The 115,343-nt window shown below is 33.6% G+C and carries 123 protein-coding genes and 1 pseudogene (2 of these 124 only partly in view); 106 read left to right on the forward strand and 18 right to left on the reverse strand.

Annotated features, from left to right (window positions below; genetic code table 11):
* From BN2746_RS05175 to BN2746_RS05235, 14 genes are all read left to right on the forward strand, one after another.
* Positions 1–215, forward strand: the 3' end of a protein-coding gene (locus BN2746_RS05175; protein WP_055078773.1) for a phage major tail protein, TP901-1 family. It extends 286 nt beyond the left edge of the window; 215 of the gene's 501 nt are visible here — the last part of the coding sequence; the start codon falls outside the window, past its left edge; the stop codon is at positions 213–215.
* A 44-nt stretch (positions 216–259) separates the two neighbouring features.
* A complete protein-coding gene (locus BN2746_RS05180; protein ID WP_055078774.1) occupies positions 260–661 on the forward strand; it encodes a tail assembly chaperone in 402 nt (133 codons plus the stop codon).
* 68 nt (positions 662–729) lie between these two features.
* Positions 730–999 carry a hypothetical protein gene (locus tag BN2746_RS05185; RefSeq protein ID WP_077064957.1) on the forward strand — a complete coding sequence of 90 codons (270 nt, stop codon included), beginning with the start codon at positions 730–732 and terminating at the stop codon, positions 997–999.
* 4 nt (positions 1,000–1,003) lie between these two features.
* Positions 1,004–4,789 carry a phage tail tape measure protein gene (locus BN2746_RS05190; protein ID WP_055078776.1) on the forward strand — a complete coding sequence of 1,262 codons (3,786 nt, stop codon included), beginning with the start codon at positions 1,004–1,006 and terminating at the stop codon, positions 4,787–4,789.
* 10 nt (positions 4,790–4,799) lie between these two features.
* Positions 4,800–5,642 carry a distal tail protein Dit gene (locus BN2746_RS05195; RefSeq protein ID WP_055078777.1) on the forward strand — a complete coding sequence of 281 codons (843 nt, stop codon included), beginning with the start codon at positions 4,800–4,802 and terminating at the stop codon, positions 5,640–5,642.
* Positions 5,639–7,744 (forward strand): phage tail spike protein, encoded by a 2,106-nt coding sequence (locus BN2746_RS05200; RefSeq protein ID WP_055078778.1) that lies wholly within the window; start codon positions 5,639–5,641, stop codon positions 7,742–7,744. Before BN2746_RS05195 ends, BN2746_RS05200 begins: the two co-directional genes overlap by 4 nt.
* On the forward strand, positions 7,744–8,133 hold the full coding sequence (locus tag BN2746_RS05205) for a hypothetical protein (RefSeq protein WP_055078779.1): 390 nt from the start codon (positions 7,744–7,746) through the stop codon (positions 8,131–8,133). Before BN2746_RS05200 ends, BN2746_RS05205 begins: the two co-directional genes overlap by 1 nt.
* A 19-nt stretch (positions 8,134–8,152) precedes the next feature.
* Complete coding sequence (locus BN2746_RS09020) at positions 8,153–8,296, forward strand: hypothetical protein (protein ID WP_156331316.1); 144 nt, start codon at positions 8,153–8,155, stop codon at positions 8,294–8,296.
* 36 nt (positions 8,297–8,332) lie between these two features.
* Positions 8,333–9,787, forward strand: a complete 1,455-nt coding sequence (locus BN2746_RS05210) for a hypothetical protein (protein ID WP_055078780.1) — start codon at positions 8,333–8,335, stop codon at positions 9,785–9,787.
* A 3-nt stretch (positions 9,788–9,790) separates the two neighbouring features.
* Positions 9,791–10,045, forward strand: a complete 255-nt coding sequence (locus tag BN2746_RS05215; protein WP_055078781.1) for a hypothetical protein — start codon at positions 9,791–9,793, stop codon at positions 10,043–10,045.
* Positions 10,045–10,317 carry a hypothetical protein gene (locus tag BN2746_RS05220; protein WP_055078782.1) on the forward strand — a complete coding sequence of 91 codons (273 nt, stop codon included), beginning with the start codon at positions 10,045–10,047 and terminating at the stop codon, positions 10,315–10,317. Before BN2746_RS05215 ends, BN2746_RS05220 begins: the two co-directional genes overlap by 1 nt.
* A gap of 13 nt (positions 10,318–10,330) precedes the next feature.
* Positions 10,331–10,633: a hypothetical protein gene (locus BN2746_RS05225; protein WP_055078783.1), complete on the forward strand. Its 303-nt coding sequence runs from the start codon at positions 10,331–10,333 to the stop codon at positions 10,631–10,633.
* Between the two features lie 11 nt (positions 10,634–10,644).
* Positions 10,645–11,445, forward strand: coding sequence for a peptidoglycan recognition protein family protein (locus BN2746_RS05230; RefSeq protein ID WP_055078784.1), 801 nt, complete (start codon positions 10,645–10,647; stop codon positions 11,443–11,445).
* Between the two features lie 11 nt (positions 11,446–11,456).
* Positions 11,457–11,690 carry a phage holin family protein gene (locus tag BN2746_RS05235; protein ID WP_055078785.1) on the forward strand — a complete coding sequence of 78 codons (234 nt, stop codon included), beginning with the start codon at positions 11,457–11,459 and terminating at the stop codon, positions 11,688–11,690.
* 429 nt (positions 11,691–12,119) lie between these two features.
* On the opposite strand, the gene BN2746_RS05240 is transcribed toward BN2746_RS05235, so the two are convergent.
* Positions 12,120–13,247 carry a tyrosine-type recombinase/integrase gene (locus BN2746_RS05240; protein WP_055078738.1) on the reverse strand — a complete coding sequence of 376 codons (1,128 nt, stop codon included), beginning with the start codon at positions 13,245–13,247 and terminating at the stop codon, positions 12,120–12,122.
* 202 nt (positions 13,248–13,449) lie between these two features.
* On the opposite strand from BN2746_RS05240, the gene BN2746_RS05245 reads away from it, so the two are divergent.
* Positions 13,450–14,172, forward strand: coding sequence for a DUF1829 domain-containing protein (locus BN2746_RS05245; protein ID WP_187364072.1), 723 nt, complete (start codon positions 13,450–13,452; stop codon positions 14,170–14,172).
* Here BN2746_RS05245 and BN2746_RS05250 read toward each other — a convergent pair.
* Complete coding sequence (locus BN2746_RS05250) at positions 14,169–14,663, reverse strand: DUF6978 family protein (protein ID WP_055078741.1); 495 nt, start codon at positions 14,661–14,663, stop codon at positions 14,169–14,171. The genes BN2746_RS05245 and BN2746_RS05250 overlap by 4 nt on opposite strands.
* A gap of 45 nt (positions 14,664–14,708) precedes the next feature.
* The gene (locus tag BN2746_RS05255; protein WP_055078742.1) at positions 14,709–15,368 is read right to left on the reverse strand and encodes a LexA family protein; all 660 of its coding nucleotides are present in this window, start codon (positions 15,366–15,368) and stop codon (positions 14,709–14,711) included.
* Between the two features lie 164 nt (positions 15,369–15,532).
* Here BN2746_RS05255 and BN2746_RS05260 point away from each other — a divergent pair, with 164 nt between their 5' ends.
* Complete coding sequence (locus BN2746_RS05260) at positions 15,533–15,730, forward strand: helix-turn-helix domain-containing protein (RefSeq protein WP_055078787.1); 198 nt, start codon at positions 15,533–15,535, stop codon at positions 15,728–15,730.
* A gap of 57 nt (positions 15,731–15,787) precedes the next feature.
* A complete protein-coding gene (locus tag BN2746_RS09095) occupies positions 15,788–15,958 on the forward strand; it encodes a hypothetical protein (RefSeq protein ID WP_187364073.1) in 171 nt (56 codons plus the stop codon).
* Here the strand turns inward: BN2746_RS09095 and BN2746_RS05265 are convergent.
* On the reverse strand, positions 15,955–16,188 hold the full coding sequence (locus tag BN2746_RS05265; RefSeq protein ID WP_055078744.1) for a DUF2188 domain-containing protein: 234 nt from the start codon (positions 16,186–16,188) through the stop codon (positions 15,955–15,957). The two genes, BN2746_RS09095 and BN2746_RS05265, sit on opposite strands and share 4 nt — an antisense overlap.
* A 63-nt stretch (positions 16,189–16,251) precedes the next feature.
* Between BN2746_RS05265 and BN2746_RS05270 the strand changes: the two genes are divergently transcribed.
* The 3 genes from BN2746_RS05270 (at position 16,252) to BN2746_RS05275 (ending at position 17,156) form a co-directional block, all read left to right on the forward strand.
* Positions 16,252–16,446: a helix-turn-helix domain-containing protein gene (locus BN2746_RS05270; RefSeq protein WP_231718325.1), complete on the forward strand. Its 195-nt coding sequence runs from the start codon at positions 16,252–16,254 to the stop codon at positions 16,444–16,446.
* Between the two features lie 45 nt (positions 16,447–16,491).
* Positions 16,492–16,626, forward strand: coding sequence for a hypothetical protein (locus BN2746_RS09250; RefSeq protein ID WP_268909192.1), 135 nt, complete (start codon positions 16,492–16,494; stop codon positions 16,624–16,626).
* A gap of 179 nt (positions 16,627–16,805) precedes the next feature.
* Positions 16,806–17,156: a hypothetical protein gene (locus BN2746_RS05275; RefSeq protein WP_055078746.1), complete on the forward strand. Its 351-nt coding sequence runs from the start codon at positions 16,806–16,808 to the stop codon at positions 17,154–17,156.
* On the opposite strand, the gene BN2746_RS05280 is transcribed toward BN2746_RS05275, so the two are convergent.
* On the reverse strand, positions 17,153–17,359 hold the full coding sequence (locus BN2746_RS05280) for a hypothetical protein (protein ID WP_055078747.1): 207 nt from the start codon (positions 17,357–17,359) through the stop codon (positions 17,153–17,155). The genes BN2746_RS05275 and BN2746_RS05280 overlap by 4 nt on opposite strands.
* 200 nt (positions 17,360–17,559) lie before the next feature.
* Here BN2746_RS05280 and BN2746_RS05285 point away from each other — a divergent pair, with 200 nt between their 5' ends.
* The 15 genes from BN2746_RS05285 to BN2746_RS05345 all read left to right on the forward strand — a co-directional run bounded on the left by BN2746_RS05285 (position 17,560) and on the right by BN2746_RS05345 (position 25,518).
* The gene (locus tag BN2746_RS05285; RefSeq protein ID WP_055078748.1) at positions 17,560–17,739 is read left to right on the forward strand and encodes a hypothetical protein; all 180 of its coding nucleotides are present in this window, start codon (positions 17,560–17,562) and stop codon (positions 17,737–17,739) included.
* Between the two features lie 12 nt (positions 17,740–17,751).
* Entirely contained in the window at positions 17,752–17,943 is a 192-nt protein-coding gene (locus tag BN2746_RS05290; protein WP_055078788.1) for a hypothetical protein, read from the forward strand.
* A gap of 10 nt (positions 17,944–17,953) precedes the next feature.
* Positions 17,954–18,118, forward strand: a complete 165-nt coding sequence (locus tag BN2746_RS09025; RefSeq protein WP_156331314.1) for a hypothetical protein — start codon at positions 17,954–17,956, stop codon at positions 18,116–18,118.
* Positions 18,111–18,350 (forward strand): hypothetical protein, encoded by a 240-nt coding sequence (locus BN2746_RS05295; protein WP_055078749.1) that lies wholly within the window; start codon positions 18,111–18,113, stop codon positions 18,348–18,350. The genes BN2746_RS09025 and BN2746_RS05295 overlap by 8 nt, the downstream gene beginning before the upstream one ends.
* Entirely contained in the window at positions 18,340–18,573 is a 234-nt protein-coding gene (locus BN2746_RS05300) for a hypothetical protein (RefSeq protein ID WP_055078750.1), read from the forward strand. The genes BN2746_RS05295 and BN2746_RS05300 overlap by 11 nt, the downstream gene beginning before the upstream one ends.
* 10 nt (positions 18,574–18,583) lie before the next feature.
* Positions 18,584–19,045: a siphovirus Gp157 family protein gene (locus BN2746_RS05305; protein WP_055078751.1), complete on the forward strand. Its 462-nt coding sequence runs from the start codon at positions 18,584–18,586 to the stop codon at positions 19,043–19,045.
* Positions 19,045–19,740 carry an AAA family ATPase gene (locus tag BN2746_RS05310; protein ID WP_055078752.1) on the forward strand — a complete coding sequence of 232 codons (696 nt, stop codon included), beginning with the start codon at positions 19,045–19,047 and terminating at the stop codon, positions 19,738–19,740. The genes BN2746_RS05305 and BN2746_RS05310 overlap by 1 nt, the downstream gene beginning before the upstream one ends.
* Entirely contained in the window at positions 19,697–21,019 is a 1,323-nt protein-coding gene (locus tag BN2746_RS05315; RefSeq protein WP_197273088.1) for a DEAD/DEAH box helicase, read from the forward strand. The genes BN2746_RS05310 and BN2746_RS05315 overlap by 44 nt, the downstream gene beginning before the upstream one ends.
* Before the next feature lie 11 nt (positions 21,020–21,030).
* Complete coding sequence (locus tag BN2746_RS05320) at positions 21,031–21,510, forward strand: DUF669 domain-containing protein (protein ID WP_055078754.1); 480 nt, start codon at positions 21,031–21,033, stop codon at positions 21,508–21,510.
* On the forward strand, positions 21,510–23,738 hold the full coding sequence (locus BN2746_RS05325; protein ID WP_055078755.1) for a phage/plasmid primase, P4 family: 2,229 nt from the start codon (positions 21,510–21,512) through the stop codon (positions 23,736–23,738). Before BN2746_RS05320 ends, BN2746_RS05325 begins: the two co-directional genes overlap by 1 nt.
* Before the next feature lie 194 nt (positions 23,739–23,932).
* Entirely contained in the window at positions 23,933–24,244 is a 312-nt protein-coding gene (locus tag BN2746_RS05330; RefSeq protein ID WP_055078756.1) for a VRR-NUC domain-containing protein, read from the forward strand.
* Positions 24,234–24,764 carry a hypothetical protein gene (locus BN2746_RS05335; RefSeq protein ID WP_055078757.1) on the forward strand — a complete coding sequence of 177 codons (531 nt, stop codon included), beginning with the start codon at positions 24,234–24,236 and terminating at the stop codon, positions 24,762–24,764. The genes BN2746_RS05330 and BN2746_RS05335 overlap by 11 nt, the downstream gene beginning before the upstream one ends.
* A complete protein-coding gene (locus BN2746_RS05340) occupies positions 24,757–24,948 on the forward strand; it encodes a hypothetical protein (protein WP_055078758.1) in 192 nt (63 codons plus the stop codon). The genes BN2746_RS05335 and BN2746_RS05340 overlap by 8 nt, the downstream gene beginning before the upstream one ends.
* Positions 24,945–25,121 carry a hypothetical protein gene (locus BN2746_RS09030; RefSeq protein WP_156331315.1) on the forward strand — a complete coding sequence of 59 codons (177 nt, stop codon included), beginning with the start codon at positions 24,945–24,947 and terminating at the stop codon, positions 25,119–25,121. Before BN2746_RS05340 ends, BN2746_RS09030 begins: the two co-directional genes overlap by 4 nt.
* Positions 25,099–25,518 carry a sigma factor-like helix-turn-helix DNA-binding protein gene (locus tag BN2746_RS05345; RefSeq protein WP_055078759.1) on the forward strand — a complete coding sequence of 140 codons (420 nt, stop codon included), beginning with the start codon at positions 25,099–25,101 and terminating at the stop codon, positions 25,516–25,518. The genes BN2746_RS09030 and BN2746_RS05345 overlap by 23 nt, the downstream gene beginning before the upstream one ends.
* Here the strand turns inward: BN2746_RS05345 and BN2746_RS05350 are convergent.
* A complete protein-coding gene (locus BN2746_RS05350) occupies positions 25,515–25,709 on the reverse strand; it encodes a hypothetical protein (protein WP_055078760.1) in 195 nt (64 codons plus the stop codon). The genes BN2746_RS05345 and BN2746_RS05350 overlap by 4 nt on opposite strands.
* An 800-nt stretch (positions 25,710–26,509) precedes the next feature.
* Between BN2746_RS05350 and BN2746_RS05355 the strand changes: the two genes are divergently transcribed.
* The 28 genes from BN2746_RS05355 (at position 26,510) to BN2746_RS05485 (ending at position 46,807) form a co-directional block, all read left to right on the forward strand.
* Entirely contained in the window at positions 26,510–26,710 is a 201-nt protein-coding gene (locus BN2746_RS05355) for a type II toxin-antitoxin system HicA family toxin (RefSeq protein ID WP_055079414.1), read from the forward strand.
* Positions 26,711–26,794: 84 nt separating this feature from the next.
* Complete coding sequence (locus tag BN2746_RS05360; RefSeq protein ID WP_055078761.1) at positions 26,795–27,145, forward strand: type II toxin-antitoxin system HicB family antitoxin; 351 nt, start codon at positions 26,795–26,797, stop codon at positions 27,143–27,145.
* A gap of 69 nt (positions 27,146–27,214) precedes the next feature.
* A complete protein-coding gene (locus BN2746_RS05365) occupies positions 27,215–27,640 on the forward strand; it encodes a terminase small subunit (RefSeq protein ID WP_055078762.1) in 426 nt (141 codons plus the stop codon).
* On the forward strand, positions 27,627–28,871 hold the full coding sequence (locus BN2746_RS05370; RefSeq protein WP_055078763.1) for a PBSX family phage terminase large subunit: 1,245 nt from the start codon (positions 27,627–27,629) through the stop codon (positions 28,869–28,871). The genes BN2746_RS05365 and BN2746_RS05370 overlap by 14 nt, the downstream gene beginning before the upstream one ends.
* 2 nt (positions 28,872–28,873) lie before the next feature.
* A complete protein-coding gene (locus tag BN2746_RS05375; RefSeq protein ID WP_055078764.1) occupies positions 28,874–30,172 on the forward strand; it encodes a phage portal protein in 1,299 nt (432 codons plus the stop codon).
* A complete protein-coding gene (locus BN2746_RS05380) occupies positions 30,159–31,499 on the forward strand; it encodes a minor capsid protein (protein ID WP_055078765.1) in 1,341 nt (446 codons plus the stop codon). The genes BN2746_RS05375 and BN2746_RS05380 overlap by 14 nt, the downstream gene beginning before the upstream one ends.
* Positions 31,477–31,695 carry a hypothetical protein gene (locus tag BN2746_RS05385; protein WP_055078766.1) on the forward strand — a complete coding sequence of 73 codons (219 nt, stop codon included), beginning with the start codon at positions 31,477–31,479 and terminating at the stop codon, positions 31,693–31,695. Before BN2746_RS05380 ends, BN2746_RS05385 begins: the two co-directional genes overlap by 23 nt.
* A 248-nt stretch (positions 31,696–31,943) precedes the next feature.
* Positions 31,944–32,498 carry a DUF4355 domain-containing protein gene (locus BN2746_RS05390; protein ID WP_055078767.1) on the forward strand — a complete coding sequence of 185 codons (555 nt, stop codon included), beginning with the start codon at positions 31,944–31,946 and terminating at the stop codon, positions 32,496–32,498.
* Between the two features lie 11 nt (positions 32,499–32,509).
* Positions 32,510–33,388, forward strand: coding sequence for a hypothetical protein (locus BN2746_RS05395; protein ID WP_055078768.1), 879 nt, complete (start codon positions 32,510–32,512; stop codon positions 33,386–33,388).
* A gap of 1 nt (position 33,389) precedes the next feature.
* Positions 33,390–33,752, forward strand: a complete 363-nt coding sequence (locus BN2746_RS05400; RefSeq protein WP_055078769.1) for a phage head-tail connector protein — start codon at positions 33,390–33,392, stop codon at positions 33,750–33,752.
* Positions 33,749–34,081 carry a hypothetical protein gene (locus BN2746_RS05405; protein ID WP_055078770.1) on the forward strand — a complete coding sequence of 111 codons (333 nt, stop codon included), beginning with the start codon at positions 33,749–33,751 and terminating at the stop codon, positions 34,079–34,081. The genes BN2746_RS05400 and BN2746_RS05405 overlap by 4 nt, the downstream gene beginning before the upstream one ends.
* Complete coding sequence (locus tag BN2746_RS05410; protein ID WP_055078771.1) at positions 34,071–34,427, forward strand: HK97-gp10 family putative phage morphogenesis protein; 357 nt, start codon at positions 34,071–34,073, stop codon at positions 34,425–34,427. Before BN2746_RS05405 ends, BN2746_RS05410 begins: the two co-directional genes overlap by 11 nt.
* Positions 34,428–34,580: 153 nt before the next feature.
* A complete protein-coding gene (locus BN2746_RS05415; RefSeq protein ID WP_055078772.1) occupies positions 34,581–34,826 on the forward strand; it encodes a hypothetical protein in 246 nt (81 codons plus the stop codon).
* 3 nt (positions 34,827–34,829) lie between these two features.
* Positions 34,830–35,330 (forward strand): phage major tail protein, TP901-1 family, encoded by a 501-nt coding sequence (locus tag BN2746_RS05420; protein ID WP_055078773.1) that lies wholly within the window; start codon positions 34,830–34,832, stop codon positions 35,328–35,330.
* A gap of 44 nt (positions 35,331–35,374) precedes the next feature.
* Positions 35,375–35,776: a tail assembly chaperone gene (locus tag BN2746_RS05425; RefSeq protein WP_055078774.1), complete on the forward strand. Its 402-nt coding sequence runs from the start codon at positions 35,375–35,377 to the stop codon at positions 35,774–35,776.
* A 68-nt stretch (positions 35,777–35,844) separates the two neighbouring features.
* Positions 35,845–36,114 carry a hypothetical protein gene (locus BN2746_RS05430; RefSeq protein WP_077064957.1) on the forward strand — a complete coding sequence of 90 codons (270 nt, stop codon included), beginning with the start codon at positions 35,845–35,847 and terminating at the stop codon, positions 36,112–36,114.
* A gap of 4 nt (positions 36,115–36,118) precedes the next feature.
* Positions 36,119–39,904: a phage tail tape measure protein gene (locus BN2746_RS05435; RefSeq protein WP_055078776.1), complete on the forward strand. Its 3,786-nt coding sequence runs from the start codon at positions 36,119–36,121 to the stop codon at positions 39,902–39,904.
* A gap of 10 nt (positions 39,905–39,914) precedes the next feature.
* On the forward strand, positions 39,915–40,757 hold the full coding sequence (locus BN2746_RS05440; protein WP_055078777.1) for a distal tail protein Dit: 843 nt from the start codon (positions 39,915–39,917) through the stop codon (positions 40,755–40,757).
* Positions 40,754–41,146, forward strand: coding sequence for a hypothetical protein (locus tag BN2746_RS05445; RefSeq protein ID WP_055078789.1), 393 nt, complete (start codon positions 40,754–40,756; stop codon positions 41,144–41,146). Before BN2746_RS05440 ends, BN2746_RS05445 begins: the two co-directional genes overlap by 4 nt.
* On the forward strand, positions 41,098–42,861 hold the full coding sequence (locus BN2746_RS05450) for a phage tail spike protein (protein WP_082420214.1): 1,764 nt from the start codon (positions 41,098–41,100) through the stop codon (positions 42,859–42,861). The genes BN2746_RS05445 and BN2746_RS05450 overlap by 49 nt, the downstream gene beginning before the upstream one ends.
* Positions 42,861–43,250, forward strand: a complete 390-nt coding sequence (locus BN2746_RS05455) for a hypothetical protein (RefSeq protein ID WP_055078791.1) — start codon at positions 42,861–42,863, stop codon at positions 43,248–43,250. The genes BN2746_RS05450 and BN2746_RS05455 overlap by 1 nt, the downstream gene beginning before the upstream one ends.
* A gap of 19 nt (positions 43,251–43,269) precedes the next feature.
* Entirely contained in the window at positions 43,270–43,413 is a 144-nt protein-coding gene (locus BN2746_RS09035; protein ID WP_156331316.1) for a hypothetical protein, read from the forward strand.
* 36 nt (positions 43,414–43,449) lie between these two features.
* Positions 43,450–44,904: a hypothetical protein gene (locus BN2746_RS05460; protein ID WP_055078780.1), complete on the forward strand. Its 1,455-nt coding sequence runs from the start codon at positions 43,450–43,452 to the stop codon at positions 44,902–44,904.
* Between the two features lie 3 nt (positions 44,905–44,907).
* Positions 44,908–45,162, forward strand: a complete 255-nt coding sequence (locus BN2746_RS05465; RefSeq protein WP_055078781.1) for a hypothetical protein — start codon at positions 44,908–44,910, stop codon at positions 45,160–45,162.
* Positions 45,162–45,434, forward strand: a complete 273-nt coding sequence (locus BN2746_RS05470) for a hypothetical protein (RefSeq protein WP_055078782.1) — start codon at positions 45,162–45,164, stop codon at positions 45,432–45,434. Before BN2746_RS05465 ends, BN2746_RS05470 begins: the two co-directional genes overlap by 1 nt.
* Before the next feature lie 13 nt (positions 45,435–45,447).
* Positions 45,448–45,750: a hypothetical protein gene (locus BN2746_RS05475; protein WP_055078783.1), complete on the forward strand. Its 303-nt coding sequence runs from the start codon at positions 45,448–45,450 to the stop codon at positions 45,748–45,750.
* Positions 45,751–45,761: 11 nt separating this feature from the next.
* The gene (locus tag BN2746_RS05480; protein WP_055078792.1) at positions 45,762–46,535 is read left to right on the forward strand and encodes a peptidoglycan recognition protein family protein; all 774 of its coding nucleotides are present in this window, start codon (positions 45,762–45,764) and stop codon (positions 46,533–46,535) included.
* Positions 46,536–46,573: 38 nt separating this feature from the next.
* Positions 46,574–46,807 carry a phage holin family protein gene (locus BN2746_RS05485; RefSeq protein WP_055078785.1) on the forward strand — a complete coding sequence of 78 codons (234 nt, stop codon included), beginning with the start codon at positions 46,574–46,576 and terminating at the stop codon, positions 46,805–46,807.
* 348 nt (positions 46,808–47,155) lie between these two features.
* Here the strand turns inward: BN2746_RS05485 and ychF are convergent, their stop codons facing one another.
* From ychF to BN2746_RS05500, 3 genes are all read right to left on the reverse strand, one after another.
* Complete coding sequence (gene ychF, locus BN2746_RS05490) at positions 47,156–48,247, reverse strand: redox-regulated ATPase YchF (protein WP_055078793.1); 1,092 nt, start codon at positions 48,245–48,247, stop codon at positions 47,156–47,158.
* 121 nt (positions 48,248–48,368) lie between these two features.
* On the reverse strand, positions 48,369–48,809 hold the full coding sequence (locus BN2746_RS05495) for a Fur family transcriptional regulator (protein ID WP_055078794.1): 441 nt from the start codon (positions 48,807–48,809) through the stop codon (positions 48,369–48,371).
* Positions 48,810–48,991: 182 nt separating this feature from the next.
* Complete coding sequence (locus tag BN2746_RS05500) at positions 48,992–50,170, reverse strand: DUF819 family protein (protein WP_055078795.1); 1,179 nt, start codon at positions 50,168–50,170, stop codon at positions 48,992–48,994.
* Between the two features lie 166 nt (positions 50,171–50,336).
* Here BN2746_RS05500 and uraA point away from each other — a divergent pair, with 166 nt between their 5' ends.
* The 17 genes and pseudogenes from uraA (at position 50,337) to BN2746_RS05570 (ending at position 70,518) form a co-directional block, all read left to right on the forward strand.
* A complete protein-coding gene (uraA, locus tag BN2746_RS05505) occupies positions 50,337–51,596 on the forward strand; it encodes a uracil permease (RefSeq protein WP_055078796.1) in 1,260 nt (419 codons plus the stop codon).
* Positions 51,597–51,685: 89 nt separating this feature from the next.
* Entirely contained in the window at positions 51,686–51,820 is a 135-nt protein-coding gene (locus BN2746_RS09255; RefSeq protein ID WP_268909218.1) for a hypothetical protein, read from the forward strand.
* A 48-nt stretch (positions 51,821–51,868) separates the two neighbouring features.
* Positions 51,869–56,776, forward strand: a complete 4,908-nt coding sequence (locus tag BN2746_RS05510; protein ID WP_055078797.1) for a phosphoribosylformylglycinamidine synthase — start codon at positions 51,869–51,871, stop codon at positions 56,774–56,776.
* A 13-nt stretch (positions 56,777–56,789) separates the two neighbouring features.
* Positions 56,790–58,304: a glutamine-hydrolyzing GMP synthase gene (guaA, locus tag BN2746_RS05515; protein WP_055078798.1), complete on the forward strand. Its 1,515-nt coding sequence runs from the start codon at positions 56,790–56,792 to the stop codon at positions 58,302–58,304.
* A gap of 468 nt (positions 58,305–58,772) precedes the next feature.
* Entirely contained in the window at positions 58,773–59,222 is a 450-nt protein-coding gene (locus BN2746_RS05520) for a GNAT family N-acetyltransferase (protein ID WP_050756653.1), read from the forward strand.
* Positions 59,223–59,542: 320 nt separating this feature from the next.
* Positions 59,543–59,779 carry a helix-turn-helix domain-containing protein gene (locus tag BN2746_RS05525; protein WP_055078799.1) on the forward strand — a complete coding sequence of 79 codons (237 nt, stop codon included), beginning with the start codon at positions 59,543–59,545 and terminating at the stop codon, positions 59,777–59,779.
* Positions 59,766–60,788: a DNA cytosine methyltransferase gene (locus BN2746_RS05530; RefSeq protein ID WP_055078800.1), complete on the forward strand. Its 1,023-nt coding sequence runs from the start codon at positions 59,766–59,768 to the stop codon at positions 60,786–60,788. The genes BN2746_RS05525 and BN2746_RS05530 overlap by 14 nt, the downstream gene beginning before the upstream one ends.
* A 9-nt stretch (positions 60,789–60,797) precedes the next feature.
* On the forward strand, positions 60,798–61,754 hold the full coding sequence (locus BN2746_RS05535; protein WP_055078801.1) for a HaeIII family restriction endonuclease: 957 nt from the start codon (positions 60,798–60,800) through the stop codon (positions 61,752–61,754).
* A 50-nt stretch (positions 61,755–61,804) separates the two neighbouring features.
* The gene (locus tag BN2746_RS05540) at positions 61,805–63,484 is read left to right on the forward strand and encodes an AIPR family protein (protein WP_055078802.1); all 1,680 of its coding nucleotides are present in this window, start codon (positions 61,805–61,807) and stop codon (positions 63,482–63,484) included.
* Positions 63,485–64,071: 587 nt separating this feature from the next.
* The gene (locus tag BN2746_RS05545; RefSeq protein WP_231718326.1) at positions 64,072–64,725 is read left to right on the forward strand and encodes a CPBP family intramembrane glutamic endopeptidase; all 654 of its coding nucleotides are present in this window, start codon (positions 64,072–64,074) and stop codon (positions 64,723–64,725) included.
* 144 nt (positions 64,726–64,869) lie between these two features.
* On the forward strand, positions 64,870–65,199 hold the full coding sequence (locus tag BN2746_RS05550) for a plasmid mobilization protein (RefSeq protein WP_055078803.1): 330 nt from the start codon (positions 64,870–64,872) through the stop codon (positions 65,197–65,199).
* 1 nt (position 65,200) lies between these two features.
* Positions 65,201–65,408 (forward strand): annotated as a pseudogene (locus BN2746_RS08855) (relaxase/mobilization nuclease domain-containing protein); the annotation flags it as partial.
* Positions 65,409–65,614: 206 nt separating this feature from the next.
* Entirely contained in the window at positions 65,615–66,691 is a 1,077-nt protein-coding gene (locus BN2746_RS05555) for a YaaC family protein (protein WP_055078804.1), read from the forward strand.
* The gene (locus BN2746_RS05560; RefSeq protein ID WP_055078805.1) at positions 66,691–67,737 is read left to right on the forward strand and encodes a hypothetical protein; all 1,047 of its coding nucleotides are present in this window, start codon (positions 66,691–66,693) and stop codon (positions 67,735–67,737) included. Before BN2746_RS05555 ends, BN2746_RS05560 begins: the two co-directional genes overlap by 1 nt.
* A gap of 49 nt (positions 67,738–67,786) precedes the next feature.
* Complete coding sequence (locus BN2746_RS09260; protein ID WP_268909230.1) at positions 67,787–67,921, forward strand: hypothetical protein; 135 nt, start codon at positions 67,787–67,789, stop codon at positions 67,919–67,921.
* Positions 67,922–68,213: 292 nt separating this feature from the next.
* On the forward strand, positions 68,214–68,897 hold the full coding sequence (locus BN2746_RS05565) for a Type 1 glutamine amidotransferase-like domain-containing protein (RefSeq protein ID WP_055078806.1): 684 nt from the start codon (positions 68,214–68,216) through the stop codon (positions 68,895–68,897).
* 361 nt (positions 68,898–69,258) lie between these two features.
* Positions 69,259–70,518 carry an RNA-binding domain-containing protein gene (locus BN2746_RS05570; RefSeq protein WP_055078807.1) on the forward strand — a complete coding sequence of 420 codons (1,260 nt, stop codon included), beginning with the start codon at positions 69,259–69,261 and terminating at the stop codon, positions 70,516–70,518.
* A gap of 299 nt (positions 70,519–70,817) precedes the next feature.
* Here BN2746_RS05570 and BN2746_RS05580 read toward each other — a convergent pair whose 3' ends face one another.
* The 4 genes from BN2746_RS05580 to BN2746_RS05595 form a co-directional block, all read right to left on the reverse strand.
* On the reverse strand, positions 70,818–71,558 hold the full coding sequence (locus BN2746_RS05580; protein WP_055078809.1) for a TraX family protein: 741 nt from the start codon (positions 71,556–71,558) through the stop codon (positions 70,818–70,820).
* A gap of 215 nt (positions 71,559–71,773) precedes the next feature.
* Entirely contained in the window at positions 71,774–72,184 is a 411-nt protein-coding gene (locus tag BN2746_RS05585; protein WP_055078810.1) for a DUF523 domain-containing protein, read from the reverse strand.
* The gene (locus BN2746_RS05590) at positions 72,181–72,837 is read right to left on the reverse strand and encodes a nucleoside triphosphate pyrophosphatase (protein WP_055078811.1); all 657 of its coding nucleotides are present in this window, start codon (positions 72,835–72,837) and stop codon (positions 72,181–72,183) included. The genes BN2746_RS05585 and BN2746_RS05590 overlap by 4 nt, the downstream gene beginning before the upstream one ends.
* Positions 72,834–73,100 carry a chorismate mutase gene (locus BN2746_RS05595; RefSeq protein WP_055078812.1) on the reverse strand — a complete coding sequence of 89 codons (267 nt, stop codon included), beginning with the start codon at positions 73,098–73,100 and terminating at the stop codon, positions 72,834–72,836. Before BN2746_RS05595 ends, BN2746_RS05590 begins: the two co-directional genes overlap by 4 nt.
* Positions 73,101–73,201: 101 nt before the next feature.
* Here BN2746_RS05595 and fba point away from each other — a divergent pair, with 101 nt between their 5' ends.
* Both fba and BN2746_RS05605 read left to right on the forward strand, forming a co-directional pair.
* A complete protein-coding gene (gene fba / locus BN2746_RS05600; RefSeq protein ID WP_055078813.1) occupies positions 73,202–74,065 on the forward strand; it encodes a class II fructose-1,6-bisphosphate aldolase in 864 nt (287 codons plus the stop codon).
* 91 nt (positions 74,066–74,156) lie between these two features.
* Positions 74,157–74,483: a carboxymuconolactone decarboxylase family protein gene (locus BN2746_RS05605; protein ID WP_055078814.1), complete on the forward strand. Its 327-nt coding sequence runs from the start codon at positions 74,157–74,159 to the stop codon at positions 74,481–74,483.
* Between the two features lie 81 nt (positions 74,484–74,564).
* On the opposite strand, the gene BN2746_RS05610 is transcribed toward BN2746_RS05605, so the two are convergent.
* The gene (locus tag BN2746_RS05610; protein ID WP_055078815.1) at positions 74,565–75,089 is read right to left on the reverse strand and encodes an NYN domain-containing protein; all 525 of its coding nucleotides are present in this window, start codon (positions 75,087–75,089) and stop codon (positions 74,565–74,567) included.
* On the reverse strand, positions 75,082–75,813 hold the full coding sequence (gene rlmB, locus BN2746_RS05615; protein WP_055078816.1) for a 23S rRNA (guanosine(2251)-2'-O)-methyltransferase RlmB: 732 nt from the start codon (positions 75,811–75,813) through the stop codon (positions 75,082–75,084). Before rlmB ends, BN2746_RS05610 begins: the two co-directional genes overlap by 8 nt.
* A gap of 128 nt (positions 75,814–75,941) precedes the next feature.
* On the opposite strand from rlmB, the gene BN2746_RS05620 reads away from it, so the two are divergent.
* The 5 genes from BN2746_RS05620 to BN2746_RS05640 all read left to right on the forward strand — a co-directional run bounded on the left by BN2746_RS05620 (position 75,942) and on the right by BN2746_RS05640 (position 81,216).
* Positions 75,942–77,396 carry an alpha-amylase gene (locus BN2746_RS05620; RefSeq protein WP_055078817.1) on the forward strand — a complete coding sequence of 485 codons (1,455 nt, stop codon included), beginning with the start codon at positions 75,942–75,944 and terminating at the stop codon, positions 77,394–77,396.
* Positions 77,389–77,907, forward strand: a complete 519-nt coding sequence (locus BN2746_RS05625; RefSeq protein ID WP_055078818.1) for a phosphatidylglycerophosphatase A family protein — start codon at positions 77,389–77,391, stop codon at positions 77,905–77,907. The genes BN2746_RS05620 and BN2746_RS05625 overlap by 8 nt, the downstream gene beginning before the upstream one ends.
* Entirely contained in the window at positions 77,894–78,508 is a 615-nt protein-coding gene (locus BN2746_RS05630) for a ribonuclease H1 domain-containing protein (protein ID WP_055078819.1), read from the forward strand. The genes BN2746_RS05625 and BN2746_RS05630 overlap by 14 nt, the downstream gene beginning before the upstream one ends.
* The gene (trkA, locus tag BN2746_RS05635) at positions 78,505–79,827 is read left to right on the forward strand and encodes a Trk system potassium transporter TrkA (protein WP_055078820.1); all 1,323 of its coding nucleotides are present in this window, start codon (positions 78,505–78,507) and stop codon (positions 79,825–79,827) included. Before BN2746_RS05630 ends, trkA begins: the two co-directional genes overlap by 4 nt.
* A gap of 69 nt (positions 79,828–79,896) precedes the next feature.
* Positions 79,897–81,216: an NCS2 family permease gene (locus BN2746_RS05640; protein ID WP_055078821.1), complete on the forward strand. Its 1,320-nt coding sequence runs from the start codon at positions 79,897–79,899 to the stop codon at positions 81,214–81,216.
* 34 nt (positions 81,217–81,250) lie between these two features.
* Here BN2746_RS05640 and BN2746_RS05645 read toward each other — a convergent pair whose 3' ends face one another.
* Positions 81,251–82,702 (reverse strand): nicotinate phosphoribosyltransferase, encoded by a 1,452-nt coding sequence (locus BN2746_RS05645; RefSeq protein WP_055078822.1) that lies wholly within the window; start codon positions 82,700–82,702, stop codon positions 81,251–81,253.
* A gap of 104 nt (positions 82,703–82,806) precedes the next feature.
* On the opposite strand from BN2746_RS05645, the gene BN2746_RS05650 reads away from it, so the two are divergent.
* The 6 genes from BN2746_RS05650 to BN2746_RS05675 all read left to right on the forward strand — a co-directional run bounded on the left by BN2746_RS05650 (position 82,807) and on the right by BN2746_RS05675 (position 88,555).
* Positions 82,807–85,155: a heavy metal translocating P-type ATPase gene (locus tag BN2746_RS05650; RefSeq protein WP_055078823.1), complete on the forward strand. Its 2,349-nt coding sequence runs from the start codon at positions 82,807–82,809 to the stop codon at positions 85,153–85,155.
* Positions 85,156–85,164: 9 nt separating this feature from the next.
* A complete protein-coding gene (locus BN2746_RS05655) occupies positions 85,165–85,371 on the forward strand; it encodes a heavy-metal-associated domain-containing protein (RefSeq protein ID WP_055078824.1) in 207 nt (68 codons plus the stop codon).
* Positions 85,372–85,505: 134 nt separating this feature from the next.
* Positions 85,506–85,994, forward strand: coding sequence for a CarD family transcriptional regulator (locus tag BN2746_RS05660; protein ID WP_055078825.1), 489 nt, complete (start codon positions 85,506–85,508; stop codon positions 85,992–85,994).
* Between the two features lie 14 nt (positions 85,995–86,008).
* Complete coding sequence (locus BN2746_RS05665) at positions 86,009–87,091, forward strand: PIN/TRAM domain-containing protein (protein WP_231718328.1); 1,083 nt, start codon at positions 86,009–86,011, stop codon at positions 87,089–87,091.
* An 82-nt stretch (positions 87,092–87,173) separates the two neighbouring features.
* Positions 87,174–87,740, forward strand: coding sequence for a helix-turn-helix domain-containing protein (locus tag BN2746_RS05670; RefSeq protein ID WP_055078319.1), 567 nt, complete (start codon positions 87,174–87,176; stop codon positions 87,738–87,740).
* Entirely contained in the window at positions 87,704–88,555 is an 852-nt protein-coding gene (locus BN2746_RS05675) for an IS3 family transposase (protein WP_077064906.1), read from the forward strand. Before BN2746_RS05670 ends, BN2746_RS05675 begins: the two co-directional genes overlap by 37 nt.
* A 188-nt stretch (positions 88,556–88,743) precedes the next feature.
* Here the strand turns inward: BN2746_RS05675 and BN2746_RS05680 are convergent, their stop codons facing one another.
* Entirely contained in the window at positions 88,744–89,256 is a 513-nt protein-coding gene (locus BN2746_RS05680; RefSeq protein ID WP_055078826.1) for a metallophosphoesterase family protein, read from the reverse strand.
* A gap of 153 nt (positions 89,257–89,409) precedes the next feature.
* On the opposite strand from BN2746_RS05680, the gene BN2746_RS05685 reads away from it, so the two are divergent.
* The 11 genes from BN2746_RS05685 to BN2746_RS05735 all read left to right on the forward strand — a co-directional run bounded on the left by BN2746_RS05685 (position 89,410) and on the right by BN2746_RS05735 (position 112,578).
* Complete coding sequence (locus BN2746_RS05685) at positions 89,410–90,534, forward strand: extracellular solute-binding protein (RefSeq protein ID WP_055078827.1); 1,125 nt, start codon at positions 89,410–89,412, stop codon at positions 90,532–90,534.
* A gap of 58 nt (positions 90,535–90,592) precedes the next feature.
* A complete protein-coding gene (locus BN2746_RS05690) occupies positions 90,593–91,612 on the forward strand; it encodes an ABC transporter ATP-binding protein (RefSeq protein ID WP_055078828.1) in 1,020 nt (339 codons plus the stop codon).
* Positions 91,613–91,614: 2 nt separating this feature from the next.
* Positions 91,615–93,372: an ABC transporter permease gene (locus tag BN2746_RS05695; RefSeq protein ID WP_082420216.1), complete on the forward strand. Its 1,758-nt coding sequence runs from the start codon at positions 91,615–91,617 to the stop codon at positions 93,370–93,372.
* 128 nt (positions 93,373–93,500) lie between these two features.
* Positions 93,501–94,169: a response regulator transcription factor gene (locus BN2746_RS05700; RefSeq protein ID WP_055078829.1), complete on the forward strand. Its 669-nt coding sequence runs from the start codon at positions 93,501–93,503 to the stop codon at positions 94,167–94,169.
* Complete coding sequence (locus tag BN2746_RS05705; protein ID WP_055078830.1) at positions 94,156–95,700, forward strand: sensor histidine kinase; 1,545 nt, start codon at positions 94,156–94,158, stop codon at positions 95,698–95,700. The genes BN2746_RS05700 and BN2746_RS05705 overlap by 14 nt, the downstream gene beginning before the upstream one ends.
* Positions 95,693–96,547, forward strand: coding sequence for an ATP-binding cassette domain-containing protein (locus BN2746_RS05710; RefSeq protein WP_055078831.1), 855 nt, complete (start codon positions 95,693–95,695; stop codon positions 96,545–96,547). Before BN2746_RS05705 ends, BN2746_RS05710 begins: the two co-directional genes overlap by 8 nt.
* Positions 96,547–97,332: a hypothetical protein gene (locus BN2746_RS05715; protein WP_055078832.1), complete on the forward strand. Its 786-nt coding sequence runs from the start codon at positions 96,547–96,549 to the stop codon at positions 97,330–97,332. Before BN2746_RS05710 ends, BN2746_RS05715 begins: the two co-directional genes overlap by 1 nt.
* A gap of 589 nt (positions 97,333–97,921) precedes the next feature.
* A complete protein-coding gene (locus tag BN2746_RS05720) occupies positions 97,922–108,976 on the forward strand; it encodes a cell wall-binding repeat-containing protein (RefSeq protein ID WP_055078833.1) in 11,055 nt (3,684 codons plus the stop codon).
* A 72-nt stretch (positions 108,977–109,048) separates the two neighbouring features.
* Positions 109,049–109,615 (forward strand): helix-turn-helix domain-containing protein, encoded by a 567-nt coding sequence (locus BN2746_RS05725; protein WP_055078319.1) that lies wholly within the window; start codon positions 109,049–109,051, stop codon positions 109,613–109,615.
* Positions 109,579–110,430 carry an IS3 family transposase gene (locus BN2746_RS05730; RefSeq protein WP_077064906.1) on the forward strand — a complete coding sequence of 284 codons (852 nt, stop codon included), beginning with the start codon at positions 109,579–109,581 and terminating at the stop codon, positions 110,428–110,430. Before BN2746_RS05725 ends, BN2746_RS05730 begins: the two co-directional genes overlap by 37 nt.
* Positions 110,431–111,648: 1,218 nt before the next feature.
* A complete protein-coding gene (locus tag BN2746_RS05735; RefSeq protein WP_055078834.1) occupies positions 111,649–112,578 on the forward strand; it encodes a putative ABC transporter permease in 930 nt (309 codons plus the stop codon).
* A 57-nt stretch (positions 112,579–112,635) separates the two neighbouring features.
* Here the strand turns inward: BN2746_RS05735 and BN2746_RS05740 are convergent, their stop codons facing one another.
* Positions 112,636–113,847, reverse strand: a complete 1,212-nt coding sequence (locus BN2746_RS05740; protein ID WP_055078835.1) for a S41 family peptidase — start codon at positions 113,845–113,847, stop codon at positions 112,636–112,638.
* A 177-nt stretch (positions 113,848–114,024) separates the two neighbouring features.
* On the opposite strand from BN2746_RS05740, the gene rbr reads away from it, so the two are divergent.
* A complete protein-coding gene (gene rbr / locus BN2746_RS05745; RefSeq protein WP_055078836.1) occupies positions 114,025–114,612 on the forward strand; it encodes a rubrerythrin in 588 nt (195 codons plus the stop codon).
* Between the two features lie 133 nt (positions 114,613–114,745).
* Positions 114,746–115,343, forward strand: the 5' portion of a protein-coding gene (locus BN2746_RS05750; protein ID WP_055078837.1) for a hypothetical protein. 410 nt of this gene lie beyond the right edge of the window; only the first 598 of its 1,008 coding nucleotides appear in the window; it begins with the start codon at positions 114,746–114,748; the stop codon falls past the right edge of the window.

Raw genomic sequence — 115,343 nt, forward strand, 5'->3', positions numbered from 1 at the left:
GAGGTGCAGAAGCTAAAGATGGGAAGTATCCTGCAACTTACAGACACTGCACAGTGAGTGAAGTTTCTATGTCTGCAAATGCTGAAGACTTAATGGAACTTACAGGAACTCTTGTAACTCAAGGAACACCTCAAGAGGGAATGGCAACACTAAGCGAAGAACAACAACAAGTTATTCAATACAAATTTAAAGACACAACAGAAATTACAGGATAGAGAGCTTTTAATAGGCTCTCTTTTTATTTAATAAAGGAGATAGTATGCAATTAGAAATTAATAAAAGACTATACGATATTTACTTTGGAATTGACGCCTTGGCAACATTAAATAGAAATTACGCTCTTATGGCTGAGGGAATGAACACTAATGAAGTCATTGGAGAAGGGCTTAACTTCTTATACTTTGGACTTGAAGCTTTAAACCCTGTTGCTATAAAGAATTTTATAGTTGCTGGGACAAGCACTTTAAAGTCTAAACCATCAAATATAGATATTGACAACTTTACAGTTGATTTAATAGAAAATGATAAATTTGATGATTTTTGCAAGGAGTGTATGGATTTTTTAGAGAATGCACCTCTTACAAGAAAGAGACTGCAAGAGGTAAAGGCGACTCTTCAAGAGGAGAAGGAAGCGAGAAAAGAAGTAAAGAAAAAAGCTTAACTTATTTTGAAATACTTAGCGGTATTTTAAGATATTATCCTAACATGTCAATTCTTGAAGTAAAGAGATTGACTTTAGCTGATGTAGAAGTGCTTATGCAAGCTGCAAGGCTAAGGCAAGTTGACTATGAAAATGAAATCCATATGCAAGCCTGGGCTAATCAAGCTGTTCAAGCTACAAAGAAACAAGGCAAGAACAAGTATGTTTCAATTTATCGAAGTTATAAGGATTTTTATGACTATGAAAAACATATTGATGAGGCTTGGAATGGAGAGAAAAAGGAAGAAAATAACAATGAATTTTTTGAATTAATGAGAAAAGCAAACGCAAGGAGGTGACAAAATGAGTGATTATAGTGTAAAGGCCATATTTAGCGCAGAAGACAGAGGTTTTTCCAAGGCTTTTGAAAAGGCGGGAGCAATGGCAGGTGCTTTGAGTGCCACAACTGGAAAGAAACTTGAAAGCATCGGAAGTTCCTTTGCTGATGTTGGGAAAAATGCAACGATTGGATTTACTTTACCTTTAGGTTTAGGATTTAAAAAAGCTGTAAGTATATCATCTGAATTTGAATCAGCAATGACTGGAGTTAGAAAGACTACCAATATGACTGATGAGGAGTTCGCTAAGATGTCAAAGTCGGTGCAAGAAATGTCTAAGGTTTTACCTGCTGGAACTACAGAAATTGCTGGAGTTGCTGAAGCTGCTGGACAGCTTGGTATTAAGAAAAAACACTTATTGGACTTTACAAAGACCATGATTGACTTGGGATACTCAACAAACTTGTCTTCTGAAGAAGGAGCGGTAGCACTTTCAAGATTTGCAAATATCACACAAATGTCACAAAAGGACTTTGGAAAATTAGGATCCACAATTGTTGACCTTGGAAATAACTTTGCGACTTCTGAAGCTGAAATTGTAGATATGGGACTAAGACTTGCAGGAACTGGAGCGCAGGTAGGACTTACTGAAGCTCAAATTATGGGGCTTTCTACAGCTATGAGTTCTGTAGGTATTAGAGCAGAAATGGGTGGTTCAGCCTTTTCAAGGGTAATGCAAAAAATGAACACGGCTGTAATTTCAGGTTCAGATAAATTAGAAGGCTTTGCAGCAGTTGCAGGTATGAGTGCTGAAACATTTAGCACTATGTGGAAGGAAAAACCACAAGAAGCAATAACAGCATTTATAAGTGGACTTGGATATGCAAAAGACCAAGGACTTGACACAATATCTATGCTAAAAGAACTTGGAATTAATGGAATAAGAGAAGTAGATACACTTCAAAGACTTGCAGGTGCTGGAGACTTGCTATCTGAAGCCTTTGAAACTGCAAAAGATGCTTGGAAAGATAATATCGCATTAGCACATGAAGCTGATATGAAATATCAAACCTTTGAGTCAAGAATGGCAATGGTAAAAAATAGGCTTGACATTGTAGGAAAAGCTATAGGAGACAGGTTAAAACCAATAATTGCAGACTTTGCTGAAAGGTTAGCAACTTTGGCTGAAAAATTCTTAAACTTAAGTCCGGGAATGCAGGATTTTATATTAAAAGTCGCGTTAATTGCAGCTGCAGTTGGTCCAGTGCTTTTAGTAATAGGAACTTTAGCAGGAGTAGTGGCTAAGGCTATGAGTGGTTTTGCAGCCTTTACATCGACTTTAAAAATCACATCAGCAGGTTTAAAGATGACTTCTATTGCTGGTGATGGATTTGGAGCGTCTCTTGGAACGGTAATTGGTAAAGTAATAGCCTTAGCAGGAAAATTTGCTCCTGTAATTGCTGCGATTGCTCTTTTTGTTGGAGCTTTAAAACTTGCATGGGAACACTCTGAAGTGTTTAGAGAGACGGTCGGAAATGTATTTGAAGAAATCAAAAGTTCTGCTTCTAATTTCGGAGAGACAATCGGGAAAGCTTTTGGAGTATTAAAAGAATCACTTGCTCCAGTAGTCGAGGCTTTAAGGCAATTGGGACAGATAATTGGGCAAAGTTTAGGACCTGTTTTTGCTACTATTGCTGAAATAGTTGGGACTGCGGTAACAAGTGCATTTAATTTGTTGGGAAGTGCAGCAAGTTTAATAGCTTCTGTTTTTAGCAGGTTATCTCCTATTTTGACTGGAATCATCTCAATTTTTTCAGGACTCGCAAGTATAATTGGTTCTGTTTTAGGACCTGCATTTTCTGTTGTTGGAGCTATAGCCCAAGCGTTTATTGTTATCTTCGAATTTGTCGCTAATTTGATTATAAAACTTGGCGATGCCATCATGAATAAACTTGCACCAGTTTTTGATTTTGTTGGAAATATCATGACAAAAGTCGGCGGTGCGATGGAAACTGTCGGTGGCAAAATATCCGGAGTTATGGAAAAAATAGGACTTGGTTCTAAAAAGACATCGAGTGATTTTGAAAGTATGCATGAGTCAACAAGTCAAACTTTTGATGGCATGGTTTTAAAAGCTAATGAGTCGAGTACTGGAGTTTTAAATGCCTTTGACATTTTAAGAACGGGAAGTGTAGAAAAATCTACATCAATGAGTACAGAACTCACAGACCTTTTTACTCAAATGAGTATGAATATGTCTGAAGAGTCTAAAGCTATGGGCGCAAGTGTAGTATCTGCTATGACTGAAATGGGTATTGGGTCTGTTGAACAAGCCAATGCACTTGTACAAGATGTTGGTTTAAAATGGGAGGAAATGGCATCCTGGACTGATACTCAATGGGCTTTTGTAAGGGATACTATAAGTGCAAAAATGTTTGAAGCAGAAGCTGGTTCTACAAGTGGAAGTAGTGATATTGCAAATAGTATTAATAGCGATTGGTCATCTATCTCTGTGGGCACAGACCAAACTTGGGACGATATTAAAAGCACAATTTCTCAAGATATGGAAGTATCAAAAACGAGTGCGACTACAGAAGCAAATGAAATTAGTTCAAGTATGAATGAACAGTTTGGTTCTGCAAAAACTGCGGTAGAAACTAATACTCAAGCAATTTCTCAAGCTGTTGCAACTTGTATGTCTCAAGTTTCGAGTCAAACAAAAACAGATCTTTCAAATATTGCTGCTTCATTTAAGACAAATTTCTCTAATCTTTCTAATATAGTGACTACTGCAATGACTCAAATAAATCAAAGCATAAAAACAAATATGCTACAAATAGGACAGATTTCAAAGACAACCCTGTCTCAGATGAGTCAAGTAATTAAGTCATCAATGTTAAAGATGAGTAGTGACATAAAAAATACAATGAACCAGATATCAAATGAAATAAAAAATTCTATGAGTAATATAAATAGTGGGATTAGAAATTCTATGAACATGATGAGCCAGTCAATTAAAAGTTCAATGAACCAAGCTACTCAATCTATTAGAACTGCAATGTCACAGATGAACCAGTTAATTAAAACAACGTTCACTCAAAGTGGAAATGAAATAAAAAGATTTACTTCTTCGGCAACTAACACCATCAAGCAGTTTCTTACACAAACATTACAGTCAACAACTCAAGGCATGAATGCCATGAGACAAAGTGTAAATGCTGGAATGAACAATATAATTAGGGAACTATCAACTGGAACTCAACGAGGGGTACAAGCTGTTAATAGTCAACGTGGAGCTATGGTATCAGCTGGTAGAAATCTATCTTATGGTTTGGCGAGTGGTATAAGCTATGGAAGGTCAGCTGTAATAAGAGCAGCTATAAGTGTTGCAACAAGTGCGATAAGAGCTGCAAGAAGTGCCTTAGGTATACACTCACCATCAACAGTCTTTAGAGAAATGGGAATTAATACTGGTAAAGGCTATATCATAGGTAACGACAGAATTAAAAAGAAGGTAATAGAAAGCACAAAATCTATAGCCCAAGGAGCTATAGACTCATTTAAAAATGTGCCTAAATCTTTACAGTCTACGATGGATAGTATGATGAATTTAAAACCTATAAGGCTTGATAACCAAATAAACTCTGTACAAACTATTGCAAATGGTCTTGATATGCCAAGCATGGATAAGGAAGCTATGAGTTTAGATCTTAATTTACACTTTGGAAATCACGCTTTTAAGTTACTTGTAGATGATATTAGCAAGGCTCAAGGTAAGGACTTTGAACTTGTGGAAGCGTATGGATACTAAGGAGGGGAATATGAAGCAATATAAATTTACTGATACAAATGATACTGTAATGTACAATCCTCCAAGAATCCTGACCTTTGTTGATGACAATTGTCTTGATACAAGTATTCCAAACTTTGAAACTCTTACAGTTGAAGGTAGAGAAAATCTTGGAAGAGATGTGGAATCAATTAACTACAAGTCAATCACTGCTGGAGGTAAGAAACATTCTTCCAGGTCTTTTGATAATATGCAACATCAAAACAAATTGTTATCTTCTTCAATCACTTCAAGAATTATAAGGATTAACTACAAGATAACTTCAAGAAATGACTATGAGTGTAGAAGAAACTGGGAGAAAATCGCATACTTCACTAACAGGGAAGATGTGACTCTTAGGTTTAGTGATGACAAAGACTATCAATATACTTCTGGAACTCTTATAGGTGTGGGAGAAGTGCCAGGTAGTGTTAATTCTGCTATATCCTATCTTGAGTATGAATGCTTAGATCCTTTTAAGTATGAAAGAGTACTTCAAAGGTGGAACTTTACAAATAGTTCTACTTTCAAGTATTGGTCAATGTATGGTGTGATAATTGAAAGAATTGAAATCACTTTAAAATATGGTACTTCAAATGTCGCAGTAAATAACGACACAACGGGAGCATATATAAAAATGAGTGGAAGTTATAAGGCGGGAGATACTATAATCTTTGACCTTTTAAATAATCAAGTACTAAAAAGTACTGGAGAAGATATTACAAGTCAAATGGACTTTGCATCATACCTTGAGGACTTTACACTTGATATGAATGATATGATTTCCACAACTGGAGGAGCTGTAAAAGTCTTCTATAGGAGGCGCCTATTATGATTATTTTGATGGATAGAAAAGAAAATCAAATTGGTAGGCTTTCCATAAAAGATATAAACACAGCAACTCAAACTGAGGAACTGAATGGATTGACAAAGTTTTACTTTACAATCTATCTTGATGCTGTAGACAAGATGAAAGGTGTTGAATATGTGGCGCATAGGGAACTTAGAGATAGGCACAATGTGGCAGTGTATAAGATAATCAACTCAAAACCTACAGCACAAGGCTATGATTATGAGTGTATCCATATAGCACATGATGAACTTTTGTCCTATGGATATGTGAGGGAAAGTCGTATGACTGAAACAACTGCTGCGGATGCACTTGGAGAAGCTTTAAAAGGCAGTAGGTGGAAGGTTGGTAAGGCTGATGAAACTGAATTAAAACCGTGCTACTTCTACGACAACTCCAGGATTGAGTGTATATCTAAAATACTTGAAACTTGGGACGTAGAACTGCAATATAGAATAAACATAGCAGGGAACAAAATTACTGGAAGATATGTAGATATTGTAAGACAACGAGGAGAAGATACTGGACGAAGATATGTGTATGGATCCAACGCTTTAGAAGTAGTCAAGGAAGAGTCACAAGCCGGACTTTATACTGCTGTAATCCCAAGAGGTAAAGGAGAAGAAAAGGAAGATACAGGTGGATTTGGAAGAAGAATTAATATAAAGGAGGTTACTTGGAGTAAGGCAAAGGGAAATCCTCTTGACAAACCAAAGGACCAAGAATACCTTGAAATTCCTGAAATGACTGATAAATTTGGTTATCCTGATGGCTCAGCAAGATTTAAGGTTGTAGTTTATTCTGATGTTGAAAAGCCTGAAGATCTAATACAAAAAGCCTATGCCGACCTTGTGGCAAACTCAAGACCTCTTGTAGAGTTTAAATCTCAAATTAGAGAGACTGATCCTTTAAATTTGGGAGATACAGTTGGAATAATAAGAAGAGATTTAAATATTTTTTATAAGACCAGAGTCTTTAAAGTAACAAGAGATATAAAGGCTGGAGTAACAACTGCAGTTGAACTTGGAGACAACATCACTAAAACACAGGCTGACTTTAACAAGTCCATAAGGAAAAATATTACTGAGTCAATGGAAGACACCAGGAATGAACTTGGAAACTCTATAGCTGAAGCAGTAAAAGAACTACAAAGCATGATAACTGACACCATGTTTGATGATAATGCCAACTGGTACTTTTTAGAGCTTGGCAACAAGTGGGGTTATCCTCCAGGTTTCTACACCTTAAACAAGCCTATAGACCAAAATCCAACTAAGGGGGTTTATATCGGTGGTGGAAAGATGGGAATTTCAAACTCTACTGATATAAATGGCAAGCTAAAATGGACAACTTGGGCAACTGGTGATGGTATAGTAGCTGATGCAATTACTACTGGGAATTTAAACGCAAGCCTTTTAAAATCCGGAACAATCGACGCTAATTTAATAAGGGCTGGAATGTTAAAAGGTGGTAACGTCAATTGGAATTTAAATACCGGAGAATTCAATATAGGAAGCGACTTAACCTATAAAAATGGAGTGTTGGACTTGAACGGGGCTTTAATAGTCAAAGAAATCAACGCGCAAAGTAATAGAATTGATGGAAGTAACTTAACTTTAAATGGAAATACTAAGGTTATGGGCGACTTCTCCGTCTCTGGCTCTGCTCTCTTTGGGACGATAAATGCAAGTAGTATCAATGTAACAAACCTTAACGCTGACAACTTGAGTCGTGGAACTGTGGAAAGACCCTATGATTATGGGAAGATGAAAAATGACTACTACGACTATGACCTAAAAGGTAACTCTGTAGCTTTTAATGGAAATTCAAGTTACATCACTATAAAAGATACTGGAGGAAGAGGTCAAGTTGATATCAATGGTACTGTGGCAGCAAGGGGTACTAACTACGATTATGAGCTAAACCGTGGTGGACTACATGGTAGATATGGAAGTATGATAGGTCAAAGTGAAGTAGCTACGCAACTTAAGGGACCAGGCATGGAATCACCATCAATAACAATAGACACTTCAGGAATTGTAAGGATAGGAAGACTCTTCGTAAATGGGAAGGAGATTACAGGCTAATGCAAGTAAATTTATTAGGTAATGTCGTAGATGATAGAACTGGCACGGTAAACGTCGCCTTTGAAATCAACGACATATTAAACAACATAAGATATAGAGGAGACCTTAACGTCTCTCAAGAAGAATATAACAAGGCTTTTATGCAAGGTGGGATTGCCCCGCTTGTACTTGAAAAGCTTTCAAAATCGGTAGTAGGTGACGACTCTGTAAGTAAGGGTGTGACTCTACTTAAAGAGCAAATCGAAAAGGAAATGCAAAAACTAACAATGGAACTAACCATGATGATTGCACAGGCTTTGACACCACAAATGCCACCACTGCCAGAGGATAAAAAAGATGACAATAATACTGATATTGATACTGATACTTCAAGTGTCGATACTGAATAAAATTATAGGGAGTGATAAAATGTATAAATTATCAAAAGACAGCTATGTAGTTTTAGCGTGGGTTACAGCAGTAAAAGTCCAAGGATATCCACTTGATAAAGTTCCTGAAATCTGTGGACTTAAAGAAATTGTAACTGAAATCGTAAAAGAAGATGAGGCTTAGAGCCTCTCTTTTTTTTCATAAAAAGGAGAAATTTATATGAATTTAGGTATAAAATCAATAACTTTGAGGTTTGATGATAACCAACTGGGATACTTACAACCTGTACAAGGGGATACTAAATCAAGAGGCTTCCTTGTGGAAATGGTGTCTACAGATGGCGAAGTGCTTGAGGCAAGTACGGGGTATGAGTGTAGATTATATGGCGTCAACAGTAACTACCCTGACAAAACCTTCTTTACAGTAGGAACAATAGAAGAAGGTAGATACAAGCTTTATCTATCAACTGATATGGTGTCAAAGGCTGGAACTTTAAAGCTACAAGTGGCACTATACAAGGGTAGTGAAGAGTTAATCCAGTCGGAAGTTAAAGAAGTTGAAGTCACTGAGTCCATGGCAAATGGCGGGTCAATCGGTAAAGACTTAGTCGTAGACTTCACAAAACTTGAAAAAGCACTTGAAAGAGTCGATATACAAGAGAAAACCTACAAAGATAGCTTACAAAAGCAAGAGATTATAAAAGCTGATATAGACAGTAAGCAAAAACAAGTATCAACTGATACCACCACAGTTAAGAAAATTCGAACTGACATGGAAGGTGTTATGGCTGCAGAAGCTTCAAGAGTAAGTGCAGAAAAGACAAGACAGTCACAGGAGAGTACAAGGCAAAGTCAAGAAGCTACAAGAAAAAATCAAGAAAGCACAAGACAATCCCAAGAAACTACAAGGGAAACTCAAGAGTCTACAAGAGCCGAAGCAGAAAAGAAAAGAGTATCTGCTGAAACCGAAAGGGCAAGTGCTGAAAGTTCAAGGGATAGTCAAGAAAGCACAAGGCAAAGTAACGAAGATAGAAGAAAGTCTGCTGAAAGTATTAGGGTAAATGGGGAAAGTAGAAGAGAATCCCAAGAAATTACAAGACGAAATCAAGAAGCTAAAAGAGTAGAAGCTGAGAAGAAAAGGAAGTCGACCTTTGAGGGTTGGGACGATATTATGCAGGGAGTGATACCTAATGCCACACAGGATAAAGCTGGAGTTGTAAGAGTACGTGCGAATTCTACAGAAACTGCACCATATGCTGTTTATTCTGCGGGAGTAATAAATGACGCCTTTGATGACTTTGAGAAAGAAATAGGAAAAAAAGCCGATTCATCACATAGTCACAGTATAAGTGATACAAAGGATTTAGATGGTTGGTTAAAACAATTAGCGAATTCAACTACTGAAAATGCGGCGAATTTAGCTCAAAAAGCTGATAAAGAGCATAATCATGCTTGTATTGAAATAGATAATCCAGTATCTGATGAAAAATACTTCACATCTAATTTAGAAGAATATTTAACTACTTTACAAGATGATGTCTTCGAAAACAAAGATGACTTAGAACGAAAAATAAACTTCATAGGAGAAATTCCAGCTAAAAATACGCAAATCATAGAAAAGGGTGCTTCTATCAGTGAAATACCAAAAGAAACCTTAATCTTTGAGTTGGAGTAAGCTATGAGTAAGTATGTATATGAAGTGTATAACCTAAAAGATAAAAATATTGCAGAAACTACAGGTTCAACTCTAACCACTTCAATGGGAGACTATAACTTCGTAGAAACATTTACACTTGATGAAAGTAAAGGAATCTTTGTATCTGCTGGGTCAAAATCTATAAAAAATGTAAGGACAGGAACTTATATAGGAATTAGGGGAGAAATAGTACTCGTGATAAATGTCAAAGATTCAAGTGGAGGGAGTTCAAGCTAATGGCAACTGTAGATTATCAAAAAGTAAATGTTGTTACAAAAAAAGTAAAAGGCTCTCTTATAAAAACAGAGGTTGCAGAAGAAGGCACGTATCCAGATAACGGGGTAAAAGGCGATTACTGGTATGTGAAATTAAAAAAAGCAATCCCGACTATAAGGATTGGGGGAAGAACTGTAGGTGCTATCAAGTACAAAGATAGTGCAGGAAATATAAGGGAAATTTCATCTGTAAGATATAAAGACAGTGCAGGGAATATAAGAAACTTAAAGTAGAGTAGGTGATTAGATGTGTGTAGACGAAAAAGTATGTGGCGAGCGTATGGATAATATGAGTAAGGATATACTCGACATAAAAGACCGCATAAATAAGCATGATGACAGATTAGACAGGCTTGAAGACTCTCACGGAGATATCAAGGTCGAGATAGCACAGGTCAAGATGAAGACGGAGTCAATCAATGAAAACACTAAAGATATAAAAGTTGATGTAAAAAAGATTTTAGATAAGCCTGCTCAATACTGGGACAAGATAATCTTAACTGGTCTTGGTGTCTTGGCAGGATATCTAATCAATCTTTTCTTGAAGTAAAGGAGGTAATCATGGCAAATTACAAATTAAGACAAATGCTACTACCATCAAGCGACCATAGAACCTTTGGGAGCATGAAGCCTAAAACTGTAGTTATCCACAATACTGCGAACAGGGCAAGTGCAGAAAATGAAGCACGCTATGTGCATAGTCGTAAAAGTGGAGTATCTTACCACTATGCAGTAGATGATAAAGAAGCAATCCAACTTATGCCACATACAAAGAGTGGGTGGCACGCTGGAGAGGGTGGACGTACTATAGGTGGAAGAAATGGGATTGCAATAGAAATTTGCTACTCACTTGATAAAGGCGACAAAAGATATCCTATAGCAGAGGATAATGCTGCACATTTGGCAGCTAAAATCTTGGTGCAAGAAGGACTTAGTATAAAAGACCTTTCTAAACATCAAGACTGGTCTGGAAAATACTGTCCACATAGAATGCTTGATAATAGAGGTTGGGAGCCTTTTAAAAGAAAAGTTGCAAAGTATATGGAAGAAATCAAAGGGGGAGGAATAACTATGTTGGGAAATAAACCTGTGGCAATTATTTCAGTAGTCAACGACGGCGACGTCACTACTGGAGCAATGCAACAAATTTTAAGCTTCTTGTATCCGTCTTACAATCCTGTTATCACACGCTCAGGAAAATTCGACTATGGAAATATCAAGTGTAACTACATCATAGGTCTTGGTGGAGATAGGAAGCAACACTCAAGCTATATAAATTATTTTGTGAGTGGAAGAAACAGAGCTGAAACTCTTGAAAAGGCGAAAGACTTTAGAAGAAATAAAGAAAAGTATAGAGTATAGGAGGTGAGATTATGATAGAACAAACAACCACACTTGCAGGGATAATTGTAGTTGTTGAAGTAATAAAGAAAGTTACTGAAGATAAAATTACAAGGTGGTTACCTTTGACAAGCTTACTGCTTGGGATTGGTACAAACCTTATGATTAATGGAGTAAGCCCAGAAAATATTTTAAATGGCGTACTGCTTGGTGGTGCAGCAGCAGGAATTTATGACTTTGGCTCAAAAACTGTTTTAGATAGGTAGGTTATACTACCTCTTTTAAATTTAAACGCCTTAAAACGCAATTTAAAGGCGAATGTTGGAATATGCACGTTTGTGACGTGTAGTTGTTAAAAAAATAATATTGTATAATTTTAAATGCTTAAGGGGTGCAGAAATGCACCTCTTTTTTTGTGCCTAAAAATATAAAAAAGGGGACTTTATCGGTCCCTTTAAAATTTTACCTGTGCATCTACTGTGCATTTGCTGTGCGTTTGATGTGCAAAAACAATAGTAAATTCGAGATTGTTTTAGTTTATTCAAGCAAGTCTCAGTAAGCTATAAATATTGGAATTTCAACGATTGTAGGTTTTATCTATGGTGTGTAAAATTTTACACATTAAATCTAAAGTGCTTAACGTAAACTTGTATATATCAATACTTGTATAGCTTACTGTGTGAAAAATGTGCGTTTCAATCGAAGATATTAATTTCTTCGGCGTGCTTTCTTTGAAATTCTGATAGTGCTGAAGAGTAAATTTGTAGTGTAGTTTCTATGTTTTTGTGTCCTAAACTTGCTTGTAGAAATTTAATATTAGCTCCTTTTTCTACCATCCTTGTTGCATAAGTGTGTCTTAATGCGTGGAGTGGATATTCTGAAATTCCACAATCTTTATAAGTCTTTTGTAATCTTCTTCTTAGGTTTGCTGTCCCATTAAAATTATAGTTAGTGTTTGGGAAGACTAAATTCAAGTGGTTTAATTCAGGTTCTAACAATTCTTTTTGAAATTCTATGCACTCTACAGCTTGTTGATTGAGGTATATGGTCCTTATTCCTGCATCTGTTTTAGGGTATGGTTTGAATTGTGCGTTGCCTTTAATTTCTATCATGATTGTTTCTATTTGAATTTCCTTGTCTAAAAGGTCCACTTTGTCCCAAGTAAGTCCCAGGGCTTCTGAAATTCTTAATCCTGTTGCAAGTAGGAAGATGAAAATATTATTCCACTTTAAGTCCTTTTTCCAGTACTCCACCATAATTTTTTGTTCTTCTACAGTGAGTGGCTTTACTTCTCTTGGTGGTCTTACTTTTGGAAGCTTTACTCCTTTTGCAGGGTTTACTGTGATGTACTTTAATTCTACTGCCTTGTCAAGCGCTTGCTTGAAACGATTAGCAATTGCTCTTGCTGTGGACTGAGACATTTTGTTTCTATCTCCAAAGAGGCGATTGTATCCAAGTTGTATATCTAACTTATCTAACTCGTTTAATTTTAAATTTCCAAATGTAGGTGTAAGATGGAGATCTATAAGCCTTTTATTTAGCAGGTAGGATTGTTCTTCTACATTGGGCTTTGAAAAGGTCTCAAGCCATATATTTAGCCATTCTTCTACAGTGTAGTTAGTTTCTATAAGGTTAGCTTGATTATCTTCAAAGTCGGCGATTAAGTGCCTTAATTTCTTTCTCACTTCGGTTTTATTTTTCCCGGACACTGACTTTCTAATCAATTTACCATCATAGCCTACACCAAGGGTTGTTTGTCCTCTCCATTTATTTAAGGTTTTATCAAAGTAAATACTGCCTTCGCCTGTAGCTATACGTGTCATAATATGCTCCTTTCCAGGAGTATATGCTATAATATAAGTGGTTGGTGTATAGCGATATACTCCATTAGTCCCTTACTAATTGTCGTTAGTGGGGGACTTTTTTCTTGTTTATTGTTGTGTTCGTTGATATAATAAATTCATAGAGAGGAGTGGTATTATGAAAGATTTTGTAAAAGATTATACTGATTGGCTCAATGATAATATGACCCAATATAAAATTTCTGAAAATCTGTTTGAAATCACTACTCCATTTTTAGATAGGCACAATGATTATACTCAAATCTACATTAATTACATTTCTGATAATGAGATAGAAGTTAATGATTATGGCTATACTATAGATGATTTAAGAATGTCAGGATTTGAATTTAATACTGACAAACGTAGACAACTCTTAAATCAAGTTGTTAATAGGCTTGGTGTCGGCATTCGTGACGACATAATTTATTCAAAGGTCAGTAGTGTTGATAAATTAGCAGAAACCAAACACAAAGTATTACAAGCTATGATTTATATCAATGATATGTTTGTATTAAATAGATCTAATGTTCAAAATCTTTTCTACCAAGATGTAAAAGAGTATTTTGATAAACATGATATCTATTATACTGAAAATATTTCTATGATTGGAAAATCAAAACTAAACCATAATTTTGATTATGTACTTCAAAGGAATAAAACTAATCCTGAAAGGGTGATTAAGTTAATGAATCATCCAGACAGAAAAGAAAATTATTCTTCAATTATGTTTTCTTGGACAGATACTCTACCAGTCAGAAGAGAAGATACTAAATTGATTGTATTATTAAACGATAATAACAAAGTATCTAATGATGTATTAGAGGGATTTAGAAACTATTCTAATGAAGGAGTTCTGCCTATTTTGTGGAATGATATTGGTAACAATATAGGAAAATTAGCTTAAACACAATCTATTATGTTAGTGATGACATTTGGGATATTCTTTATATTACAAAATTCGGAAAATGCTTCGAAGTACATATAAAGTTTATCCCTACTTTTTTCACATACAGAAAATTTATTTAAATCAAAATTAGGGTTAATTTTGTTTAAAATAGGATTATCTAAGGTAAAGGCATATGAGTCACCATAATCATCTGTATATACATGTATATGGTGTTCTTCTATCTTTTCTCCATCTGGATTTCTATGTGGTTTACTATCAAGATCAAGTCTTAATAAAACAATACTAACATTGTGACGTTCTTGATAAGTGCATCTGGTTAACCTTACTCCTTTTCGATTTATATCAAATATATATTCATTATTGTCTTCATCTTTTAGTTTTAAAACAGAAAAACTATCATTAAGTGGGAATTCAATATTTTTATCTAAAAATTCTTTTTCTTTTTGAATAATCTCTAAATACTCGCTGTTTATGTTAGCTTTTGTCATATTAATTAAATTACTCCTATTAGTTCGTTTTTATATCTTTATCTACTATTTATTTCTTTCTGAATATACTCCAACCATTTCTCCCAGGATTAACACTCTTTTATCATCTTCTGGTTTTATAATGATGGGGGAGTAGCTTCTATTACAGGGTTGTAGTACTACCATGTCTTCACTTTTATTAATTCTTTTGAGTGTTGCTTCGTCATCTATTAAAACGGCTGCAATTGTTCCGTTATCTACGTCATTTGTTCTCTTGAAGAAGACTAAATCTCTTTCAAAAATATTTGCTTCTATCATACTGTCGCCTTTTGCTTTTAGGCAGAAGTCGGCTCCTGGGAGGTTTTTGTCTAATATAAAGTAGCCTTCGTAGTTTTGTTCTGCAAAGAGTGGTTCTCCACATGCGATTGTTCCAAGGATTGGAATTTTCTTTAGTTTTATGGGCATTATTACTCCTGGTATTTTTGATATGTCTATGTCTTCAGCTTCTTCATTCCAGCCCATTAAGTAGTTTATTGAAACTCCTAATTGTTTTGATAAATTTATTAAAACAGATCTTGCAGGATCATTTTTGCCATTCTCATATCCTGATATCATACTTTTACTTGTGTTTATTGCTTCGGCTAACTCTTGTTGAGTCATGCCTTTATCTGTCCTTGCCTTTTTTAATCTCTTTCCAAAATCTGTTAAAAGATCTTCCTTATTCATTATTTCACCTCCAAATTAATTTTATTATATATGATATTGTTCGATATTTCAATACAAAAAACTAAAAAATAAAAAATAATTCGAAATATCGGTTGACAATTAAAAAATTAGAGCTTATAATAAAATTAGTTCGAAATATAGAACAAGAAAAGGGGGCGATAAACTTGGTAGTAGAGAATGCGAAGCTAAAAGGAATAATGGCTGAAAAAGGATACTCTGTAAGGAAATTATCTGATGAAACAGGCATTCCTTTAAGCACTTTGTCAAATAAGATTAATGGTATCACAGAGTTTAAAACCAGTGATATATTAATAATTTCAAAAGTTCTTGAAATCTTAAATATTCAAGAAATATTTTTTTAGCATTAAGTTCGATATATAGAACAAAACAAGGTAAATGAACGAATGGAGAGGGGGATTATGGAAGTTAAAAAATCAGATTCAGAAGACAAAAGTAATTATTTAAAAGATGATATTGAGGAAATTATCATTGAAACTGATGAGAATAACCCTATAACCATTGCTATTATAAGTGATGTTCTTAAGCCTGGTAATGGTTATAGGGTTAGAGTCAAGTTTAAATCATGTTAATGTTCATTATCTTTTGGTGGATGTGGATCATTGCCAAAGCTGTCTTTTGAACGAATTTGACCGTGGCGGTTATGTGTGATTAATTCGGATTTTTGATGCTTAGCTATTTGTCTGGCGAAATTTTCAGCTTCTTTTTGTGTATTGAAAATTTTAGTAGCTCTATTATTTCCAGCACCTTTTACTTGCCATTTACCACCTTTAGGAGTAACGTGTTGATTTTTTCCAGCCATAAATTCACCTCCTTATGGTAATTATAGCACATATAGTGCTTATTGTTGATTAATGAAGGAGGGATGTACTATATGTTGTATGAGATGATTAGATTAAGAAAAGAAAAAAAGCTCAGCCAGTTAGAGTTGGGTAATCTTATCGGTATGAAACAAAGGGTTATTAGTAAGTATGAGAGAGAAGAGTCAGAGCTTCCAGTTAGTGTGGCAAAAAGGATAGCAGAGGTGTTTGATGTTGATTGGTGGAGGTTGTATGAATAAAAAAAGACATTAAAAGGTAAATAAACGAATGTGGAGGGGGAGTTGATGGAGAAATTAATATCGATAGTAACTTTAATAATGAATATGGCAACAATGATTGTTCTTTGGTCAATATTAAAAAAGGACGATTCAGGAAATCGTCCAATAGATGTTTACTTAAGAATGTTATTTAAGGGTTAATTATATCACGAGAATTTAAGAAGTAAAAAATAAGGGAGAAACATAATGGAAAAGTTAATTTTAATTGTTAATTCATTAGTGTTATTTTGTCAGTTGATAATTTTAATTAATCTTATCAAAGAAGATAGGGAATGATTTTTTTCTACTAAATAGAGAGGGGGAGAGTTGATGGAAAAACAATGAAAAGATATTTAGATAGTGATGTGATTTTAGATTTGGTAGATGAAAATTTTAAATCCAAGAGTGATTTTTGTAGGAAGGCTAAGCTTTCAAGGTCTCATTTTGATGGAATGGTTAATGGAACTATTTCTGTGGGGCTTTCAAGTCAAAGTAAGTTAATGAGGGTTTTAAAGGATCATATTGATTCTATTGAGGATATTTTAATACCCTTGCCTATTAATGTGGGTGGGAAGTTGATTTCTGAAATATGTGTGACTGATAAAAATGGTGGATTGGTTGCTTCTATAACGTCAAGGGATGAGATAACCGATAAAAGGTATGTAGTAGAGTACCTGCCTTATAATCGTTAGTCTAAGTTGTTATTTGCTGATTTATCTGGATTTGAACAAGGTGTATCAATACCGTTGATTTTTCTTACATGATACCCTTTATAGTTTCCAGCTTTAATGGCTTTTACAAATGTTTGACGATTCATATATCTTCCGGTTGAAGTGTTTTTGAATCCTAAGTTTCTACCGGATTTTGATTGTCTTGTCACTTTAACATTTTTCAAGTAATCACATCCTTTTATTGAAGGTATAAAAAAATTTAGTTGGAGGTACTCTAATAGTTTAATTATATTACTATTTACCTATAGTATCAACTACATGTAGTACAAAATAAATGAACAATAGCTATATATAGGGTTTATGGGGAAATGTAAGAAAATATGAGGAAGTTTAAGAAAATAAAACGTAAGAAGGGAGAAACATAATGGAAAAATTAATTTTAAAGAAATCTAAAAAATGGGGACCTGCTAAGTCTTGTATTTGGGTACCTGAAGATTTGGCGGATTCTATTAAGGAAATTGCAGAGGAAACTAATATGTCTTTTAAGACTTTGACTGCTGAACTTGTTTCTTTTGCTATAGATCATATTGATATTGTTGAGTAGGAGGTGTTAAGTATGAACGCAGTAAGAAGTGACACGGATATTTTAACTGTAAAGGATTTAAAGAATGATTATCCAAGCTTGGGCAGGGATGAAATCTATAAAATTTTAAGAAGAAAAGGCTGCCCTTTGATATCGGGAAGGGTGGCAGGTGAGAAGTACAAGATTTCAAGAAAGAATTTTGAAGTCTTTGCAAATATTAAGTAGGAGGCTATATATGGTAGAAACTCAAGAGAAGTTAGAAGAAGATTTGTTTATCTGTCTACAGGATATTCAAATTTTGAGGGAAAAATTAAAAATGTACGAAAGGGATTTAAAGGAATTGGAACGACTTTCAAAGATTAAAAAAGAGTTGATAGGAAAGTTGGCAGAGTATGATTAAATTTAAAAACTTAAAAAAGGCTTGTGATGAGCTTGATTTCTACTTATTAGAAGCAGATTACAATCACTTAATCGTGACGGCAGGAAGATTTGGAGACTATATATGTATACACAAAGAAGAAGCTTGGAACATTAGTTTTGAAGTAAGGTTTAGGTGGTTAGAATCAGATAAAAAAGCAAGGCTAATTAAAGCAATTACAAGAGATTATGAGGAGTATTTGAATGGAAATTAAAAAGAAAAAGAGAGAATTTAAAGACACGAAGCTTGCGCACAACATAAGACAAGCTATTTATAGCTACAGAAGATGGAAGAGATATAACAGAGTTGAAATCAAATTCTGGAAGAAACTTACCTTTTGGATAATAGTTTGTTCGTTGAGTATATGTGCAGGTGCAACTGTAGTTTATATGTTTGTGCAAACTTTAATTAGATGGGTCGTTTTGGGTGAATATTAAGGAGGAAAATATGAAATTATATGAGTTAACTGAAAGTTATGTGAAATTGATGGATTTAGAGGGTGACTTTGAAAGTGCCTTAGAAGTGATTGATGATGAAATTGAAGTAAAGGCTGATAATATCGCTAAGGTCATCAAGGAGTTAGAGGGTGACTCTCTAAAATTCAAGGAAGAGATTGATAGGCTTAGTAGTATACGCAAATCTACTGAAAATAGAATTTCAGACCTAAAATCTTACCTTGAATTTAATATGGTGAGAGTGAATAAGAAAAAGTTTAAAACTGACTTATTCTCTTTCAATATACAAAAAAACAGGGCTTCTGTAAAGGTACTTGATGAAAATAAAGTTCCTGAAAAGTATCTTGTACACAAAACTTCTGTGGATAAAACTAAAATCTATCAAGATTTAAAGGATGGAGTCGAAGTTGAGGGTGTGATTTTACAGGAAAGTGAAAGTTTGAGGATTAGATAATGAAGATTGTTAAGGCTAGTGATTTAAAGGAAAGTAAGGCAACTTACTTAATTTATGGAAATCCTGGGACTGGAAAGACTACGGCTATAAAATATCTACCTGGAAAAAAGCTTGTTGTTGATATTGATAAGTCTTCTGTAGTCCTTATGGGAGAAGATGATATAGATATCTTGGAGATTGATTCATACAAGATATGGGAGAGTTGGATTGAAGCTGTGAAGTATATCAAGGAGAATTACAAGGATTATGACTTTATCGTCATTGATAATGTGACTGAATTATTTAGATCCATACTGGCACAGCAAGGCAGAGAGGGAAAAAATAATCGTGTGCCAAGTATGGCTGATTATCAAAGAAGTGACTTTGTTATAATGGATAGTTTCAGGGCTATAAAAAGTGTTGATTGTAATGTTGTGTTTACTGCTTGGGAAACTTCGGACAAGTGGGAGACTGAAGCAGGTCAAATATTTAATCGTGCCATACCTGATATTAGAAAAACCATACTAAATAATTTTTTAGGTCTTTGTGATGTTGTGGGAAGACTAATTATCAGTGAAAAGGATGAAGAAATTAAGAGAGGTTTTGTACTACAACCAAGTATGGATGTGTACGCAAAAAATCGCTTGGATGATAGAAAAGGGTGTTTACAAAGTGAGCTTGTACGAGTATCAACAGGAAATAGTACAGAAGACTAAAACGGCTATTTTAAATGGTTATAAGCATCCCTGCATAGTTTCTCCATGTGGAAGTGGTAAAAGTTATATTATATCTCACATGGTAAAGGGAGCGACGGACAAGGGAAATCGAGTTTTATTTCTTGTCCATAGAAAAGAACTTAAAGAGCAGATTGAAGAGGACTTTGAAAATTTTGGAGTTAATCTTGATTTACTGGATGTCTACATGGTTCAGACTGCTACTAATCGCCTTGATAAGATTAAGTGTCCAAAGATGATTGTTACTGATGAAAATCATCATAGCATGGCAAAGACTTATAGGGATATATATGAAGCCTTTCCAGATGCAACAAGGATTGGCTTTACTGCTACTCCTATAAGGCTTGATGGAAAAGGTCTTGGAGATATTAACGATATTTTAATTGAAGGACCATCCGTGAAGTGGTTGATTGAAAATAACTTCTTAGCTCCTTATAAATACTATGCGCCAAGGGCCTTGGATACTCACGACTTAAAAAAGAGAGCTGGAGAGTATACAAAGGATAGTATTGATAAAGCTATGAGCAAGGGGGCAATATTTGGTGACGTGATTAATCACTATAAGAAGTTAGCTCTTGGACAACAAGCTATATGCTATTGCCACAGTGTGAGCTACAGCATGAGGATTGCCAAGTATTTTACTGGAGCAGGTATAAGTGCCAAGCATATATCAGCTGATACTCCTAAGGATAAAAGGGAAGATATTATCGAAGATTTTAGGAGTGGAAAGATAAAAATCTTATGTAATGTTGACTTGATAGGAGAAGGTTTCAACGTGCCTGATTGCTCATGTGTGATTTTACTAAGACCAACTGCCTCTCTAAGTCTCTATATACAGCAGGCTATGAGGTGCATGAGATATAAAAAGGACAAGGTTGCAACAATTATTGACCATGTAGGCAATGTGGAAAGACACAACCTACCTGATACTCCTCATGAGTGGAGCTTGGAGGGAGAGAAGGTAGCAAAGAAGGACAGAGAAAAAAACGAAGTAAGTATCAAAATTTGTCCTGAATGTTTCAGTGCCAATCCCTCAAAGTGCAGTCTTTGTCTACAGTGTGGAGCTGAACTTAAAACTGAAGAAAAAGAGTTAGAAGAAATTAAGGATGTTGAGTTGGAAGAGGTCAAGAATGAATTTGTTGTTGACTATAGAGAGCCTAAAGACTGTAAGTCTATGAGAGAATTGTATGATTTAGCTAAAAACAGAGGTTATAAGCCTGGATGGGCTTACTACCAAGGAAAATTATTAGGATATGTATAGGAGGAAAGAGAATGTTTAAGATTGATTATGATTTAGCGCAAAATTATGTTGAGGGTGGAGTTTATGAAATGTACTTCGAGGACTATGAGCAAAGAGTTGCGAATAGTGGAACAAGGTTCTTTGTGTTACATGGAGTTATAAGAAAAGACGTAAGCCAAAGTAATCAAGGGAGAAAAGTATTCTACAACCTATGGTGTTCAAAGGATACTGGAGAACTAAATATGGGATTTGTGGCACAGATTGCAAGGGCTGTTAAACTTGCAAATGGAACTGAATTTAAGTCAGAAGACGACGTTTTAAAAGCTTTGATGTATAAGCCTTTTAAAGCAAAGATAACCTTAGAAACTAACGAATTTAACGGGAAGCAATATACAAATAACGTATATAAGGGATTTAAAGAGAGTGACTTCCCACAAATAGCGCCTGGAACTATGGTAGAGGGTGCAACAATGATAAATAACAATACAAGTAATGAGGACGTGCCATTTTAATGTATGAGAAGATACCAAAAGAATTAAAGGAGAATAATTGCTGGTGTTGTTATCGGATAATTGATGGGAGAAAAATCCCCGTCAATGCCCGTAGTGGCAACAATGCTAAAAGCAATGATGAGTCGACTTGGTCAAGTTTTGAAGCTGCCAAAACTGGTGCCAAGGTTCATAATTGTGATGGTATCGGATATTTTTTTAAACCACCATATTTTGGTGTGGATATTGATAATGTAAATAAAGAAATTGAAGGCTATAAAGAGGGAGAAAGCAACATCATCACCGAGTTTGTGGAAAGCTTAAAGAGTTACACGGAAATTTCTCAGTCGGGCAATGGAATTCACATCATCTGCAAGGGTGAACTTCCTGAGGGTGCAAGAAGAAAAGGTAATGTTGAAATGTATCAAAACGGACGATATTTTATAATGACTGGCAATGCTTTGACTGATAGTAGGGAAGTTTTTGAGAGGACGGAAGAGATTAAATATCTACACTCTAAACACTTGCAGGATATAATTCAAGAGCCTAAAAGGGATGTAGCAAGTATTAATGATGATGAACTTTTTAATAAAATCATAAACTCTAAACAAGGAGAAGCTTTTCAAAGGCTTTATGCTGGGAAGTGGGAGGGCTTTTATACTTCTCAAAGTGAAGCGGACTTGGCTTTTGCCAATATGCTTGCATTTTGGACTGGTGGGGACATAAACAGAATGGATATGATCTTCAGAAAATCCGCCCTCTTCCGTCCTAAATGGGATAGAAAAACAGCTGGAAGCACTTATGGAAATAATCTACTGGCTAAGGCTATAAGGGACTGCAAGACTTTTTATGTACCTGGTGATGAGTACAAGATTTTTTTAAAGGACACTAAAAAAATTGAAGCTTTTGATGATACTGGAAATGGAATTAGGTTTTTTAATCTTAACAAAGACATAGCACGATTTTCTTATATAGCTAAAAATTGGTACCTTTACAATGGCAAAAAATGGCAACTTGACGACAGTGGAAGTGTTAAGAGACTTGCTGACAACACTATTAAAGAAATGAAAAATGAATTTCCTCTCTTAGAGAGTGAAGATATGGAAAAAGCCTTTCAAAAACATTTGAAGTCAACCAGACAAAGCAGGGGCAAAAATAATATGTTAAAGGAAGCTGAACATTTGTTGCCTGTAAGACCTGGAGATTTTGATAAGAATATAAGGCTTTTTAATGTGAATAATGGATACTTGGATTTAAAGACTGGGCAACTTTATCCACATGATAGGGAGAAGTTATTCAGTAAGCAAAGTTATGTGGAATTTACTAATAAGATAGATTGTCCATTATGGGAGAATTTCTTATATGAAATTTTTGCAGGGGATAAGGAAGTAATAAATTATATTCAAAAGGCTGTTGGATATAGTTTAACTGGATCCACAAGAGAGCAGTGCATGTTCATACTCCATGGCTATGGAAGAAATGGTAAGTCGGTGTTTTTAGACTTAATCAATGAAATTATGGGGGACTATGCGACAAACATTCAACCTCAAACAATTATGGTTAAGGCAGGTTTCCAAGGTGCTGCAAACAGTGACGTGGCAAGACTTAAAGGTGCAAGGTTCGTAACTACAACTGAGCCTAACGAAGGTATGAGGTTTGATGAAGGTTTAATCAAACAATTAACTGGTGGAGACAAGGTAACTGCAAGGTTCTTGTATGAAAATGAATTTGATTTCAATCCTGAATTTAAAATATGGATTGCTACTAATCACAAGCCTATTATCAGAGGGAGAGACGACGGTATATGGCGACGTATGATTATGATACCTTTTACTGTGCAAATTCCTGATGAGAAAGTAGATAAGGACCTAAAATACAAATTAAAAAAAGAACTTAGAGGAATACTCAACTGGGCTGTTGAAGGTTGTCTCAAGTGGCAGAGAGAGGGACTTAATATGCCAGAGTCAATAAAGGCTGCCACTGAAGAGTATAAGTCTGAAATGGACGTTATCACGGCCTTTATTGATGAGTGTTGTGTCATAGGTCCAGGAGAGAGTGTAAAAGCTAAAGATTTATACAAAGCTTATAAGAGGTGGGCTATTGAAAATGAGCAATTTTTAATGAGTAATACGAAATTTGGTAGGGAAATTGGGATGAAGTACAAAAAAGAAAGAGGCAGGCAAGGAAATATTTACAATGGTTTGAAATTAAATTTTGACAATGAACCATACAATATATATAAATCATATTAATTATTGTGTAGGGTTTGTGTATAGTTTGTGTATAGTTTGAAAAAATGAAACCATTGATATTACTGGTCTGTGTATAGTTGTGTATAGTTTGTATACTTCTTTGTAAGTTTTAGGATAAAAAAATAAATATATATAAGTATATAGAAAACGGTCAAAACCCTACACAACTATACACACTTATTTTAGAGGTGACTATGAAAGAAATTGATGTACAAAATTCTATAAGAATTGGAGTAGCAGATATAGCTTTAATTTTTAGGGCAAATGTTGGAGGTTTTAAGACTGAAGATGGAAGATTTATTACAACTGGACTACCTGCTGGATTTCCTGATTTGTTTGGAGTAAGGAAAAACGACGGAAAGGCTGTTTTTATAGAAGTTAAAAATGAGAAGGGAAAACCATCTGAAAAACAATTAAAAATGGGAGAAGTTTTAAAAAAGACAGGTGCTAATTGGGGTATTGCAAGGTCAGTGGAAGATGCAAGGAGGATAATTAATGAGAATTGACGAATTGAGAGATGAAATTGATAAACTGGGACAAAAGTATAATGAAGAATTTTTAGTTGAGGAGCTTGAAAATTCTGATGGTGACTCATATATCAAAGTGTATATAAATTATTCGTGGGAGCTTTACGATGTTGCAAGAATTGAGTTAGACAAAAGATATGCTTTTAGCATGATTGAGGAAGGCTTTGATGGTCTTCCTGAAGAACTACAAAAAGAACTTTTTGAAATTTTAGTAGAGTTTGTAAGAACACCTGTAGGTGAAAGGGAAGAAGAGGAAAAGAAATATCAGTATAGGCTAAAAGAAAAGTATTTGTGGCTAAAAAATACTTCCGACAAAGAAAATTATTATTTAAATATTCATCTTTTTAAAGAAAGTGGTAGAGGAAGTGTATTGTTAAGCAGTCAAGGAGGTACAGATTTGTATAAAACTGAATTTACTGATGAGGAAATAAAAGAAGTTGTAGAAAAATTTGATGTTGATTTAAACATGTTTGACAAGATTGAGGTGGAAGATGATTAAAGAAGAATTTGGAGATGTTGTTTTAAAAAAGGTAGATGAAAAAAGTAAAGAGATAGAAATGAATTTTGCCCGTTATAAAGAAACAGAAAATCCTGATTTTTTAAGAATATGCACTGAAGCAAAAGGCTTTAATGATGGGATTGAATGGATTTTGAAAAAAGTACAGGAGATTGATTATGTATGATAGAAGAGTGTATCGGTAGAGAAATTGTTGAAGAAGCGGATTATATAAAGGATCTTGCTAATCATCTTGAAAGATACAGTAAAAGTTATTATGAATTAGGTCGGATTGCTCTTGAGGTTGAGAGAATTGGATATGAGGTGATGGTTTCAAATGGAGAGGGATATAAAAATTGAGTTAAGGAATATTTCCAAGTTGGAGTATCAAATTTTTGAAGAGTTTGAAGAACTTGAATACTTGAATTCTTTGAAGACTTCGATTAAAAGTTTTGATTATTCTTCTGAAAAAGTAAAATCATCTCCTAAAAATAAAGACTTCGCTGATATCATTAGTAAAATTTCTGATTTGGAAAAAAGGGTGTGTATGCACTTAAATGAGCTGATAATAAAAAGACAGAGGGCTTGTAAGTTGTTTGAAGTTTTACCGACTGAACTTTGTGATGTAATGAAGCTAAAGTACTTATATAATTATAGTTTTGAGGAGATTTCTCAAAGGCTTAGTTATAGTCTTAGGCATGTGTATAGACTTCATGGACAGGCTTTACAAATACTTAGAAAAGAACCAGGGTGTTAATCTGGTTCTTTTGAGTTTTTATTTTCTTTTTGGAAGATTTCTAAAAGCTCTTCCATGTCTTCTTTTGTTGCCCAATGTCTTACGAATGTTCTTGCTGAAGAACGATAGGATCCATATTTGGCATCTTTAGGATTTCTCTTTCTCCAATTATTTGTTGCTCTTTTTTGAGACTCACTTGTTTTTTGCTCCATGTTATTTATCCTTTCTGTTTTTTAGTTGTACAAATAGGTTTAATGTTGCACTCATCATAAAGATAATTGACAAAATTAGTTTAATCATGTTCTTAAGTGGTATAATATATATGACCCCTTAAAGGGGAGGGGCTTATTTGCCCCTTTTGTTCTTGATAGCTACTATTAGTGAGATTGTGCTTGCGATGCTACCCACTATTGTAGCTATCATTGTTATTATATCAACCACTTTTTTCACCACCTTTCTTTTTAAGATTTGAGATGATTTCCTCATCTCTTAATTATATTATATACCATGGTATATAATTTGTCAACACTTTTCCAAGTTTTTTAAGTTTTTTTAAAAGATGTCATGAAATGTCACTAAATGTCATGAAATGTCATTGAATGTCAGTATTAAACTATGATACTATTAAGATGTGAAAAAATATTCGATTCAATATATCACTGGCACTCTATTATAGGGTGCCTTTTTTCATGTGTTTAATTACACCTCCTTTCTTACGGCGAATATGCGACGGCACGGGATTGGCCTAACCGGCAGTATTGGAAATTAGAGGACTTGGCCATACATAACAGGAAGGTTCATTGTTTTATCAATGACCAGGGATCATATACTCGTACAAAAGGCAGGGGTGGGAGCAATGAGTATTAAAATTTACATAAATTTATAGAAGAGCAGATATATCGGCTTTTTTTATCGGAAAGTAAAAAATACTTGAAATACGGTATCATATATGGTATCATATAATCAAGAAAGGAGATGAGAACAATTGCAAATTGATAAGATAATAAAGAAAATGAGATTGCAACCGAATGGCTTAAGACCTCAAGAACTTGATAAGGTACTTAAATATTATGGCTATTATGTAAGTGGTCAGAGGGGTTCACATAAGCAGTATAGGCATAAAATAAAAAGACCTATCACTGTAGTTCAAGAGAATCCAGCTGATAGGTACATTGTAAATCAAATTTTAGATATTATTGATAGTGAGGGATAAGCCTTACTATCAATAAGATTATATATTATCTTATTGTAAATGTTAACATCTTCTAATAGAATCATGAAAAATAGGAGGTAAAATATGGCACTAAAGGAGGAAAGAGTTTTGGATTTAGGTTATACTGAAATTATCAAAAAAATACAAGATGAAGACGGAGATTTGTATATTGGTAGTTTTTTAGAGATACCTGAAGCTGAAACTTATGCAAGGACTAAAGAAGAGCTTGATAAAAGAATGCAAGAAGTGTTGGAAATGAGCATTGAAGTTAGAAAAGAAAATAATGAAATGATTCCTGATCCTATTGGTGATGATAATTTTTCTGGGAAATTTACTTTGAGACTTCCAAAATCACTCCATAAGCTTTTATCAATTCAAGCGGAAAAAGAGGGAATTAGTTTAAACCAATATGCTTTATATAAATTAAGCAGATAATAAAATCTTTTAAATTAGGATTATCCAATTGAGGGTAGTCCTTTTTTATGCAAGAAAGGAGCTGATGGTATGGCTTTGACGGCTAAACAAAAGCGATTTGCTGATGAGTTTATCATCAGCGGAAATATATATCAGTCTGCGATTAATGCGGGTTATTCTGAAAATTATGCAAAGGCTCAATCTTGTAAGTTGTTGGAAAATGTTGGAATAAAAACATATATAGAGGACAAGGTAAAAGAGATTGAGGATGAAAAGATAGCAAAGCAGGAAGAGGTATTAAGGTATTTAACTTCTGTTTTAAGAGGAGAAGAAACTGAGGAAGTTTTGATTGGCACTGGGAAGGGTCGACAAAGTGTTACAAGTGTGGAAGTTTCTGCGAAGGACAGAATAAAAGCTGCTGAACTTATTGGTAAGCGTTATTGTTTGTGGACGGACAAGCAGGAGATGGACGTTGATATGAGTTTAAAGGTTGAGGTTGATTATGGCGACGATTAAGGTTGATTTTAATAAATCCTTTAAACCTGTCCACGAGTCTACTTGTCGTTATATTGCCATGAAGGGTAGTGCAGGTAGTGGTAAGTCTGTAGACACGGCTATGGGTTATATTTTACGTCTTATGAAGGACAAGGGAAGAAACTTACTTGTGATGCGTAAGTCGGAAGTGACAAATAGGGACAGTACTTTCTCTGAGCTTTTAAGTGCAATTTCAAAGATGGGAGTTGACCAATATTGGAAAAGTACTTTATCGCCTTTAAAGATTACTTGTATCAATGGCAATTCTATAATTTTTAGGGGATGTAATGATGAGAAACAACGAGAGAAGTTAAAGTCAATCACTTTTGAAAAGGGAAAACTTACTGATGTGTGGCTTGAAGAGGCTACGGAGTTTACTCAGTCGGATTTTGAGATTATAGATGACCGTCTTAGAGGAGAATTACCTGAAAATCAGTTTTATCAAATCAAGCTTACTTTTAATCCTGTGAGTAAAAATCATTGGATAAAGGAGGCTTTTTTTGATAGGGTTGATAAAAATGTTCTGGCACACTCTTCAAGCTATTTAGATAATCGCTTTATAGATAAGGCTTATCACGAGCGTATGGAGCGTAGAAAAGTTTTAGATCCTGACGGTTACAGAATTTATGGATTAGGCGATTGGGGAGAAGTTGGCGGACTAATACTTACAAATTATGAAATAAAAGACTTTGAATATACTTTTGATTACTTTGATGATGTTGCTATGGGTCAAGACTTTGGATATAATCATGCGAATTGTATTTTGTTACTAGGATACAAGGACGGAGATATTTATATTTTAAAAGAGCTTTACGTTTATGAAAAAGATACATCTGAGATTATAGATATGGCAAAGAAGTTTTCAAAGGATGTGACCATGTGGTGTGACTCTGCGGAGCCTGACAGAATTAAGATGTGGCGAAGGGCAGGGTACCAAGCGAAGGCTGTGAGTAAGGAAACTACAAGAGGACAGAAGTATCAGTCGGTACAGATTGATTGGTTAAAGCAAAGAAAAATATTTATTCATCCTTCATGCGTAAATACTTTGAAGGAGATATCGCAGTGGAAGTGGAAGAAAAACGAAGTCACGGGAGACTATTTAGATGAACCTGTGGCTTTTTTTGATGACGCAATGGCAGCCCTCAGATATGGTGTTGAGGGCTGGAGAAAAAACAAGAGGGTTAAACTTAATATTTTGAAAGGGGGGATTTAGGTTTGGGAAAGGAATTTATATTTCCTGGTGAAACTCTTGAAAAAGAGGATTTGATTAATTTTATCGATAAGCATAAAGTGCTTAGGGAAAGATATGATGTTCTTGACTCTTATTACAAGGGTCAACATAAAATTTTATCACAGGAAGAAAAGCCTGATTACAAGCCTGATAATCGAATTGTGGTAAACTACCCTAAGTATATTGTTGATACTTTGAATGGATTTTTTATGGGAGTTCCAGTAAAGGTTTCTCATGATAATGAAGCTGTTGATGATTATTTAAAGGGGTTATCAAGGATTAACAATTTGGAGGACAACAATTCTGATTTGAGTAAAAAGTGTTCTATATACGGTCATGCTTTTGAGCTTTTATTTTTAGATGAAGATGGCGAAGTTGGAATTACTCAGATAAGTCCTAAGGAGTGTTTTATTATTTATGATGACTCTATAAGGCGAAAGGCTATTTATGGAGTGAGGTATAGGGAAGATGAAAATGGCAATATCGAGGGTACAATATCGGACTTTGAAATAATTAGATATTTTAATATTGAAAAGGGATCTTTAACTTACACTGATGAAATTAGGCATTATTTTGGCGAAGTTCCAATTGTTGAGTATGTGGAAAATGAAGAGCGTATGGGGGCTTTTGAACCTGTGGAGACTTTAGTAAATGCTTATAACAAGGCGATTTCTGAAAAGGCGAATGATGTTGATTATTTTGCGGATGCATATTTAAAGATACTTGGTGCAAGACTTGAAGAGGAAGATTTACAAGTTATAAGGGATAACAGAATTATTAATCTTTCTGCTGAGGACACTGACAAACTTATTGTGGAATTTATGGAGAAGCCTAATGCTGACAAAACACAGGAAAATTTAATTGATAGGCTTGAAAAGCAAATATTTGCGATTTCTATGGTGGCAAATATCAATGATGAAAATTTTGGAACAACTTCTGGAATTGCTTTAAAATATAAACTTTTATCTATGACAAATCTTGTAAATACTAAAGAGCGAAAGTTTATGAAGGCTTTTAATCATAGGTATAGACTTATAGCAAATTTACCAAATTCAAAGATTAGTTATGATGACCTTGTAGGTATTACTTATAAGTTTACAAAAAATATTCCTCAAAATACTTTAGAAGAGGCTGAGATTGCAAAGGGTCTTAGGGGAATTGTATCTAATGAAACTCTACTTGAGAACTTGTCTATGATTTCAGATTCAAAGGCTGAAGCTTTAAGGTTAAGGGAAGAAGAAGGTTATAATCCTGGGTTAGATTATGAGTATGAAGAAGAATAATCTTGAATATTTAATTAAGAGAGAAAAAGAGTATCAAGAGTATTTGAAAAAGACAGACCAGGCTTATGATGAAAAGTTGATTAGACTTTATAACCAGGCTATGGATAGGATTGCAAGGGAAATTGAAAGGCAGTATGCAAACTATGCAAAAGGCGAAGGTATAACCATTGATGAAGCAATGGATAAGGTTTCAAGGTTTGAAGCTGAAGAGTTTGAAGAAAAGGCAAAGAAGTATGTAAAAGAGTTAGACTTTTCAGAACGTGCAAATTATGAACTGAAACTCTATAACCTTAAAATCCGAACAAGTCGCTTGGAGCTTATGAAAAGGGAGATGTTACTTGAGACTATAGCTCTTGCGGATAAAGAGTCTAAGATGTTAGAAAAAAGGCTTGGAGAAATTGTAAGAGAAGAAATTAATCGACAGTCTGCAATATTAGGGCTTTCAAAAGAGGTTAGACTAAGGCTTATAAAGATTGCTGCGGTAATAGTTGCAAGTAATTTCCACGGTGCAAATTTCTCTGATAGGATTTGGGCAAATAGGGAAGAGCTTCAAAAACAACTGGAGATTGGGCTTACAAGGACAATCTTACAAGGTGAAAACCATATGTTGTGGACAAAGAAACTTGAAAATCTTATGACTGATAACGGAAAGCAAAATGCACTTTATAATGCGAAGAGAATTGCATCTACTGAAGTGTCAAGGGCTTTTTCTGAAGCATCACTTGCAGCTTATAAGGAAAGTGGTTTTAAAAAGTATATCTGGATTGCTGAACAAGATAGTAGGACTTGTAGCATATGTAATGCTCTTGACGGCGAAGTCTTTGATGTTGATAGGTCTATAATAGGATCTGATACTCCACCGGTACATCCATTTTGTAGATGTACGACGGCAGCTTATGAGGAAAGGAATATGGATGAAGACAAGGAATTGGGGTATAATATAGATATACCAGAAGAATTAAAAGATTTTAATCTGGATATGGATATTGGAAAACAAAAGAATCATATATATGGAACAAATGAATTCAAGCAAAGGATAAAAAACGGTATAGAACCATCGCATTTCAAAAACTCTATTGATGAAGTAGAAAACTCTTTACGTCCATTAATTGGGTCTGGAACTATAAAAGGAACAAAAGAAGGAACTTTGAAAGAGATAATAGAGGTAAATGATTTACGTTCTTTTGTTTTAAATAATAATGAAAATAAACTTTACAAAACAAATGCTATAACACTAAGGTATAACAAAACAAAAGGGTGGCATGCGTACCCAGATTATCCAAGTAAGTTAAGGGGAAATAAAAATGAAAACAATAAGAATAAGTGATTTAGAAGCTGATTTATTTATTGGAGACTATGTAGACAGAAAAGTTAAAATATTTATGAAAGAAAAATCTATAATTGAAGGTATTATAGAATATTATACACATGACGAAGAGCCTTTTATAAACTACCTGGCTATTAAAGATAGATTTGAGTTGATTGAGTTCAACGAAATTGAAAAAATAGAATTATTAGACTAAAGCACACTAACTATTTTGAGATTAGAGGTGCTTTTTTATTGCTTAATCGTGAGCTAATCGTGCGAAAATATAATACTAATGTTGATATCTACACGAATTAATCGTGTAAAGATATAAGGAATTTCGCGTCTTTAGGAAGAAGACAAGACCTGGATAAGTCTATAAACTGTCTATTTTTTGTCCAAGCATTTATGACATTAAACTATATGGAAAGTTAAGCATTGAAACTAAAAACTATGGAGGAAGATATGGAAGACGATTTAAAGGAAACTGTTGAAGAAAAGGAAAAGACTAAGTCTGAAGAGCAAGACGAGAAAAAGGAAGCACAAAAAAAAGCTGAGGAAGAAAAGCCTATAAAGGAGTTGAAATACTCTGATGAGGATGTGGATGAGATTTTAAATAAGAAATTTGCTAAGTGGCAAAAACAAAAGGAAGATGAAATCTCAGAAGCGAAAAAGCTCGCTGATATGAGTGCTGAAGAAAAACTCGAACATGAAAAAAAGAAGCTTGAAGACGAGCTTAACACTTTAAAAGCTGAAAAATTACATGGTCAGATGAAGGATAGTGCAAGAAATATTCTTTTAAAGGAAGGATTATCTTTAGATGATGGATTACTTAATTCTTTGGTTACTGAGGAAGCTGAAACCACAAAGCAAAACGTGGACAACTTTGTAAAACTTTTTAAATTTGAAGTTGAAAAGGCGGTAAATGAAAAGCTTAAAGGAAGGACTCCTAAGTCTATGGAAAGTTCTGATAAATCTGGTGATGTATGGTCTCAAATTAGTAAACGATACAAAAAATAAGGAGTATTAAAATGGCAACAAAGATTTATACAAAAGAATTTGCAAAAGTTTTAAATGATATTTATGAAGCGCAACAACATTTTATGGCGCCTTTTGGTGGCAATCTACAAGTTGTAGATGGTATTAAAGCGTCTGATACTTTTATGTCTGTAAAAATATCAGATGTGGAAGTGACAATTCAAGATTATGATACTGGTGAAAATATCGCATTTGGTACTGGTACTGGCAAATCAACAAGATTTGGAGAAAGAAAAGAAATCAAATCTATTGACAAAAATATTGAGTTTGAAGCACCACTTGCAATCCATGAAGGTGTGGACTCTGTAACTGTAAATGACGATGTAAACCAAGTAATCTCTGAGAGAACTGCAGCTCATGCTGAAGCTTGGGTTGAACATGTTAATGGCTTACTTTCAAAGGCACTTTCTGCTAATGCTGGAAAGACTTTAAAAGCAGTTGAACTTTCAAAGGACGGAGTTGTTGCAGCTTTTGATGAAGCATCTAAGGAATTTACTAATAACAAGGTATCAAGAAGCTTAGCAAGATATGCTTATGTGACACCTGATGTTTACAATATTTTAGTGAACAACGACTTAATCACAACTGCTAAAAATTCAAATGTAAATATTGACACTAACGAACTAAAAATGTTCAAAGGTTTTGTAATCGAAGAAGTTGCGGATGAATATTTCCAAACTGGTGAAAATATTTACTTTGCAGCTCAAAATGTTGGTGTTGCTGGTATTGGTCTTGAAATCTACAGAATTTTAGATTCTGAAGACTTTGCAGGTGTGGCAATCCAAGCTGCAGCAAAATATGGAAAGTACATTCCTGAAAAGAATAAGAAGGCAATTTTAAAAGCTAAACTAAAAGCACCAGTAGGAGCATAGTATGGATATATTGGGTAGGGCCGAAGCCTTAATATTTATAAACAAGGGCCAATCTGAAGAGGAGAAGGCCCTGCTTAGTGCAATCGGTGACTTAATCACCGATAAGGTCATGAGAAGGATTACAAAATATATTCCCGATACAAAAGAGATTCCAAAAGTGCTGGAATATGCAATTGTTGAAGCAATAATCAGTCGATACAATCGCATTGGTACTGAGGGAATGTCAACTGAAATGGTTGAGGGTCACTCAATGACCTTTGAAAAAAATGACAAGGCTATGGAAGACTTAATGGCTGAAGTTGATGACTGGATAGATGATAATTTAGAAGACTCTACGATAAAAAAGGTCGTGAGGTTTCTATGAGATATGATGATAAGGTCGTCTTTATAAGTGAGGTTGAAGGAAGTTACGACTCAAAGACTGGAAATTATACGGACGGTGGGGAAGTAGTTTCTAAAGAATACTTTGCTAAAATCACGGATGCATCAAGGGAGTATCTTAATCTTATGTATGGTGGATTAAGAAAGGGTGTGTATGTAGTTAGAATTAAAAACTTGGTGAAATTCAAAGACGACTTCTTAAAAGTAATTGGTGGAAGATTTAAGTCTGACAACAAGTATAAAATCATAGACCATAGGATACTTAGAGGAGAAACTATATTTTATGTAGAGGAGCTTACAGGTGAAAGTTGAGTTTAAGGGCCTTGAAAAGATCATTAAAGATATGGCGACTGTAACTGAAGTCGCTATAAAAAGTGAGATGGCAAAGGCTGTAAGGGTAAGCACTTCAGAATGTCAACAACACGCTAAAAGCATAGTTCCAGTTGATACTGGAGACTTGAAGAAGTCCATAGGGATAAATATTTATCATGATGGACTTATTGGAGAGGTAGAGCCGACTATGGACTACAGAGTATATGTAGAGTATGGTACAAGGTTTATGGCGGCACAACCTTATATGAGACCATCATTTTACAAACAAGAACCAATATTCAAGAAAGATATGGAAAAAATCGTAAAAAAATATACTAAGGGGTGATTAAGTGTCACCACAACAAGAAATATTTACAAAACTTAGGGAGTTAGGGTTTAAGATAACAAAGAACACTTTTGATTATTTACCGGGAGATGTAAAATATCCTTTTATTTTTATAGGGGAACAATATTCAACGGACCAGGCGAATAAACAGCGGTGTTTGGCTATGTAGACAGTACAATTCACTTCTACAGCAATAATCCAAGGGCAAGGGGAAGTTTAACAAGCCTTATGGATGATTACATCTCAATGCTTAGAAAGACAGTAGAAGCTGAAAATTACTACTTGACAATCTTAAGTCTTAACTACAGAGTGATCACTGAAAATATAGAGAACTCAAAGGAACAGCTTCTACATGGAATTGTAGAAGTAAGACAACACTTTGCACATAAAGGAGAATAGAATATGGCAGAATTAAAACCTATAAAAGGGATTGATCAAATCCTTTTATTTAGAAAACTTGGCGACAAGACAGCAGCTACAAAGCTTGCATTTCAAACTGAACACTCTATAGAATCATCTATAGATGGTGGAGACTCAACAGCGACAAAGGACGGTCCAATTACATCACCTGGAACTGTTGCAGAAGAAATTCCTTTCACTTCTATAGCTGCAAGGGGAGACGGAACAAGGGAATTACTTGAAAAGGCACACAGAGACCAAGAGCTGATTGAAGTGTGGTCAATTGATAGAGGTGCAGAAGCTAAAGATGGGAAGTATCCTGCAACTTACAGACACTGCACAGTGAGTGAAGTTTCTATGTCTGCAAATGCTGAAGACTTAATGGAACTTACAGGAACTCTTGTAACTCAAGGAACACCTCAAGAGGGAATGGCAACACTAAGCGAAGAACAACAACAAGTTATTCAATACAAATTTAAAGACACAACAGAAATTACAGGATAGAGAGCTTTTAATAGGCTCTCTTTTTATTTAATAAAGGAGATAGTATGCAATTAGAAATTAATAAAAGACTATACGATATTTACTTTGGAATTGACGCCTTGGCAACATTAAATAGAAATTACGCTCTTATGGCTGAGGGAATGAACACTAATGAAGTCATTGGAGAAGGGCTTAACTTCTTATACTTTGGACTTGAAGCTTTAAACCCTGTTGCTATAAAGAATTTTATAGTTGCTGGGACAAGCACTTTAAAGTCTAAACCATCAAATATAGATATTGACAACTTTACAGTTGATTTAATAGAAAATGATAAATTTGATGATTTTTGCAAGGAGTGTATGGATTTTTTAGAGAATGCACCTCTTACAAGAAAGAGACTGCAAGAGGTAAAGGCGACTCTTCAAGAGGAGAAGGAAGCGAGAAAAGAAGTAAAGAAAAAAGCTTAACTTATTTTGAAATACTTAGCGGTATTTTAAGATATTATCCTAACATGTCAATTCTTGAAGTAAAGAGATTGACTTTAGCTGATGTAGAAGTGCTTATGCAAGCTGCAAGGCTAAGGCAAGTTGACTATGAAAATGAAATCCATATGCAAGCCTGGGCTAATCAAGCTGTTCAAGCTACAAAGAAACAAGGCAAGAACAAGTATGTTTCAATTTATCGAAGTTATAAGGATTTTTATGACTATGAAAAACATATTGATGAGGCTTGGAATGGAGAGAAAAAGGAAGAAAATAACAATGAATTTTTTGAATTAATGAGAAAAGCAAACGCAAGGAGGTGACAAAATGAGTGATTATAGTGTAAAGGCCATATTTAGCGCAGAAGACAGAGGTTTTTCCAAGGCTTTTGAAAAGGCGGGAGCAATGGCAGGTGCTTTGAGTGCCACAACTGGAAAGAAACTTGAAAGCATCGGAAGTTCCTTTGCTGATGTTGGGAAAAATGCAACGATTGGATTTACTTTACCTTTAGGTTTAGGATTTAAAAAAGCTGTAAGTATATCATCTGAATTTGAATCAGCAATGACTGGAGTTAGAAAGACTACCAATATGACTGATGAGGAGTTCGCTAAGATGTCAAAGTCGGTGCAAGAAATGTCTAAGGTTTTACCTGCTGGAACTACAGAAATTGCTGGAGTTGCTGAAGCTGCTGGACAGCTTGGTATTAAGAAAAAACACTTATTGGACTTTACAAAGACCATGATTGACTTGGGATACTCAACAAACTTGTCTTCTGAAGAAGGAGCGGTAGCACTTTCAAGATTTGCAAATATCACACAAATGTCACAAAAGGACTTTGGAAAATTAGGATCCACAATTGTTGACCTTGGAAATAACTTTGCGACTTCTGAAGCTGAAATTGTAGATATGGGACTAAGACTTGCAGGAACTGGAGCGCAGGTAGGACTTACTGAAGCTCAAATTATGGGGCTTTCTACAGCTATGAGTTCTGTAGGTATTAGAGCAGAAATGGGTGGTTCAGCCTTTTCAAGGGTAATGCAAAAAATGAACACGGCTGTAATTTCAGGTTCAGATAAATTAGAAGGCTTTGCAGCAGTTGCAGGTATGAGTGCTGAAACATTTAGCACTATGTGGAAGGAAAAACCACAAGAAGCAATAACAGCATTTATAAGTGGACTTGGATATGCAAAAGACCAAGGACTTGACACAATATCTATGCTAAAAGAACTTGGAATTAATGGAATAAGAGAAGTAGATACACTTCAAAGACTTGCAGGTGCTGGAGACTTGCTATCTGAAGCCTTTGAAACTGCAAAAGATGCTTGGAAAGATAATATCGCATTAGCACATGAAGCTGATATGAAATATCAAACCTTTGAGTCAAGAATGGCAATGGTAAAAAATAGGCTTGACATTGTAGGAAAAGCTATAGGAGACAGGTTAAAACCAATAATTGCAGACTTTGCTGAAAGGTTAGCAACTTTGGCTGAAAAATTCTTAAACTTAAGTCCGGGAATGCAGGATTTTATATTAAAAGTCGCGTTAATTGCAGCTGCAGTTGGTCCAGTGCTTTTAGTAATAGGAACTTTAGCAGGAGTAGTGGCTAAGGCTATGAGTGGTTTTGCAGCCTTTACATCGACTTTAAAAATCACATCAGCAGGTTTAAAGATGACTTCTATTGCTGGTGATGGATTTGGAGCGTCTCTTGGAACGGTAATTGGTAAAGTAATAGCCTTAGCAGGAAAATTTGCTCCTGTAATTGCTGCGATTGCTCTTTTTGTTGGAGCTTTAAAACTTGCATGGGAACACTCTGAAGTGTTTAGAGAGACGGTCGGAAATGTATTTGAAGAAATCAAAAGTTCTGCTTCTAATTTCGGAGAGACAATCGGGAAAGCTTTTGGAGTATTAAAAGAATCACTTGCTCCAGTAGTCGAGGCTTTAAGGCAATTGGGACAGATAATTGGGCAAAGTTTAGGACCTGTTTTTGCTACTATTGCTGAAATAGTTGGGACTGCGGTAACAAGTGCATTTAATTTGTTGGGAAGTGCAGCAAGTTTAATAGCTTCTGTTTTTAGCAGGTTATCTCCTATTTTGACTGGAATCATCTCAATTTTTTCAGGACTCGCAAGTATAATTGGTTCTGTTTTAGGACCTGCATTTTCTGTTGTTGGAGCTATAGCCCAAGCGTTTATTGTTATCTTCGAATTTGTCGCTAATTTGATTATAAAACTTGGCGATGCCATCATGAATAAACTTGCACCAGTTTTTGATTTTGTTGGAAATATCATGACAAAAGTCGGCGGTGCGATGGAAACTGTCGGTGGCAAAATATCCGGAGTTATGGAAAAAATAGGACTTGGTTCTAAAAAGACATCGAGTGATTTTGAAAGTATGCATGAGTCAACAAGTCAAACTTTTGATGGCATGGTTTTAAAAGCTAATGAGTCGAGTACTGGAGTTTTAAATGCCTTTGACATTTTAAGAACGGGAAGTGTAGAAAAATCTACATCAATGAGTACAGAACTCACAGACCTTTTTACTCAAATGAGTATGAATATGTCTGAAGAGTCTAAAGCTATGGGCGCAAGTGTAGTATCTGCTATGACTGAAATGGGTATTGGGTCTGTTGAACAAGCCAATGCACTTGTACAAGATGTTGGTTTAAAATGGGAGGAAATGGCATCCTGGACTGATACTCAATGGGCTTTTGTAAGGGATACTATAAGTGCAAAAATGTTTGAAGCAGAAGCTGGTTCTACAAGTGGAAGTAGTGATATTGCAAATAGTATTAATAGCGATTGGTCATCTATCTCTGTGGGCACAGACCAAACTTGGGACGATATTAAAAGCACAATTTCTCAAGATATGGAAGTATCAAAAACGAGTGCGACTACAGAAGCAAATGAAATTAGTTCAAGTATGAATGAACAGTTTGGTTCTGCAAAAACTGCGGTAGAAACTAATACTCAAGCAATTTCTCAAGCTGTTGCAACTTGTATGTCTCAAGTTTCGAGTCAAACAAAAACAGATCTTTCAAATATTGCTGCTTCATTTAAGACAAATTTCTCTAATCTTTCTAATATAGTGACTACTGCAATGACTCAAATAAATCAAAGCATAAAAACAAATATGCTACAAATAGGACAGATTTCAAAGACAACCCTGTCTCAGATGAGTCAAGTAATTAAGTCATCAATGTTAAAGATGAGTAGTGACATAAAAAATACAATGAACCAGATATCAAATGAAATAAAAAATTCTATGAGTAATATAAATAGTGGGATTAGAAATTCTATGAACATGATGAGCCAGTCAATTAAAAGTTCAATGAACCAAGCTACTCAATCTATTAGAACTGCAATGTCACAGATGAACCAGTTAATTAAAACAACGTTCACTCAAAGTGGAAATGAAATAAAAAGATTTACTTCTTCGGCAACTAACACCATCAAGCAGTTTCTTACACAAACATTACAGTCAACAACTCAAGGCATGAATGCCATGAGACAAAGTGTAAATGCTGGAATGAACAATATAATTAGGGAACTATCAACTGGAACTCAACGAGGGGTACAAGCTGTTAATAGTCAACGTGGAGCTATGGTATCAGCTGGTAGAAATCTATCTTATGGTTTGGCGAGTGGTATAAGCTATGGAAGGTCAGCTGTAATAAGAGCAGCTATAAGTGTTGCAACAAGTGCGATAAGAGCTGCAAGAAGTGCCTTAGGTATACACTCACCATCAACAGTCTTTAGAGAAATGGGAATTAATACTGGTAAAGGCTATATCATAGGTAACGACAGAATTAAAAAGAAGGTAATAGAAAGCACAAAATCTATAGCCCAAGGAGCTATAGACTCATTTAAAAATGTGCCTAAATCTTTACAGTCTACGATGGATAGTATGATGAATTTAAAACCTATAAGGCTTGATAACCAAATAAACTCTGTACAAACTATTGCAAATGGTCTTGATATGCCAAGCATGGATAAGGAAGCTATGAGTTTAGATCTTAATTTACACTTTGGAAATCACGCTTTTAAGTTACTTGTAGATGATATTAGCAAGGCTCAAGGTAAGGACTTTGAACTTGTGGAAGCGTATGGATACTAAGGAGGGGAATATGAAGCAATATAAATTTACTGATACAAATGATACTGTAATGTACAATCCTCCAAGAATCCTGACCTTTGTTGATGACAATTGTCTTGATACAAGTATTCCAAACTTTGAAACTCTTACAGTTGAAGGTAGAGAAAATCTTGGAAGAGATGTGGAATCAATTAACTACAAGTCAATCACTGCTGGAGGTAAGAAACATTCTTCCAGGTCTTTTGATAATATGCAACATCAAAACAAATTGTTATCTTCTTCAATCACTTCAAGAATTATAAGGATTAACTACAAGATAACTTCAAGAAATGACTATGAGTGTAGAAGAAACTGGGAGAAAATCGCATACTTCACTAACAGGGAAGATGTGACTCTTAGGTTTAGTGATGACAAAGACTATCAATATACTTCTGGAACTCTTATAGGTGTGGGAGAAGTGCCAGGTAGTGTTAATTCTGCTATATCCTATCTTGAGTATGAATGCTTAGATCCTTTTAAGTATGAAAGAGTACTTCAAAGGTGGAACTTTACAAATAGTTCTACTTTCAAGTATTGGTCAATGTATGGTGTGATAATTGAAAGAATTGAAATCACTTTAAAATATGGTACTTCAAATGTCGCAGTAAATAACGACACAACGGGAGCATATATAAAAATGAGTGGAAGTTATAAGGCGGGAGATACTATAATCTTTGACCTTTTAAATAATCAAGTACTAAAAAGTACTGGAGAAGATATTACAAGTCAAATGGACTTTGCATCATACCTTGAGGACTTTACACTTGATATGAATGATATGATTTCCACAACTGGAGGAGCTGTAAAAGTCTTCTATAGGAGGCGCCTATTATGATTATTTTGATGGATAGAAAAGAAAATCAAATTGGTAGGCTTTCCATAAAAGATATAAACACAGCAACTCAAACTGAGGAACTGAATGGATTGACAAAGTTTTACTTTACAATCTATCTTGATGCTGTAGACAAGATGAAAGGTGTTGAATATGTGGCGCATAGGGAACTTAGAGATAGGCACAATGTGGCAGTGTATAAGATAATCAACTCAAAACCTACAGCACAAGGCTATGATTATGAGTGTATCCATATAGCACATGATGAACTTTTGTCCTATGGATATGTGAGGGAAAGTCGTATGACTGAAACAACTGCTGCGGATGAACTTGGAGAAAAGATATTAAAGGCAGTAGGTGGAAGGTTGGTAAGGCTGATGAAACTGAATTAAAACCGTGCTACTTCTACGACAACTCCAGGATTGAGTGTATATCTAAAATACTTGAAACTTGGGACGTAGAACTGCAATATAGAATAAACATAGCAGGGAACAAAATTACTGGAAGATATGTAGATATTGTAAGACAACGAGGAGAAGATACTGGACGAAGATATGTGTATGGATCCAACGCTTTAGAAGTAGTCAAGGAAGAGTCACAAGCCGGACTTTATACTGCTGTAATCCCAAGAGGTAAAGGAGAAGAAAAGGAAGATACAGGTGGATTTGGAAGAAGAATTAATATAAAGGAGGTTACTTGGAGTAAGGCAAAGGGAAATCCTCTTGACAAACCAAAGGACCAAGAATACCTTGAAATTCCTGAAATGACTGATAAATTTGGTTATCCTGATGGCTCAGCAAGATTTAAGGTTGTAGTTTATTCTGATGTTGAAAAGCCTGAAGATCTAATACAAAAAGCCTATGCCGACCTTGTGGCAAACTCAAGACCTCTTGTAGAGTTTAAATCTCAAATTAGAGAGACTGATCCTTTAAATTTGGGAGATACAGTTGGAATAATAAGAAGAGATTTAAATATTTTTTATAAGACCAGAGTCTTTAAAGTAACAAGAGATATAAAGGCTGGAGTAACAACTGCAGTTGAACTTGGAGACAACATCACTAAAACACAGGCTGACTTTAACAAGTCCATAAGGAAAAATATTACTGAGTCAATGGAAGACACCAGGAATGAACTTGGAAACTCTATAGCTGAAGCAGTAAAAGAACTACAAAGCATGATAACTGACACCATGTTTGATGATAATGCCAACTGGTACTTTTTAGAGCTTGGCAACAAGTGGGGTTATCCTCCAGGTTTCTACACCTTAAACAAGCCTATAGACCAAAATCCAACTAAGGGGGTTTATATCGGTGGTGGAAAGATGGGAATTTCAAACTCTACTGATATAAATGGCAAGCTAAAATGGACAACTTGGGCAACTGGTGATGGTATAGTAGCTGATGCAATTACTACTGGGAATTTAAACGCAAGCCTTTTAAAATCCGGAACAATCGACGCTAATTTAATAAGGGCTGGAATGTTAAAAGGTGGTAACGTCAATTGGAATTTAAATACCGGAGAATTCAATATAGGAAGCGACTTAACCTATAAAAATGGAGTGTTGGACTTGAACGGGGCTTTAATAGTCAAAGAAATCAACGCGCAAAGTAATAGAATTGATGGAAGTAACTTAACTTTAAATGGAAATACTAAGGTTATGGGCGACTTCTCCGTCTCTGGCTCTGCTCTCTTTGGGACGATAAATGCAAGTAGTATCAATGTAACAAACCTTAACGCTGACAACTTGAGTCGTGGAACTGTGGAAAGACCCTATGATTATGGGAAGATGAAAAATGACTACTACGACTATGACCTAAAAGGTAACTCTGTAGCTTTTAATGGAAATTCAAGTTACATCACTATAAAAGATACTGGAGGAAGAGGTCAAGTTGATATCAATGGTACTGTGGCAGCAAGGGGTACTAACTACGATTATGAGCTAAACCGTGGTGGACTACATGGTAGATATGGAAGTATGATAGGTCAAAGTGAAGTAGCTACGCAACTTAAGGGACCAGGCATGGAATCACCATCAATAACAATAGACACTTCAGGAATTGTAAGGATAGGAAGACTCTTCGTAAATGGGAAGGAGATTACAGGCTAATGCAAGTAAATTTATTAGGTAATGTCGTAGATGATAGAACTGGCACGGTAAACGTCGCCTTTGAAATCAACGACATATTAAACAACATAAGATATAGAGGAGACCTTAACGTCTCTCAAGAAGAATATAACAAGGCTTTTATGCAAGGTGGGATTGCCCCGCTTGTACTTGAAAAGCTTTCAAAATCGGTAGTAGGTGACGACTCTGTAAGTAAGGGTGTGACTCTACTTAAAGAGCAAAGAGAAAGGGAATTGCAAAAACTAACAATGGAACTAACCATGATGATTGCACAGGCTTTGACACCACAAATGCCACCACTGCCAGAGGATAAAAAAGATGACAATAATACTGATATTGATACTGATACTTCAAGTGTCGATACTGAATAAAATTATAGGGAGTGATAAAATGTATAAATTATCAAAAGACAGCTATGTAGTTTTAGCGTGGGTTACAGCAGTAAAAGTCCAAGGATATCCACTTGATAAAGTTCCTGAAATCTGTGGACTTAAAGAAATTGTAACTGAAATCGTAAAAGAAGATGAGGCTTAGAGCCTCTCTTTTTTTTCATAAAAAGGAGAAATTTATATGAATTTAGGTATAAAATCAATAACTTTGAGGTTTGATGATAACCAACTGGGATACTTACAACCTGTACAAGGGGATACTAAATCAAGAGGCTTCCTTGTGGAAATGGTGTCTACAGATGGCGAAGTGCTTGAGGCAAGTACGGGGTATGAGTGTAGATTATATGGCGTCAACAGTAACTACCCTGACAAAACCTTCTTTACAGTAGGAACAATAGAAGAAGGTAGATACAAGCTTTATCTATCAACTGATATGGTGTCAAAGGCTGGAACTTTAAAGCTACAAGTGGCACTATACAAGGGTAGTGAAGAGTTAATCCAGTCGGAAGTTAAAGAAGTTGAAGTCACTGAGTCCATGGCAAATGGCGGGTCAATCGGTAAAGACTTAGTCGTAGACTTCACAAAACTTGAAAAAGCACTTGAAAGAGTCGATATACAAGAGAAAACCTACAAAGATAGCTTACAAAAGCAAGAGATTATAAAAGCTGATATAGACAGTAAGCAAAAACAAGTATCAACTGATACCACCACAGTTAAGAAAATTCGAACTGACATGGAAGGTGTTATGGCTGCAGAAGCTTCAAGAGTAAGTGCAGAAAAGACAAGACAGTCACAGGAGAGTACAAGGCAAAGTCAAGAAGCTACAAGAAAAAATCAAGAAAGCACAAGACAATCCCAAGAAACTACAAGGGAAACTCAAGAGTCTACAAGAGCCGAAGCAGAAAAGAAAAGAGTATCTGCTGAAACCGAAAGGGCAAGTGCTGAAAGTTCAAGGGATAGTCAAGAAAGCACAAGGCAAAGTAACGAAGATAGAAGAAAGTCTGCTGAAAGTATTAGGGTAAATGGGGAAAGTAGAAGAGAATCCCAAGAAATTACAAGACGAAATCAAGAAGCTAAAAGAGTAGAAGCTGAGAAGAAAAGGAAGTCGACCTTTGAGGGTTGGGACGATATTATGCAGGGAGTGATACCTAATGCCACACAGGATAAAGCTGGAGTTGTAAGAGTACGTGCGAATTCTACAGAAACTGCACCATATGCTGTTTATTCTGCGGGAGTAATAAATGACGCCTTTGATGACTTTGAGAAAGAAATAGGAAAAAAAGCCGATTCATCACATAGTCACAGTATAAGTGATACAAAGGATTTAGATGGTTGGTTAAAACAATTAGCGAATTCAACTACTGAAAATGCGGCGAATTTAGCTCAAAAAGCTGATAAAGAGCATAATCATGCTTGTATTGAAATAGATAATCCAGTATCTGATGAAAAATACTTCACATCTAATTTAGAAGAATATTTAACTACTTTACAAGATGATGTCTTCGAAAACAAAGATGACTTAGAACGAAAAATAAACTTCATAGGAGAAATTCCAGCTAAAAATACGCAAATCATAGAAAAGGGTGCTTCTATCAGTGAAATACCAAAAGAAACCTTAATCTTTGAGTTGGAGTAAGCTATGAGTAAGTATGTATATGAAGTGTATAACCTAAAAGATAAAAATATTGCAGAAACTACAGGTTCAACTCTAACCACTTCAATGGGAGACTATAACTTCGTAGAAACATTTACACTTGATGAAAGTAAAGGAATCTTTGTATCTGCTGGGTCAAAATCTATAAAAAATGTAAGGACAGGAACTTATATAGGAATTAGGGGAGAAATAGTACTCGTGATAAATGTCAAAGATTCAAGTGGAGGGAGTTCAAGCTAATGGCAACTGTAGATTATCAAAAAGTAAATGTTGTTACAAAAAAAGTAAAAGGCTCTCTTATAAAAACAGAGGTTGCAGAAGAAGGCACGTATCCAGATAACGGGGTAAAAGGCGATTACTGGTATGTGAAATTAAAAAAAGCAATCCCGACTATAAGGATTGGGGGAAGAACTGTAGGTGCTATCAAGTACAAAGATAGTGCAGGAAATATAAGGGAAATTTCATCTGTAAGATATAAAGACAGTGCAGGGAATATAAGAAACTTAAAGTAGAGTAGGTGATTAGATGTGTGTAGACGAAAAAGTATGTGGCGAGCGTATGGATAATATGAGTAAGGATATACTCGACATAAAAGACCGCATAAATAAGCATGATGACAGATTAGACAGGCTTGAAGACTCTCACGGAGATATCAAGGTCGAGATAGCACAGGTCAAGATGAAGACGGAGTCAATCAATGAAAACACTAAAGATATAAAAGTTGATGTAAAAAAGATTTTAGATAAGCCTGCTCAATACTGGGACAAGATAATCTTAACTGGTCTTGGTGTCTTGGCAGGATATCTAATCAATCTTTTCTTGAAGTAAAGGAGGTAATCATGGCAAATTACAAATTAAGACAAATGCTACTACCATCAAGCGACCATAGAACCTTTGGGAGCATGAAGCCTAAAACTGTAGTTATCCACAATACTGCGAACAGGGCAAGTGCAGAAAATGAAGCACGCTATGTGCATAGTCGTAAAAGTGGAGTATCTTACCACTATGCAGTAGATGATAAAGAAGCAATCCAACTTATGCCACATACAAAGAGTGGGTGGCACGCTGGAGAGGGTGGACGTACTATAGGTGGAAGAAATGGGATTGCAATAGAAATTTGCTACTCACTTGATAAAGGCGACAAAAGATATCCTATAGCAGAGGATAATGCTGCACATTTGGCAGCTAAAATCTTGGTGCAAGAAGGACTTAGTATAAAAGACCTTTCTAAACATCAAGACTGGTCTGGAAAATACTGTCCACATAGAATGCTTGATAATAGAGGTTGGGAGCCTTTTAAAAGAAAAGTTGCAAAGTATATGGAAGAAATCAAAGGGGGAGGAATAACTATGTTGGGAAATAAACCTGTGGCAATTATTTCAGTAGTCAACGACGGCGACGTCACTACTGGAGCAATGCAACAAATTTTAAGCTTCTTGTATCCGTCTTACAATCCTGTTATCACACGCTCAGGAAAATTCGACTATGGAAATATCAAGTGTAACTACATCATAGGTCTTGGTGGAGATAGGAAGCAACACTCAAGCTATATAAATTATTTTGTGAGTGGAAGAAACAGAGCTGAAACTCTTGAAAAGGCGAAAGGCTATTGAAGAAATAAAGCAAAGTATAGAGTATAGGAGGTGAGATTATGATAGAACAAACAACCACACTTGCAGGGATAATTGTAGTTGTTGAAGTAATAAAGAAAGTTACTGAAGATAAAATTACAAGGTGGTTACCTTTGACAAGCTTACTGCTTGGGATTGGTACAAACCTTATGATTAATGGAGTAAGCCCAGAAAATATTTTAAATGGCGTACTGCTTGGTGGTGCAGCAGCAGGAATTTATGACTTTGGCTCAAAAACTGTTTTAGATAGGTAGGTTATACTACCTCTTTTAAATTTAAACGCCTTAAAACGCAATTTAAAGGCGAATGTTGGAATATGCACGTTTGTGACGTGTAGTTGTTAAAAAAATAATATTGTATAATTTTAAATGCTTAAGGGGTGCAGAAATGCACCTCTTTTTTTGTGCCTAAAAATATAAAAAAGGGGACTTTATCGGTCCCTTTAAAATTTTACCTGTGCATCTACTGTGCATTTGCTGTGCGTTTGATGTGCAAAAACAATAGTAAATTCGAGATTGTTTTAGTTTATTCAAGCAAGTCTCAGTAAGCTATAAATATTGGAATTTCAACGATTGTAGGTTTTATCTATGGTGTGTAAAATTTTACACATTAAATCTAAAGTGTACAACATCGCCATCTTGCATTATATAATCTTTTCCTTCAAGGCGCACAAGTCCTTTTTCTCTTGCACCATTCATACTACCTTGTTCTATAAGGTCATCATATGAAACTATTTCAGCTCGAATGAATCCTCTTGAGATATCGGTGTGGATTTTTCCTGCTGCGTCAACTGCTTTGGTATCTTTTTTTATGGTCCAGGCTCTTGTTTCCATTTCACCTGTGGTTAAAAATGACATAAGTCCAAGTAGGTCATAGGATGCTTTTATCAAACTGTCCACGCCAGATTCTTTTAGTCCAAGGGCTTCTATAAATTCTTCTTTTTCGTCTGCTTCGAGTTCTGATATTTCTTGTTCAATTTTCACGGAGATTGGAACTACTTTTGCATTTTCTGTCTTAGCAAATTCTTCAATTTGTTTTACGTATTCGTTCTCTTCTGGGTGTGAAACTTCATCTTCTGAAATATTTGCCACATATATTATTGGTTTATCTGAAAGCAGGTTGAAACCTCTTAATAATTTTTTCTCATCATCATTTAAATCTAATACTCTTGCAGATTTACCTTCTTCAAGCACTTTTAAAAGTTTTTCCAGTAAATCTACTTCAAGTTTTAAATCTTTGTTGCCTTTTAATGCTCTTGACGACTTGTCGAGTCTTTTTTCAACCATTTCCATATCGGAAAATATCAGTTCAAGGTTAATTGTTTCTATGTCTCTTATTGGGTCTATTTCACCATCAACATGAACGATATTATCGTCTTTAAAACATCTTAACACTTCAACTATTGCATCTACTTCTCTTATGTTTGAAAGGAATTTGTTTCCAAGTCCTTCGCCTTTTGAAGCTCCTTTTACAAGGCCTGCAATGTCATAAAACTCTATGCTTGCTGGTATTATTTTTTTTGAATTTGAAAGTTCGCTTAATTTTTCCAGTCTTTTATCGGGAACATCAACCATTCCTACGTTTGGATCTATTGTACAAAAAGGGTAGTTTGCAGATTCTGCTCCAGCCTTTGTTATTGCATTAAACATTGTACTCTTACCTACATTTGGTAAACCTACAATTCCTAATTTCATATTATCTTCCTTCCTTTGTCTTGAAAATCATACTGATTTTATCACAGTTAGACGATATTGTAAATGTAACTATTTAAGTCAAAAAAATAAGGACTACTTGTTTAAGTAATCCTTTAATTATCTAATTGTTATTTTCGTTTTCTCTTTTTAAACATTCGGGACAAATTCCTTCAACTATAAAGTTTTTGTTTAAAATCTTATAATCGTTTAAATCTTTTGTATCAAAGGATTCTATATTGTAGTTAAAGTCGAATAGTCTACCACATTTTACACATGTGAAATGACCGTGGGGTTTTAATACGATATCGAATCTGGTTTCCATTCCGTTAATTCTAAGTTCGTGAACAAGTCCTGAGTCTTTAAAAGTGGATAGGGTATTATATATTGTTGTCTTAGATAATGTTGGGATATTAGGAGCTAATGCGGAATAAATGTCATCTGCTGTTGGATGGGTTCTGTTTTCATCTAAGTATTCTAAAACTTTAATTCTTTGATATGTTGGTCTTATATTTGCTTCTATTAATCTGTTTTTTATTTCTGTAAACAAAGAGTAAGCTTCCATTTTTTCGCTCCTTTCTTTAAATATATTTTAATTATAACATCATTAATGTATTTAGTCACAACAAATGTGCTCAATTTGCTATTTATTATTAAAATTTTAAAGTGATTGTAAATGTTAAGTGTTATTTACAAAAGATTATAAAAAAACCGTTATAAAGTCAATAGACCTTATAACGGTAAATTTTAAGCTAACAAAGCTAATAGTTGTGACAGTCCTATTCCGAAGAATGTTCCACAGATTACTCCTATTAAAGCCATTAGAACGGCTACTGGAACAAGTGATTGTGAATAAGCTGCTGCAAGTACAGGGGCTGATGCAACACCGCCTATGTTTGCAAGGGATGCAACACCACATGTGAATAGGTCAAGTTTAAATAACTTACTGATTAATGTCATCAAAAGTCCATGAACTATTAGAACTACGAAACCTGTTAGTATATATGCAGGTGCTTCTGTAAGTTCTTTGAAGTTTGCGTTTGATGCAATTAAACCTATCAACATGTAAAGCATTACGTTTGAAATTTCTGGTGAGCCTGGTATTTTAGCAAGTGGAGTCATTGCACAAATTACACCAAGAATTGTTGTAAGTATAATTGCCCAGCCTGTTTGACCCATAAATGAAAGTCCTGGAAGCTCTACCATCTTTGCTCCAAAGATATTTGTTACTGCTGTAACTGCAAGTGATATACTTAGCAAGAAAAATATATCTTGGAAAGTTATAACTTTGCTTATTTTTGAAAATTTTTCTGTTAAGTGTGCGTTGATATTGTCTATCTTAGATGTGTCTGCTTTGGTCCATTTGTTGAACTTGTCTTGGAATGGAACTAGGAATAGCAAAAACATTATCCAAATAGAGTAATCAATTGAGTCGATAAGAAGGGTATAACCCATTCCTGAACCTTCAAGACCAATGGCCTGTTGAACTGCCACCATGTTTTGAGTTCCTCCAACCCAACTTCCTGCTAAAGCTCCAAGAGTCATGTTAGCATTGTCCGCAAGTTTTCCTTTAAAAATCATAAATCCTACTATAAAGCCAATCATAATAGTTATACTTGCGGTAAAGAATGAAATAATCATTCTTGGACCAAGTTTTGCAATATCTCTAAGGTCAGCTCTTAAAAGCATTAGAAATATCATAGCTGGAAGTATTGAATCCTTAATTACACTTCTTGCAGTTGATACACTTTCTGAAGACATATCCCAAACTTTAAATGTTGACATAAGCATTGATCCAAAATAAATAACTACTAATGCTGGAACATACTTAAAGAAACCGCTGTCGCCATGTTTCTTTTCAAGCCAAATTACGATTGCAGATACGAACATTAAAAGTGCAATAAACTGAAATCCATCTGTTACCATCAAATCATCTCCTTTTTTTTATTTACAATATCATTATATAATAAAAAAAATCATTTTCATAGGAGAAATTTTAAGTTTTTATTAAGAAATGAGTTGAAAATTAGAATAAATAGCTGGAAAATTTTTAAACTTGTAGTATAATGAACAGAGATTATAAGGAGGTATTATGTCTAAGAAAATTTATGCAGTAAACGAAAAAGTTCCAGGATCAATGCTCTTTCCACTTAGCTTGCAACACACTTTTGCAATGTTCGGTGCGTCAGTGCTTGTTCCAATAGTATTAAAATTTGACCCATCAATAGTTTTGTTGATGAATGGTATCGGAACGCTATTATTTATTTTGATAACTAAGGGAAAAGCTCCTGCCTACTTAGGTTCTTCATTTGCTTTTTTAGGCCCGGCAGGAATTGTAATTTCTCAACTTGGACCAGAGTATGCACAAGGGGGCTTTATAGCTATTGGACTTTTAGGTTGTATACTGGCCTACATTATTTATAAATTTGGCACCGACTGGATTGGGATAGTCCTTCCACCTGCGGCAATGGGGTCTGTAGTAGCGTTAATTGGTTTTGAGCTTGCGGGAAGTACCGTTAATGGTGGTAAGATTGGTGCAGAGATTATGACTGAAAATGCATCACCAGAACATATCATAGTTTTTTTAGTAACTCTTGGTATAGCAATTATCGGATCAGTTTGCTTTAGAAAGTTTTTTGCAACCATTCCAATTCTAATTGCAATTATCGTTGGATATATAACTGCATTTGCCTTTGATATGGTAGACTTTACTCCAGTACTTGAAGCAAAGTTATTTACACTTCCAACCTTTAGAGCGCCGGCCTTTGACAAGAGGGCAATTCTTACAATGCTTCCGGTAATTCTTGTAATAGCTTCGGAACATATTTCACACCAAGTTGTTACATCAAATATTATTGGTAAGGACTTATTGAAAGACCCAGGTCTTCACAGATCAATTTTTGCAGATAACTTCTCCACAGCTCTATCAGGACTTATCGGTGGAGTGCCTACTACTACCTACGGAGAAAACATTGGTGTAATGGCAGTAACTGGTGTTTATTCTGTATATGTAATTGGGGGTGCAGCAGTAATATCCATCTTGATGGCATTTATTGGACCACTTTCTGCACTTATCTCAACAATTCCTGGAGATGTTATCGGTGGAGTAACCTTCTTGCTTTATGGAATGATTGGTTCATCAGGAATAAGACTTCTTGTAGATGACAGAGTGGACTACTCTAAGTCAAAGAATTTAATTTTAACATCTGTAATCTTTGTAACAGGTCTTTCAGGTGTTACATTAAATCTTGGTGGAGTTCAACTTTCAGGGATGGTTCTTTCATCACTTGTGGCAGTTGTTTTAAGTTTAATATTCTACGTATTTGACAGAGTAGGATTAATGAATGAATAAATTTGAGGAAAGCTTTTTAGCTTTCCTTTTATAGTTCATTTATTGTTTTAAAAATCTTTGATATAATAAGATGGGTAAAGGGGGACAACATGGAAAACTTTAAAATCGTAGCACAGATTAAAATTAATACTTTTAAAAATTTTTCATTACATATTGTTCCGTCAAAAAATGGAATTAAAAGAGATGCAAATGAACATAGGGGATTAGTATGCTCATTTGTATAAGAGAGAGAATCCTTTTGGGTTCTCTATTTTATTAATGGGGAGGACATGTTGAAGATACTTATTGTCGGAAGCGGCGGCAGAGAATATGCCATTGGAGACAAGATATTACAGGCTGATAAAAATAGAAAGCTGTACTTTGCTCCGGGAAATGGTGGAACGAAAAACTTAGGAAAAAATATTGCAGTAGCAGCTGAAGATATCCATGGGCTACTGGAGTTTGCAAAAAAAGAAAACATTGACTATACAGTGGTAGGACCAGAGGCGCCACTTTGTGAAGGTATAGTTGACCTATTTGAAAAGGAAGGACTTTCAATATTTGGGCCAAGGGAAGAAGGTGCAATGTTTGAAAAGTCAAAGGCCTTTACAAAGGACTTTTTAGTAAAATACGATATTAAGACTGCAGATTACCTTGAAACTACTGATGCAAAAAAAGCCAGTGAGTTTTCAAAAAAATTAATTGAAAAAAATGGCAAATCCGTACTAAAGGCAGATGGCCTTGCAGCGGGCAAGGGCGTTAAAATTGTTACTAATGCCAATGAGTCTGACCAGTTTATTAAAGAGGTCTTAGAAGATGGCATCTTTGATGAAAAGAAAATTGTGGTTGAAGAGTTTATTGAAGGCTTTGAAATGAGTTTAATCACCTTGACGGACTCAAAGGACATGGTTATATTTCCAACTTCAAGGGATCATAAAAAGGTGTTTGAAAACGAAAAGGGACCAAACACTGGTGGCATGGGAACTTACGCTCCAAACTTAGAAGCGGAAAGCTTTATGCCAAAGATAAAAAAAGAAATTTTACAAAAGATTTTACATGGCCTTCAAAGTGAGAGCATTGACTATAGAGGCGCACTGTTCATCGGCCTTATGATAAACCAAAATGGCATATATGTACTTGAATTTAATGCAAGATTTGGTGACCCAGAAACCCAAGTAATCCTTCCTCTTATAGATAATGACCTACTTGAGTTACTTCAAAGCACATCAAAGGGAGAGCTTGACAAAGTTACATTACAAAAAAATGATAACAAGGCAATTTGTCTTGTAATGACTTCGGGAGGTTACCCTAAAGGTTATGACAAGGGTTTTGAAATTGAACTAAAAGATGGCATAAAATCAAAGATTGGTCATGCTGGAACAAAGGAAGAAGATGGAAAACTCTACACCTCCGGGGGAAGAGTACTAAATATTATTGCTACGGGCAAATGCTTTGACGAAGTTCAAAGACAGGTATATGAAGACGCAAAGAAAGTGAGTTTTAAAGATATGCACTATAGAAATGATATTGGACCAAAGGTAAAAAGAGTTTATGTGTCAAAGAAGGACAGATTTAACTACGCTGCAAAGGAATTGAGACAGGAAATTAAAAATGCACTGGGAATTGACGCGAAGAATGTAGAAGTTTACAACCGTTATGATTTGGAAATAGAAGACTCTGATTTAGAAAAAATTAAGGACACAATTCTTTCTGAAAAAGTTGTTGATCACATATACACTGGAGAAGAAGCGCTTAAATTACAAAGTGAAATGAAAAATGCCATTGCAGTTTCATATCTTCCAGGACAGTTTGACCAAAGAAGACAGGCGCTAATAGACACTGCATACTTGGTACTGGGCAAGGAAATAAATGCAAGTACATCAAAGGTGTATAGTTTCGAAGGAATAAACGAGGAAGAGCTTAAGAAAATAGAAAAATTTTTAGTTAACCCAGTTGACTCAGAGGTTGTTCCACTATTAGGCATACCTACAACTCTTGCAAGTGAAAATAAAATAAATAGAGATAACCCTGTATTTGAAGGTTTTATAGACCTTGATGAAAAGGGGCTTGAAAAGTTTTTAAATGAAGAGAACTTGGCAATGAGTCTTGACGATTTAAAGTGCATTCAAGAATATTTTAAATCTGAAGATAGAGATCCAAATATAACTGAAATCAGAGTGCTTGACACATATTGGTCAGATCACTGTCGTCATACTACTTTTAACACTTACCTAAGGGTTGGCTTTGATGAAAAGACTGCATTGGATAAAATTATTAAAGATACCTTCCAAGAGTATCTTGATATGAGGAACGAACTTGGAGTTAAAAAAGAAGTTTCTCTAATGAACCTTGGAACAATTCTTGGAAAATATTTTAGAGAAACTGGCGAGCTTGAAGACTTAGAAATAAGTTCAGAAATAAATGCGTGTTCTGTAAAGATAAAGGTTAGAGTTGACGTTGAAGGCAGGGAAGAGCTAAGAGACTATCTACTTATGTTTAAAAACGAAACCCACAACCACCCTACAGAAATAGAACCACTTGGAGGGGCAAGCACCTGCCTTGGTGGAGCAATAAGAGACCCACTTTCAGGAAGATCTTACGTTTACCAAGCCATGAGAATTTCTGGAGCTGCAGATCCAACAAAGCCAATTGAAGAAACATTACACGGAAAGCTTCCACAAATTAAAATCGTAAGAGAAGCTGCCCTTGGGTATTCATCCTATGGAAACCAAATTGGTCTACCATCAGGATTTGTAGAAGAAATTTATCACGATGGCTACATGGCAAAGAGACTTGAAGCAGGAGCTGTAATTGCAGCGGCACCTTTGGAAAATGTCGTAAGGGAAGAGCCTGAAGTTGGAGACGTTGTAGTTTTACTTGGTGGAAGAACTGGTAGAGACGGAATCGGTGGAGCAACTGGTTCATCAAAGAGCCACACAGAAGAGTCCATTACAACAGAGTCTGCCCAAGTTCAAAAGGGAAATGCTCCAGAAGAGAGGAAGATTCAAAGACTTTTCAGAAATAAAGAAGTAACTACATTAATAAAGAAGTGTAACGACTTTGGTGCTGGTGGAGTTTGCGTTGCAATTGGAGAAATTGCAGACGGCGTAACAATTCATCTTGATAGGGTTCCACTAAAGTACAAGGGACTTACACCAATGGAAATTGCCATTTCAGAATCACAGGAGAGAATGGCTGTAGTTATAAGAAAAGAAGATGTGGATAAATTTGCAAAGTACTGCGAAGAAGAAAATCTTGAACACACAGTTGTTGCAGAGATAAATGACAAAAAGCGTATGATTATGCTGTTTGAAGATGAAGTTATCTGTGAACTTTCATATGACTTTATAAACACAAATGGTGCAGATAGAAGTCAAGAGGTAGTTGTAAAGACTGAAGATGTGGCAGAAGTTTTAAAAAGTAAAGATAACGACCCTAAAAATTTAAAGAACTATCTAAAGGATTTAAATATAACAAGCCAAAAGAATTTAATGGAGCTATTCGACTCATCAGTTGGTAGAAGTACAGTTCTTCATCCATATGGTGGAAAGAAACAGTACAATCAATCACAGACAATGGTTTCACTAATTCCATACACTGATGAATACAAGACAAAGACTGCATCAATTATGTCCTATGGATTTAACCCATACCTTTCAGAACAGTCACAGTTCTTAGGGGGATATTACGCAGTTATAGAATCCATTGCAAAGCTTGTGGCAACAGGAGCAGACCTACAAAAGATTAGACTTACATTCCAAGAGTTCTACGAAAGACTTACAGATGAACAGGCTTGGTCAAAACCACTTAAGTCACTTCTTGGTGCATTCATTCCTTCAAAGTTCTTTAATGCACCTCCAATTGGTGGAAAGGACTCCATGAGTGGTACATTTGAAAATATTTGTGTACCTCCAACCCTAATCTCATTTGCAGTTACAACTGGAGATTTGGAACACATCACATCACAAGATTTTAAGGGCAAGGGCCATATTGGACTTGTAAATATAGAATATGATGAAAATGGAATGTTAGATCTTGACGAACTTAAAGACAATATGGAAAAGATTCACAAAGACATTGTTGAGGGAAATATTATCACTGCAATTGCAGTAAACCACAAGGGAACTCTTCCACTTATATATGCAAATGCAGTTGGAAACACTGGCTTTGACGTAAATTTAAAAGACCTTTACTCACCAAGATATGGAACATTTATCGTTGAATACCTTGAAGAAAAAGACTTTATTGAAAATGTTGGAGAGTTTGCTGAAGGTATTACAGTAAATGGAGAAACACTTGAAGAAGAAATTCTTAAAGAAAATTATCTTCACACATTGGACAAGGTGTTTAAACCAAAATCAGATGCAGAAGTTAAGGAACTAAAAAATAAAAAGGTTGAAAGAAGACTTGTTTCAAATAAACCTTGTGAAAAACCATTTGTAACAGTGGCATCCTTCCCTGGAACAAATAGTGAATGGGACACCTTGGAAGCATTTAAAGAAAACGGAGCAGATGGAAAAGTTATAGTATTTAGAAATCAAAATAAAGAAGATATTGAAAAGTCAATTGATGAATTGGCACAGTCAATTAAGAATTCACAAATATTTGCAATTCCAGGAGGATTTTCAATGGGAGACGAACCTGACGGATCAGGAAAATTCATAGCAAATGTTTTGAGAAGTGAAAAAGTTTCAAATGCCATCGATTATCTATTAAAAGAAAATGACGGACTTGTACTTGGAATTTGTAACGGATTCCAAGCTCTAATAAAAACAGGACTGCTTCCATATGGAAAAGTTACAAAGACAGAGGAAGATGACCCTTCAATCACATTTAACACCTGTAGACGTCATGTTGCATGCATTGCAGAAACTAAAATGCTTACAACAAACTCACCATGGCTTACAAATGTGGAAGAAAAGACATACAAAGTTCCAATTTCACATGGAGAAGGAAGATTTGTAATAGGCGAAGAAAAACTACAAGAACTTATAGACAACGAACAAGTTGTAAGTCAATATGTTGAAAACTACAACGGTGCCGACTATTCAATCGAGTCCATCATGTCAAAGGACGGAAAAGTTATAGGTAAGATGGGCCATAGCGAAAGAGTTACACCAGATATATACAAAAATATTTACGATATAGAAACACAAAATCTATTTAAGTCTGCCGTAGAATACTTTACAAAGGGCTTATAAGAAGGAGATAAATATGATATTAGTTATAGACTTTGGAGGTCAATACAATCAATTGATCGCCAGAAGAGTTAGGGATTTGAATGTATATTGCGAAGTTGTTCCATATACAAAGGCTATTGAAGAAATAAAAGCAAAGTCACCGGAGGGAGTAATCTTTACCGGTGGCCCAAACTCAGTTTATGCTGAAGACGCACCAAAAATAGAAAAAGAAGTATTTGAACTGGGAATTCCAATCCTTGGACTTTGCTACGGAATGCAACTAATGGCACACAGCCTTGGTGGAGAAGTTAAGGAGTCAAGCCAAAGAGAATTTGGGAAGACAGAATTTAAATTAGAAGACAATGAAATTTTTAAAGATATTCCAAAAGAAAGCATTGTGTGGATGAGCCATGTGGATAAAGTTGTAACACTTCCAGAAGGATTTAAAATAATTGGAAGCACAGACAACACAGAAATTGCGGCAATGACAGATGAAAAAAGAAAACTTTATGCATTACAATTTCATCCAGAAGTAAACCACAGCGAATATGGAATAAAGATGATAGAAAACTTCCTTGTAAATATTTGTAATGTCAAACAAGAATGGACAATGGCAAACTATGCAAAAAAAACCATAGAAGATGTGAGAGAACAAGTTAAAGACAAAAAAGTATTACTTGCATTGTCAGGAGGAGTAGACTCTTCCGTTGTAGCGGCACTTTTGTCAAAGGCAATCGGCGACCAATTGACATGTATATTCGTGGACCATGGCCTTATGAGAAAAAACGAAGGCGACGAAGTAGAAGACGCCTTTAAAAATTCTGGCATGAATTTTATTAGAGTAAATGCAAAGGATAGATTCCTTGGAAAATTAAAAGGAGTAAGAGATCCAGAAGCAAAGAGAAAGGCAATTGGCGAAGAATTTATAAGAGTCTTCGAAGACGAAGCCAAAAAAATAGGTAAGGTTGACTTCTTAGCGCAGGGAACAATCTACCCTGACATAATCGAGTCAGGAGTAGGAGACGCAGCAGTTATTAAATCCCATCACAACGTTGGAGGACTTCCAGACGTTGTAGACTTTACAGGACTAATAGAACCATTAAGAATGTTGTTCAAAGACGAAGTTAGAAGACTTGGAAGAGAACTTGGCCTTTCAGACGTACTGGTTAATAGACAACCATTCCCAGGACCAGGTCTTGGTATCAGAGTAATAGGAGAAGTTACAGAAGAAAAACTTGAAATACTAAGAGATGCCGATTACATCTTTAGACAAGAATTAGAAAAGAACAAAGTCGAAAACCTATCCCAATACTTCGCAGTACTTACAGAAAATAGAACAGTTGGAGTAATGGGAGACTTTAGAACTTATGACTACACATTGGCACTAAGAGCAGTACACACAACAGACTTTATGACAGCAGAATGGGTTAGAATACCATACGAAGTGTTAGATAAAGTTTCCGTAAGAATTATAAACGAAGTTGGGCATATAAATAGGATTGTGTATGATGTGACCAGCAAGCCACCTGCAACAATCGAATGGGAATAGAGTAACAAATATGTTTCTGCTATAAAACTGTTGAAAATACAATATTTCAGCGTTTTGTAGGAGCAAAAAACTCCTTAGTGATACTGTTTTGATACTAAAAGTGAGAAAAAATAGATTCAAAAGGGAGTTGTTGAATTTAGGTGAATTGTTTAAAAGCCTTCCATCGTTATGGTGGGAGGCTTTTGTGGAAATAGTGGGTGACGAATTAGAAAATTAGAATTTGTTATTGCATATGGAAGTTATGAGTGGTATCCTTTACTTAATATATTATGAAAGAGGGGTGTTCAATTATGAAGAATAGAAAAGTCAATTTTAAATCTGAATATCTTTTGAATACCTCGGTTATTCTGAATTGAGAAGTAGTTTGCCGTGGTTTTATAAGCCACGGCACTTTTTTTATCTTTGGTTATTCATAGATATTCATACAAGACCATTTTTAAATTATTAAAAGAGTTTATGGAGGAATTTATGATTAATCTTAGAAAAATTACAGAAGAAAACTTTATTGATGCATTTAATCTGAAATTGGGGAATGGACAGGAAAAATATGTTTCCAATCCAATCCGTAGTTTAGCCCAAGCCTATGTTTACCGTGAACAGTGTCAGCCTTTTGGAATATATGATGAAGACAAAATGGTTGGTTACGTTATGGTCATATATGATTACGATATTCCAGAATATGATATTTGGCATATGATGATTGATTATTCCAATCAGGGAAAAGGATACGGAAGAGTCGCACTTGAACAAATAATCGCTTATATTAGAGAGAAGCCCTTTGGTGATTCAAACAAAATTACACTTACTTGCAATAAGGATAACAAAGGTGCTTTGAAACTATACCATAATGTTGGATTTGCAGAAACAGGTGCGGAAGACGAGGATGAAATTGAGCTTTCTATGGTATTACAGCAATAAATCCAAGTTCGTCTAAATCATCGAATAGTGTAAAAAAAAGCACATAACTTTAAGATTATAAATCTTTTAGCTATGTGTTTTTTCTGTGCTTATTTTATATCCTGTGGAACCTTTGGTATTATTTATAAGAAAGATATTGATTATATGAGAGAAAAAATAGAAAAATTGGCAAAAGAAATATGGAATATACATTCCCTGTTATTAAGAAAATAATTATTTAATTGGTTCGAGATAAGAGAACAAAATCCTGTTAAAAGAATGGTTTTAATGGTATAATTAAAATAATATAGATAAATATAGGGAGTTGTTTCGAATATCTCATGTTGAAATTTAGTTATAAAAAATTGTTTAAAAAACTTATAGACATAGAAATGAAAAATACTGAACTTATGGAAAAGGCACAAATAAGTAAAAGTACATTTTATAAAATAAAAAAGGGACAAAATGTTACTACAGATGTGCTTTTAAGAATATGTAATACATTAAATTGTGATGTTTCAGATGTAATGGAATGTGTAGAGTCTGAAACAGAGGAGATAAAAGATGAAATTGATTAGTTTGTTTTCAGGAGCGGGTGGACTTGATTTAGGATTTCAAAAGGCTGGTTATGAGATAGTAGCAGCCAATGAATTTGACAAAACTATTTGGGAAACATATGAAAAAAACCATGAAGTAAAATTGATAAAAGGCGATATATGTAAAATACCTTCAGATGAATTTCCAGAATGTGATGGAATAATAGGTGGTCCACCTTGTCAATCATGGAGTGAAGCAGGCTCACTTAAAGGAATTAATGATCCTAGAGGACAACTATTTTATCAATATATCAGAATTTTAAAAGATAAAAAGCCTAAATTTTTTCTTGCTGAAAATGTAAAGGGAATGATGGCAAAAAGACACAACTCTGCAGTAGAAAATATAGTTTCACAGTTTGAAGAGGCTGGATATGACGTATTTATACATTTATTAAATGCAAGTGACTATGGAGTACCACAAGACAGAAAAAGAGTCTTTTATGTAGGATTTAGAAAAGATTTGAATATTAGTTTTGATTTACCTCCTAAACCATACAATTATAAGCTGACATTTAGGGACGCCATTCATGACTTAAAAGATAACGCAATCCCAGCTTTAGAAAAGAATAAAACTAATGGTGACAATTGCAATTTCTCAAATCATGAATATTTTATAGGAGCATACTCTCCAATATTTATGAGCAGAAATAGAGTGCGTGATTGGGATGAACAAGCATTTACTGTTCAGGCTTCTGGTAGACAATGTCAATTGCATCCTCAAGCTCCTAAAATGATTAAAAAAGATAAGAATAAGCAAATATTTGAACCAGGTAAGGAAGAGTTATATAGAAGATTATCTGTTAGAGAATGTGCAAGGATACAAGGATTTCCAGATGATTTTAAATTCTATTATACAAATCTAAATGATGCCTATAAGATGATAGGCAATGCAGTTCCAGTAAACCTTGCTTATGAAATGGCTAAAGCCATTGACTTAGCTTTAGAAGAACCAAATGTTTATTCTTGTCCTAAACAATTACAAATGATTTAGAGGTGTGTTATGAGTAACAAAAGTAATAACCAAGGTAGAGCTTATGAATTTGCATATTTGAATACTTTACATGAAGAAATATCAAAATATAGGGTCTCAAAAATTGAAAAAAATTCAAGCTACAGAGCTGCTGAAAAGGCGTGGAATACTTTAGAAGAATCTGAAAAAGATATGTATAAAGTAAGTGCTTTGGCAGGAACTAACGCAATTTTAGAATTAGAACCCTTAATTTTAGATGATGGAGATGATGAGTTAGAATTAAAAATCCAGACTGATCATAAGGGAAAAGACGGAGATGTAAGGGATGTTTTAATCATTAGAAAAGGTATAGAATGGGAGATTGGTCTAAGTGTAAAGCATAATCATTTTGCGGTTAAGCACAGTAGATTATCTAAAGGATTAGACTTTGGAGAAAAATGGTACGGTATAAAATGCTCTGATAAATATTGGGAAGATATAAAGCCTATTTTTGATTATTTAGAAGATGAAAAGGCAAAAGGATCAAAATGGAGAGATATTCTTAGCAAAGAAGATGATGTTTATTTACCACTTCTAAATGCTTTTAAGGATGAAATAGATAGGCAAAATAATGTTTATGGTAAAGATATTCCAAAATTAATGGTTGAGTATCTTCTTGGGGAGTTCGATTTTTACAAAGTAATTGGCATTGACAGTAAACAAATGACACAAGTTCAAAGCTATAACCTAAGAGGAACTTTGAATAAAGAAGGTAATGTACGAAAAAGAAGTGTCAAGCTACCAATAGCTTCATTACCAACAAGAATTGTAAGCTTAGAATTTAGACCGGGAAGCAAAAATACTTTGGAACTATACCTTGATAGAGGATGGCAATTTAGCTTTAGAATACACAATGCAGCAACAAAAGTAGAAACAAGTTTGAAGTTTGATATACAGATAATAGGTATGCCTACTACTATTATTTCTATAGATTGTAAGTGGAAGTAGGTAAAAACATAATAATATTGTAAAGATTTATTTTATTTATAAGGAGAATTATGGCAAATATAAATGATTTTAAATTGGTTAATAAGTATTCTAAAGATTATTTTAAGAATATAAAAACAAATAATAAAATTAATGAGAGTCAGAATAAAAGATTAGGATTTTATTTATTGATTTTAGAGTGTGTTACAGGAAATCCTAATTTAGATGATTTACAAGATTCAATAATAGATACAGAATTTTGTAAATTGGTATACAATAAAAGAAATAATGATTATGGCATAGATGCTGTATATATTGATGAAGAGAACCATACTATTAAATTATTTAATTTTAAATTTCGTGAAAGATTTAATAATGAAAAAGGTCAAAATGAAAGAAATATTTTAGATAGTTCAAAGTTTTTAATGAAATTGAATAGTGATTCTTTTACAGATGTTGATGAAATAACAAGAAATAAGATGAAACAAATTCAAAGTCGTTTTAATTCAGATGATATTTGGAAGACCGAATTATATTTGGTTTCGAATGATAGAGTTCCTTTAGCATCTGATAATAACACTTTAAATGATTTTAAGGATTCCTACGATATAAAAGTAAAACCAATTACTTTAGATGATATAGTTAGTTTTATATCAGAAAGACCAGATGCTCTATCAGCTGAGTTCATTATAGACTCTAATTCTGTACTTACTTACGAAGAGAATTCACTGTCTACTCAAAAATCGTATTTAGTAAAATTACCACTATCTACCTTGATTAGAATAACGTGTAGTAATCCAGATATAAGAAATGATAGTTCAATGAAGGATCTTTCTGAATTGAGAGATGTTAATTTAGAATTAGGGGTTTTATATGATAATGTTAGAGGATATTTAGGAAATACAAAATTTAATAAGAGTATACTAAATACACTAAAGGAAGAGCCATCAAGATTTTTTATGTATAATAACGGAATAACAATTACAGCTCAAAATATAATAATGAAGTCTATAAACGGTAAACAGAAATATTCTTGTAAGATTGATGGATTTCAGATTGTAAATGGAGGTCAATCACTACGAACTATTTATGAATACAAGAGAGAAGATTTTAATGAGGAGAATTTAGCTGCATCAGAGGTACTTGTAAGGTTATTTAAGACAGAATTTGATGAAGAATTAACTAATAATATTGCAGAATACACAAATAGCCAAAATGCAATTTCATCAACAGATCTAAAATCAATAAGTAATTTACAAATACAAATTGAAAAGTATCTAGAGACTGAGGATATTAATTATATTAGGAAAGCTGGTGATGTTAAATCTAAGGACAGAAATTTCAATTTTAGAATAACTATGGAAAGATTAGCACAGTTAATATATTCTTACAAAGGTTATCCTGACAGAGCTACTAATCAAAAATCTCAGCTTTTTGAGAGATACTATGATGATATATTTGATAAATATAAACTTGATTTTGACTTATATGTAAATTTAGTAAAGTACTATGAAAAAGTAGAGGATTTTTATGGAAATTCTAATTATAAAAGTTATAATCAAAAATATTTGTATGTAATTTTTCTTAAGGGATTATACAAAGAAGAACCAATAAACAAATTTGTTGATGTAATCGAATCCACTTTAAAAGATTATAAAAAAGATGAAAATTTATCTGATGCTAGAAAGTTAATACAAAAAGGATTTAAAAAATTATTATTTGATAATGCGAAAAGTCATTTTGAATTTTAATATCAATAATTATCAACTTATTTTTTTTATAATAAATATTTTGGATTACAAATTAATTAATATTGCTGTATAAATAGCAACACAATATTATGGACTTAATCAATAATTTTAAATCATTGAATACCAATAGATTTTCATTTTGGTTACAGTAAAATCTTATTTGTTTCATAGTGAAAAAATAATATTGGAAGGATATCTCACAGATAGTGTATAAATGCAAACATAATTCATTATATAATTAATTTTCCGGCACTGGGACTGGAACGGGACTAAAAATTTGAAAACGTCCTATAATTATATGGATTTGGTGATATTATAAAAAATAGAATCTTTCATTTTGAATGGTTTCGGATATATTGTACATTTGGAAAAGAAGAATGGGAATAGAGTAACAAGTATGTTTCTGCTATAAAACTGTTAAAAATACAGTATTTCAGCGTTTTGTAGGAGCAAAAAACTCCTTAGTGATACTGTTTTGATACTAAAAAGGTAAAAAGTAGGCTCAAAAGGGAGTTGTTTAATTTAGGTGAATTCTTTAAAGCCTTCTATCATTTTGGTTGGAGGCTTTTGTGGAAATGGTGTGAATGATGAATTGGGACGAGCGTATAGACAATAAATATATCAAATTAAATATCTTTCCAATTATTGTTGAGGTACTGTTTGTATTAGCATGTTTGCTACTTCAAGGGTATTTTATATACATCAATTTTTTGTTTTATATAGTATTAGCAATTTATTTTTTGTTAAGAGAAGATTTTTCCATTCAAGAATGGTTGGATTCCTTTAAAGGAGGAAAAAATTTTTGGAAGCAGGTAGCGTTGACGATATTGTTCTTTTGTCTTGCTTTTGTATTTACAAATATCTTAGAAAATATGTTCCCATATCTTAATACGGGAATGATAAATTTAAAAGTGGATAATTGGTTGAAGCTTGTTCTGTTTATAAGCTCTACAATAGTCTTACCCCCAATAGTAGAAGAAGTATTTTATAGAAAAAATCTTACATCTTTTAAAAATAGGAAAATTTTAATTTTGACAACACTATTTAGTATACTTGCATATGCTTTAGAGCATACATATGCAATTTGGGGGATTTTCTTATGCATGATATGGGCTTTACCGTTAAGCATTTCCTACATTAAAACGAAAAACATATATGTTACAATTACAGCACATTTTATATGTAATGTTATTGTGAACGGGATTGTTGTTGTAAAAATATTTAATTTTTGGCTGCATTGATTATCCTTATAAAATAAATTGAATAATAGTTCCAAGTGGTTTACATTTGGACAAAAAATTAGACCGTAGTTAAAAGCTGCGGTCTTTTTGCGTACATATTTTATTTTAAAAACATCTTTTTATTAAAAATAAAACAATTAACTTATTAAAATATATTTAACAAATGAAGAAAAAGAAATCTTTGAAAAGAAAATGAAACTTGCAAATTGCAAAACCATGTCCCACTTTTTGAGAAAATGTGTATTAGAAAAAGAAATATATATTGTAGATTTAAAACCATTTAGAGATCTCCAATGGCTACTTTTAAATGCAACAAACAATATAAACCAGATTGCAAAAGCAACTAATACAACTGGTGTTATTTTCAAGAATGAAATTGAATCAATGAACAAAGAAATAGAAAAATTATCAAGAGAAATATGGCAGATCCATTCTCTACTTCTTAATAAATCAAAAGAAAGTTCTGGTGATTAATATAGTAATTACAAAAATATACACTATAAAATCAGCTGTAAATTTGGCAATAGACTATATAATTAAGAGTGAAAAAACTGATGAAAAAAATCTTGCTATCTTCACTCAAATGTCACCCATCTACTAAACACAATCAATTTATCAAAACACGAGAAGACAATGATACTAAAGGTGCAGTTTTGTCTGGGAATCTAGTACAATCTTTTATTTTATGAAAGTTTAATTCATAAAAGCTTATTTATTATTTTTTAAAGGATGAAAAATGGACTTTGCAATAGTCCTATCATAAAAAGACTAGTAGTTAAACTAAGGTTTAGTAGAGATGCAACACTTTTTTAAATGAAATAAAGATTTTATCTGATATAATAATAAGTAATAACTTGAGGTTAATGTTTGATAAAAATGAGGGAAAATAATGAAAATAAAAAGAATTTATTCAGAACAACCAGAAGTTGAAATTTGGGAGAATTTATTAAAATATACCTACCCAGAAAATATAAAAAAATATTTCAGTAAGAATCATAATAGCCAGCCATCAGATGATTTAATAAATATAATCTCTGGATCTTTATCACAAGCTTATGAATATTTTAGTCTTTCAAGAAAGTCTAGTTTACAAGTTTCTCCTTTATTAATATATTATGGTTCTACTAATCTGATTCATGGAACTCTGTGTTTAGTATTTGGTAAATTATTAAAAATTAGAAATCATGGGATGAAGTTAAGAAAACTTTCAGGAATAGATAGAATTGGGGACGTAACATTAAATATCAATGATAATAAAACTGGTGGATTATCAATATTTATAAATGAGTATAACTCTTATAAACAAGAATTCTCATCTAATATCGAATGGTCTTTTGAAGAAATTGCTGGTTCGATTGTTGAGTTATCAAATGACTTTTCAGATCTTTATGGACAAGAGAATATTCATGCGATACCAATAAAAGAAATCATATTAGATAATGAAGTTCAGTATCGAGTTAATCTAGATATTTTTAATGAGAAACAAGTAACGACCCTATTAAAATCAATTCCAGACTTTAGTAAAAGTTATTTTCCTTTCGAAAAAAATAGAAATAATGAATTGATTATTAGAAAGAGAATTCATGGTCAGAAGCTACATGAAGTAACAACCATGGGAGAAAGTTTTTTTCTTGCTGGTTATATGAAAGATGGTAAACAAATTTCTTTTCCATATTTTTCATTATTCTTAATGTTGTTATTCATGTTGGGAATGTTATGTAGATATAACCCAGAATTTTGGAATCCATTTGTAGAAAGAGATAATAGTGGAGAAAGAAATTTCGTAGAGAAGCTTATTAGAGTATCTAGACGACAGCTTCCAAATTTAATGTTAGATTTATTAACAGGTGAAAAAAATATGTATAACATGCACTTCGACTTAAATGAGGACAAGCGTAAAAATTTAAGTGAAGAAGATATAAGAGAACTAATTGAAGCGGAATTAAATTTGAGGAGGTTACCTTGATGAGTACTTATCTGGAATATATGTTTAAACTATGTAAAGAGATTAGAAATATAGATCTCTCTAAAGATCTCCAAGAACAAATTTCAAAAATGAAGGAAACGGGGGAATATTTTTCGAATCAATCTTTGCTTCTCCAAGGGATACGAAATGAATCTGATTTTTATATTGTATTAATAATGAATGAATTAAGCAAACAAACTGATTCTAAAGATAATTTTCTCAGATCTGTTACCCCTTTAAGTCAAATAGAGCTTGAAATATTTAAAAAGTCACATAATGTTATGAAATACTTTTATGAACAAAGTTTAAAATCGATAGGAAATATACCTGAAAACTTAAAAGTAGCATTAAGTCCAACATCTAAATATAACTTTAAACTTCCATACTCAACTGATTTAGATATTTCGACTATTATAGACATAGAAATGTTCGAGGACGTCTTCAATTATTGGAAGAGAAGTAATCTTAGACGAATTTATGAGAAAGAAATAATTAAATATGAATCTCTATTAAATGAGATAGGGGTTGAGCAAATAATCCAATTATTATATGCAGTAGGTAACGAAATTGATAAATCTGGATATAAAAATGTCCCTAACAGTTTAAAAGATTTACTAGGTTATAATGAGTCATATTCTCAGCGAGATAGTAGAGGAGTGTTAAGGTTTTTCTATCTATTATACTCTATTAAAACGATAATCGATATTAGCACGGACTTTTTAGCTATGGCATTTAAAGGGATAAAGATGGGAGTAGTAGGGGAAGAAAATGTTATCTCTATTAAATCTAATTTTTCTAATATACTTCGAGATGGAAGGGATTTTATTATTTATCCAGGATTGAAGAAAGATCCAGAAGTGAGTGATTTAGTTGTTATTGAGGAGAATTTATATAATAAAAAAGAATTTGGCTATTGCACAGCGGTTCGCCAAAGTTTTATGAATGAGAATGGAAGAACTCTAGAGTGTAGAATTAGTGTAATTGATGAAGAAATGAATCCATTTAATTATATAGATTCACTATATGGTAGGCAAATATGGAGGTAAGAAAGAATTTATACAATAACATTTGATTACACTAAGTTTTGGATACTAATTGAATAAAAGTTTACAAATTAATAAAACACAAAAGAATAGCAATAGAAAACGTGATTCTATTTACTACTATGATTATCTTAATAAAATTCAAGACGATGCTAATAGAGCAGTTCTAATTAAAGAAGCTATGTAAGTTATTGAAGATTAGTTTGAAAAAATAGTATTATATTACAAAAAGAAGTATATGGACAATTAGCTCTAGATGATCATAAAGAATTGCTTTCAAACATAATAAGAAAAACTTTTATATTCTTGAAACCCCGATTTTAGATATATTTAGTGTAATAAATGAATATTTCCTAATGGGATTTTTGAATATGCTTGTGGGTTTCGTATTATAATATTATAGAGGAAAAGAGATATATAAATATAAGAAGCTCAAGACTTTTACTAAAGGAAAAAATTTTAAAAATAGGAGGAATTTTATGATTATAGCTATTGGAGGCGGAGAAGTAGCCTTAAATGAAACTTACGAGATAGATAAATTTATTGTTGAGTCATCAAAAAAAGAAAAACCAAATTTTCTATTCATTCCGACAGCAAGTAAAGATGCTGAGTCTTATGTAACAATTATTAATAAATTATATGGGGAGTTAGGATGCAAAACTGACACCTTGTATTTATCAAACACAAAAGTAAATACGGAAGAGGTTAATCAAAAGATTGAAAATGCAGACATTATCTATGTAGGCGGAGGCAATACTCAATATATGATGAAAGTTTGGCAAGAATGTGGTGTAGATAAAGCGCTAATTAGAGCTTATAAAAACGGCAAAGTACTCTCCGGCTTAAGTGCAGGCTCTATATGTTGGTTTATTTTAGGACATAGTGATAGTGAGTTCATAGAAGATATTGAAAACCCAAAACCTATATGGGTTAAAGGCTTAGGCATTATTCCCTATTTGCATTGCCCTCATTATGATGAGCCTGACAGAGTAGGTTTTGATGAGTTTTATGCTGGACAGCTAACAGATGCGATTGCAATTGAAAATCAGGTAGCAATTGTTTGGGATAATTATGAGATTAACGTTATTAAATCTAACCATAGTAAAAACGCATATAAACTTTCTTGGAGTGACAAAGTTTTGAGTAAAGAAGTTTTATTTTAAGTTTTTATCTGGTGCTGGTATGGGGATTGGATTAAAAATCTGAAAATATCCAATAATTAGGTGGATAGTGATATAGTAAAATTAGAATCTAGTATTTTGAATGATTTGAGATATATCGGACATTTGAAAAAGAACGGAGGTAGTAGTTTGTCATAAAAATGGATAAATAAACTTATTTCATAGCCCTAGTTGCGGCGTACTTGTTGTACGCTTCACTGTGGGCTTTTTTAGATTGCGTATGGTTAATTAACGCAAAAACAAAAATACGTTAAAGTACAACGCAAAAGTGCAACGTAAAAAAATACGTTGCACTTTTACGTTGTTTTTGTTACGATAAGATCATGGAGGTGAGGATATTATCATGAGAGAAACTTATAATATAGAATTTAAGTCGAAATTATCCGATAGTTTTTTAAAAACAGTTAGTGCATATGCAAATTATAATGATGGAATTATTCAATTTGGAGTGGATGATAATGGTGAATCTTTGCATATTAGCAATTTAAAAGAATTGGCATTAAGGATAGAGAACAAAATAAATGATAGTATCAATCCAATACCAGAGTATAGCATTGAAATAGATGAACATAATGAAATTGTTTTACTAAAAGTATATGAAGGGGAGTTAAAACCCTATTTTTACAAGGGTAAGGCATATATGAGAAGAGATTCTTCAAGTCTACCTGTAGACGATAGGGAAGAATTAAAAAGACTTATACTAGAGGGAATGAATCAAAATTATGAAGATTTGCCATCTAATAATCAGAACTTATCCTTTAGCATTTTAGAAAGTTCATTACAAGAAAAGATGAATATTGATAGCCTAAGTATAGATATCTTAAAAACATTAGGACTATATGATGATAAAAAGGGTTATAACATTGCAGCGCATATTATATCGGATGAAAATAATTACAAAATGCTTGATATTGTTAAGTTCGGAGCTAATATTAACGAATTTAAAGAAAGAGTTATAATTGAAAATACTTCTATACTTAGTGCCTATTATCAAACGATAGAAGTGTTTAATAGGTATTTTAAGTATGAAAAAATTGATGGATTTGTTAGAAAAACAATTGAGCTTATACCTGAAGATGCTTTCAGAGAGGCAATAGCAAATGCGCTTGTTCATAGAGATTGGAGTATATCTGCACCGATTAAAGTTGAATTGCATGATCAATATATCGACATATCATCCCCGGGTGGTTTACCTAAGGGAATAAGCAGTGAAGAATATATTAGTGGTCAAATTTCTATTCTCAGAAATGAGAAAATAGGAAGTTTATTTAATAGAATAGGGTTAATAGAAAAATTTGGAACGGGGATAAGAAGGATAAAATACTTATATCAAGGAAGAGCTAGACAACCTCAGTTTGAAATTTATCCTAATTCAATAATGGTTAGGCTGCCTATTCTTATTGATGAAGTAGAAGGAATAAGCAAAAATGCGTCTACTATATTACAAAAAATACCTCGAAATAAAGAATTAAGTAGAATGGAAATTGAAAAAATAACAGGTTTTGATAAATATAAGACCCTTAGAGAATTGGAGCAACTAATAAGTGAGGGCTTAGTTAAGAAAGTAGGACGAGGTAGGGGAACAAAGTATATAAAGATATAGATAAGCTAAAAGTATTAGTCATGACAAAAATATGTTGAGTCATATAAAGCGTATACGTTTAAGTGCAACGCAAAAGTGCAACGTAAAAAAATACGTTGCACTTTTGCGTTTTTTTGTTCCTTCTTATATCCATTTGGAATTAACAACAAACCATCAATCATTTCGCTATTGTAATAATCATTATATTCCGCTATAGCTCTTTTCATAACCATAAAAAACTTCATTTTTTAACCTTCTAAAGAATGTTTCCATTATGGAGTTATCATAACAATTTCTTGAAAAAACAACTTTTGAAAATATCAGAAAAAATAAACTCTTATCAATCCTAATATAAATAGATGTACAGGATAGAAGAAATAAAAGAACCACTTAGAGAATTTCTTTCCTTTATTCATTCTTTTGCCATTATAAAAATAAATGATTGCAATTCCGGCAAGTGCAATACCCAACATACTTTCTAATGCGTAAATTATGTTTGTTTTTAAAGAAAATCTTCCAATACCGCCTAAAAAATTGATAGCTCCAAATAACAACATTGAAAGAGCAAATGCATATTTGATTTTAATTTTTGAATTACGACTCCAAATAAATAACAATGTAAATATAGGAGCTAATAATGCCCAGTCTGAAATCATAGATAGCAAAATCAACCCTAACACACAGATTATTTTTAAAACTATATTTGACACTTTTTCAACTACAGTTATAATACAAAAACAAATAAATAGGGTAAATAGCATATTAAGTCCTTGAAATTCAAGCATCCCACTTTTAGTAAAAGCTAAACAATATGGAAATTCAGAAATCAAAGCAAATATCAACAATCTGGTTGCATAATTCTTTTTTGAATGCGTATAGTGATATCCTTCAACAAGAAAGTAACACATTACAATTGCTGAAAAATATCCAAAATCTAAAAAAAGCTCTGACCATAAATTTCCTGACTTCATAAAAATCGTTGATATATGATTCAACAGCATTAAAAACATAGCTATATATTTAATAGCATCCCGATTAAGTATTTTATATTTATCAATCATACCATTTCTACCCTTTGTATTAATTTCTGCTTTTTTAACAAAAGCAACATATCTTTCTTATGTGAAAAACTGTAAACTATTTAAATTTTTTTAAAACAGACTCCAAGAGAATAAATTCAAATTTCATTTATTTAATTATACCATGTACAATTCATCCATTCTACTTATATTTTCCCGAAGAGTCTTAAAAAGACCGTGATGTATCTTGCGGTCTTTTATATGCTTATAACTTCTATTTCATTTTCTTCTAAGAGTTTAGTGACAATTCCATCTCCATCTATAAGTACTCCGGAAAAGCTTCCGTCATAAATTTTTCCTTTACCACATGATGGACTTTTTGCCTTCAAGTATGCTTTTTTTATATTATACATCTTACAGAGTTTTAAAGTTTCGTTAGCGCCATCTAAAAATTCTTTTGTTAAATCAACTCCGTCAATATTATAAACGCTACCGCCTTTTATTTCGCAGGGCTTTCTTGGTGTTGGGAGTCCTGCAGCTTGTTCGGGACAAAATGGAATAATATTGTATTTTGAATTTAGTTCTTCGAATATATTTTTTGAACTCTTTTTGTCATATCTTGTTTTTAGTCCAATTAGGCACGAGCTTACAAGTACATTTTCTTTCATAGTTTAATGCTCCTTAAAAGTTCTACAAGTGGAAGGCCAACAATATTGTAGTAGTCACCATAGATTGAATCAATAAGTACTTTGTCGACTTCTTTTATATTGTATGAACCTGCCTTATCAAGTGGGGACTTTGAGTTTACGTAGCTATCTATAAAATTGTTTACAAAGTCACTTTCTTTTACAAATTTTACTCCTGATACTACATAGAAATGTTTATAATCTGTCAGATTATTCAAAAGACAAACCGCTGTGCATACATAGTGATAGTTACCAAGCAGTGAATGTAGTGTAGTTTTAGCGTTACTCAAGTCACTTGGCTTCCCCAAAATATTTTTATCAGTTATTACAACAGTGTCTGCTGATAGTATTAGGCCGTCTCTTTTCTTATTATAGACTGCAATTGCCTTTTGAAGTGCTACCTCAGAGGTGGTTAAAAAACTATTTTTAATAAAATTGTCATTGTTATTTTTTTGGAAATTTTCTATTATTGATTTTTCGTCAATTTCTGGTTTAATTATTTCAAAATATTTTATAAATTCGGATACTAATTCCACTCGCCTTGGTGATGAGGAACCTAAAATAAATTTATCAAATTCAAATCGTTCGTGATCTTTGATTATAAAAGTTCCAATATTATCTAATTCAAAACTCATCTTTTAATCTCCAGTTGATAATTTTTTGAAATTCTTAAAATATTCTCAAATAAATCTTTTGAATACTCAAAATATTCATATGGAGTTTCGTTTTTTAATTTTTTAAAAATCATATCTTCTCTATTTTTATCTAAAATATCCATTTTATTTAATTCTTTTTCTTTATATATTTCTTCAACCAGTCCAAGTCTTTTTATAAAGAGTTTATTAAGTTCTTCATCTATTGAATCGACTTCAGATCTCAAATTATTTAATCTATTCATAGTACCTCCTTAAATTAATTATAGCACAGCAAAGGTTTATGATTAATACGGCTTTTGTTAGGGTATGTTATTATATAGTTATAAAATATTAGGAGGTAGTCATGTTAGTATCAGCAAAAGAAATGTTAGATAAGGCATATAGTGAAAATTATGCGGTTGGACAGTTTAATATTAACAACTTGGAGTGGACAAGAGCAATTCTTGAAACAGCTCAAGAACTAAATTCACCTGTTATTTTGGGAGTATCTGAAGGAGCAGGAAGATACATGGTAGGATTTAAAACAGTTGTTAAAATGGTTGAAGGAATGGTTGAAGAACTTAATATTACAGTGCCTGTAGCAATTCATCTTGACCATGGTACTTATGAAGGTGCAAAAAAAGCTATTGAAGCTGGATTTACTTCTGTAATGTTTGATGGATCTTCCTATCCAATTGAAGAAAATATTGAAAAGACAAAGGAAATTGTCGAAATTGCACATGGCAAAAAAATTTCTGTTGAAGCAGAAGTTGGAGCTATTGGTGGAGAAGAAGACGGAGTTGTTGGTGGAGGAGAAATCGCAGATCCTAAAGAATGTAAGATGATAGCAGATCTTGGAATAGATTTTTTAGCTGCAGGAATTGGAAACATTCACGGAGTATATCCTGAAAATTGGAAGGGACTTGATTTTGAAGCACTTGAAAATATAAAAGCTGAAGTTGGTGAAATGCCTCTTGTACTTCATGGTGGAACAGGAATACCTGCTGATATGATTAAAAGAGCTATTGAACTTGGAGTTTCAAAAATAAATGTAAATACTGAATGTCAAATAGAATTTGCCAAGGAAACCAGAAAGTACATTGAAGATGGACTGGACAAAGTAGGCAAGGGATTTGACCCAAGAAAATTATTAAAGCCAGGTACTGAAGGAATCAAAAGAGTTGTTAAAGACAAAATGGAATTATTTGGTTCTGTGAATAGAGCATAGTTAAATTAAAAAGAACAACATATAAATTAACAAATTTTAAAATAACTGATATAATAAAGAAGAGCTAAAAATTTTATATCAGGAGGAAAATATGAAATACGAAAAAGACTATGAAGATCAAAATCAAAGAATGAGTTATTTAATGGAAAACTCAAAATTAACTTCAGCTGTTATGGGTTCTGTTAGTGCAAATATGAAAGACGGAGCACTTAGTTTAAAAGAAAAAGAATGTGTTATGCTTGGTATTGCAATAGCTATTAGATGCCCAGATTGCATAAGAGCACATGCTAAGAACTGTAAGGATGTGGGACTAACAGAAGAAGAGGTTATCGAAGTTGTAGAAGCTGCAGTTGCAATGGGTGGAGGACCTTCTTTCGCATTCGGTTCATACGCAGTTGATGTATTTAAGAGTTTATAATTAAAATAAAATTTTAACCACCGGATCACCCGGTGGTTTGCTTTTTATATTTACCAAATAAGGTTATGAAGATATTTTTAACTATTTTATTTTTTTTGCAATTTCGTCGAGTATATTTTTCATATTTTCGTCTAATGTAACCATGTTTTTATTTTGATAGTCTGGTTCTTTTATTTTCATTCTGCGAATTTGATTTTTTAAGTTTTTGTATTCCACAAGTAACTCTCTTGATGATAGTCTTGTTCCCCCTCGGCTGAGTATGGTTTGTTGTATGAGGTTGTCATCTGTTGCAACTCTTATAACATCTCTTTTTCCAGTAAGATCCAACACCCTCTCGATGTATTGGTCAGCGGTTTCTTTCTGTTTTGTAAAGTAAACTTTTATATTTTTATATTCCCTTTCGCCGATGGTTCGTTCTCCAGTAGCAAGGTAGGCGTCAAATACAAGATACACTTTTTCATCCCCCAGTGACTGATACTCTGAAAGTATATTAATAAGTTCTTCTCTTGCGGCGTCAAGGCTGATGTTATCTTTTATGGCGATAAGCTTTGGCCATGCGTTTATAATATTGTATCCATCTACAAAGATGATTTTCTTTTTAAACATCTCTTTGCCTTAGGACCTCATAGCAAACTATGGCACATGCGTTGGATGCGTTTAGAGAAGTTATTTTTCCACGCATAGGTATCTTGATTAGGTCGTCACAATTTTTCTTTATCTGCATAGAGATTCCCTTGCCTTCATTTCCTATAACAATTGCAATTGGTCCTGTTAAATTTGTTTTATTGTAATAATTTTTTGCATCGCCATCTGTACCGTAGACAAAAATATTTTTTTCTTTTAGCTCGTCAATAGTTCTATTTATATTTGTCACTTTAGCCACTTTTAAATAGTTACAAGCTCCAGCAGAGGATTTATAAACTGTTGAGTTGATGCTTGCAGATCTCCTCTTTGGGATAATCACACCGTGAACTCCTGCTGTTTCAGAACTTCTTATGATTGCACCCAGGTTATGTGGATCTTCAATCTCATCAAGTATCACTATGAAAGGATCTTCGTTTCTATTTTTTGCTTCCTTTAAAATATCATCAACTGAGGAATATTCAAATGAGGATATCAAAGCGATAACTCCTTGATGAACTTCTCCATTTGCCATATTGTCCAAAGTTTTTTTATCCACAGTCTTTATAACAACATTTTTATTTTTTGCCCGTCCAATTACCTTTTCTATAGAGCCCTTTAAATTGCCCTTTTGAATATATAGCTCTTCGACTTTGCCGGTGTTTAAAGCTTCTAAGCAGGCGTTTCTTCCATATATTAAATCTTCCATGTTATCTTCCTTACTCAATTTGTATTACTTTCTAAACTTTATTATTTTTTTCATCTTAATTTGACATATATATTATATCATTCTTTTAATATCTAAAGGGATATTATACAATAATGATGGAGGTAATTATGGAAAACGCAGTTATATTACAGGGATTTGAATGGTACTTGCCAGATGATGGCAATCATTATAATAAATTAAAGGAGATGGCAAAGCACTTTGCTGAAGTAGGTTTTAATGCAGTGTGGCTTCCGCCTTTTTGTAAAGCCACTGGAACTAATGATGTGGGATATGGAATTTATGATCTGTATGATCTTGGAGAGTTCGATCAAAAGGGAAGTGTTAGAACTAAATATGGTACGAAAGAGGAACTTATTTCAATGATAGAAACTCTTCATGAAAATAATATTGCAGTCTATGGAGATATTGTTTTAAATCACAAGGCTGGAGCTGATGAAGAGGAAACTTTTAAAGCCATCCAAGTTGATGAAGTGGATAGAAATAAAGAAATTGGAGAGCCTCACGACATTAAGGCTTGGACCAGGTTTACTTTTCCAGGAAGAAATGGAAAATATTCAAAATTCATATGGTTTTTTGAACATTTTTCTGGTGTGGATTACGACTCTTTAAATGACGTTAAAGGTGTATTTAAAATTGTTGGCGATGGAAAGGGATGGGACTGGGGAGTGTCCAATGAAAAGGGCAACTTCGACTATCTTATGTTTGCAGACATAGATCACAATCACCCTGATGTAAAAGAAGAACTTTTCAACTGGGGATACTGGATTATTGATGAACTTAATCTTGATGGAATGAGGTTTGATGCCTTAAAACATATTGGCGACAAGTTTATTTTAGATTTTTGCAACCACATTAAGGCAAAGGAAGATTTAAAGGAAGACTTTTATCTATTTGGTGAATATTGGTTAAACGATCCAAATACAGTTAATGGATATCTATATGACACTAAGTACGATTTAGATTTATTCGACGTTGGACTTCACTATAATATGGTGGAAGCTTCAAAGAACGGAGACTACGACATAAGGCAAATTTTTGACAATACTTTGGTTAAAGAACATCCAACCATAGCTGTTACATTTGTGGACAACCACGACTCACAGCCTGGGCAGGCCCTTGAATCTTTTGTAGAGAATTGGTTTAAAAAGATTGCCTATGGAATAATCCTCTTACAAAAGGACGGTTATCCAACTGTGTTTTGGGGAGACTACATGGGCATGGGAGAACCTGTAAACTCAGATGGACATAAAGATATGATTGAAAACCTTATGTATATTAGACGTGAGTTTGCATACGGAGAACAAGATATGTACTACGAGTCAGATAAACTTATAGGATTTGTAAGGCGTGGCGATGAAAAACACTCAAAAAAACTTGCGGTGCTAATTTCTACTGGAGATATGGCAACATTGAAGATGTTTGTAGGAAAAGAGGAAGCAGGAAAGATTTATAAAGAATACACTGGAGACAATTCAAATGAAATAATCATTGACGAAGAAGGCTTTGGTGAATTTGAAGTAGGTCCAGGAACTATAACTTGTTGGAGTGAGAAAAATGAATAAAAACAAAACCAGAAATATTACACATTATTCTATGGAAGAGCTTCGTGAGGCTACTCATAAAAAGCTTCACGACAGAGACGTTCACGTGCAGGACATTGCAGACATTGTATATGAATTACAAAAGGATTACTTCGAAGACCTAACTCCTGAAATTTGTAGAGACAATGTTATGGCGGTGCTCTCAAAAAGAGAAGTTTGTCATGCAATACTAACAGGGATTGCTTTAGATGAAATGGCTGAAAAAAATCTACTTGAAGACCCACTTCTTACGATTGTAAAAAATGATGAAGGGCTTTATGGAATTGACGAAATAATTCCACTTTCAATTGTAAATATATATGGTTCAATTGGCCTTACAAACTTTGGATATCTCGATAAGGAAAAAATTGGAATCATAAGGGACTTGGATGAAAATAAAAATCCTAAGACGGAAGTGAACACCTTTATGGACGACATTGTGGCGGCTATTGCAGCCGCAGCAGCAAGTAGGCTTGCCCATGGCAGGAAATAACTTTTACGCTGTTAAAGTGGGAAGAAATCCTGGTGTATATAGAACTTGGGATGAATGTAAAAGAGAAACTGCAGGGTTTAGCGGAGCAATTTATAAAAAGTTTAAAACGAAAGCAGAGGCAGAGAACTTCATTAATGGAGAAAAATCATTAAATAGAGAAGTGGAACACCATGATGTTTTTGATGACGAATTAGTTGTGTATGTTGATGGCTCATACAATGTTAAAACCAATGTGTGTGGCTATGGTGTGGTGTTTTTACTAAAACACGAAGTTAAAGAACACTTTGGAAGGGTTCAAAGGCCAGAATATGCACAATATAGAAATGTTACTGGCGAAATTTATGCAACCATATATGCAATAAAAAAAGCTATAGAAATGGGATTTAAAAAAATCCATATTCACTATGACTACGCAGGCATCAGTGCATGGGCCTTGGGAAATTGGAAGACCAACAATGAACTTACAAGTTCTTATAGCAGGGAGTTTAGCAGTCTAAAAAAGAATATAGATGTAAAATTTATTAAGGTAGAGTCCCATACTGGAGTAAAATATAATGAACTGGCAGATAAATTGGCAAAAAAAGGCGCGGGAGTACAATGAAAATATTAATTGTAGGTGCAGGAAAACTTGGTGTTTACTTAGCGAGCTTTCTTGATAAAAAAGGTCATGACATAGATATAATTGAAAAGGATAAAGACAGATTAAATCGTGTTTTAAAGTACAATACATTTAACATAACTCTTGGAGATGCAACTGATACAAGAGTCTTGGAAGAGTCAGATATTGAAGATGCCGATGTGTTTATAAGTACTACATCTAACGGAGAGATGAACATGATACTTTGTCTTATGGCAAAGAAACTCGGTGCAAAGAAGACCATTTGTATTTGCGATAATGATAAATATTTAGATCATGTAGAGTTTATGGGAGAGATATTGAAAATAGATTTGATTATAAATCAAAAACTTGAAACTGCAAGATACATTCTTCGTGAAATCTATTCTCCAGAAGTTATTAGAGTTGATACTATTGACCACGGTAAGTTGCGTATGGTGGAGATGAAAGTTGGAGAAAAAGACGAAATGGCATCTCATAGTCTTTTGGAACTTTCTAATATCCTTCCTAAGAACATGCTTGTGGCAGGTATTTCTCGTGATGCAAAAGTTATTATTCCAAGGGGAAATGACAGAATTATTGAAGGTGACATTATACATCTTATCTCAAGTAATGATAATTTTATAAAATTTTTTGGTAGACGAAATGGAATTTCACCAGGAGAGACTTTTTTTATAATTAGTGGAGGACTTTTAACCTATTTCCTTGTTGAAAGACTGGAAAGATTTGGCCACCAGGTCAAGGTGTTAGAAAAAGACAAAGACTTAATCAATCTTTTAAGGCGCGACTTTCCAAATTGTGAAGCTGTGTATGACGAGGGTTTTGACATCAATGCTTTAGAAAGGGAAAATATTACAGATTATGAAAATCTGATTTTACTTTCAAAGACAGATGAAATAAATTTTGCACTTTCACAAATTGCTAAAAATATAGGAGTTAAGAAGATTTATGCAAATATATATAGCAAGGATTTGTTAAAAGATATTTCTTCAAACTTTATCGACTTGGCATTTTCGGAACAGGAAGTCGTATTGAATATAATTAAAAACTTTATTGAGATTAACGATAGCTTTGAAGATGCAAAGGTGGGGACTCTTAAAAATATTTCTAAGTCAAAGATAAAGATTGAAGAAGTGATAGCAGATAAGGATAGTAAATACGTGAACAGGATGATTTCTGATATCCATATGCCAGAAGATAGGTTAATTGCCTTTGTATCAAGAAAAAATAAAATATTGATTCCTAATGGAGACGATATAATAAAACCTAAGGATGTTCTTATAATAATTTCAGAAAGAGTATAGAAAAAAATCATGCAATAAGATTTAAAATCTTGTATAATTTCATATGTAATAAATTTTTAGGAGGGAAAAATGTCAGAAAAATTAGCTAAGTTTTTCAAACTTAATGAACGAAAGACAGATGTTCGTACTGAAGTCATGGCAGGTATTACAACATTTATGACTGTGTCATATATATTAGTTGTAAATCCATCCATACTTTCAGAGGCAGGAATGGACAGAGGTGCAGTTTTCACAGCTACAATACTTGCGTCAGTAATTGCAATTTTACTTATGGGGCTATATGCCAACATGCCATTTGTATTGGCACCAGGCATGGGACTAAATGCATTCTTTACCTATTCCGTTGTGCTTAAGATGGGAAAGAGCTGGCAGTTTGCACTTACAGCAGTATTTTTAGAAGGATTAATATTTATTTTATTATCATTTTTTAAGGTTAGAGAAGCAATCTTTAGTTCAATACCACTTTCTTTAAAGAAGTCAGTGTCAGTAGGTATTGGTATGTTTATTGCACTTGTAGGACTTACTTCAGCAAATCTTATAGTTCAGGGAGATGGAGTTATCCTTGCCCTTGGAGATATCTATTCTAAAGAAGCAATAGTTTTCTTCTTTGCATTCTTGGTTATGGGAATACTTTCCACAAGAAATGTAAAGGGGTCATTATTAATCGGTATAGTAGCATCAACAGTCCTTGCACTTATACTTGGAGTTACAAAGCTTCCTGAAACTGGAACTATATTTTCACTTCCACCAAGCTTAAAACCAATTGCATTTAAACTTGAAACACATAATATATTTACATGGGAGATGTTGATGGTTGTGTTCACATTTTTATTTGTAGATATATTTGATACAGTTGGAACACTTACAGGTGTTGCAGCAAAGGCAGATATGCTTGATGAAAAGGGAGATCTTCCAGGTGTGTCAAAGGCTCTAATGGCTGATGCAATTGGAACAACATGTGGAGCTCTTCTTGGAACTTCTACAGTTACAACCTTTGTTGAATCTGCATCAGGAGTTGCAGAAGGAGGAAGAACAGGACTTACATCTTTAACTTCAGGAGCATTATTTTTAATTTCGCTATTCTTCTTCCCACTATTTTCAATTGTGCCACCAGCAGCAACATCAGCGGCCCTTGTAATAGTTGGAGTGTTTATGATGAGTCCAATCTTGGATGTGGATTTAAATGATTATTCAGAGGCTATTCCATCATTCATAACTATTATAATGATGCCTTTTGGATATTCAATAGCTGAAGGTATTTGCTTTGGTATGATATCATATGTAATTTTAAAACTTGCAGGAGGAAAGAAGAAAGACGTTTCTCCATTAATGATAGTGCTTGCAATTGTATTTTTAATTAAATTACTTGCGCCAAAGATTTTTGGATAATAAAAGGGGGTTACCGATTGGTAGCCCCTTATTTTTAAAATATTTTTGCTTTATTTATCATTTCATTTTTTATGTCCCAAAGTTTTTGAGATAGGTCAACGATATAGATGTGAGGAAATTCAAAACGTTGAACTTCTTCCCAAAGTGTATCAACTTCTCTTTCTTTGTTTTTCTTTATATCCTCAAGGGAAGGCAAATCGTAAACCAGTTCTCCTTTTTTAAAGATTGGAACTAAAAGTTTCTTTGTGTGGAAATTTTTTAAAGTCTTTCTCTTCCATGTGTGCACTGGATGGAATATTTCTATTTCATCATCTTCAATCTCTTCTTCGTGAAGACATACCAAATCTGCTATGGCTTTGTTGTCATTGTTGTCATAAAATCTATAAACCTGTTTAAATCCTGGTGTAGTTATTTTTTCTACGTTTTCACTAATTTTAATCTTAGGTGTGATATTGCCATCTTCTTCCGTTGCAACAAGTTTATAAACTCCACCAAACACTGGATGTGACATTGACGTAATAAGCCTTTCTCCAACGCCAAAGGAGTCAACCTTTGCACCTTGGTCCAGCATATCTTTTATTTTAAACTCGTCCAATGCAGAAGAGGCAACTATTTTACAGTCTTCATATCCTGCTTCGTCAAGCATCTTTCTTGCCTTTTTGGAAAGGTATGCAATGTCACCACTGTCAAGTCTAATTCCTGAAGGTCTTTTGCCCATTGGTTTTAAAACTTCATCAAACACTTTTATAGCATTTGGTATTCCAGACTTTAATGTGTCATAAGTGTCCACAAGTAACGTTGTATCATCTGGAAAAGTTTCCGCATAGGCTCTAAATGCTTCATATTCATTTTCAAACATCATAACCCATGAGTGTGCCATTGTACCAAGTGCAGGAACTCCAAATAGTTTGTCAGCGTATGCATTTGCACTTCCTACAACTCCACCAATGTACGCAGCCCTTGCACCAATTGTAGCAGCGTCTGCACCTTGTGCCCTTCTTGATCCAAACTCCATAACAGCTCTTCCATCTGCGGATTTAATAATTCTATTTGTCTTTGTAGCGATTAGCGTTTGATGATTTATAAGTATTAGGGACATTGTTTCAATCATCTGTGCTTGAATAGCTGGACCTCTAACTATTAAAAGGGGTTCATTAGGAAATACGACTGTTCCCTCTTCCATTGCCCAAATGTCGCATTCAAATTTAAAATTTTTTAGATAATCAATAAATTCGTCAGAGAAGATGCCCTTGCTCTTAAAATATTCTATGTCATCTTCTTCAAAGTGTAAGTTTTTAATATAATCTACAAATTGTTCAAGACCAGCGAAGATTGCAAAACCTCCATTGTCTGGAACAGATCTAAAGTATAGATCAAAGTAGGTTATATGTTCATGTACTTTTTCTTTTAGGTAACCATTTGCCATTGTAAACTCGTAAAAGTCTGCAAGTAGTGACAGGTTACGCTCCTCTTTCCAATTAATCATTTTATCCTCCTTATGGGTATAGATATATTATACCCCTTTTAACAAAAGCTGTAAGGGGTATAATATAAGTAGTAACAATTATCAATAGAAGGAAGGGTGATGCTTTGAAAAAGTTAAATATAAAAGTAGAGGGGATGACCTGTGAAGCATGCTCTGCGAGAATTGAAAAGGTACTTTCAAAGATGGAGGAAGTTGAAAGTGTAAATGTAAATTCTGTCACAGGACTTGCCACAGTGGAATTAAATTCGGAAGAAAATATTAATGAAATTCCACAAAAAATTGAAAAGGCGGGGTATGAAGTGCCTATGGAAACCGTAAAGATAGATATTACAGGTATGAGCTGTGAGGCATGTGCCGCAAGAATTACAAAATTACTAAACAAGCTTCCCATTGAAGAAGCCGTTATAAATTCAATTACTAACTCGGGAGTGGTACGTTTTAAAAACGGCCTTGTAACGGAGGAAGAAATTATAAAGCAGGTTGAAAAGGCAGGTTATGGTGCTACTGTTGTTAAAGATGAAGACAATGTTATAAATCGTGATGACAATGAGTTAAAGGGATTAAAGAGGGACTTAATCATCTCTCTAATATTTACAATACCACTTTTTTCTGCAATGTTCTTTCATATGGCAGGAGTTCATACAATACTTTCAAATGGATGGGTTCAACTTGCCCTTGCAATTCCAGTGCAGTTTTATATTGGAAGAAGATTTTATAAAGGAGCCTTTAATTCGGTAAGAGGTGGAGGAGCCAACATGGACGTTTTAATCGTCATGGGCACATCCGCGGCGTTTTTCTTTTCACTTTATCACACCATTATTGGATCAAGTGAACTCTATTACGAGTCCTCTGCAGTGATAATAACCTTAATACTTCTTGGAAAGTATTTTGAAAAAAGGGCAAAGACAAGAACCACCGATGCCATTAATAAGCTTATGGAGCTACAGGCAAAGACTGCAGTTGTTGAAAGGAATGGCGAGGTTATAGAGATACCCATAGAAGAAGTTGTAGTAGGAGATATAATCGACGTTAGGCCGGGAGAAAAAGTTGCAGTTGATGGAAAAATTATTTTTGGAGAAACCTCTATTGATGAAGCTATGGTAACAGGAGAGTCAATTCCAAGTGAAAAAACAGTTGGTGACGAAGTTATTGGTGGAACAATAAATAAAAATGGATTTATAAAGTTTGAGGCCACCAAGGTTGGTAAGGACACAATGCTTTCACAAATTGTAAAGCTGGTTGAACAAGCACAGGAACATAAGGCGCCAGTACAAAGACTCGCAGATAAAATAGCGGGAATTTTTGTACCATCAGTAATTGTAATTGCGATTATTACCTTTGCTCTCACATGGTTTTTAAAAAAATCAATAGATCCTGCCATAATGCACGCTGTTGCAGTTTTAGTAATTGCCTGTCCATGTTCCCTTGGCCTTGCCACACCAACAGCCATCATGGTTGGGACAGGACGTGGGGCAAACCTTGGAATATTGATAAAGTCAGGAGAATATTTAGAAAGGGCATGTAAAATCGACTCAGTTGTCTTTGACAAGACTGGAACTCTAACTGAAGGAAAACCCGTTGTAAAGTCAGTTGAAAATTATTCCCATATGAATGAAGACGATATGCTTAAAATATTTTCGTCATTAGAGAATGCATCACAACATCCACTGGGAGAAGCTGTGGTAAATTACTGCAAGGAAAAGGGAATTGAAACTGTTGAAGTTTCAAATTTTAATTCACTAACAGGCATGGGAGTTTCTGGAACTATAAATGAAGTTAAATACTTTATCGGAAATAAAAAGCTTATGGATGAAAAAAATATTTCCTACTCTTTAGAAGATATAGAAATGCTTCAGGAAAAGGGAGAGACTCCACTAATGCTATTTGACGAAAAAAAACTTCTTGGAATAATTTCTGTTGCAGATGAAGTGAAAGAAAGTTCTAAAGGAGCAATAGAAAAACTCCATGAAATGGGTATAGAAATTTATATGATTACAGGAGACAGCAAGAGGGCAGCAAATGCAATTGGGGAAAGCCTTGGTATCGAAGGAGTTTTTGCAGAAGTATTGCCACAGGACAAGTCAGATAAGATAAAAGAGATAAAGTCTGATGGAAAAGTTGTAGCTATGGTAGGAGATGGAATTAATGATGCACCAGCACTGGCAGAGGCGGACATAGGCTTTGCCATTGGTACAGGAACTGACGTAGCCATCGAGGCATCAGATATAACTATAATAAATGGAGACATATACTCTGTTGTTAAAGCTATAGAACTTTCAAAGAGGACAATGAGAACCATAAAACAAAATCTATTTTGGGCATTTTTCTACAATGTAATAGGAATACCAATTGCAGCACTGGGATTTTTAAATCCAATGATTGCAGGGGCAGCAATGGCATTTAGTTCTGTTTCAGTTGTAACCAATTCACTTAGATTAAAATCATTTAAATAGGAGGAAAGTATGGAAACAATATTAATCATTGACGGAATGACTTGTTCACACTGCGAAGCTTCAGTGACAAAGGCATTAAAGGGAGTTTCAGGTGTTGAAAATGTAGATGTGGATCTTTCCACAAAAGAAGTTAAAGTAAGCCACAATAATGTAGAAATAGAGAAACTAAAAGAGGCAGTAGAAGACATTGGCTTTGACGTTTCTGAAATAAAATAAATAGGTAAGGGAAGTTGTTACAAGACGGCTTCCCTATTTTTTATAAAAATACTTGACATATTCTTTGAAATTTGATGTAATATTATATTTACCAAAATTGATTTATATACTATAATGATATTAGAGGTGAAAAAATGTTTGAAATAGGAGATAGAATAGTTTATCCGATGCATGGGGCAGGAGTTATAGTTGAAAAGACACTAAAAACCATACTTGGAGTAGAAAAAGAATACTACATTCTCTCAATTCCCGTTGGAGAAATAAGAATATCTGTTCCTATAGATAAGATCAATGACATGGGAATAAGGACCATTGTAGACGAATCTGAAATAGAAAACATTCTTGAAATATTAAAGTTAAAGGATGTGGAAATTAATTCCAATTGGAATGCAAGATATAGAGAAAATCTCGAAAAACTTCGTTTAGGAGAACTTGAAGGCATTGCGGAAGTGTTTAGAGATTTATACACTTTAGATCTTGATAGAGGTCTGTCCATGGCAGAAAAAAAACTTTTACACAGTTCAAAGAAGATGTTAATTTCAGAACTTTCAGTTGTAGAGGGTAAGAAAGTGGCTGAAGTTGAAAAAAATTTAGAAAATTTATTTAAAAATGAAGAAAATTAAAAGGAGGTGTTATTTTGGCTAAAAGAGTAGTCAATATACTTATGACTCTCTTAGGGGCAATTTTTGGTTTTACCATAGTCTACTTGATTGACAAGACTAAAGTTATTTCAGGATTACCAAAGTATTGGAGAATAGGCATATATGTTTTAGGTATTATTGTTTTTGCTATTATTTTTTATAATTTTTTCCCAAAGATGTTGAAGGGCTTAGAGAAATCTACTGAAAAAGCTTCCACACACATGAAAAAACTTTCTGTTCAGGAACTTATCAGTACAGCAGTAGGCACTATCTTAGGAATTTTTGTGGCTTTTCTAATTTCAATGTTGATAATCCAAATAAAATTACCAGTTGTTGGAAACGTTCCATTTATTATACTCTCTATAATAATCTACATTACACTGGGATACATAGGTATGAGACTGGGTATGCAGTGGTTTAGAGAAACTGGAAGTATTTTAGAGAAGATAAAAGCTGGTATAGATAGACCTGTCAAAGAGACTTCAGATGATTTAATAAAGATATTAGATACTTCTGTAATTATAGACGGTAGAATCAAAGATATTATTGACACAGGATTTTTAGACGGAAAGATTGTAATTCCAATATTTGTACTTGAGGAGTTACAACATATTGCAGATTCTGAAAATGACTTGAGAAGAAAAAAGGGCAGAAGAGGTCTTGATATACTTCGAATGATTCAAAATGAATCAAGTTTACCTGTGGAAGTATCCCATAAGAGATATCGTGAAATAAAAGAAGTTGATTCAAAACTTTTACAGATGGCGCTTGACGTTGGTGGAAAACTTGTAACCAACGACTACAATTTAAACAAAGTTGCGGCAGTTAGAAATGTTGAAGTATTAAACATAAACGAACTTGCAAATGCAATGAAATCCATAGTCATACCTGGAGAGCAGATGACAGTTACAATAATCAAAGATGGTAAAGAGTCTAACCAAGGTATTGCATACCTAATAGACGGAACTATGGTTGTTGTAGAAGACGGTAAAAAATATATCGGCCAGACTGTTGATGCAACAGTTACATCGGTGCTTCAAACAGCGGCGGGTAAGATGATATTTGTGAGAATTAATTAAATAATAAAGTAACAAAATAAACTGTTGGGTACGAATGATATGTACCCTCTTTACTGGACAAACCAGTAAGGAGGGTATTTTTATGAAATATAGTTATGAATTCAAAAAAGAATGCGTACAATTGTATAGAGAAGGTAAATGGCCTGATACACCTGAAGGAGTTGAAGAAAAAAACTTTCATGATTCAATTAGAAAGTGGTTTAGGTTAGAAGAACTTCATGGACCAGAAATTTTAAAACATGGAAGTAATATTAATTGGACACCTGATGAGAAATTAGAAATTGTATCTAAAGTGATAGCTGGAAAATCAATAAAGTCTACTGCAATAGAAAAAGGAATTAATGAGGGACAACTTTATTCATGGGTTAACAATTACAAAATTTATGGATATAATGGTCTTGTAAATAAGAAGAAAGGTCGTAAATCTAAAAATACAACCATGAAAAAGACAAATATCCATAAACCAAAAGAACTTAATGAATCTGAAAGAGAAGAGTTAATAAGACTTAGAGCAGAAAATGAATATATAAAGGCTGAAAACGAAATAATAAAAAAAGAGATCGCCTTGAGAGAAAAACGTTACGCTGCGCAACTCAAGGCGAAAAAGCAGCGATTGTCAAACAACTCAAAGACAAAGGATACAAACTAAAATATCTTTTAATAGCTATTGATTTGCCAAGGTCAACATACTATTTTGAAATGAAAAAAGTTGATGTTGTTAGTATTAGGAATAAGCATATAGAAAATAAGATATCTGAGATATTCACCTATCATAAAGGAAGATACGGTGTCAGAAGAGTATATAGAGAATTATTGAATCAAGGATATACAATAAATCATAAAAGAGTTCAAAGGATAATGCATGAACTAAAACTATTTGGAAAAAGACCTAAAGAAAAATATCACTCATATAAGGGAAAAACAGGTAAAGTAGCTGATAATATAATAAATAGAGATTTCAATGCAGATAGACCTCTACAAAAATGGACCACTGATGTATCTCAATTTAACTTCTCATGGGGTAAATGCTACATTTCTCCAATACTTGATATGTATACCAACGAGATTATCTCTTACGATTTATCCTTAAGTCCTAATTTAAAACAAATATCTAATATGTTAACAAAAGCATTTAGCAAATTTCCAAAACTAAATGACTTGATACTTCATTCAGATCAAGGTTGGCAATACCAACATAATTATTACGTAAATGAACTAAAAAAACATGGCATAAAACAATCAATGTCAAGGAAAGGCAATTGTTATGATAACTCTATCATGGAAACATTTTTTGGCAGGTTAAAAAATGAAGTTTTTTATGGTTATGAAAAGAGCTATAGTTCTTTTGAAGAATTTTCAAGAACAATTGAGGAATATATATATTATTACAATAACGAAAGAATTCAATCAAAAACAAAATGGATGCCACCTATAAAATATAGGATAGCATCCTCTTGCAAATAATTAATTTAATAATGTGTCCAGTTTTATGGGTACACATCAATATGAACTCAACAGTTTTTTGATGAAATTTTTATTTGTTTTTCGTATTCATATTTAAAATTTATTGTAAGGAAGTAATTAAAGTAAAAGGCAAGATAAATTATAGGAGGCTAATGCCTCCTAACTATTTAATGTGTTTATTGATGATGTTACTTTATTTTTCTTTCTGATATTGGTGGAGACAATATTATTTTTTCAAAATGTACTCCATCACTTAAATCAAGAATTGCAAAACTTGTAGGGTCATAATTATATTTTGCAATTGTTGGGCTGCCTGGATTAAAATAGTGAACGCCATCTATTACTTCATCATGGTACACATGGGTATGACCAAATAAACAGATATCGAAATTTTCTTTTTTTGCTTTTTCTTGAAGTCTTTTTAAATCATCTTCAACTCTATACTTATGACCGTGGCAGGCAAATATCTTATATCCATTTATTTCAACAACTGCTTCATCTTCATATTTATCGTAAATTTTAAAGTCATTATTTCCCAATACGCTTACACATTTTAAAGAAGTCTTCTCTTCAAGTACGGGACCATCCAAATAAAAATCTCCTAAAAAAATTATGTATTCACAGTTATTTTCAAGTATTAACTTAGCGGTCTCGTCTAAAAAAAGTCCATGGGTATCACTAACTATCGCAATTCTATTCATCATAATCACCTTTATTTAAAAATTCATGTATAGTATAACAGATAATAATTAAATTTTCACTGATTGCTATTTTTTTATAAAAATTAAGATTATGTGAAAAGAAAAATAAGTATGTTATAATGAATTTGATTATATATAGAAAGGATGATATTAGTGAAATCAAAATTACGTGTTTTAGCAATGTTTCTTTTATTATCTATTACATTGGTAGCTTGTAATAAGCCAAATAATACTGATGGCACTGAAATGGGTTCTAAAACTGAAACAGGAGAAAAACAAGAAAATTCAAAAGATTCTGCAGATAAAAAAATAGTTCTTTATAGCAACTCTTTTGCAGATGAAAAAATAACATGGCTTGAAGAAAAGTCAAAGGAAGCTGGATTTGAGGTTGAAGTAGTGTTTATTCCAGGTGGAGATTTGCTTCAAAGATTAATCGCAGAAAAGAACGACCCTCAAGCAGATGTTGTAATTGGTCTTGACGAAGGAGGATTCTCAAAACTACAAGGGGACAATATGTTTGTTGAATGGAATCCTGATTGGAAGTCTGAAATAGATAGCGACTTAATCTATGGAGATGGATATTATTATCCTTGGGCTGAACAACGTATTTTCTATTATTATGATGGAAATCAACTTACTGAGGCAGATGCTCCAAAATCATATGAAGAGCTTGCTACAGAAAAGTTTAAAGATCAATATTATGTTCCAGGAAATTTAACAAGTTCTACAAACCAAAAGATAGTATTCCCTATACTTCTTCAAAACTTAGATGAAAATGGTGAACTTGGTGTTTCTGAAAAGGGATGGCAATTAGCAAAAGACTATTACAAATATGGCAAGACAGTAGAAGCTGAAAATAGTTTAGGTTCACTTCAAAAAGCTATAACAATGGTTAAAGACGGAGAATTAAAGTTTAGTTACTATTTCTCTGGTGGAATTATCAAAGCTGAAAAAGAATTTGATATAAAAGCTGTTCCAATAAATCCTGAAAAGGGTGTATTTTCCATGGCTGAACAAGTTGGTATAATGAATCATGGTAAAGATGCAGACTATACAGTAGCAAAAGAATTTGCTGAATGGTGGGGAACCGCAGAAGTACAAAAAGCTTGGGCAAAAGATTTTGGTACAGTTCCTGCAAATAACAATGCAAGAGAAGCTGCAGATCCAAGAGTTCTTGAGTTATTCGAACAAACTGATCGTATGAGTTTAGATTGGAATGTATTGAATGAACATCTTGATGAATGGGTTGAAAAATTTGAATTAGAAATTATGCCATAATAATTTAGATAAAATGCGGGAGCTTTCCCGCATTTTGTTTAAACTGGGAGGATTAAAGATGATAGAGTTAAAAGATATAGAAATAAGATATGGGGATTATGTTGCTGTTAAAGATGTAAACATAAATATTGAAGAAGGAGAATTTTTTACTTTTTTGGGTCCTTCTGGATGCGGTAAGACTACGATACTAAGATCTATAGCAGGCTTCATCAAGCCTTATAAAGGGGAAATTATTTTAGAGGGTCATGATATAACAAATGTACCTCCAGAAAAAAGAAAAATAGGAATGGTCTTTCAGTCATATGCGCTTTTTCCTACCATGACAGTTTATGATAATATCAGCTATGGTTTAAAAATAATGAAGATGCCAAAAGAAAAGATACATAAAAAGGTAATCGAAATGGCGAACCTGGTTGAAATAAAAGAGGAACATTTAAAGAGAAATGTCTCTGAATTATCGGGAGGACAACAACAGAGAGTTGCCATAGCAAGAGCCTTGGCGAAAGATCCAAAACTTATATTATTTGATGAACCGCTATCAAACTTAGATGCAAAGCTTAGAAAACAACTGCGTCAAGAGATGAAGGAAATTCAAAGAAAGGCTGGAATGACAGCAATCTATGTTACTCATGATCAGGAAGAGGCACTTGAAATGTCTGACAGGATTGCCGTGTTCAACAAGGGACATGTGGAGCAGATAGGAAAGCCATTTGAAATATATGATAAGTCCAAGACAGAGTTTGTATGTACATTTATAGGAGAATCCAACAAGATAAGCAGTGAACTATTAAATTATATAAACGAAAATTCATCAAAAATAAAATTTGATGAGAGAAAAAATAACTATATAAGAAATGAGAAGATTCTTCTTAATCCAGTAGGAGATTTTGAAACAATAAAAATCAAGGGAAAAGTAGCAAAGGTAATGTATGAGGGAGCTTATTCTCAATATGTTGTAAATGTGCTCAATTCAAATCTTACAATTTTAGAGAAGAATGACTCAACTAAAAACATAGCTCTTGGAGATGAAATAGATTTATATATTAATCCAGAAGACATCTTAGAATATGAGGTGTAGTTATGATGACTTCTAAGAATAAAAGTTATGAAAAAAATAGGTATTTAAATTTACCAAAAATATTTATAATTTTAATCATACTGTGGTTTGCAATAGCGTTTATAATTTTGCCGACAATATCTATAATCGCAAGCTCATTTTATGATGGATCTGGATTTAGTCTAAACGCAATTAGAAAAGTATTAAATTCCAAGAGAGCTATGACGGCGATAAAAAATTCCCTTTTGACAGGTCTTGTTCTCATGGTGACTACGACAATTGTAGGAGTTACTCAGGTCTTATTAACAGATTATTTTGATTTGAAATTTTCTAAGTTATTTAGAATTGCATACATGTCACCATTAGTTTTTACGGGAGTTATTTTAAATAGTGGATACTTATATGTATATGGAAAGACTGGAATATTGACTCAATTTTTGTTAAAAATATTTCCGAACCTAAACCCAGGATGGTTTAGCGGAGCCTTCGCAGTTTTCTTTGTCATGACATTTGGTTGTACTCACCAATACATGATCTTTTTTAGAAATGCAATAAATGGAATAGACAACGAACTGATAGATTCAGCTAAAAACTTAGGAAGTAACCAGATGCAAATATTATTTAAAGTTGTTATGCCAATAGTTAAACCAACTTTGATAACTCTAATAATAATTACCTTTCAAACAGGTCTTGCATCATTTGCAGCACCGCTTATGGTTGGAGGAAAGAATTTTCAAACAATTTCTCCTCTGATTTTAACCTTTGCAAACAGACCAAGATCAAGAGACATAGCAGCAGTACTTTCACTTGTCTTAGCTGCATTTCAAATATTGCTCTTGGCATTTATGACATGGAATGAATCAAAGGGGAATTATATGTCTGTTTCAAACAGCAATAAGAGGTTAAAAAAACAAAAAATTCATAATCCAGTAGCAAAAGTATTTATTTATGTAATTGCAATAGCTTTATTCATTATTCAAGCATTGCCAGGAGTGATGATTGTTATTTCATCATTCTTAGATACACAAGCACTTTCAAGAAATATTATAAGTATCAAAAACTTTACATTGCAAAACTATAAAAATGTTTTAACTAATCCAAATAACCTAAATCCGCTACTAAGATCATTTTTATTCTCAGGAATTGCCGCTATAATTTCGGTTATGATGATGTTAATACTTGTACGATTGGTTATGAAAGCAAAAAGTAATAATTTAATTAAAAGTTTAGAATACTTTTATTATATACCTTGGTTGGTGCCATCAATTTTAATAGCTCTGGGTTATATGATGATATACGATAGACCAAGATTTTTAATTTTTAATCAATCGGTTATAGGATCCCAGTGGATTTTAGTAATTGCATACACAGTTACAGTTATACCTTCAACGCTAAGATATTTGAAGAGTGCATATTATAATTTTAATACAAGTCTGGAAGAAGCTTCACAAAACTTGGGAGCAAGTTCCCTAAGAACATTCTTTAAAGTAGTATTGCCGGCAGTATTACCAACAGCATTAGCACTATGCGCATTAAACTTCAATGGTAATTTAGCAGAGTACAATATGTCTGCATTTCTTTATCCACCTGGAAGCGAGACAATTGGTATAATTATAAGACAAAATTCATCAGCTGTGGCAACTTTAGACTCAAAAGCAGTCAACATGGTCTATTCAGTGTTGCTTATGCTAATAAATTCATTGGTAATCTATTTTGTATATGGTAGAGGACTAAAAATTTCAGATAGACAAAGTGGATTTAGAGAAGAGAAGAGAAAATAGAATAAAAAATAGAAAAGATGTTGCTGTGGCTTCATCTTTTTTATTTTAAGCAAATTAATTTTAAACAATCACAAAAACTTCATATAAAATTCACATAAAGCTGATAATATATTCTTAAGGAGAGAGGAATGGCAAATATATTATTATTGGAAGATGAAAAAAACATAAGGGAAGTATTGGTTGAATATTTAAAAGTTTCTGGAGCCACCACATTTGAAGCCGAAGACGGAAATAGGGCAGTTGAAATATTAAAGAGTGAAGAAATTGACTTGGCAGTTTTAGATATTATGGTTCCAGGAATGAGCGGAATTGATGTTTTATCTTTTATCAGGGACAATCCTAAGACAAAAAACATTGGGGTAATAATGCTCACTGCCCTGGATGACATAGGTACTCAGGTGTCTGCTTTTAATAAGTTTGCTGATGAGTATTTAGTAAAGCCGGTGTCGCCGATTATTTTAATAAAGAGAATTGAGACTTTACTTCGTCGTATTAAACCTAATGTTTTAATTACTCATGAATTTATTATGGACGAAGAGTCTTATACAGTTTATGTTGACGGAGAGGAAATTCCATTTACTCTAAGTGAATTTTTAATTCTTCAAATGCTCTACAAAAATAAAAATAAGGTTTTAAGTAGGGAACAGCTAATTATGGGCGCATTTAATGAGGATTATATAGGCAACGACAGAATAATTGATGCTCATATAAAAAATATTAGAAAAAAACTTGGAAAGGATTATATCAAAACCGTTATTGGAATAGGATATAAGTTTAGTGAAAATGAAATTAGGTAAGAAAAATTTAATCTACAGCATTTTGCTTGCTGTGACAATTTTGATAATAATAGTTTCCTACTTGGCGTTTCTATTACCAAATCTGTACGTAGATAATAACATTGAAAGCATTACTGAAGAGATTAAAAAATCTCATTTTGAAATGGTTGATGGTGCTAAGGATTTACGGAAGATAAGTAAACTTGGGAACCAAGTTTTTATTGAAGTTGATAAGGGTTTTAATGAAATAAAACTAAACTCAATCGGTTTAAAGGGAAAAGTAGACATTAGTGGATCTGAAATACAGCAAAGTCTTAAAAGAATTGAAGAGATTTCGCTTAAGACTGGTAAGAACCGAAAAATGGATGACAAAGATGAAGATAAAATAGAAAGGGAAGCAGGTAAGATCGAAAACTACATTCAGGACAATTTTAAAATAGAGGGAATTAAAAGCGATTTAAAATTTAGTGAAGCTTTTAAAAGGCCTGATAAAAACTCATATACTGAATTTAAAAAGTTAAATAAAGACACTGTGATGCTAAGCCTTGGTTATAGGGAAGAAAATGTGGCTGAATACATCAACTGCATTTTAATTACTGCTGAAGATGGTTTTTATAAAGTTTCCCTTGACTCTTTTATAGCTCCAAGAATTGAAGACCTACTTCCAGTGGTTTTATCAAGCATTCCAATGATAGTTTTAGTTTTGATATTACTTGTAATAGTTGTTTCAAGTCTTTATTCAAGGAGAATTGTAGGACCAATTGTAAAGATACAAAGGTTTAGTGAAGTCTCAAAAAATTCAACGCCAAATTATAATTCCATTAACTTTGATGGAGAAGATGAAATTGCTACTCTTAGTAAAAATATAGTTGAGATGGACAAAAGTTTAAGAAAAAATATTGAAAAGCTTAGGGTTGAAGGAGAGAGGAAGGAAGTCTTCACAAGATCTGCAACCCACGAATTAAAGACTCCTATTGCAGCGTCAATCCTACTATGTGATGGCATGATCAACAATCTTGGAAAATATGAAGACAGGGATAAGTATCTAAGAGTTTTAAAAAGTGAACTGTTAGAGATGAGTTCCATGGTTTCAGAAATTCTTCTAACTACAAAGGAAGTTGGGGAACTTTCTTTTAGAGATATTAATTTAAGAGATACTTTTGAAAAAGAGATTTCAAAGTATAAACTTAAAGCTGGTGACAAGAATTTAAAAATTAATTTAAATGGGGATGGCGTTTTAAATACTGACTCAGAAATATTTAGCAGAGTCGTTAACAATATATTGGAAAATGCCATTAACTATACAAGTGAAAATGGTTTTATTGACATAGAGATTGGGAAAGAGATAAGTATTTACAATGAAAAGGCGACCATACCAGCAGATATTGAAAAATCTATAATGGAACCTTTTGTATCTTCAACTGAAAATAAGAGCAAGGGACTTGGACTCTACATTGCAAAGTACTATTCAAACTTGATTGGACTTGATATTGAAGTTAAAAATAAAAACAAAGGAGTTTTAACGGTTTTAAGGAGGCGAAAAGATGATTAAAATTAATAATCTTAATGTGAGTTACGGCGATTTTACTGCCCTTTCCATTGAAGATGAAATAATTATTGATAAGAATAAAAAACTTGGTATCTTAGGATCTAATGGAGCGGGTAAAACCACATTAATCAATGCCATAATGGAGCTTGTTCCCTATCAAGGAAGCATTGTAAAGGATATTCCAACAAATGAAATTGCAGTTCATATGCAATATAATAACTATCCAGAAACCATAGCAGTTAGAACTGTTATGGAAGCAATAATCGGATGTAAGCTTGAAAAGTGTGAAAAGATTATGGAGTTAATAAAGTTTTTCAAGTTTGAATCAGCACTAAAAAGAACTTACAAAGATCTTTCTGGAGGACAAAAGCAAAGACTTACAGTGATTTTAGTTCTTGCACAGGAGAGTCCATTAACGATATTTGATGAAGTTACTTCTGGTCTGGACTTTCAAACCAGAACTTCACTTATGGAGCTTTTGGAAAAGTGGTATAGGGATAGGGATGACACTTTGATTTTAGTTTCCCATTACTATGATGAACTGGAAAGACTCGTGGATGATGTTCTAATTTTAGAAAATGGAAAAGTTGTAGACTATGGTTCAAAAACTGCTCTTTTCAAAAAATATTGTGGAAATAGAATAATTTCATTTAGTGCTTTGGATTTTGATGATGAGCTAATGAAGGATTATAAAAAAATTGAAGCCCCAGAAGGTCGAGTTGTAATTTCCATAGATAATAATGAAGAAGAACTTGAACTTGAAAAGATTTTGGTTCAAAAAGATATCGACTTTGAAAGAACATCCAACGATATGGAAGTAATGTATATAAATGCATTGAGGAGGAAGTAATGAAAAGAAACAACTTTAAATACTTGGTTATAATGGAACTTAAAACCATGATGAAAAATGTACTATTTTTAATATTTGGACTTTTCTTACCATTATTTCTTTTAATAATTATAGGGAAGAATGGTTTAGAGGGAGTGCCAAAGGAAATGCTTCCAGATGTACAGACAGCTTTGTTCTTGGGATTTTGTATCGTAATACCTTTTTCTGCAATGCACATTGGGTATGCGGCAATGTATGCAGAGTCATTGGAAAAAGATATACCACTTCGCTTAGAACTTTTTGGAAATAGTCCAAAGAAACTTTTCTTTGCAAAGCTTGTTTCAAATTTAATCTATGTAACAATAGATTTGGTGGTGTATATCATAGTTGCTGCTACAGTCCTTGAAATAAAAAAACCTTCAGTCATGGGTTTGATAGGCTCTTTGCTATTATTTTATATATTGGCTACACTATTTATGCTACTTGCCCATGGAGTTGCATATGGGACAAGAAAGTTTGGAACAACATATGCCTTTACAATGAGTTTTTACTTTTTCGCCATGGTTACATCAGGAATGATGGGAGTGGGAAAGGAAACACTGCCAAAAGTTTTAAACACAATTGGAAGATTGTTTTTGCCAATGTACCACATAGGGGATGAAAAGTTTTTAGATTTCTACTTGGGAAAGCCTTATAACTTGGCACCACTAATTCAGTCTACCATTACATTTGGAGCAATTGTAATTCTGATATTTATAGGAGCACATAAGTTTAGAAAAAAGGTTGGGGCGTATAAAAAAATATGATATTAATTGAGATGTTAGGTTAGAAATTTTTCTTCCTCAACATCTTTTTTTATTTAGAAAGTTTATTTTGTATGGTCATACCCTATTACTTAATTATTTATAATTTAATATTTCTTTTAACCAAGGGGAAAGCTAAGAAACCTTTTCGTATGGTTTCTATCGCTTTCCCCTTGAAATCCCCTTTTTCTTACCTTCCAAACGATTCAGGACTGCCGTCCTGAAAACCTGCTTAGTAAGTGGAAAAAAATCTTGTTGGATTTTCTACTCTTGTTAATTTTGTTTTGTAAAATTTTAAATTACTGCGTTTTTACTTCTAAGAAAATTTTATTCTTTAGAGAGATCCTTCGAGTCGCTTCGCTCCCTCAACATGACAGGGGAGATGTTTTTACACGCCTCGGACAAAAAAATCACTCAATTTCAAGTTGATAAAACGGCGTTTATATAATAAAATAATAGTAATTATACTAAAGTGCAATGAAGAGTTAAAGGGTAGGAATATGCGAAAAAATTCTTACTTAGTGCATGGTATGATGAATTAAAATATATCTAAAAAATAGGAATTATAGAATAATGGATAGGAGGAAGAAAGTTGAAGAAATTTGTTAAACAGGGATTAAGTGGTTTATTAGCGATTGTTATGCTTTTAACTGGAATGCCTTTGAAAAGCTTTGCAGCGGCTTCGGTAAACCATGATGATCTAATTAATCAAAAATCTCGATATGTTAACGAGATGAAGGTTAATCCAGTTACTCTGGAGGAGGGCAAAAAGGCTGCGGATTATATTAAAAATCCAGCGATGCCAAAGCTATTTACCATGCGTGCAGATTTTAAAGTGCCACGTAATGATGAAGAAATTGTTGGATACCAACCATATATTGCCACAGTGGGTGACAAGGACTACACTTATAAAGACATTAATGGTGTAGATGGTAATAAGGTATTAACTGATGAAGAAAAGTCTAAGATAGATAAAAAAATTAATTTGCCCGGTATTGATGGATATACTGCACCGACACCAAGTTTTAATGTAAATTATGATTATATTAAGAATAATGCAGAAAAAGGAAACTTGGATGGAGATGAGTACAAGGGTGAACATCCATATCTTTATATTCCAAAACAAGGAACAATAAAGATAAAACACACTTTCCAAAAACTTGAAAATCGAGATGTGTATGACAAAAAAGATGGAGAAGAAAACTATATCTACACATATCAAACAGGTGTTACTGGAACTGCTGTTACCATAAAGGCTTTAGATGGTGAACAAATTTCTGGCTATGTTCCTGAAGTAAATGTTCTCACAACACAAGTACCACAAAATTCAGCTGAGTTTGAAATAGAAATGCGTTATAACCGTGCAATTTTTGATGTGAAATTTAATTCTGACGGTGGTACTGACTTGCCTGGAATGACTCTTATCTATGGACAAACCATTCCTAAATTAAATTTTGATATTGAGAAGGCGGGTTCAACTTTGCAAGGTTGGAAGGTAAGTAAGGATATAACTTATACTGACCAAGCTGGAAATAAACAAACTCTTACTAAAGACACTCTTATTAAAAAGGAAGATTTTGAAAAGGGTGGAAAATTTCAAGATGGTATAAAATATGCTATGCCTGCAGAAAGTCTTACTTTTACTGCAGAGTGGAAAGATGAACCTAAAGCGGACTATGTAATCCAATTTTGGACTGAAAAACCAGATTACGATGACAAAGACGACACGCTACTTCTACGTGAACGTTACGATTTTATTGGTTCAAGAAGGGTAGACAATGCCGACACAGGTTCTAAGCCAGATCTAACTAATTTGGATATACATGGAATTACATTCCCAGATTTAAATGACGGAAGATTGGAAAAGGCTCAAGATAGCAAAGAAGAATTTGAAAGATATTTTTTCTTAAATGAAGATTTGACTAAGAAACAAAATGCATCAAAGGACAATCCTGACGTACAAAAATCTGTGTTATCCACAGGAGAAACTGTCTACAATGTCTACTACGACCGCAGAGTATATACTCTTTACTTTACAGCCGCTAATGAAGCGGGATGGGATCCATCGTCTAGCTATTGGCCTACTTTAACAAGAAATGGACAAGTCATAGGCAAAAAGGGATCTCCTTATAAAGTAGAGGCTCGCTTTAACCAAAGCTTAGATAAAATTTGGCCAAGGGACGAGGAAATTTCAGGCCTTCCGCCTGCAAGCAGTGCAGAGGGTGTAGACATGGGCCCAATAGGATGGACAATTAACGTTAATGAAATAGGAGAACTAATTTTTCGTGACACACCTCCTTATCGCTTAAGTGCAGAAGATTTTATCGACAGTCAAGATGTAGTGGGTACAGGAGATTTTGAGGGACATGGTCATGGAGATAAAATACCTATAGGAGAAAATGAAACAAAAGATAGGGGCAAATATGAGATTTCTCTGGCAGCGACATCCTGGGCTGAATCCGTTGTCCACCACATTGATATTATCAAGGACGATTTCGATGGCAAGGAGCAAATAGATTATGACCTTTCCTATTGGAAGAGTGACACTAATACATTCTATGCTTTCATTTTACCTAATCTTCAAGGCTTTACCCTTAAAAAAGAGACAAGGGAAGCAGAATGGGTATTGGAGAAACCAACAACTAATTTATATAGAACTATTGACGAGTTAAATAATGCGAGAAATGAAAAAACGCCTTTTAGAAGCGATGCCGATAAGATAGAATATATCGATAAATTTCCTTGGGGTACAAAATACTTTGATGGGAAAAATGCATACAATTATGCAAACTACTCTCGTAATAGTTACAAATTAAAATTAAATAACGACCCTAAGACAGTAAAAAACGACAATGAATATGGCGCAGGTAATATTTTAGATGTGCCTTATGAAAAGCCACTAAAGGATTTGAAATTAGACACAACTAATGTTCCAAATAAACCTGATTGGGTACCTGAAAAGTGGGGATTTAAAGGTTGGGCTCTTGATCCGGCTGGTGAAAACTTGATACAGGATGGTAATGAAACAAAACTTCATTATGACCAAGTTCTCTATGCTAAATGGGCAGAACCGGATACTATTTGGAAGGTAAAATTTGATCCAAATGGTGGTAGTTTAGTCGATTTAAGTGAAAAAAATATAACCAATGAAACTGAAGAACTTGAAGTTGACGGTGTAACTCATACCTATCCAGAAAAAATTGATGGAGAAGAAAATACATTTAATTTTGTCCACAATATGACCATCAAAGAACCTCAAGACAAATTTAAAAATATAATTGAACCTAAAAGAGATGGCTACAACTTTGCTGGTTGGGAAATTGTAAGATATACAAAGGATGAAAAAGGTAATGACACTACGACTGTGGATACAAGTTACAAAGACTTATATAAAGTTCCTGAAATGTATCATTTTGGTAACGAAGTTGTAGGAAATGTTCATCTTAGAGCAATTTGGAATAAAAAAGACCTAATAATAGTTGAAGCAATTCACCACTTCTTGGATGTAAATTACAAAGAAAAATCTAAAGAAGTACAAAATCTTTATAACAGAAGAGTTGGATCTTATACAACTGGTCTTGCAAGTAGACAAGGGGATAAATATTTACTTGTTCCACAAGCTGAGTGGGAGGCCCTTGAAGATGCAAATCCTGATTATAAAAAATATAAGGAAGAAACTAAAAGAGAAAACAGTTACAATCAAATTTTAAGAGTAAATCCTCTAAAAATTTACAATCCTCAAACAGGACAGTCTATATATAATCCTGATGCGAAGAACAATAGATTTGAATTCTTCTACAGACCATTTAAGGAAAGAGTTTATGAAGTAAATTATCTTGACGATAGGGGCAGAGAAGAAGTAGAAGCTTTTATGGAAAAAGCTAAGGCGTCCTATCAAAAATTAAAAGATGACAATTCTATGTCTCCAGAAGATAAGAGTAAAGCCTATAAGGATCTTATTGCAAAGAACAAGACTGACTTTAAGGCAATAAAAGATAAATACTCTATTATTTCAAATGAAAAAGTTGTAAATGGAAAGCGTCACTACGATGCCAGAAACTTTAGAGTGATTCCTGGCTGGGTTTTAAATGACAAACCTCAACAACAATTGTTCTTTGATTTATATGAAGACACAGATACTTTTGCTGGTATAAATGAAACTGGTATGGATGAAATTAACTTCTTCTACAAGGATGTAAGAGTTATAGAAGTTAAAGACCCAGAGGATCCAGTTCCAGAAGGTTATGTAAGAATAAAATTTGTTGCAGAAAATGGTGGCTCTTTTACAGATAGTAAGAACAATCCAGTTAAGGAACTTTACTACGATGTTATTGTTGGACTTAACTCTAATAACCTTCCAGTTCCAGAGGAAGTAAAGGAAGGGGAAACAAAAGTTGAAGGCAATTACAATATTGCACCTGATGCAGGAAAGAAATTTACTAAGTGGGATAATGAAAAACTACTAAATAAAGATACAATCATAAACAAGAGTTATGTATTTACAGCCTACTTTGATTGGTCAGGAGTAAAGGTAAATGAAATTGTAAAAACAGAAGCTTACAAAGATAACAATGGCAACTGGACAAATGATTTTGCTCCGACTATTGATGAGTTAAAGAAACAAGTTAAGTGGGTTAATAAAGACGGCAAGGAAAGTGATTTGCCAAATGATGCAGTTATAACTTTACTTGACGAGGCTGGAAATGAAATTACTCAAGATGGTATTTATGAAAAAGTTAAAGAATTAAACAGAGATGACTCAACTGAACTTGTTAGAACAGTAAAATTCCCTGCAAAGATAAAATTTGCAGATAATTCGGTTCAAGAAATTGAAATTCCTGTAAAGATTTATAAAAATGTATACGAAGCTTTGACATCAGGAGAAATGCCAAAGGTTCTAAAAGATGCAACATCAGCTGATGGCGACTTGGCATATGTAACAGGAAAGTATGTAAAAGTTACAGTAAATCCAACAGGAAAACCTGGAGAAAAAGACTCTAAGATTTACTATGTAAATCCAAATGCTTGGGTAGAAATTCCAGAGATTGAATTGACTGAAGAAGAAAAGAAAGATCTTGGATTCACTCATTGGTCAGCTGATAAAGACAACCAAAATGAAAATGGAATTTATGATTTTACTAAACGTCATAAATTCACAGAAGACACTGTTATTAAGCCTGGTTTCACAAAGGATGTTGTACCTCAAGAAGGAGAAGACAAACCACCAGTACCTGATAATTTTGTAAAGGTAACAGTTAAAACTACAGATAAGGCAAAGACAGAATATACTAAAACATTCTGGGTAAATCCAACTAAGGAAGTAACCATTCCAGTTACAAATCCAGTTGGAAAGACTTTAGATAAAACAGATACACAAGAAGCTATGGCTTATACTTTCAAAGAGTGGAAGTCAGATAAAGAAAATCTTGGACCTTGGACAGAATCTATTACGGCTAAGTTCACAGAAGAAACTGTAATTACAGCTGAATACGATGATGTAAAAAATATTATCCCTTATAATCCAGAGGAACCTGTAGAAAGACCAGATGGATATGTAAGAGTTTCATTTGTAGCTGAAGAAGGACTTACACTATCAAATGTTAAATATTACTATGTAAAGGCAAATGCTGGTGTTAAACTTGGTAGCACAGAATTAGATAAACCAGATGTTGAAGCAAAAACAGGTTATGAGTTTACAAATTGGGATAAAGATGATGAACTTGAAATAACAGATTCTGATATTGTAGTTAAAGCTTTATCAAAAATACTATCAGATACAATTGAGAAAAATGATGATACTGAAAAGCCAAAGAACTATGTAGAAGTTAAGTTTGTGGCTGGAGAAAATGGTTCACTAAAAGATGGGGAAACAAAAATTGAAGAAAAAACTTATTTTGTAAACCCTAATAAGTATGTAAAACTAATACCACCAACTGTAGTTGGAGATACTGGATATGAGTTTGGAGCATGGGATAAGGATGCTACAATACCAACAGTTTACGAAAAAGATGTTACAACTATTACAGCACAATTTAACCAAATAGATGCAGTAAGTAAAGAAGAAAAGCCTGGATATGTAAAAGTTACCTTTGAAATTGAAGGAGAAGGTGGAAAAATTGTTGATGGGGAAACAAGTGCTTACTATGTAGATCCAAATCGTAAGGTTACAATTGAATCACCAAAAACAAAAGCGAAGATTGGATATAAATTTGAAAAGTGGAATCCTGATACTGCTACTCCAAGTCAATATACAGAGAAAGAAACCGTAATAAAAGGTACTTTCACAAAACTTGACAATGTAATTCCAGGAGATCAAGAAAAACCTGAAGGATATTTAACCATAATCTTTGATAAAGGAATCCATGGAAAATCTATAACAGGTCAAACAGTATTTTATATAAAACCAGGAACATCATTTGGAGAAATAAAAAACAGACCAATAGCAAAATCAGAAATAGGATATTGGTTTAAAGGCTGGGGAGTTTCAGAGAAAAAAATATGGAGACAATTTGGAGAAACCATATATGGACAACATAGGAAGTTAGAGGATGTAATTCCAAAGACAAAGGATGACGAGTCAGAAAAGCCAGAAGGATACATTGCAGTAACTTTCTCTACAGAAAAAGATGGAAAGATAAAAGGTACTGATAAAACAGAAAAAGTTGTTTATGTAAATCCAACGATTGGAGTTTCATTAAAGGGTTTTGATCCAGAAGTTACACCAAACACAGGATTTGATTTTGCAACTTGGGATATACAAATTGAAAAGAAAATTCAATATTCTGATGGAGATGTAATAAAGGCTCTTTACAACGAAAAAGATAATGTAATTCCTCAAGAAAAAACTGATGGTTCAGATAAACCAGCAGGATATTTAACAGTAACCTTTGACAAAGGTGAACATGGTAAGTTAAGTGGAAAGACTGTTTATTATGTAAAACCTGGTGTAGAAGTTACAGTACCTGCACCAACAGTTACACCAGAAACTGGCTGGAAACAAAAAGCTGGAGCTGAAGCTTGGGATAGTTCTTTAACTAATACCTTTAAAGAAAATGCAAAAATAACTGCACAATACGCTCCACTTGCGAATATAATTCCTGGAGACCAAGCAAAACCAGAAGGTTATGTAACAGTGACATTTGTTGCAGATGACAATGGAAGTCTATCAGGAACAACAAAATATTATGTAAATCCAAATGGGGAAGTGGACTTAACAGAACAAGCAAATGGAATAGCTAAAAATCCAAACACAGGATTCACAGCAGAAGGTGGAACTTGGGATAAAGAACTTAATCAAAAATTTGCTGAAAATACTGAAATTAAATTTAATTTCAAAGCGCTTCCTGACGTTATAGATAGTGAAGGAAATGACCAACCAAAGGGTTATGTAAAAGTAGAATTTACAGCAGATGAAAATGGAAAACTTAAAGGTGGGGACAAGACCTACTATGTAAATCGATTAAAAGAAATAAAGATTGGTTCAAAAGAACTTCCAATACCAGAACCAGAAGCAAATGAAAATTATACTTTTGATAAGTGGTTAGAAGAAATTGACAAGGCAGAAGTAATCAAAACAGACAAGAAGTATGTAGCAACATTCAAACTTAACAAAGTAACTATGGCATATGAAGCAAAAGATAAAACAGAAGGTACAGTACCAGAAGCATTATCCTATGACATAGGAACAGAAATTACTTTAGCCGGAGGCAATGATCTAAAGAAAGATAACTACGAGTTAATTGGTTGGAAGATTGGAGAAAAAGTCTATAAACCAGGAGAAAAATATACCATCACTGAAAATACAAAAGCAATAGCAGTATGGCAAGCAGGACTTCACACTGTTCAATTTGATACAAAAGGTGCAACATTTATACCTTCACAAAAAGTAGAACACGACAAAACAATAGGAGAAGTAATTGCACCACAAAAAGATGGATATACTTTTATAGGATGGACATTAGATGGAAATCCATTTGATCCTAAAGTTGACAAGGTTACAAAAGATATTACCCTTGTAGCACAATATGTAAAAGATATTGTTCCACAAGAAGGAGAAGATAAACCAAATGTACCAGATAATTATGTAAAAATTACCTTTGTAATTGATGGTGAAGGCGGAAAGATTGTTGACGGAGATACTACTGTTTATTATGTAAATCCAGAAAAGGAAGTAACCATTCCTCAACCAAAAACTGTATCTGAAACAGGATATCAATTTGACAAGTGGAACCCTGATACAAAAACAGCTAATAAATACACTGGAGACACAACAGTAAAAGGAAGTTTCACAAAACTTGATGACATTATTCCTTCAACTGATGACCAAGGAAATGAAAATCCTAAACCAGAAGGCTATGTAACAGTTACTTTCGTTAAGGGAGAACATGGAGAAATAATAAAAGGTCAAACTGTATATTATGTAAATCCAGAAGCAAACCCAACTAAAACTTTAGCTGATATTGAAAAGCCAAAGGTAAAAGCAGATACAGGTTATAAATTCAAGAATTGGGATTTTGTTGATACAAAGGAAATAATAAGTGATATTAAAGTTACTGCACAATATGATTCTATTGAGGATGTAATTCCAAAGACAAAAGATGACGAGTCAGAAAAACCAGAAGGCTATATCACAGTTACTTTTGTTAAGGGAGAACATGGAAAAGAATTAAAAGGACAATCAATTTACTATGTAAATCCAAATAAGGCAGTGGTCCTTAAAGATAAAGCTCCTAAAGCTATTCCAAATAAAGGATATGAATTTGCAAGATGGGATGTATCCATTGATCAAGCAATTCAATATGAAGACGGTGCTGAAATCACAGCTCTTTACAATGATCCAGGTAATATTTCAACAACAGAAGTAGATGGATATGTAAAGGTTGAATTTAATGAAGGTAAACATGGTACTCTTGAAGGAACTACTGAGTACTGGATTAAACCAGGAGTAGAAGTAAATGTTCCAGCGCCAACAGTTAAAGCAAATGTTGGATATAAATTTGATAAATGGGACAAGAAATTAACAGTAAATCTAAAAGTAGATGATCCAACTTATGTAATCACAGCAGGTTATACGTCACTTGATGATATAATCCCTCAAAAGAATACAGATGGTTCAGACAAACCAGAAGGATACTTTACAGTAACATTTAAAGCTGTTAATGGAAGTTTTTCAGGAACTACAGTTTACTATGTAAAGCCTAATGTAGAAATTGATTTAACAGATACAGCAGATGCAATTACTAAAACTCCAAATGTAGGTTTTATTGCTGAAGGTGGAACTTGGGACCCAGCAATAGTGAGTAAGGAATACACAAAAAATGCTGAATATACATTTACATTCAAAGCATTACCTGATGTAATCGAAAAGATAGACGAAGGTACAAAGAAACCAGATGGATATGTAACTGTAACTCTTATTCCAACAAATAAGGCAAAAGATGCAACAAATAAAGTTTATTTTGTAAATCCAACTAAGGAAATTACAATTTCAAACAAGCCAGAAGGAAAGAAAGAAACAATTAGTGGAATTGAATACAATTACACATTCAATGGTTGGACAGTGACAAGAGGCACAATAGCATCTTGGAGTGATGAAAATATTAAGGGAACATTTACTCAAGATACTGAAATCACTGCTAAGTATTCTACTAATGTAAAACCTGGAGAATTAATACCTGCTCCAGTCCCAAAGAAAGATGTTGTAACAGCAAAGGGAGATATACCAAAACCAGAGGATTTGATTGAAAATATTCCGGGAATTGGTAATAACCCACTACCAGAAAATACAACATTCAAATATACCGAAAATGGTACACCTAATGTGGATAATCCAGGGGAAACAACTGCAAAGATTGAAGTGAAATATCCAAATGGCGATATTGTTATAATTGATGTACCAGTAACTGTTGTAGACAATGTTGTTCCACAAAATGGAAAAGACAAACCAAATGTTCCAGATAATTATGTAACAGTTACCTTTGCGATTGATGGTAAAGGTGGAAAGATTGTTGAAGGCGAAACTATCACTTACTTTGTAAATCCAGAAAAAGAAGTAACAATTAATCAACCAAAAACTGTAGCAGATACAGGTTACGAGTTCGACAATTGGGATGTAGATACTTCAACAGCTAAGAAATATGATAGTGACACAAAAGTTAAAGGAAAATTCAATAAGCTTGAAGATATTATTCCAGGAACTAATGATGATGGAACACTAAAAGAAAAACCTGAAGGCTATGTAACTGTAAGATTTTTAGTAGACAAGAATGGAAGGTTGGATGGAGAAACAATCTATTATGTAAATCCTGAAGCAAGAAAGACTATTAAGGAAATAAAGGCTCCTAATATAATGGCAAATGCAGGATATGTAATAGGAACACCAAACTGGAAACCTGACTTAGACAGTGATGACAGCGTAATAAATAAAGATAGATATTACATTGCAAACTTGGAAACTGAAGTAATAATACCAACAGAATTCGAAATAAATTATATTTCAGGAAATCCTGAAGGTGGAACAGTTGATCCTAAGTCAGAAACGGTAAAAATAGATGGTGGAGAAATAGGAGGTTCAACAGCAACGGCAACAAAAGGTTATAAATTTATTAAGTGGATTGATGCGGAAGGAAACGAAGTATCAAAAGATGAAAAAATTGTACCAGAAAAAAGCGAATCTGCAACCTACATTGCAGTATTTGAAAAGGCTGACACTGTAATAATTGTACCTTCAAAGCCAGAAGAACCAACTAAACCAGAAGGCGATAGAATTAATGGTAAGGACAGAGTTGACACAGCTATTGAAATTTCCAAGAAGTACTTTGGACAATCAAGCACAGTAATAGTAGTAGATAGAAAAGACTTCCCAGACGCAATGACAGCTTCAGTGCTATCAAAGCTATTGAAGGCACCAATACTACTAACAGAAACAAACAAGCTTGACCCAAGAGTAGCTGCAGAAATCGAAAGACTTGGAGCAAGAGACGTAATAATCGTAGGAGGAAACTCATCAGTATCAGAAGCAGTTAAGAAAGAATTAGCTAAATTTGATAAAGACACAGTAGAAAGAATCTACGGAAAAGACAGATACGAAACATCAGCCCAAGTAGCAAGAAGAGTAGTAGGAATAACAGGAAAACTTGGACACGCAGTAGTAGCATCAGGAGAAGTATTTGCAGACGCATTAACAGTAGCACCATACGCATCAAGAGAAGGTTACCCAATACTATTAGTAAAAGAAAACACACTTTCCAAAAACTTGAAAATCGAGATGTGTATGACAAAATTAGCTATAAACAAAGTAACAATAGCAGGTGGATACACAACAGTAAACAAATCATTAGAAACTTCACTACCAACAGTAGTAGAAAGACTAAGAGGCAAATCAAGATACGAAACAGCTATTGATATAGCAAACAAGAAGTTTAGTTCAGCAAAAGAAATATTCCTTGCAAACGGAGAAGAGTGGATGGACGCACTTGTAATAGGACCAGTAGGCGGAATCTTAGACATGCCAATCCTATTAACAGAAGCAAACAGCGCACCAAAATCACTAAGAGACTATATCGCAAAAGCAAAAATAGAAAAGATAACAGGAATAGGCGGTAGAAGTATGGTAAGTGATAGAGTTCTAAGCGAACTAAGCAAATAGGAAAAAGAAAAAGAACTTGGGAGAATGATATGTACCCTCTTTACTGGACAAACCAGTAAGGAGGGTATTTTTATGAAATATAGTTATGAATTCAAAAAAGAATGCGTACAATTGTATAGAGAAGGTAAATGGCCTGATACACCTGAAGGAGTTGAAGAAAAAAACTTTCATGATTCAATTAGAAAGTGGTTTAGGTTAGAAGAACTTCATGGACCAGAAATTTTAAAACATGGAAGTAATATTAATTGGACACCTGATGAGAAATTAGAAATTGTATCTAAAGTGATAGCTGGAAAATCAATAAAGTCTACTGCAATAGAAAAAGGAATTAATGAGGGACAACTTTATTCATGGGTTAACAATTACAAAATTTATGGATATAATGGTCTTGTAAATAAGAAGAAAGGTCGTAAATCTAAAAATACAACCATGAAAAAGACAAATATCCATAAACCAAAAGAACTTAATGAATCTGAAAGAGAAGAGTTAATAAGACTTAGAGCAGAAAATGAATATATAAAGGCTGAAAACGAAATAATAAAAAAAGAGATCGCCTTGAGAGAAAAACGTTACGCTGCGCAACTCAAGGCGAAAAAGCAGCGATTGTCAAACAACTCAAAGACAAAGGATACAAACTAAAATATCTTTTAATAGCTATTGATTTGCCAAGGTCAACATACTATTTTGAAATGAAAAAAGTTGATGTTGTTAGTATTAGGAATAAGCATATAGAAAATAAGATATCTGAGATATTCACCTATCATAAAGGAAGATACGGTGTCAGAAGAGTATATAGAGAATTATTGAATCAAGGATATACAATAAATCATAAAAGAGTTCAAAGGATAATGCATGAACTAAAACTATTTGGAAAAAGACCTAAAGAAAAATATCACTCATATAAGGGAAAAACAGGTAAAGTAGCTGATAATATAATAAATAGAGATTTCAATGCAGATAGACCTCTACAAAAATGGACCACTGATGTATCTCAATTTAACTTCTCATGGGGTAAATGCTACATTTCTCCAATACTTGATATGTATACCAACGAGATTATCTCTTACGATTTATCCTTAAGTCCTAATTTAAAACAAATATCTAATATGTTAACAAAAGCATTTAGCAAATTTCCAAAACTAAATGACTTGATACTTCATTCAGATCAAGGTTGGCAATACCAACATAATTATTACGTAAATGAACTAAAAAAACATGGCATAAAACAATCAATGTCAAGGAAAGGCAATTGTTATGATAACTCTATCATGGAAACATTTTTTGGCAGGTTAAAAAATGAAGTTTTTTATGGTTATGAAAAGAGCTATAGTTCTTTTGAAGAATTTTCAAGAACAATTGAGGAATATATATATTATTACAATAACGAAAGAATTCAATCAAAAACAAAATGGATGCCACCTATAAAATATAGGATAGCATCCTCTTGCAAATAATTAATTTAATAATGTGTCCAGTTTTATGGGTACACATCAGAAATCCTGAGTTCTTTTTGTTTTCTAATTGTTCTCAAGGGGGGAAAGGCACCGTTCCTACGGTTCCTATCCCCCTTGAACCCACTTTACCTCCCAACGACTCGGGGAAACCCCGAGACCCCTTTGGGAAAGTGGAAGAAAATCTGTTGAATTTTCTGCTTTTGGTAATTTTGCTTTGTAGAATTTTAAATTAATACTTTTTTATTTCTAAGAAAATTTTACGTTTTACAGAGATGTTTCGACTCGCTTTGCTCGCTCAACATGACAGTGACGACATATTTTTATTGAAATAGAGAGAAATACTTTCTTGGATGTCATTCTGAGCGGAAATTTTTTTGGAACAAAAAAATTGTAGTCGAAGAATTCTTGACCTAACAGAAGACGAAGTCTTCGTTGTAGGTCAAATGTCGATCTCGTTTCACTTTCTAAAAGAAAGTGTCAGAAGGCGACCTCGTGAACTTTCATTTAGAAAGTTCACGCTAAAGTTTAATAGTTTATTTTGTATGGTCATACCCTATTACTTAATTATTTATAATTTAATATTTCTTTTAACCAAGGGGAAAGCTAAGAAACCTTTTCGTATGGTTTCTATCGATTTCCCCTTGAAATCCCATTTTTCTTACCTTCCAAACGATTCAGGACTGACGTCCTGAAAACCTGCGTAATAAGTGGAAGAAAATCTGTTGGATTTTCTACTTTTGTTAATTTTGTTTTGTAGAATTTTAAATTACTACGTTTTTAACTTCAACAATATATTCTCTTTATAGAGATCCTTCGAGTCGCTGCGCTCCATCAGGATGACAGAGGAGGATTTTCACAGAGATGTTTCGCATGGCTACGATCCATCAACATGACAGCATGGTGAGTTTCTCCTTCCTCGTGTCATTCTAAGCTGAAAAATTCCGTAGAAATTTTGAAGTCGAAGAATTCTTGAACTAACAGAAGACGAAGTCTTCATTGTAGGTCAAATGTCGATCTCGTTTCACTTTCTGAAAGAAAGTGTCAGGAGGCGACCTTGTTCTTTTCTTGAAAGGCCCAGCTAAAAGTTTTTATTTTCATAAACTGATATTGTTATAGAAAGGTAGATTATGATAAAATTTATTGAAGAACAGAAATTATTTTTTTGAATTAAATAATTATTTGTTTACTTATTTTATAAAGGAGAATTGTGGTTTTAATATGGAATATTTTTATAAATTAATTCTGCTATTTTTTTTGTATTCCTTTTTAGGATGGATTATAGAAGTAGTTTTAAAGTATAGACAGTACCACAGGTTTATTAATAGGGGATTTTTAATTGGTCCATATTGTCCTATATATGGTAGTGGTGTTGTGCTTGCAACTTTTTTAAATGATATGTTGGCGCCTTTAGAGTCATCTTTTGGGACAAGTTTTCTTATTTCCTTTATATTTTGTGGGCTGCTTGAATATTTAACTTCATATTTCTTTGAGAAAAAATATCATGCAAGATGGTGGGACTATTCTCAAAAGCCGATGAATTTAAATGGTCGTGTATGGATAGGAAATTTACTTTTATTTGGTCTCGCAGGGATGGTTATTACAAGAATTTTCAATCCTGTCTTCTTTGAGATTATTGATAGTTTAAAGCAGGTGACTGTTTATATATTGGTTGGGATATTGGGGACTGCTTTTTTAACTGACTACATATTTTCCAGATTTATAATGAGTTTGCTTAAAAAGGGAATTGAAAGTAGTGAGGCTGATAGTAGTGAAGAGATTGCTAAGGAAGTTAGGGAACTTCTAAAGGATAAAAATTTATTCTATAGTCGTATTATAGATGCATATCCAAATGTTCAATTTAGAACTAAAAAGGTTAAGGAAAGGCTTGAAAGGATTATTCAAGAAGGAGAGAATATCCATATGATGGCTGAGGAAAAGTTAAATGATTTTAATGAACAGGTTAAGAAGGGGAAGGAAATTGCCTCTAAAAATCTTATTTTAACAAGAAATCTCCAACATAATATTATTGATAATCAAAGTAAGCTTATTGAGTTATTGATGAATGGTAGTTTAACTGATGATGAGAAGACTGATTTATTGAATAAGATAGAGGAGGATAAGAAGATTTTAGAGAAGAGAATAGGTTAAATGTAATATTCAAGAAAGGATTTGCATTTTATTGAAAAGCCAAGGGTGACCTTGGCTTTAGTTAATCATATTTAGAATGTAGTCTAAGGAATCAGCATTTTGGTCAAGTGGTATTTCAGGATAGGTTCCATTTAGGTTGTTTAAGTATCCATCTTCGTTTATACCGGTACTATATGGTAGGGACAGCAATAGGTGTGATTTTGGCAATTCTACAATTGAATTTATTGGTGCAATCCCGCCGCCTTTTGTTAGTGTTCCCACTGTTTCGCCAAAGTTTGTCCTATTTGCAAATTGGCTTATAAAGTCAGCTGCTCCTGTAGTTTCTTTGCTTTGTAATATAAATACCTTACCTTTAAAGTTCGCTTTGTTAGTTCCCATGTCTTTAAAACTATAACTTTGGTAGAATGGAAATTGCTCAACTTGTTCATCTTTTTGTAAATTTACATTTCCTTTACTGTCAATGTAATCTTCACTAACTGTTATTCCAGAAATTATGTTTAAGTCTCTTAGAGTGTTAGGAAAGTCCTTTGTTCTCTGCAACACTTTAAAGTCTGCAATATTTGTGTGGTGTGAAAGTGGCTTAATAATATTTTCTATGGCATAGTCTATTGAATTTCCGTGACTTTTTCTGATGTCTATTGCTATATACTTGTATGAATTTGATTTTTCTAAAAATTCTAATATCTTTTTTTGATCTTCTATTTTGTATTTGTTGTTAAAGTCATCTACTCTAATAATGGCAACTTTGTTGTCTTGGGTGTCAAGGACCAGGTTGGAGTTTGCTTTGACTTCTTTTGTTTCTTTTTTAAACTCACTGTAGATTTTTTTTACTTCTGGATTTGTTACTATATTTTTTAGTGTAGATTCGTTTCTGTTTGAGTAGTTATTGTAAAGGTTTAAATAATTGTCATATTCTAAGATATACAAAGCTTCGTCTTGAAATTCATTCAGGTAAGACTTTATAAGGCTTTTATATTCGGGTAAACTTAAATTATTTTCTAATTTTTTTGAGTATTTATCCTTTAAGCTGTTAAAATCTAACTTATTTGAAGTAGTTAAGTATGGATAGTTAACATAGTTATTTTCTATAAGAGAAGTCAAGTATTTAAATTCTTCTTTTGAATCTAAAGAGCTGATAAATTTTTGTTCTTTATCCATGTCTTCATCTTTTGTGTTATCCTTATAAATTCTGTTGCCTGGAAGAATTAATGCGATTACAATAATAAGAACTGCTATATTCATAGTGACTATAAATTTCTTTTTATCCATAGCTCCTCCCAATTGCTTTTGATGATTTCATATTCTTTGTTGTGTCAAAGTATATTATCCTATTTGTACCCAAATTAGAAAATATTAATCGCAATATAAATTAGTAATGATTGTAAATTTCTTGACTTAAAAAATCTTAAAGGATACAATTTAAATATAAGATAATTATAGGGGGTAATTATGAATTTAAAAGATACTAAGACTATGCATAATCTTATGATTTCTTTTGCTGGTGAATCACAAGCAAGCATGAGATATAAATATTATGCAAAAGCTGCAAAAAAAGAAGAATATGTTCAAATATCAAATATATTTGAAGAAACTGCTCGTAATGAAGATCAACATGCTAAGAGATTTTTCAAGTTTCTTAACGAAGGTGGTTTAAAGGACGAAGTTGTAAATGTTAATGCTGAATATCCTGTTCTTTTAGGAACTACTGCAGAAAATCTAAAAAAATCTATTGAAGGGGAACACGAAGAAGCTTCTAATATGTATCCTGAATTTGCAAAGGTTGCAAAGGAAGAAGGCTTTGACGAAATTGCTAAAGTTTGGATAGAAATATCTGAAGTTGAAGAAGCTCATGAAACAAGATATAAAAAACTTTTAAAGAACATCGAAGAAGGAAAAGTTTTTGAAAAAGATGAAGTTGTAAGATGGAAATGCAACAATTGTGGCTACATACATGAAGGAAAATCTGCACCTGAAGTTTGTCCTGCATGTGCTCATCCACAAGGTCACTTCGAAGTTTTTAAAGAAACATATTAATAAGGAGCCTGAGAGGGCTCTTTTTTGTTTGTGTATTTTTATATGGGGTATATAATTAAGTAGAATTTTATAATAAATCCATCGGTTAATATTAAAAAAAGTTATTTAATGGTAAAATATAGATGGTGAGATTATGAAGTTTGAAAACATTTTTAAGAATAAAATTTGGATAGCTGTACCATTAGCTATATTAATAATATTTTTAATATCTTTAGTAGGTAGCAGAAGCTACACTAAGGATTTCATTAATTTACCTTTAGATGGTGACTATTCAAATATAGTTATTGGCTCAAAGGAAATATTTCTTTTAAAAGACGGATATATAGGAAGATTTTCAAAGGAAGGCAAGGAGACAAAGAGGATTAACCTTCCTTTAAAGAATGGAAGTATGTTAGGTGATGGAAAGACCATTGTCTATTTCAGCAATGCAAACATATATTTTTTAGATAAGTCTGGGAAAATCATATCCAGTCAAAAATTGAATTTTCCTATTGAAAATTGTGTTTTTTATAATAATAAAGTTCTTGCAATTGGTAAAAATGCCTATGCTATTGTGGATGTTGAAGGAAATACTCTTTTCAAAGGATTTGTTAAGGGAAGAACCATAACTTGTGATTTAAGTGATAACAAGGCTATTATAACGTCAATTATAAAGAAAGATGAAAATCAAAACAAGGTAACTTCTTTTATTTATTCTGTAGATTTGGCTTCTAAAAAAGAAACTGTTTTGA

This window comes from Lagierella massiliensis (genome assembly GCF_001407835.1).
Lineage (GTDB): Bacteria > Bacillota > Clostridia > Tissierellales > Peptoniphilaceae > Mediannikoviicoccus > Mediannikoviicoccus massiliensis.

Excerpts from the sequence above, each read along its gene's own strand:
- BN2746_RS05180 (WP_055078774.1), top strand. The coding sequence starts at position 260 with ATGCAATTAGAAATTAATAAAAGACTATACGATATTTACTTTGGAATT.
- BN2746_RS05190 (WP_055078776.1), top strand. The coding sequence starts at position 1,004 with ATGAGTGATTATAGTGTAAAGGCCATATTTAGCGCAGAAGACAGAGGT.
- BN2746_RS05195 (WP_055078777.1), top strand. The coding sequence starts at position 4,800 with ATGAAGCAATATAAATTTACTGATACAAATGATACTGTAATGTACAAT.
- BN2746_RS05200 (WP_055078778.1), top strand. The coding sequence starts at position 5,639 with ATGATTATTTTGATGGATAGAAAAGAAAATCAAATTGGTAGGCTTTCC.
- BN2746_RS05205 (WP_055078779.1), top strand. The coding sequence starts at position 7,744 with ATGCAAGTAAATTTATTAGGTAATGTCGTAGATGATAGAACTGGCACG.
- BN2746_RS09020 (WP_156331316.1), top strand. The coding sequence starts at position 8,153 with ATGTATAAATTATCAAAAGACAGCTATGTAGTTTTAGCGTGGGTTACA.
- BN2746_RS05210 (WP_055078780.1), top strand. The coding sequence starts at position 8,333 with ATGAATTTAGGTATAAAATCAATAACTTTGAGGTTTGATGATAACCAA.
- BN2746_RS05215 (WP_055078781.1), top strand. The coding sequence starts at position 9,791 with ATGAGTAAGTATGTATATGAAGTGTATAACCTAAAAGATAAAAATATT.
- BN2746_RS05220 (WP_055078782.1), top strand. The coding sequence starts at position 10,045 with ATGGCAACTGTAGATTATCAAAAAGTAAATGTTGTTACAAAAAAAGTA.
- BN2746_RS05225 (WP_055078783.1), top strand. The coding sequence starts at position 10,331 with ATGTGTGTAGACGAAAAAGTATGTGGCGAGCGTATGGATAATATGAGT.
- BN2746_RS05230 (WP_055078784.1), top strand. The coding sequence starts at position 10,645 with ATGGCAAATTACAAATTAAGACAAATGCTACTACCATCAAGCGACCAT.
- BN2746_RS05235 (WP_055078785.1), top strand. The coding sequence starts at position 11,457 with ATGATAGAACAAACAACCACACTTGCAGGGATAATTGTAGTTGTTGAA.
- BN2746_RS05240 (WP_055078738.1), bottom strand. The coding sequence starts at position 13,247 with ATGACACGTATAGCTACAGGCGAAGGCAGTATTTACTTTGATAAAACC.
- BN2746_RS05245 (WP_187364072.1), top strand. The coding sequence starts at position 13,450 with ATGACCCAATATAAAATTTCTGAAAATCTGTTTGAAATCACTACTCCA.
- BN2746_RS05250 (WP_055078741.1), bottom strand. The coding sequence starts at position 14,663 with ATGACAAAAGCTAACATAAACAGCGAGTATTTAGAGATTATTCAAAAA.
- BN2746_RS05255 (WP_055078742.1), bottom strand. The coding sequence starts at position 15,368 with ATGAATAAGGAAGATCTTTTAACAGATTTTGGAAAGAGATTAAAAAAG.
- BN2746_RS09095 (WP_187364073.1), top strand. The coding sequence starts at position 15,788 with ATGGAAGTTAAAAAATCAGATTCAGAAGACAAAAGTAATTATTTAAAA.
- BN2746_RS05265 (WP_055078744.1), bottom strand. The coding sequence starts at position 16,188 with ATGGCTGGAAAAAATCAACACGTTACTCCTAAAGGTGGTAAATGGCAA.
- BN2746_RS05270 (WP_231718325.1), top strand. The coding sequence starts at position 16,252 with ATGTACTATATGTTGTATGAGATGATTAGATTAAGAAAAGAAAAAAAG.
- BN2746_RS09250 (WP_268909192.1), top strand. The coding sequence starts at position 16,492 with ATGGAGAAATTAATATCGATAGTAACTTTAATAATGAATATGGCAACA.
- BN2746_RS05275 (WP_055078746.1), top strand. The coding sequence starts at position 16,806 with ATGAAAAGATATTTAGATAGTGATGTGATTTTAGATTTGGTAGATGAA.
- BN2746_RS05285 (WP_055078748.1), top strand. The coding sequence starts at position 17,560 with ATGGAAAAATTAATTTTAAAGAAATCTAAAAAATGGGGACCTGCTAAG.
- BN2746_RS05290 (WP_055078788.1), top strand. The coding sequence starts at position 17,752 with ATGAACGCAGTAAGAAGTGACACGGATATTTTAACTGTAAAGGATTTA.
- BN2746_RS09025 (WP_156331314.1), top strand. The coding sequence starts at position 17,954 with ATGGTAGAAACTCAAGAGAAGTTAGAAGAAGATTTGTTTATCTGTCTA.
- BN2746_RS05295 (WP_055078749.1), top strand. The coding sequence starts at position 18,111 with ATGATTAAATTTAAAAACTTAAAAAAGGCTTGTGATGAGCTTGATTTC.
- BN2746_RS05300 (WP_055078750.1), top strand. The coding sequence starts at position 18,340 with ATGGAAATTAAAAAGAAAAAGAGAGAATTTAAAGACACGAAGCTTGCG.
- BN2746_RS05305 (WP_055078751.1), top strand. The coding sequence starts at position 18,584 with ATGAAATTATATGAGTTAACTGAAAGTTATGTGAAATTGATGGATTTA.
- BN2746_RS05310 (WP_055078752.1), top strand. The coding sequence starts at position 19,045 with ATGAAGATTGTTAAGGCTAGTGATTTAAAGGAAAGTAAGGCAACTTAC.
- BN2746_RS05320 (WP_055078754.1), top strand. The coding sequence starts at position 21,031 with ATGTTTAAGATTGATTATGATTTAGCGCAAAATTATGTTGAGGGTGGA.
- BN2746_RS05325 (WP_055078755.1), top strand. The coding sequence starts at position 21,510 with ATGTATGAGAAGATACCAAAAGAATTAAAGGAGAATAATTGCTGGTGT.
- BN2746_RS05330 (WP_055078756.1), top strand. The coding sequence starts at position 23,933 with ATGAAAGAAATTGATGTACAAAATTCTATAAGAATTGGAGTAGCAGAT.
- BN2746_RS05335 (WP_055078757.1), top strand. The coding sequence starts at position 24,234 with ATGAGAATTGACGAATTGAGAGATGAAATTGATAAACTGGGACAAAAG.
- BN2746_RS05340 (WP_055078758.1), top strand. The coding sequence starts at position 24,757 with ATGATTAAAGAAGAATTTGGAGATGTTGTTTTAAAAAAGGTAGATGAA.
- BN2746_RS09030 (WP_156331315.1), top strand. The coding sequence starts at position 24,945 with ATGATAGAAGAGTGTATCGGTAGAGAAATTGTTGAAGAAGCGGATTAT.
- BN2746_RS05345 (WP_055078759.1), top strand. The coding sequence starts at position 25,099 with ATGGAGAGGGATATAAAAATTGAGTTAAGGAATATTTCCAAGTTGGAG.
- BN2746_RS05350 (WP_055078760.1), bottom strand. The coding sequence starts at position 25,709 with ATGGAGCAAAAAACAAGTGAGTCTCAAAAAAGAGCAACAAATAATTGG.
- BN2746_RS05355 (WP_055079414.1), top strand. The coding sequence starts at position 26,510 with ATGAGATTGCAACCGAATGGCTTAAGACCTCAAGAACTTGATAAGGTA.
- BN2746_RS05360 (WP_055078761.1), top strand. The coding sequence starts at position 26,795 with ATGGCACTAAAGGAGGAAAGAGTTTTGGATTTAGGTTATACTGAAATT.
- BN2746_RS05365 (WP_055078762.1), top strand. The coding sequence starts at position 27,215 with ATGGCTTTGACGGCTAAACAAAAGCGATTTGCTGATGAGTTTATCATC.
- BN2746_RS05370 (WP_055078763.1), top strand. The coding sequence starts at position 27,627 with ATGGCGACGATTAAGGTTGATTTTAATAAATCCTTTAAACCTGTCCAC.
- BN2746_RS05380 (WP_055078765.1), top strand. The coding sequence starts at position 30,159 with ATGAAGAAGAATAATCTTGAATATTTAATTAAGAGAGAAAAAGAGTAT.
- BN2746_RS05385 (WP_055078766.1), top strand. The coding sequence starts at position 31,477 with ATGAAAACAATAAGAATAAGTGATTTAGAAGCTGATTTATTTATTGGA.
- BN2746_RS05390 (WP_055078767.1), top strand. The coding sequence starts at position 31,944 with ATGGAAGACGATTTAAAGGAAACTGTTGAAGAAAAGGAAAAGACTAAG.
- BN2746_RS05395 (WP_055078768.1), top strand. The coding sequence starts at position 32,510 with ATGGCAACAAAGATTTATACAAAAGAATTTGCAAAAGTTTTAAATGAT.
- BN2746_RS05400 (WP_055078769.1), top strand. The coding sequence starts at position 33,390 with ATGGATATATTGGGTAGGGCCGAAGCCTTAATATTTATAAACAAGGGC.
- BN2746_RS05405 (WP_055078770.1), top strand. The coding sequence starts at position 33,749 with ATGAGATATGATGATAAGGTCGTCTTTATAAGTGAGGTTGAAGGAAGT.
- BN2746_RS05420 (WP_055078773.1), top strand. The coding sequence starts at position 34,830 with ATGGCAGAATTAAAACCTATAAAAGGGATTGATCAAATCCTTTTATTT.
- BN2746_RS05425 (WP_055078774.1), top strand. The coding sequence starts at position 35,375 with ATGCAATTAGAAATTAATAAAAGACTATACGATATTTACTTTGGAATT.
- BN2746_RS05435 (WP_055078776.1), top strand. The coding sequence starts at position 36,119 with ATGAGTGATTATAGTGTAAAGGCCATATTTAGCGCAGAAGACAGAGGT.
- BN2746_RS05440 (WP_055078777.1), top strand. The coding sequence starts at position 39,915 with ATGAAGCAATATAAATTTACTGATACAAATGATACTGTAATGTACAAT.
- BN2746_RS05445 (WP_055078789.1), top strand. The coding sequence starts at position 40,754 with ATGATTATTTTGATGGATAGAAAAGAAAATCAAATTGGTAGGCTTTCC.
- BN2746_RS05455 (WP_055078791.1), top strand. The coding sequence starts at position 42,861 with ATGCAAGTAAATTTATTAGGTAATGTCGTAGATGATAGAACTGGCACG.
- BN2746_RS09035 (WP_156331316.1), top strand. The coding sequence starts at position 43,270 with ATGTATAAATTATCAAAAGACAGCTATGTAGTTTTAGCGTGGGTTACA.
- BN2746_RS05460 (WP_055078780.1), top strand. The coding sequence starts at position 43,450 with ATGAATTTAGGTATAAAATCAATAACTTTGAGGTTTGATGATAACCAA.
- BN2746_RS05465 (WP_055078781.1), top strand. The coding sequence starts at position 44,908 with ATGAGTAAGTATGTATATGAAGTGTATAACCTAAAAGATAAAAATATT.
- BN2746_RS05470 (WP_055078782.1), top strand. The coding sequence starts at position 45,162 with ATGGCAACTGTAGATTATCAAAAAGTAAATGTTGTTACAAAAAAAGTA.
- BN2746_RS05475 (WP_055078783.1), top strand. The coding sequence starts at position 45,448 with ATGTGTGTAGACGAAAAAGTATGTGGCGAGCGTATGGATAATATGAGT.
- BN2746_RS05480 (WP_055078792.1), top strand. The coding sequence starts at position 45,762 with ATGGCAAATTACAAATTAAGACAAATGCTACTACCATCAAGCGACCAT.
- BN2746_RS05485 (WP_055078785.1), top strand. The coding sequence starts at position 46,574 with ATGATAGAACAAACAACCACACTTGCAGGGATAATTGTAGTTGTTGAA.
- ychF (WP_055078793.1), bottom strand. The coding sequence starts at position 48,247 with ATGAAATTAGGAATTGTAGGTTTACCAAATGTAGGTAAGAGTACAATG.
- BN2746_RS05495 (WP_055078794.1), bottom strand. The coding sequence starts at position 48,809 with ATGGAAGCTTACTCTTTGTTTACAGAAATAAAAAACAGATTAATAGAA.
- BN2746_RS05500 (WP_055078795.1), bottom strand. The coding sequence starts at position 50,170 with ATGGTAACAGATGGATTTCAGTTTATTGCACTTTTAATGTTCGTATCT.
- uraA (WP_055078796.1), top strand. The coding sequence starts at position 50,337 with ATGTCTAAGAAAATTTATGCAGTAAACGAAAAAGTTCCAGGATCAATG.
- BN2746_RS09255 (WP_268909218.1), top strand. The coding sequence starts at position 51,686 with ATGGAAAACTTTAAAATCGTAGCACAGATTAAAATTAATACTTTTAAA.
- guaA (WP_055078798.1), top strand. The coding sequence starts at position 56,790 with ATGATATTAGTTATAGACTTTGGAGGTCAATACAATCAATTGATCGCC.
- BN2746_RS05520 (WP_050756653.1), top strand. The coding sequence starts at position 58,773 with ATGATTAATCTTAGAAAAATTACAGAAGAAAACTTTATTGATGCATTT.
- BN2746_RS05525 (WP_055078799.1), top strand. The coding sequence starts at position 59,543 with ATGTTGAAATTTAGTTATAAAAAATTGTTTAAAAAACTTATAGACATA.
- BN2746_RS05530 (WP_055078800.1), top strand. The coding sequence starts at position 59,766 with ATGAAATTGATTAGTTTGTTTTCAGGAGCGGGTGGACTTGATTTAGGA.
- BN2746_RS05535 (WP_055078801.1), top strand. The coding sequence starts at position 60,798 with ATGAGTAACAAAAGTAATAACCAAGGTAGAGCTTATGAATTTGCATAT.
- BN2746_RS05540 (WP_055078802.1), top strand. The coding sequence starts at position 61,805 with ATGGCAAATATAAATGATTTTAAATTGGTTAATAAGTATTCTAAAGAT.
- BN2746_RS05545 (WP_231718326.1), top strand. The coding sequence starts at position 64,072 with ATGAATTGGGACGAGCGTATAGACAATAAATATATCAAATTAAATATC.
- BN2746_RS05555 (WP_055078804.1), top strand. The coding sequence starts at position 65,615 with ATGAAAATAAAAAGAATTTATTCAGAACAACCAGAAGTTGAAATTTGG.
- BN2746_RS05560 (WP_055078805.1), top strand. The coding sequence starts at position 66,691 with ATGAGTACTTATCTGGAATATATGTTTAAACTATGTAAAGAGATTAGA.
- BN2746_RS05565 (WP_055078806.1), top strand. The coding sequence starts at position 68,214 with ATGATTATAGCTATTGGAGGCGGAGAAGTAGCCTTAAATGAAACTTAC.
- BN2746_RS05570 (WP_055078807.1), top strand. The coding sequence starts at position 69,259 with ATGAGAGAAACTTATAATATAGAATTTAAGTCGAAATTATCCGATAGT.
- BN2746_RS05580 (WP_055078809.1), bottom strand. The coding sequence starts at position 71,558 with ATGATTGATAAATATAAAATACTTAATCGGGATGCTATTAAATATATA.
- BN2746_RS05585 (WP_055078810.1), bottom strand. The coding sequence starts at position 72,184 with ATGAAAGAAAATGTACTTGTAAGCTCGTGCCTAATTGGACTAAAAACA.
- BN2746_RS05590 (WP_055078811.1), bottom strand. The coding sequence starts at position 72,837 with ATGAGTTTTGAATTAGATAATATTGGAACTTTTATAATCAAAGATCAC.
- BN2746_RS05595 (WP_055078812.1), bottom strand. The coding sequence starts at position 73,100 with ATGAATAGATTAAATAATTTGAGATCTGAAGTCGATTCAATAGATGAA.
- fba (WP_055078813.1), top strand. The coding sequence starts at position 73,202 with ATGTTAGTATCAGCAAAAGAAATGTTAGATAAGGCATATAGTGAAAAT.
- BN2746_RS05605 (WP_055078814.1), top strand. The coding sequence starts at position 74,157 with ATGAAATACGAAAAAGACTATGAAGATCAAAATCAAAGAATGAGTTAT.
- BN2746_RS05610 (WP_055078815.1), bottom strand. The coding sequence starts at position 75,089 with ATGTTTAAAAAGAAAATCATCTTTGTAGATGGATACAATATTATAAAC.
- rlmB (WP_055078816.1), bottom strand. The coding sequence starts at position 75,813 with ATGGAAGATTTAATATATGGAAGAAACGCCTGCTTAGAAGCTTTAAAC.
- BN2746_RS05620 (WP_055078817.1), top strand. The coding sequence starts at position 75,942 with ATGGAAAACGCAGTTATATTACAGGGATTTGAATGGTACTTGCCAGAT.
- BN2746_RS05625 (WP_055078818.1), top strand. The coding sequence starts at position 77,389 with ATGAATAAAAACAAAACCAGAAATATTACACATTATTCTATGGAAGAG.
- BN2746_RS05630 (WP_055078819.1), top strand. The coding sequence starts at position 77,894 with ATGGCAGGAAATAACTTTTACGCTGTTAAAGTGGGAAGAAATCCTGGT.
- trkA (WP_055078820.1), top strand. The coding sequence starts at position 78,505 with ATGAAAATATTAATTGTAGGTGCAGGAAAACTTGGTGTTTACTTAGCG.
- BN2746_RS05640 (WP_055078821.1), top strand. The coding sequence starts at position 79,897 with ATGTCAGAAAAATTAGCTAAGTTTTTCAAACTTAATGAACGAAAGACA.
- BN2746_RS05645 (WP_055078822.1), bottom strand. The coding sequence starts at position 82,702 with ATGATTAATTGGAAAGAGGAGCGTAACCTGTCACTACTTGCAGACTTT.
- BN2746_RS05655 (WP_055078824.1), top strand. The coding sequence starts at position 85,165 with ATGGAAACAATATTAATCATTGACGGAATGACTTGTTCACACTGCGAA.
- BN2746_RS05660 (WP_055078825.1), top strand. The coding sequence starts at position 85,506 with ATGTTTGAAATAGGAGATAGAATAGTTTATCCGATGCATGGGGCAGGA.
- BN2746_RS05670 (WP_055078319.1), top strand. The coding sequence starts at position 87,174 with ATGAAATATAGTTATGAATTCAAAAAAGAATGCGTACAATTGTATAGA.
- BN2746_RS05680 (WP_055078826.1), bottom strand. The coding sequence starts at position 89,256 with ATGAATAGAATTGCGATAGTTAGTGATACCCATGGACTTTTTTTAGAC.
- BN2746_RS05690 (WP_055078828.1), top strand. The coding sequence starts at position 90,593 with ATGATAGAGTTAAAAGATATAGAAATAAGATATGGGGATTATGTTGCT.
- BN2746_RS05695 (WP_082420216.1), top strand. The coding sequence starts at position 91,615 with ATGATGACTTCTAAGAATAAAAGTTATGAAAAAAATAGGTATTTAAAT.
- BN2746_RS05700 (WP_055078829.1), top strand. The coding sequence starts at position 93,501 with ATGGCAAATATATTATTATTGGAAGATGAAAAAAACATAAGGGAAGTA.
- BN2746_RS05705 (WP_055078830.1), top strand. The coding sequence starts at position 94,156 with ATGAAATTAGGTAAGAAAAATTTAATCTACAGCATTTTGCTTGCTGTG.
- BN2746_RS05710 (WP_055078831.1), top strand. The coding sequence starts at position 95,693 with ATGATTAAAATTAATAATCTTAATGTGAGTTACGGCGATTTTACTGCC.
- BN2746_RS05715 (WP_055078832.1), top strand. The coding sequence starts at position 96,547 with ATGAAAAGAAACAACTTTAAATACTTGGTTATAATGGAACTTAAAACC.
- BN2746_RS05725 (WP_055078319.1), top strand. The coding sequence starts at position 109,049 with ATGAAATATAGTTATGAATTCAAAAAAGAATGCGTACAATTGTATAGA.
- BN2746_RS05735 (WP_055078834.1), top strand. The coding sequence starts at position 111,649 with ATGGAATATTTTTATAAATTAATTCTGCTATTTTTTTTGTATTCCTTT.
- BN2746_RS05740 (WP_055078835.1), bottom strand. The coding sequence starts at position 113,847 with ATGGATAAAAAGAAATTTATAGTCACTATGAATATAGCAGTTCTTATT.